The organism is Pseudomonas sp. COR18, from assembly GCF_048568395.1.
Taxonomy (GTDB): Bacteria; Pseudomonadota; Gammaproteobacteria; order Pseudomonadales; family Pseudomonadaceae; genus Aquipseudomonas; species Aquipseudomonas fuscovaginae_B.
Window position 1 is genome coordinate 3831984 of the sequence record NZ_CP183808.1, and the last position, 112463, is coordinate 3944446.

99 protein-coding genes and 1 pseudogene (2 of these 100 cut by a window edge) are annotated in these 112463 nt (G+C 63.2%); 35 read left to right on the top strand and 65 right to left on the bottom strand.

All coding sequences use genetic code 11. The annotated features are described in order from the left end of the window. Positions 1-745 carry the 3' portion of a multicopper oxidase family protein gene (locus ACM62G_RS17685; protein WP_419735252.1) on the top strand. It extends 632 nt beyond the left edge of the window, so 745 of the gene's 1377 nt are visible here — the last part of the coding sequence; the start codon falls outside the window, past its left edge; its stop codon occupies positions 743-745. Next, a complete protein-coding gene (gene tadA, locus ACM62G_RS17690) occupies positions 745-1236 on the top strand; it encodes a tRNA adenosine(34) deaminase TadA (protein WP_054057417.1) in 492 nt (163 codons plus the stop codon). The genes ACM62G_RS17685 and tadA overlap by 1 nt, the downstream gene beginning before the upstream one ends. Before the next feature lie 6 nt (positions 1237-1242). Here the strand turns inward: tadA and cmoB are convergent, their stop codons facing one another. The 5 genes from cmoB to lon form a co-directional block, all read right to left on the bottom strand. Then, a complete protein-coding gene (cmoB, locus tag ACM62G_RS17695) occupies positions 1243-2199 on the bottom strand; it encodes a tRNA 5-methoxyuridine(34)/uridine 5-oxyacetic acid(34) synthase CmoB (RefSeq protein WP_419735253.1) in 957 nt (318 codons plus the stop codon). Further along, positions 2196-2939, bottom strand: a complete 744-nt coding sequence (gene cmoA, locus ACM62G_RS17700) for a carboxy-S-adenosyl-L-methionine synthase CmoA (protein WP_419735254.1) — start codon at positions 2937-2939, stop codon at positions 2196-2198. Before cmoA ends, cmoB begins: the two co-directional genes overlap by 4 nt. A 101-nt stretch (positions 2940-3040) precedes the next feature. After that, on the bottom strand, positions 3041-3697 hold the full coding sequence (locus tag ACM62G_RS17705; protein WP_419735255.1) for a lysoplasmalogenase: 657 nt from the start codon (positions 3695-3697) through the stop codon (positions 3041-3043). Between the two features lies 1 nt (position 3698). After that, positions 3699-4091, bottom strand: coding sequence for a protease inhibitor I42 family protein (locus ACM62G_RS17710; RefSeq protein WP_054057421.1), 393 nt, complete (start codon positions 4089-4091; stop codon positions 3699-3701). 238 nt (positions 4092-4329) lie between these two features. Beyond that, positions 4330-6765 carry an endopeptidase La gene (gene lon / locus ACM62G_RS17715; protein ID WP_273826021.1) on the bottom strand — a complete coding sequence of 812 codons (2436 nt, stop codon included), beginning with the start codon at positions 6763-6765 and terminating at the stop codon, positions 4330-4332. 296 nt (positions 6766-7061) lie between these two features. Between lon and ACM62G_RS17720 the strand changes: the two genes are divergently transcribed. From ACM62G_RS17720 to ACM62G_RS17735, 4 genes and pseudogenes are all read left to right on the top strand, one after another. Beyond that, the gene (locus tag ACM62G_RS17720) at positions 7062-7751 is read left to right on the top strand and encodes a methylamine utilization protein (protein ID WP_419735256.1); all 690 of its coding nucleotides are present in this window, start codon (positions 7062-7064) and stop codon (positions 7749-7751) included. Then, positions 7735-10091: pseudogene (locus ACM62G_RS17725) on the top strand (putative bifunctional diguanylate cyclase/phosphodiesterase). Before ACM62G_RS17720 ends, ACM62G_RS17725 begins: the two are co-directional and overlap by 17 nt. A 5-nt stretch (positions 10092-10096) precedes the next feature. Beyond that, positions 10097-10963, top strand: a complete 867-nt coding sequence (locus tag ACM62G_RS17730; protein ID WP_419735257.1) for a DUF3034 family protein — start codon at positions 10097-10099, stop codon at positions 10961-10963. Beyond that, positions 10963-11385: a group I truncated hemoglobin gene (locus tag ACM62G_RS17735; protein WP_054061688.1), complete on the top strand. Its 423-nt coding sequence runs from the start codon at positions 10963-10965 to the stop codon at positions 11383-11385. The genes ACM62G_RS17730 and ACM62G_RS17735 overlap by 1 nt, the downstream gene beginning before the upstream one ends. 289 nt (positions 11386-11674) lie before the next feature. Here the strand turns inward: ACM62G_RS17735 and ACM62G_RS17740 are convergent, their stop codons facing one another. The 3 genes from ACM62G_RS17740 to ACM62G_RS17750 all read right to left on the bottom strand — a co-directional run bounded on the left by ACM62G_RS17740 (position 11675) and on the right by ACM62G_RS17750 (position 19122). Then, a complete protein-coding gene (locus ACM62G_RS17740) occupies positions 11675-13915 on the bottom strand; it encodes a hypothetical protein (RefSeq protein WP_419735258.1) in 2241 nt (746 codons plus the stop codon). A 374-nt stretch (positions 13916-14289) separates the two neighbouring features. Further along, positions 14290-16752: a glucose/quinate/shikimate family membrane-bound PQQ-dependent dehydrogenase gene (locus ACM62G_RS17745; RefSeq protein WP_419735259.1), complete on the bottom strand. Its 2463-nt coding sequence runs from the start codon at positions 16750-16752 to the stop codon at positions 14290-14292. Between the two features lie 345 nt (positions 16753-17097). After that, positions 17098-19122, bottom strand: coding sequence for a TonB-dependent receptor (locus ACM62G_RS17750; protein ID WP_273820092.1), 2025 nt, complete (start codon positions 19120-19122; stop codon positions 17098-17100). Between the two features lie 266 nt (positions 19123-19388). On the opposite strand from ACM62G_RS17750, the gene ACM62G_RS17755 reads away from it, so the two are divergent. Continuing rightward, positions 19389-19613: a VF530 family DNA-binding protein gene (locus ACM62G_RS17755; RefSeq protein WP_054057429.1), complete on the top strand. Its 225-nt coding sequence runs from the start codon at positions 19389-19391 to the stop codon at positions 19611-19613. A 9-nt stretch (positions 19614-19622) separates the two neighbouring features. Beyond that, positions 19623-20297 (top strand): Pr6Pr family membrane protein, encoded by a 675-nt coding sequence (locus ACM62G_RS17760; RefSeq protein ID WP_054057430.1) that lies wholly within the window; start codon positions 19623-19625, stop codon positions 20295-20297. Positions 20298-20342: 45 nt separating this feature from the next. On the opposite strand, the gene ACM62G_RS17765 is transcribed toward ACM62G_RS17760, so the two are convergent. Further along, entirely contained in the window at positions 20343-21125 is a 783-nt protein-coding gene (locus tag ACM62G_RS17765; RefSeq protein ID WP_054057431.1) for a siderophore-interacting protein, read from the bottom strand. Next, positions 21122-21706: a PadR family transcriptional regulator gene (locus ACM62G_RS17770; RefSeq protein WP_054057432.1), complete on the bottom strand. Its 585-nt coding sequence runs from the start codon at positions 21704-21706 to the stop codon at positions 21122-21124. Before ACM62G_RS17770 ends, ACM62G_RS17765 begins: the two co-directional genes overlap by 4 nt. 261 nt (positions 21707-21967) lie before the next feature. Here ACM62G_RS17770 and ACM62G_RS17775 point away from each other — a divergent pair, with 261 nt between their 5' ends. Then, the gene (locus ACM62G_RS17775) at positions 21968-22474 is read left to right on the top strand and encodes a C40 family peptidase (RefSeq protein ID WP_273820098.1); all 507 of its coding nucleotides are present in this window, start codon (positions 21968-21970) and stop codon (positions 22472-22474) included. A gap of 26 nt (positions 22475-22500) precedes the next feature. On the opposite strand, the gene ACM62G_RS17780 is transcribed toward ACM62G_RS17775, so the two are convergent. Continuing rightward, positions 22501-25599 (bottom strand): transglycosylase domain-containing protein, encoded by a 3099-nt coding sequence (locus ACM62G_RS17780; protein ID WP_419735260.1) that lies wholly within the window; start codon positions 25597-25599, stop codon positions 22501-22503. A 522-nt stretch (positions 25600-26121) separates the two neighbouring features. On the opposite strand from ACM62G_RS17780, the gene ACM62G_RS17785 reads away from it, so the two are divergent. Continuing rightward, complete coding sequence (locus tag ACM62G_RS17785; protein ID WP_273820100.1) at positions 26122-27540, top strand: amino acid permease; 1419 nt, start codon at positions 26122-26124, stop codon at positions 27538-27540. A 233-nt stretch (positions 27541-27773) separates the two neighbouring features. Here ACM62G_RS17785 and ACM62G_RS17790 read toward each other — a convergent pair whose 3' ends face one another. Then, positions 27774-28898 carry an OpgC family protein gene (locus ACM62G_RS17790; protein WP_419735261.1) on the bottom strand — a complete coding sequence of 375 codons (1125 nt, stop codon included), beginning with the start codon at positions 28896-28898 and terminating at the stop codon, positions 27774-27776. 212 nt (positions 28899-29110) lie between these two features. Next, a complete protein-coding gene (locus ACM62G_RS17795) occupies positions 29111-29953 on the bottom strand; it encodes an alpha/beta fold hydrolase (protein WP_419735262.1) in 843 nt (280 codons plus the stop codon). Between the two features lie 165 nt (positions 29954-30118). Here ACM62G_RS17795 and ACM62G_RS17800 point away from each other — a divergent pair, with 165 nt between their 5' ends. The 3 genes from ACM62G_RS17800 to ACM62G_RS17810 are packed head-to-tail and all read left to right on the top strand — an operon-like array spanning position 30119 to position 32984. After that, the gene (locus tag ACM62G_RS17800) at positions 30119-30508 is read left to right on the top strand and encodes a GtrA family protein (protein WP_419735263.1); all 390 of its coding nucleotides are present in this window, start codon (positions 30119-30121) and stop codon (positions 30506-30508) included. Then, on the top strand, positions 30505-31473 hold the full coding sequence (locus ACM62G_RS17805; RefSeq protein WP_419735264.1) for a glycosyltransferase family 2 protein: 969 nt from the start codon (positions 30505-30507) through the stop codon (positions 31471-31473). The genes ACM62G_RS17800 and ACM62G_RS17805 overlap by 4 nt, the downstream gene beginning before the upstream one ends. Continuing rightward, the gene (locus ACM62G_RS17810; RefSeq protein ID WP_419735265.1) at positions 31470-32984 is read left to right on the top strand and encodes a glucosyltransferase domain-containing protein; all 1515 of its coding nucleotides are present in this window, start codon (positions 31470-31472) and stop codon (positions 32982-32984) included. Before ACM62G_RS17805 ends, ACM62G_RS17810 begins: the two co-directional genes overlap by 4 nt. A gap of 36 nt (positions 32985-33020) precedes the next feature. Here ACM62G_RS17810 and ACM62G_RS17815 read toward each other — a convergent pair whose 3' ends face one another. Together ACM62G_RS17815 and ACM62G_RS17820 are read right to left on the bottom strand one after the other, a co-directional pair. Continuing rightward, entirely contained in the window at positions 33021-34631 is a 1611-nt protein-coding gene (locus tag ACM62G_RS17815; protein ID WP_419735266.1) for an FMN-binding glutamate synthase family protein, read from the bottom strand. Between the two features lie 33 nt (positions 34632-34664). Continuing rightward, positions 34665-35465: a helix-turn-helix transcriptional regulator gene (locus ACM62G_RS17820; RefSeq protein WP_273820130.1), complete on the bottom strand. Its 801-nt coding sequence runs from the start codon at positions 35463-35465 to the stop codon at positions 34665-34667. Positions 35466-35607: 142 nt separating this feature from the next. Between ACM62G_RS17820 and ACM62G_RS17825 the strand changes: the two genes are divergently transcribed. After that, on the top strand, positions 35608-36429 hold the full coding sequence (locus ACM62G_RS17825; protein ID WP_273820131.1) for a carbon-nitrogen hydrolase family protein: 822 nt from the start codon (positions 35608-35610) through the stop codon (positions 36427-36429). Between the two features lie 202 nt (positions 36430-36631). Then, positions 36632-37957: an APC family permease gene (locus tag ACM62G_RS17830; RefSeq protein WP_419735267.1), complete on the top strand. Its 1326-nt coding sequence runs from the start codon at positions 36632-36634 to the stop codon at positions 37955-37957. Between the two features lie 22 nt (positions 37958-37979). On the opposite strand, the gene ACM62G_RS17835 is transcribed toward ACM62G_RS17830, so the two are convergent. Genes ACM62G_RS17835 through ACM62G_RS17855 form a run of 5 tightly spaced genes read right to left on the bottom strand, consistent with a single transcriptional unit; the run spans position 37980 to position 46320 of the window. Continuing rightward, positions 37980-39389, bottom strand: a complete 1410-nt coding sequence (locus ACM62G_RS17835; RefSeq protein ID WP_419735268.1) for an ATP-binding protein — start codon at positions 39387-39389, stop codon at positions 37980-37982. Beyond that, a complete protein-coding gene (locus ACM62G_RS17840; RefSeq protein WP_419735269.1) occupies positions 39386-41200 on the bottom strand; it encodes a DAHL domain-containing protein in 1815 nt (604 codons plus the stop codon). Before ACM62G_RS17840 ends, ACM62G_RS17835 begins: the two co-directional genes overlap by 4 nt. After that, positions 41197-42156 carry a cytochrome-c peroxidase gene (locus ACM62G_RS17845; protein ID WP_419735270.1) on the bottom strand — a complete coding sequence of 320 codons (960 nt, stop codon included), beginning with the start codon at positions 42154-42156 and terminating at the stop codon, positions 41197-41199. The genes ACM62G_RS17840 and ACM62G_RS17845 overlap by 4 nt, the downstream gene beginning before the upstream one ends. Positions 42157-42193: 37 nt before the next feature. Further along, positions 42194-44068, bottom strand: a complete 1875-nt coding sequence (locus tag ACM62G_RS17850) for a putative bifunctional diguanylate cyclase/phosphodiesterase (protein ID WP_419735271.1) — start codon at positions 44066-44068, stop codon at positions 42194-42196. Next, positions 44068-46320 (bottom strand): EAL domain-containing protein, encoded by a 2253-nt coding sequence (locus tag ACM62G_RS17855; RefSeq protein WP_419735272.1) that lies wholly within the window; start codon positions 46318-46320, stop codon positions 44068-44070. The genes ACM62G_RS17850 and ACM62G_RS17855 overlap by 1 nt, the downstream gene beginning before the upstream one ends. A gap of 244 nt (positions 46321-46564) precedes the next feature. Here ACM62G_RS17855 and ACM62G_RS17860 point away from each other — a divergent pair, with 244 nt between their 5' ends. The 3 genes from ACM62G_RS17860 (at position 46565) to ACM62G_RS17870 (ending at position 49086) form a co-directional block, all read left to right on the top strand. After that, on the top strand, positions 46565-47905 hold the full coding sequence (locus ACM62G_RS17860) for an HD domain-containing phosphohydrolase (RefSeq protein ID WP_273820142.1): 1341 nt from the start codon (positions 46565-46567) through the stop codon (positions 47903-47905). 90 nt (positions 47906-47995) lie between these two features. Then, positions 47996-48424 carry an NUDIX hydrolase gene (locus ACM62G_RS17865; protein ID WP_054057450.1) on the top strand — a complete coding sequence of 143 codons (429 nt, stop codon included), beginning with the start codon at positions 47996-47998 and terminating at the stop codon, positions 48422-48424. A 23-nt stretch (positions 48425-48447) separates the two neighbouring features. Beyond that, positions 48448-49086 carry a LysE family translocator gene (locus ACM62G_RS17870; RefSeq protein ID WP_054057451.1) on the top strand — a complete coding sequence of 213 codons (639 nt, stop codon included), beginning with the start codon at positions 48448-48450 and terminating at the stop codon, positions 49084-49086. Positions 49087-49146: 60 nt separating this feature from the next. On the opposite strand, the gene metR is transcribed toward ACM62G_RS17870, so the two are convergent. Continuing rightward, on the bottom strand, positions 49147-50064 hold the full coding sequence (metR, locus tag ACM62G_RS17875; protein WP_419737535.1) for a transcriptional regulator MetR: 918 nt from the start codon (positions 50062-50064) through the stop codon (positions 49147-49149). A gap of 226 nt (positions 50065-50290) precedes the next feature. On the opposite strand from metR, the gene ACM62G_RS17880 reads away from it, so the two are divergent. Beyond that, the gene (locus ACM62G_RS17880) at positions 50291-51298 is read left to right on the top strand and encodes an alpha/beta fold hydrolase (RefSeq protein WP_419735273.1); all 1008 of its coding nucleotides are present in this window, start codon (positions 50291-50293) and stop codon (positions 51296-51298) included. 135 nt (positions 51299-51433) lie between these two features. On the opposite strand, the gene ACM62G_RS17885 is transcribed toward ACM62G_RS17880, so the two are convergent. From ACM62G_RS17885 to ACM62G_RS17910, 6 genes are read right to left on the bottom strand one after another with little or no spacing between them, the layout of a single operon-like run. Further along, positions 51434-52834, bottom strand: coding sequence for a sigma-54-dependent transcriptional regulator (locus ACM62G_RS17885; protein WP_054057454.1), 1401 nt, complete (start codon positions 52832-52834; stop codon positions 51434-51436). Beyond that, positions 52824-54617: a sensor histidine kinase gene (locus ACM62G_RS17890; RefSeq protein ID WP_273820144.1), complete on the bottom strand. Its 1794-nt coding sequence runs from the start codon at positions 54615-54617 to the stop codon at positions 52824-52826. The genes ACM62G_RS17885 and ACM62G_RS17890 overlap by 11 nt, the downstream gene beginning before the upstream one ends. Continuing rightward, positions 54617-55741: a GNAT family N-acetyltransferase gene (locus tag ACM62G_RS17895; protein ID WP_419735274.1), complete on the bottom strand. Its 1125-nt coding sequence runs from the start codon at positions 55739-55741 to the stop codon at positions 54617-54619. Before ACM62G_RS17895 ends, ACM62G_RS17890 begins: the two co-directional genes overlap by 1 nt. Before the next feature lie 11 nt (positions 55742-55752). After that, entirely contained in the window at positions 55753-56607 is an 855-nt protein-coding gene (locus ACM62G_RS17900) for an alpha/beta hydrolase (protein ID WP_054061673.1), read from the bottom strand. After that, positions 56604-57998, bottom strand: a complete 1395-nt coding sequence (locus tag ACM62G_RS17905) for an aspartate aminotransferase family protein (RefSeq protein ID WP_054057458.1) — start codon at positions 57996-57998, stop codon at positions 56604-56606. Before ACM62G_RS17905 ends, ACM62G_RS17900 begins: the two co-directional genes overlap by 4 nt. Continuing rightward, on the bottom strand, positions 57991-58710 hold the full coding sequence (locus ACM62G_RS17910; RefSeq protein ID WP_273820147.1) for an MtnX-like HAD-IB family phosphatase: 720 nt from the start codon (positions 58708-58710) through the stop codon (positions 57991-57993). Before ACM62G_RS17910 ends, ACM62G_RS17905 begins: the two co-directional genes overlap by 8 nt. Positions 58711-58937: 227 nt before the next feature. Between ACM62G_RS17910 and ACM62G_RS17915 the strand changes: the two genes are divergently transcribed. Further along, on the top strand, positions 58938-59711 hold the full coding sequence (locus ACM62G_RS17915; protein WP_054061671.1) for a MipA/OmpV family protein: 774 nt from the start codon (positions 58938-58940) through the stop codon (positions 59709-59711). 115 nt (positions 59712-59826) lie between these two features. Beyond that, a complete protein-coding gene (locus tag ACM62G_RS17920) occupies positions 59827-60687 on the top strand; it encodes a fatty acid desaturase family protein (protein ID WP_419735275.1) in 861 nt (286 codons plus the stop codon). Positions 60688-60913: 226 nt separating this feature from the next. Here the strand turns inward: ACM62G_RS17920 and ACM62G_RS17925 are convergent, their stop codons facing one another. From ACM62G_RS17925 to ACM62G_RS17985, 13 genes are all read right to left on the bottom strand, one after another. Continuing rightward, entirely contained in the window at positions 60914-61315 is a 402-nt protein-coding gene (locus tag ACM62G_RS17925; protein ID WP_054057462.1) for a transporter, read from the bottom strand. 19 nt (positions 61316-61334) lie between these two features. Continuing rightward, positions 61335-61709, bottom strand: coding sequence for a transporter (locus ACM62G_RS17930; protein ID WP_054061669.1), 375 nt, complete (start codon positions 61707-61709; stop codon positions 61335-61337). Then, the gene (locus ACM62G_RS17935) at positions 61706-62626 is read right to left on the bottom strand and encodes an arginase (RefSeq protein WP_054057464.1); all 921 of its coding nucleotides are present in this window, start codon (positions 62624-62626) and stop codon (positions 61706-61708) included. Before ACM62G_RS17935 ends, ACM62G_RS17930 begins: the two co-directional genes overlap by 4 nt. A 151-nt stretch (positions 62627-62777) precedes the next feature. Next, positions 62778-64055: a sigma-54-dependent transcriptional regulator gene (locus tag ACM62G_RS17940; protein ID WP_241494274.1), complete on the bottom strand. Its 1278-nt coding sequence runs from the start codon at positions 64053-64055 to the stop codon at positions 62778-62780. 44 nt (positions 64056-64099) lie between these two features. Then, positions 64100-66001, bottom strand: coding sequence for a sensor histidine kinase (locus ACM62G_RS17945; protein WP_419735276.1), 1902 nt, complete (start codon positions 65999-66001; stop codon positions 64100-64102). A gap of 140 nt (positions 66002-66141) precedes the next feature. Beyond that, complete coding sequence (locus ACM62G_RS17950; RefSeq protein WP_054057467.1) at positions 66142-66876, bottom strand: amino acid ABC transporter ATP-binding protein; 735 nt, start codon at positions 66874-66876, stop codon at positions 66142-66144. After that, positions 66873-67544 carry an amino acid ABC transporter permease gene (locus tag ACM62G_RS17955; RefSeq protein WP_054057468.1) on the bottom strand — a complete coding sequence of 224 codons (672 nt, stop codon included), beginning with the start codon at positions 67542-67544 and terminating at the stop codon, positions 66873-66875. Before ACM62G_RS17955 ends, ACM62G_RS17950 begins: the two co-directional genes overlap by 4 nt. After that, complete coding sequence (locus ACM62G_RS17960; protein ID WP_054057469.1) at positions 67544-68290, bottom strand: amino acid ABC transporter permease; 747 nt, start codon at positions 68288-68290, stop codon at positions 67544-67546. The genes ACM62G_RS17955 and ACM62G_RS17960 overlap by 1 nt, the downstream gene beginning before the upstream one ends. Before the next feature lie 202 nt (positions 68291-68492). Beyond that, positions 68493-69407, bottom strand: coding sequence for a glutamate/aspartate ABC transporter substrate-binding protein (locus ACM62G_RS17965; RefSeq protein ID WP_054057470.1), 915 nt, complete (start codon positions 69405-69407; stop codon positions 68493-68495). Between the two features lie 419 nt (positions 69408-69826). Continuing rightward, complete coding sequence (gene glpD, locus ACM62G_RS17970; protein WP_419735277.1) at positions 69827-71365, bottom strand: glycerol-3-phosphate dehydrogenase; 1539 nt, start codon at positions 71363-71365, stop codon at positions 69827-69829. Between the two features lie 290 nt (positions 71366-71655). Continuing rightward, on the bottom strand, positions 71656-72411 hold the full coding sequence (locus tag ACM62G_RS17975; RefSeq protein WP_054057471.1) for a DeoR/GlpR family transcriptional regulator: 756 nt from the start codon (positions 72409-72411) through the stop codon (positions 71656-71658). 298 nt (positions 72412-72709) lie between these two features. Beyond that, the gene (gene glpK / locus ACM62G_RS17980) at positions 72710-74215 is read right to left on the bottom strand and encodes a glycerol kinase GlpK (RefSeq protein WP_054057472.1); all 1506 of its coding nucleotides are present in this window, start codon (positions 74213-74215) and stop codon (positions 72710-72712) included. Positions 74216-74308: 93 nt separating this feature from the next. Next, the gene (locus ACM62G_RS17985; RefSeq protein ID WP_419735278.1) at positions 74309-75157 is read right to left on the bottom strand and encodes an MIP/aquaporin family protein; all 849 of its coding nucleotides are present in this window, start codon (positions 75155-75157) and stop codon (positions 74309-74311) included. 372 nt (positions 75158-75529) lie between these two features. On the opposite strand from ACM62G_RS17985, the gene ybaK reads away from it, so the two are divergent. Both ybaK and ACM62G_RS17995 read left to right on the top strand, forming a co-directional pair. Further along, positions 75530-76000: a Cys-tRNA(Pro) deacylase gene (ybaK, locus tag ACM62G_RS17990; RefSeq protein WP_419735279.1), complete on the top strand. Its 471-nt coding sequence runs from the start codon at positions 75530-75532 to the stop codon at positions 75998-76000. A gap of 96 nt (positions 76001-76096) precedes the next feature. After that, entirely contained in the window at positions 76097-76879 is a 783-nt protein-coding gene (locus ACM62G_RS17995) for a PhzF family phenazine biosynthesis protein (RefSeq protein ID WP_419735280.1), read from the top strand. Positions 76880-76969: 90 nt separating this feature from the next. Here the strand turns inward: ACM62G_RS17995 and ACM62G_RS18000 are convergent, their stop codons facing one another. Next, positions 76970-78013: an ABC transporter ATP-binding protein gene (locus ACM62G_RS18000; RefSeq protein ID WP_273820167.1), complete on the bottom strand. Its 1044-nt coding sequence runs from the start codon at positions 78011-78013 to the stop codon at positions 76970-76972. Further along, on the bottom strand, positions 78010-78930 hold the full coding sequence (gene argF / locus ACM62G_RS18005; protein WP_054057476.1) for an ornithine carbamoyltransferase: 921 nt from the start codon (positions 78928-78930) through the stop codon (positions 78010-78012). Before argF ends, ACM62G_RS18000 begins: the two co-directional genes overlap by 4 nt. Before the next feature lie 429 nt (positions 78931-79359). Between argF and ACM62G_RS18010 the strand changes: the two genes are divergently transcribed. From ACM62G_RS18010 to grxD, 3 genes are all read left to right on the top strand, one after another. Further along, positions 79360-79650, top strand: coding sequence for a hypothetical protein (locus tag ACM62G_RS18010; RefSeq protein ID WP_054057477.1), 291 nt, complete (start codon positions 79360-79362; stop codon positions 79648-79650). Positions 79651-79785: 135 nt separating this feature from the next. Continuing rightward, positions 79786-81891 (top strand): molybdopterin oxidoreductase family protein, encoded by a 2106-nt coding sequence (locus ACM62G_RS18015; protein ID WP_273820171.1) that lies wholly within the window; start codon positions 79786-79788, stop codon positions 81889-81891. A 135-nt stretch (positions 81892-82026) separates the two neighbouring features. Further along, complete coding sequence (gene grxD / locus ACM62G_RS18020; RefSeq protein ID WP_017902756.1) at positions 82027-82365, top strand: Grx4 family monothiol glutaredoxin; 339 nt, start codon at positions 82027-82029, stop codon at positions 82363-82365. Between the two features lie 132 nt (positions 82366-82497). Here grxD and bfr read toward each other — a convergent pair whose 3' ends face one another. Together bfr and ACM62G_RS18030 are read right to left on the bottom strand one after the other, a co-directional pair. Next, positions 82498-82971 carry a bacterioferritin gene (gene bfr, locus ACM62G_RS18025; RefSeq protein WP_273820173.1) on the bottom strand — a complete coding sequence of 158 codons (474 nt, stop codon included), beginning with the start codon at positions 82969-82971 and terminating at the stop codon, positions 82498-82500. 201 nt (positions 82972-83172) lie between these two features. Continuing rightward, a complete protein-coding gene (locus ACM62G_RS18030) occupies positions 83173-83391 on the bottom strand; it encodes a bacterioferritin-associated ferredoxin (RefSeq protein WP_054057480.1) in 219 nt (72 codons plus the stop codon). A gap of 291 nt (positions 83392-83682) precedes the next feature. Here ACM62G_RS18030 and ACM62G_RS18035 point away from each other — a divergent pair, with 291 nt between their 5' ends. Next, positions 83683-84285, top strand: a complete 603-nt coding sequence (locus tag ACM62G_RS18035) for a peroxiredoxin (protein WP_054057481.1) — start codon at positions 83683-83685, stop codon at positions 84283-84285. 72 nt (positions 84286-84357) lie between these two features. On the opposite strand, the gene rnt is transcribed toward ACM62G_RS18035, so the two are convergent. Both rnt and pyrC read right to left on the bottom strand, forming a co-directional pair. Further along, entirely contained in the window at positions 84358-85035 is a 678-nt protein-coding gene (gene rnt / locus ACM62G_RS18040; RefSeq protein ID WP_054057482.1) for a ribonuclease T, read from the bottom strand. Then, positions 85032-86078: a dihydroorotase gene (gene pyrC, locus ACM62G_RS18045; RefSeq protein ID WP_054057483.1), complete on the bottom strand. Its 1047-nt coding sequence runs from the start codon at positions 86076-86078 to the stop codon at positions 85032-85034. The genes rnt and pyrC overlap by 4 nt, the downstream gene beginning before the upstream one ends. Before the next feature lie 156 nt (positions 86079-86234). Between pyrC and ACM62G_RS18050 the strand changes: the two genes are divergently transcribed. Beyond that, positions 86235-87200, top strand: coding sequence for a flagellar protein MotY (locus ACM62G_RS18050; protein WP_419735281.1), 966 nt, complete (start codon positions 86235-86237; stop codon positions 87198-87200). Between the two features lie 130 nt (positions 87201-87330). Next, entirely contained in the window at positions 87331-88548 is a 1218-nt protein-coding gene (locus ACM62G_RS18055) for an argininosuccinate synthase (protein ID WP_054061663.1), read from the top strand. Positions 88549-88713: 165 nt separating this feature from the next. On the opposite strand, the gene ACM62G_RS18060 is transcribed toward ACM62G_RS18055, so the two are convergent. After that, positions 88714-89253, bottom strand: a complete 540-nt coding sequence (locus ACM62G_RS18060; RefSeq protein ID WP_419735282.1) for a hypothetical protein — start codon at positions 89251-89253, stop codon at positions 88714-88716. 921 nt (positions 89254-90174) lie between these two features. Between ACM62G_RS18060 and ACM62G_RS18065 the strand changes: the two genes are divergently transcribed. Then, the gene (locus tag ACM62G_RS18065) at positions 90175-90801 is read left to right on the top strand and encodes a response regulator transcription factor (RefSeq protein ID WP_010445030.1); all 627 of its coding nucleotides are present in this window, start codon (positions 90175-90177) and stop codon (positions 90799-90801) included. 122 nt (positions 90802-90923) lie between these two features. Here ACM62G_RS18065 and ACM62G_RS18070 read toward each other — a convergent pair whose 3' ends face one another. The 8 genes from ACM62G_RS18070 to metG all read right to left on the bottom strand — a co-directional run bounded on the left by ACM62G_RS18070 (position 90924) and on the right by metG (position 97978). After that, positions 90924-91103 carry a PA3496 family putative envelope integrity protein gene (locus ACM62G_RS18070; RefSeq protein WP_054057487.1) on the bottom strand — a complete coding sequence of 60 codons (180 nt, stop codon included), beginning with the start codon at positions 91101-91103 and terminating at the stop codon, positions 90924-90926. A 107-nt stretch (positions 91104-91210) separates the two neighbouring features. Next, a complete protein-coding gene (gene nth, locus ACM62G_RS18075) occupies positions 91211-91849 on the bottom strand; it encodes an endonuclease III (protein WP_054057488.1) in 639 nt (212 codons plus the stop codon). 7 nt (positions 91850-91856) lie between these two features. Then, positions 91857-92462 carry an Rnf-Nqr domain containing protein gene (locus ACM62G_RS18080; protein WP_419735283.1) on the bottom strand — a complete coding sequence of 202 codons (606 nt, stop codon included), beginning with the start codon at positions 92460-92462 and terminating at the stop codon, positions 91857-91859. Then, complete coding sequence (locus tag ACM62G_RS18085; protein WP_419735284.1) at positions 92459-93055, bottom strand: RnfABCDGE type electron transport complex subunit G; 597 nt, start codon at positions 93053-93055, stop codon at positions 92459-92461. Before ACM62G_RS18085 ends, ACM62G_RS18080 begins: the two co-directional genes overlap by 4 nt. Next, complete coding sequence (locus ACM62G_RS18090) at positions 93052-94044, bottom strand: RnfABCDGE type electron transport complex subunit D (protein WP_419735285.1); 993 nt, start codon at positions 94042-94044, stop codon at positions 93052-93054. Before ACM62G_RS18090 ends, ACM62G_RS18085 begins: the two co-directional genes overlap by 4 nt. Beyond that, entirely contained in the window at positions 94031-95236 is a 1206-nt protein-coding gene (rsxB, locus tag ACM62G_RS18095; RefSeq protein ID WP_419735286.1) for an electron transport complex subunit RsxB, read from the bottom strand. Before rsxB ends, ACM62G_RS18090 begins: the two co-directional genes overlap by 14 nt. Continuing rightward, a complete protein-coding gene (locus ACM62G_RS18100; RefSeq protein ID WP_419735287.1) occupies positions 95233-95811 on the bottom strand; it encodes an electron transport complex protein RnfA in 579 nt (192 codons plus the stop codon). The genes rsxB and ACM62G_RS18100 overlap by 4 nt, the downstream gene beginning before the upstream one ends. Before the next feature lie 115 nt (positions 95812-95926). After that, complete coding sequence (metG, locus tag ACM62G_RS18105) at positions 95927-97978, bottom strand: methionine--tRNA ligase (protein WP_054061657.1); 2052 nt, start codon at positions 97976-97978, stop codon at positions 95927-95929. 177 nt (positions 97979-98155) lie between these two features. On the opposite strand from metG, the gene apbC reads away from it, so the two are divergent. Further along, positions 98156-99250, top strand: coding sequence for an iron-sulfur cluster carrier protein ApbC (gene apbC / locus ACM62G_RS18110; protein WP_054056611.1), 1095 nt, complete (start codon positions 98156-98158; stop codon positions 99248-99250). Positions 99251-99381: 131 nt separating this feature from the next. Here the strand turns inward: apbC and ACM62G_RS18115 are convergent, their stop codons facing one another. Beyond that, the gene (locus tag ACM62G_RS18115; protein WP_054056612.1) at positions 99382-99591 is read right to left on the bottom strand and encodes a cold-shock protein; all 210 of its coding nucleotides are present in this window, start codon (positions 99589-99591) and stop codon (positions 99382-99384) included. Between the two features lie 386 nt (positions 99592-99977). Here ACM62G_RS18115 and dcd point away from each other — a divergent pair, with 386 nt between their 5' ends. From dcd to ACM62G_RS18130, 3 genes are all read left to right on the top strand, one after another. Further along, the gene (dcd, locus tag ACM62G_RS18120) at positions 99978-100544 is read left to right on the top strand and encodes a dCTP deaminase (RefSeq protein ID WP_010445012.1); all 567 of its coding nucleotides are present in this window, start codon (positions 99978-99980) and stop codon (positions 100542-100544) included. A 107-nt stretch (positions 100545-100651) separates the two neighbouring features. Beyond that, a complete protein-coding gene (locus tag ACM62G_RS18125; RefSeq protein ID WP_017902779.1) occupies positions 100652-100858 on the top strand; it encodes a hypothetical protein in 207 nt (68 codons plus the stop codon). Positions 100859-100979: 121 nt separating this feature from the next. Continuing rightward, a complete protein-coding gene (locus tag ACM62G_RS18130; protein WP_054056614.1) occupies positions 100980-101816 on the top strand; it encodes a transporter substrate-binding domain-containing protein in 837 nt (278 codons plus the stop codon). 132 nt (positions 101817-101948) lie between these two features. Here ACM62G_RS18130 and ACM62G_RS18135 read toward each other — a convergent pair whose 3' ends face one another. The 6 genes from ACM62G_RS18135 to ACM62G_RS18160 all read right to left on the bottom strand — a co-directional run bounded on the left by ACM62G_RS18135 (position 101949) and on the right by ACM62G_RS18160 (position 108918). Continuing rightward, the gene (locus ACM62G_RS18135; protein WP_054061655.1) at positions 101949-102713 is read right to left on the bottom strand and encodes an ABC transporter ATP-binding protein; all 765 of its coding nucleotides are present in this window, start codon (positions 102711-102713) and stop codon (positions 101949-101951) included. 7 nt (positions 102714-102720) lie between these two features. Further along, complete coding sequence (locus ACM62G_RS18140; RefSeq protein WP_419735288.1) at positions 102721-103839, bottom strand: succinylglutamate desuccinylase/aspartoacylase family protein; 1119 nt, start codon at positions 103837-103839, stop codon at positions 102721-102723. A gap of 9 nt (positions 103840-103848) precedes the next feature. Then, positions 103849-104559, bottom strand: coding sequence for an ABC transporter permease (locus tag ACM62G_RS18145; protein ID WP_054056617.1), 711 nt, complete (start codon positions 104557-104559; stop codon positions 103849-103851). Further along, positions 104556-105284, bottom strand: coding sequence for an ABC transporter permease (locus ACM62G_RS18150; RefSeq protein ID WP_054056618.1), 729 nt, complete (start codon positions 105282-105284; stop codon positions 104556-104558). Before ACM62G_RS18150 ends, ACM62G_RS18145 begins: the two co-directional genes overlap by 4 nt. Before the next feature lie 58 nt (positions 105285-105342). Beyond that, a complete protein-coding gene (locus tag ACM62G_RS18155; protein ID WP_054056619.1) occupies positions 105343-106122 on the bottom strand; it encodes a transporter substrate-binding domain-containing protein in 780 nt (259 codons plus the stop codon). 342 nt (positions 106123-106464) lie between these two features. After that, the gene (locus tag ACM62G_RS18160; protein WP_419735289.1) at positions 106465-108918 is read right to left on the bottom strand and encodes a penicillin acylase family protein; all 2454 of its coding nucleotides are present in this window, start codon (positions 108916-108918) and stop codon (positions 106465-106467) included. 140 nt (positions 108919-109058) lie between these two features. On the opposite strand from ACM62G_RS18160, the gene ACM62G_RS18165 reads away from it, so the two are divergent. After that, complete coding sequence (locus tag ACM62G_RS18165) at positions 109059-109604, top strand: cysteine hydrolase family protein (protein ID WP_054056621.1); 546 nt, start codon at positions 109059-109061, stop codon at positions 109602-109604. Positions 109605-109620: 16 nt separating this feature from the next. Here the strand turns inward: ACM62G_RS18165 and ACM62G_RS18170 are convergent, their stop codons facing one another. The 3 genes from ACM62G_RS18170 to ACM62G_RS18180 all read right to left on the bottom strand — a co-directional run. After that, complete coding sequence (locus ACM62G_RS18170; RefSeq protein ID WP_273820211.1) at positions 109621-110403, bottom strand: ABC transporter ATP-binding protein; 783 nt, start codon at positions 110401-110403, stop codon at positions 109621-109623. Beyond that, positions 110400-111470: a FecCD family ABC transporter permease gene (locus ACM62G_RS18175; protein WP_419735290.1), complete on the bottom strand. Its 1071-nt coding sequence runs from the start codon at positions 111468-111470 to the stop codon at positions 110400-110402. Before ACM62G_RS18175 ends, ACM62G_RS18170 begins: the two co-directional genes overlap by 4 nt. 154 nt (positions 111471-111624) lie before the next feature. Beyond that, on the bottom strand, positions 111625-112463 hold the 3' portion of the coding sequence (locus tag ACM62G_RS18180) for an ABC transporter substrate-binding protein (protein ID WP_054056624.1). Its footprint extends 277 nt past the window's final position; only the last 839 of its 1116 coding nucleotides appear in the window; its start codon lies beyond the right edge, outside the window; it ends in the stop codon at positions 111625-111627.

The window sequence follows — 112463 nt, forward strand, 5'->3', positions numbered from 1 at the left end:
GGTGGTCGAGCTGCCGGCCGGGCAGATCACCCGGGTGCGCCTGCTCAATCTCGACAACACCCTGACCTACCGCATCAACATCCCCGATGCCGAGGCGCAGATCTATGCCCTGGACGGCAACCCCGTCGAGCCACGGCCGCTGGGCAAGGAATACTGGCTTGGCCCGGGCATGCGTATCTGCCTGGCGATCAAGGCGCCAGCGGCCGGTGAGGAGCTGGCCCTGCGCAACGGCCCGATCCGGCTCGGCACCTTCCGTTCGGTGGCCAACAGCGATGCACCGAGCCAATGGCCACCGGCGCTGCCTGCCAACCCGATTGCCGAGCCGGACCTGGCCAATGCCGAGAAGCTCAACTTCAATTTCGAGTGGGTTGGCTCGGTCTCGGTGAACGTCGATAATGGCAAGCCGCCCAGCCTCTGGCAGATCAACGGCAAGGCCTGGGACATCACCGACAAGACCTGCGCCGACCGGCCCATCGCCAAGCTGGAGAAGGGCAAGAGCTACATTTTCGAATTGAAGAACATGACCCAGTACCAGCACCCGATCCACTTGCACGGCATGAGCTTCAAGGTGCTTGCCTCGAACCGCAAGACCATCGTTCCGTACTTCACCGACACCTACCTGCTGGGCAAGAACGAGCGCGCACGGGTGGCGCTGGTGGCGGATAACCCGGGGGTGTGGATGTTCCACTGCCATGTGATCGACCACATGGAAACCGGCCTGATGGCCGCCATCGAGGTGGCGTGATGCGGCAGATTCGCCCGGCGGCGATCATCGATCGCAGCCGCGACCAGGATTTCATGCGTGAAGCGTTGGCGCTGGCGGCCGAGGGCGCGGCCCTGGGCGAGGTGCCGGTGGGGGCGGTGCTGGTCCAGAACGGCGAGATCATCGGGCGGGGCTTCAACTGCCCGATCAGCGGCAGCGATCCGAGTGCCCATGCCGAGATGGTCGCCATCCGCGCGGCGGCCCAGGCGGTGAGCAACTACCGGCTGCCGGGCAGCACCCTCTACGTGACCCTGGAACCGTGCAGCATGTGCGCCGGGCTGATCGTCCATTCGCGGATCGCGCGGGTGGTCTACGGTGCCCTGGAGCCCAAGGCCGGTGTGGTGCAGAGCCAGGGGCAGTTCTTCACCCAGGGCTTTCTCAACCACCGGGTGCTGTTCGAAGGCGGGGTGCTCGCCGAGGAATGCGGCACGATCCTCAGCGAGTTCTTCAAGGCCCGCCGCAGCAAGGCCTGATGGCGGTTACTTGCGCGCGACGATCACCGCGCGCATCGGCGCCGGCAAGCCTTCGATGGTTTTGCCGTGGTCGCTCGGGTCGAGGAAGTCGCTCAGGGACTGGTACTTCATCCATTCGGTTGCGCGCTGTTCCTCGACGCTGGTGGTGCTGACATCCACGCAGCGCACGTCGCTGAAGCCGGCCCGCCGCAACCAGCGTTCCAGCGCTGGCACCGACGGCAGGAACCAGACGTTGCGCATCTGGGCGTAGCGGTCCTCGGGCACCAGTACCTGGTTCACGTCACCTTCGACCACCAGCGTCTCCAGCACCAGTTCACCACCCTTGACCAGGCAGTCCTTCAGCGCCAGCAGATGCTCGATGGGTGAACGCCGGTGGTAGAACACGCCCATGGAAAATACCGTGTCGAAGCCTTCCAGGTTCGCCGGCAGGTCCTCGAACGGGAACGGCAGGTGCCAGGCCGCGTCCTGCGCCAGGTAACGTTGCACGGCCTGGAACTGGCAGAAGAACAGCCAGTTCGGGTCGACGCCGATCACCGTGTCGGCGCCGGCACCGAGCATGCGCCACATGTAGTAGCCGTTGCCGCAGCCGACATCGAGGATGCGTTTGCCCTTGAGGTCCAGGTGCGGGGCGACTCGCGACCATTTCCAGTCCGAACGCCACTCGGTGTCGACATGCACGCCGAACAGCTCGAATGGTCCCTTGCGCCACGGACTCAGGCCCATCAGTGCGCTGCGTACCCGGGCCCGGGTCGCGTCGTCGCAGTCGCTGTCCAGGGTCAGGCCGCCGAGCAGGTCGATCGTCGTCGGTTCCAGTGCTGGCAAGGCGTCGAGCGCCCCCTGCCAGCGCTCAAGGTCGCCATGACCTTTCTCCAGCCGGGTATCGAGCTGGGCCTGCAGGCTGTTGGCCCATTCGGCCAGGGGAGTACGCGCCAGGCGGCGGGCGAGGGGTGACAGATCGATCATGGCAGGGCAATCAACGAGGCAAAGTTAAGGCATTGGAACCAGGGCACGACTTTCGAGAAACCCGCCGCCAGCAGGCGTTCGCGGTGTTCCTCGAGGCTGTCGGGTTTCATCACGTTTTCGATGGCGCTGCGTTTCTGGGCGATTTCCAGTTCGCTGTAGCCATTGGCGCGCTTGAAGGCGATATGCAGGTCGGTGAGCAGTGCATGCTCCTCGGGGTCGTTGAAACGCAATTTCTCCGACAGGATCAGCGCTCCGCCGGGCAACAGGGCCTGGCGAATGCGTCCGAGCAGGGCAAGGCGCTGATCCGGGGCGATGAATTGCAGGGTGAAGTTCAGCGCCACCACCGAGGCCGGGCGGAAGTCCAGGGCGAGGATATCGCCTTCGATCACCTCCACCGGCAGCAACTCCTGGAACATCGCGTCCTGGGCGTTGAGGTATTCGCGGCAACGTTCGACCATCGCCGTGGAGTTGTCCACCGCGATCACCCGGCAGCCGTCGCTGCGCACGTGCCGGCGCAACGCCTGGGTCACCGCGCCGAGGGAACTGCCCAGGTCGTAGAGCACGCTGCCCGGCTGGGCGAACTGGGCGGCGAGCACGCCGAGGTTCTCGACGATGGTCGGGTAACCGGGAACCGAGCGCTTGATCATGTCCGGGAACACCCGTACCACATCTTCGTTGAAGGCGAAGTCCGGCACCTGGGCCAGGGGCTGGGCGAAAAGGCGATCGGGTTCTTTGCTCACGGCGGTTCCGGCGACAATCGAAAAAGGGTCGGCATTTTAGCCAAGTTGGCGCCGGGATGCGCGGTTTGTCGGATAAAGCGCCTGAGGCGTTGGCGCGGGCTTCAGGCGAAGCCCGGCTCCTGCCTGTTGGCCTTTTGCGAGAACGCCGAGGCGGCAATACCCCATTGGCCGATCCAGTAGGCAATGATGATCAGGTAAGGCGCGGCGGCGAACTTGACCACGAAGCGGTCGATGCCGATCAGGCTGTCGGAGAAGGCGAACACCAGCGCGCCACCGGCAGCCAGTCGCGCCGAGCGTTGCGGCACGTCGCTACCCAGCCGTGCGAGGGCTCGCCAGAGCATGCAACTGATGGCCAGGGCATACACACTCACCGGCACCAGCAGGTTGCCCAGCCCCTTGGACATCAGCACGCCCAACAGCGCGGCGCCGATGAGCAGGGCCACGATCAACTGGACCGGCGCCAGGCGCCGGCAGTCGCCGAGGTAGGCCTTGAGATAGCACAGGTGGGCGACCAGGAAGGCGCCCAGGCCGAACACGAACAGATCGCCCGGCCAGGCCAGCAGGATGTCGCCGAGCAGCGAGAACACCAGGCCCAGGGCCAGCCAGCGGCGATATTCGCCCCCCGGTGCATCATGCAGCCAGCCGAGCAGGGCCAGCACCGGCAGGGGTTTGGTCAGCAGGCAGATCAATGGCGAGTCGATACTCAGCCCATACAGGAACGCGACGGCGCCCATCAGGGCGAGAATCAGCCAGGGCATGTCAGTTCACCACGATCGGGCAGTCGAAGCTCTGTACCGGCGGGACTTCCGGTTCCCAGGGCTGCTGGTAGGTCAGGCGCAGGCGGCCGGTGCCGGTGGCGAAGGCCTGGAAGCGCCAGGTCGACTGGCCGGCGGCACCGATCACATCGCTGTTTTCCGGGTTGTGGTAGACCTCCGGGCCAAGGCTTTTCAGCACGCCGCCGGCGGAATCCTGGATGGCCCAGCGATAGCCCGTGGTGGGGTTGCTCGGCAGGCTGAGGATCATGTTCTGCCCGTTCTTGAGCTGCATCGGACAGTCACGCTGGTTTTCCACGGTCACGTTCTGGCGCGGTTGCTGCGCACAGGCAGCGAGTAGCACAAGGCTTAACGGAAGCAACAGACGAGTCGGGGTCATAGTGTCTCCAATCATTACAGCGATGCTGGAGCATAACTCAAGATGCGGCCGATGCGCTGGGCGGGATCGAAGCTGTCCTGGCGGGTCGGGGCGCATGGGGGGACGAGGAGCGTCAAGGGAGGCATTCATTCCCACGCGGAGTGTGGGAACGATCAGGGAGCGCTGAGGTATTGGCATTTTTGAGTGCTCCCACGCTCCAGCGTGGGGGCGCTCAGCGACCGCTCCCGTGACGCAATGGTCAGAAAAGCACTTTCGCCACATCGGCAAAACGCTTGGCGAAGTGCACGGTCATGCCTTCCTTGAGGTAGTCCGGCAGTTCCTCGAAGTGGCCGCGGTTGGCGTCCGGCAGGATCAGTTCATGGATCTTCTGCCGGCGTGCCGCGATCACCTTCTCGCGGACCCCACCAATGGGCAGCACATGCCCGGTCAGGGTCAGCTCACCGGTCATGGCCACGCCCTTCTTCGGCGGCTGGTTGCGGGCCAGTGACAGCAGGGCGCTGGCCATGGTCACCCCGGCACTCGGACCGTCCTTGGGGGTGGCGCCTTCCGGTACGTGCAGGTGGACGAAGGCTTCGTCGAAGAAGCGCGGGTCGCCGCCGAACTGCTTGAGGTGCGAACCGACATAGCTGTAGGCGATCTCCGCCGACTCCTTCATGACGTCACCCAACTGCCCGGTCAGCTTGAAGCCGCGGTTGAGGGTGTGGATGCGTGTGGCCTCGATCGGCAGGGTGGCGCCGCCCATGCTGGTCCAGGCCAGCCCGGTGATCACGCCGACGCCGCTGAGCACCTGCTCGTTGCGGAATACCGGCATGCCCAGCGAGGCTTCGAGGTCCTTGGGGCCGATCTTGATGACGCTGTCCGGTGCATCCAGCAGCTTGACCACCGCCTTGCGCACCAGCTTGCCCAACTGCTTCTCCAGCTGGCGCACGCCGGACTCGCGGGCATACCCGTCGATCACGGTGCGCAGGGCGCTGTCGCTGATCGACAGGCTGGTTTTCGCCACACCGGCCTTTTCCAACTGCTTGGGCCACAGGTGACGCTTGGCGATCGCCAGTTTTTCCTCGGTGATGTAGCCCGACAGGCGAATCACTTCCATGCGGTCCAGCAGCGGTCCGGGGATCGAATCCAGGGTGTTGGCGGTGCAGACGAACAGCACTTTCGACAGGTCCAGGCGCAGGTCCAGGTAATGGTCGAGGAAGTCGACGTTCTGCTCGGGGTCGAGGGTCTCCAGCAGCGCCGAAGCCGGGTCGCCCTGGTAGCTCTGGCCCATCTTGTCGATCTCGTCGAGCATGATCACCGGGTTCATCACCTCGACGTCCTTCAGCGCCTGCACCAGCTTGCCCGGCTGGGCGCCGATGTAGGTGCGCCGATGCCCCTTGATTTCGGCCTCGTCGCGCATGCCGCCGACGCTGAAGCGGTAGAACGGCCGGCCGAGGGATTCGGCGATGGACTTGCCGATGCTGGTCTTGCCCACGCCTGGCGGGCCTACCAGCAGTACGATCGAGCCGCTGATCTCGCCTTTGTAGGCGCCGACGGCGAGGAATTCGAGAATCCGCGCCTTGATGTCATCCAGGCCGGCGTGGTGCTGGTCCAGCACCTTGCGCGCGTGCTTGAGGTCGAGCTTGTCCTCGCCGTACACGCCCCAGGGTACCGCGGTGGCCCATTCCAGGTAGTTGCGGGTGACGGCGTATTCCGGCGAACCGGTCTCGAGGATCGCCAGCTTGCCCATTTCCTCGGTGATGCGCTTTTGCGCATGGGCCGGCAGGACCTTGCCTTCCAGGCGCTGTTCGAACTGCTCGATATCGGCGCTGCGGTCGTCCTTGGTCAGGCCCAGCTCCTGCTGGATGACCTTGAGCTGTTCCTTGAGGAAGAACTCGCGCTGGTGTTCGCCGATCTTGCGGTTCACCTCGGCGGAGATCTCTTTCTGCAGGCGGGCGACCTCGACTTCCTTGCGCAGCATCGGCAGCACTTTTTCCATGCGCTTGAGCATCGGCACGCAATCGAGCACTTCCTGCAGCTCATTACCGGTGGCCGAGGTCAGGGCGGCGGCGAAGTCGGTCAGCGGCGATGGATCGTTGGGGCTGAAGCGGTTGAGGTAGTTCTTCAGCTCTTCGCTGTACAGCGGGTTGAGCGGCAGCAGTTCCTTGATCGCATTGATCAGGGCCATGCCGTAGGCCTTCACTTCGTCGGTTGGCTCGCTCGGCTGGTGCGGGTATTCGAGTTCCACCAGGTAGGGTGGACGGTGGTGCTTGAGCCAGGTGCGGATGCGCACGCGGGTCAGGCCCTGGGCCACGAACTGCAGCTTGCCGCTCTCGCGACTGGCGTGGTGGACCTTCACCAGAGTGCCGTACTCCGGCAGGCTCTTGGTGTCGAAGTGGCGGGTGTCTTCGGTCGGGGTATCGACGAAGAACAGGGCCAGGGAGTGGTGATCGGACTTGCTCACCAGTTCCAGGGTCTCGGCCCAGGGTTCTTCATTGACGATGACCGGCAGGACCTGCGCCGGGAAGAACGGGCGATTGTGGATCGGGATGATGTAGACCGTGTCCGGCAGGTTCTGCCCGGGCAGCGCCAGGCTGGTGCCGGATGACTCGCGATTGTCCTGGCCGGCGTCGTGACGATCTTCGGCGTTGGCCTGTTGGGTCGGGTGATCGGGGAATTCTTGCTGGTTGCTCATTGGGGCACCTGCACAGTTGAGTATGCAGGTTAGATGGGGCGAGCCGGTGGCGGTTTCAATGGTCCGCTGCTATAGCTTTGGTCAAACCGGCCGATAGCCCGAGCATGAACCTGTACATCTTTCATCTTCGTGTAGAGGTTTTAAGGGGCATGAGTCGTTCGTCGGCTTGCTCAAGATAGTGGCAAAACGCCTCATCTCTTGCGTGATCTTCTGCCCGAGCCTCGGTAATCTGCACTTGCTGATCCCTTTGCGCCAGGGCAGGCCATCTTTTTAATGAACCAGTGAGTAGTTGCTGTATGGCCCGCCCCATTTCATTGCCTGGATTGTTTCTGTGTGTTGCTGGATTGCTCGCCAGTGGCCCGAGCCATGCCGCCGGCCTGCAGGCCGATCTGGTCGACCAACAGGGCAAGCCGCTGGTGGGGGCGGTGCTGACCCTGCAGGGTGGCGCCGCACCTGCCGCCATCAGCCTGAAGGCCGACATGGACCAGCGTAACAAAGAGTACGTACCCCACGTGCTGGCGGTGCATACCGGGACCCAGGTCAAGTTTCCCAACAGCGACAATATCCGCCATCAGGTCTATTCCTTTTCGCAACCCAAGCGCTTTGAACTGCGCCTCTACGAGGGCACACCGTCGGATCCGGTATTGTTCGACAAGCCGGGCGTGGTCGTGCTGGGCTGCAATATCCACGACTGGATGCTCGGCTACATCTACGTCACCGACGATCCCTGGTTCGCGACCAGCAACGACAATGGCCGGATCGCTTTCGACAAGCTGCCCGCCGGCCATTATCGCGTGACGCTCTGGCACCCGCAGGTCGCGGACATGCAGCCGCAGACGGGCGGCGAAATCGATGTGCCGGCCACGGGGTTGAAGCAACGCTTCAGTCTGACGATTCAACCGCTGTCGTCGGATGCTCCGTCGGCGCCAGCATCGAGTGCCTTTGGTGATGCCTTCAATAAAGCTCTCAGTGAACCTGCGCAGTAGTTTTCAGGCGCGGATCGCCGTTGTACTGACCCTGCTGTTGCTGGTGGTGATCGGTGCCTTGTACTTCAGCGTCAAGGTGGCGACCAACGAAGCGGTACAGCGTCAGGCGCGTGCGCAGTTGGATGTCGGTACGCGGGTTTTCGAGCGTCTGCTGGACGTGCAGAGCCGGCGCCTGGGTGATGGCGTGCAACTGCTGGCGGCGGATTTCGGTTTTCGCGATGCGGTCTCCAGCGGCGACTCGGCGACCATCCGCTCGGTGCTGATCAACCACGGCAAGCGTATCAATGCCAACGACATGATCCTCTTGAGCATGGATGGCACGGTAATGGCTAGTACCCTGGCCGATATGCCCGACGGTGCACCATTCCGTTTCGACCAGGCACTGCGCGAGGCCCGGCGCAACCGGCAATCGGCCCTGATCGTGCCGCTGCAGGGCAAGCCGCACCTGCTGGTCGAGGCGCAGGTGCTGGCGCCGCTGCCGATCGCCCGGGTGGTGATGGGCTTTTCCATGGACAACGCCTTTGCCTCGCAACTGCGTTCGCTGACCAACCTCGAGGTGTCGTTCCTCAGCGTCGATCGGCAGCAGGTCGGCGAACTGGTCAGCACCCAGCCGGCAGCACTGGCACCGAGCATCACCCGGTTGATGCTCGAAGCGTCCGGTGGGCATGACACGCAGATGACCGAGCACCTCAGCCAGAACTTCCTCAGCCATTCGCTGAGACTGGCCAGCACCAGCGACAACAATGACAGCCAGGTCATCGCCCTATTGCAAAGCCCCTGGATGTGGCGATGCAGGCCTTCGCGCCGCTGGACGAGAAGATCCTGCTGATCGCGCTGGTCGCGCTGCTGGCTTCGCTGGTCGGGGCCCTGCTGCTGGCGCGTAGCGTCTCGCAGCCGGTGCGTTCTCTGGCCCAGGCCGCCGAGCGCATCGGCAAGGGCGACTACGAGACGCCGGTCAGGTTGCGGCGCAGTGATGAACTGGGTCTGCTCGCCAGGATGTTCAATACCATGCAGGGTGCCATCGCCGAGCGCGAACAGCAGTTGGCACACAATGCCCTGCACGACCTGCTCACCGGCCTGCCCAACCGCGCACTGGCGATGGAGCGGCTGAGCAGCACGATAGACGCCGCCCGCCCGGTGGCGCTGGTCTACCTGGGTATCGACAACCTGCGTACCGTCAACGAGACCGGAGGACCCGGCGCGGTCGACCAGGTGTTGCAGAGCGTTGGCAAGCGCCTGAAGTCGGCCCTGCGCGCGGGCGACACGGTTGCCCACCTGATTGCCGGGGAATTTCTCCTGCTGCTGCAGGGCACCGGCAGCGAGGGCGCTGTGGCGGTTGCCGACCAGATCCAGCAATTGCTGCTCAAGCCCCAGCGGATCAACGATCACGACGTGGCGCTGGATTGCCGGATGGGGATTGCGGCGTTCCCGAACGATGGCCAGGAGGCGGAGGAACTGCTCGAGCGTGCCGCCATCGCCATGCAGGACGCCGCGCAGATGCCCGGCCGCCTGCAGATCTACGAAGAGGGCCGCGACCTGGCCCATCGCCGGCAGATCGCCCTGATCCGCGACCTGCGCCATGCCGCCGCCAACGGTGAACTGCTGCTGCACTACCAGCCCAAGCTGGATATCCGCCAGGGCCAGGTGCGCCAGGCCGAAGCCCTGCTGCGCTGGCAGCATCCGCAGTTCGGCATGGTGTCGCCGGGAGAATTCATCACCCTCGCCGAACGTACTGGCAGCATCCAGATCCTCACCCGCTGGGTGATCGAGGAGGGCATGCGCCAGCTCTCCGAGTGGAACCAGCGGGGCCTGCACCTGCAACTGTCCCTGAACATCTCCGCCGATGACTTGCTGATCGGTGACCTGCCCGACCGGGTTTCGGCGCTGCTCGAGGTGCATCGCCTGCCCGCCGAACAACTGATCTTCGAGATCACCGAAAGTGCGGTGATGCGTGAGCCGGAACAGGCACTGCAGGTCCTGCAACGCCTGCGTGCCTGTGGCATCAGCCTGTCGGTGGACGATTTCGGTACCGGCTACTCTTCGCTGGCACACCTCAAGCGCCTGCCGGTGCAGGAGTTGAAGATCGACCAGTCCTTCGTCCGCAACCTGGACGAAACCAGCGAGGACGCGGTGATCGTGCGTTCGACCATCGAAATGAGCCACAACCTGGGCTTGAAGGTGGTGGCCGAAGGGGTGGAGTACGAACACAGCCTGCGCCTGCTGGAGCGTTGGCATTGCGACACCGCCCAGGGTTACCTGATCAGTCGTCCGCTGAGTGCGGCGGCGTTCGAGGCCTGGGTCGCCAAACCCTTGAATTCACCCTCTGCCATGGTCCACTGACTGCTATGAAACGTCGTTATTCCCTGTTGTGCCTGCTGGGCCTGCTGGGCCTGGGAATCAATGCCGCCGAGGCCGATAACGGCCGCCTGATCGCCACAGGCGGTGCCAGCAGCCTGGAGGGCGCGGCGGGCGGAGGCATCACGCCGTGGGCGGTGCTGACCGGCTATGGCGAAAAGAACGAATGGGGCGCCACCGCGTTCGCCACCACCGTCAACGTCCCGGACTATCGGTTGGACGTGGTCGGGCTGGCAGCCTCCTATGGCAACCGCGTGGAGCTGTCCCTGGCCCGTCAGCGCTTCGACCTGGGCTCGCTGGTGCACAAGCTCAACCTGCCGGAAGATCATCTCGGCCAGGATATCGTCGGGCTCAAGGTCCGGCTGTTCGGCGACCTGATCTACGACACCCTGCCGCAGGTGTCCCTGGGACTGGAGTACAAGCACCAGACCAACTTCGACATTCCCGAACTGGTCGGCGCCAAGCGTGACCAGGACGTCGAGGGCTACCTGGCCGCCAGCCGGCTGTTCATCGGCGCGGCCTTCGGCTACAACCTGCTGATCAACGGCGGTGTACGCTACAGCCGGGCCAATGAGCTGGGGCTGATGGGCTTCGGCGGCGATCGTCGCGATACCCGTAGTGTGCTCAAGGAAGGCTCTGTGGCGGTACTGTTCAACCCGCGCTGGGCCGTGGGCGTGGAGTACCGGGAAAAGCCGGACAACCTGTCCTTCGCTGGTGAAAGCGACTGGGCCGACGTATTCATCGGCTATTTCCCCAACAAACACCTGTCCTTCGTCCTGGCCTACGCCCGGCTGGGAGAAATCGCCACACTGGATAACCAGAACGGCACTTATCTGTCCGTACAGGGGAGTTTCTGATGCGGGGTTTGAAACTGCTGCTGGTTGCTGTCCTGCTGGCCGGTTGTGCCCAGCAGCCGCCCAGGGATGACAGCCTCTACCGCGACCTCGGCGAGCGTGCCGGGATCACCCGGATCGTCGAGGGAATGCTGCTGAAGATCGCCCACGACCCGCGGATTGCCGAGCGCTTCCGCAAGATCGACATCGTGCGCCTGCGCAACAAGCTGGTCGAACAGTTCTGCGTCGAGGCGGGCGGGCCCTGTGTCTACACCGGCGATACCATGGCCGAGAGCCACAAGGGCCAGAATGTCAGCCGCAGCGATTTCAATGCGCTGGTCGAGGACCTGATCGCGGCGATGGATGAGCAGGGGATACCGGTGCGGGTACAGAACCGCCTGATCGCCCGGCTGGCGCCGATGCGCGGCGAAGTCATCGAGCACTAGGCTGATTGAAGATAGCTGTGTAGAGGCTGTCGGCCCTTTCGCAGGCAAGCCCTGCTCCTACAAAAGTGGCGCGTACACAAGGTCCGTGGGCACCGCAAAACTTTAGGCGCAGGGCTTGCCCGCGAAGAGGCTGACCCGGACGCCACAAATCCTACGGGTGTCCTGTCTTTCATGGGGCTTGTTCAACGAACACCCCAGTCGCTACTGTCTGAAATGACAGCAGCGGCTCATGGTATGCCGTGAAGGATGCGTTGAAGAGACCGGAGCGGCTCAAGTATTTCGAGAACAGCTAGCTGGCCAGGACGTATATCTCATATTGGTTGTCCGTCATGTCGTAGTCGTTGATTCTCATGAGTAAATTACCGCTGTGGGTTTCAGCGCCAAGCTCTTTGCTATTCCACACCGGCAGCACGGTGCCATTTTCTCCCCACTTGTAAAGAAGCTGTCCATAGCGTGCGCCAGGTCCGCTGTAGGGAAAACGGCTATCGCCTTCGATATTCATGATGCTGCTATCAACGCCAGCGGGTCCGCATTGGGTCACGAATTCACCGTTTGCACCGGCTAGATAGATATTCCAGCTCGCTGTCTGTTCAGCGACAGCGGGTGCCTCGAGTGCCAATAGGGCTGTGGGCGGTGGGGTCGATGTGCTGCTGGGAATGTATTCGTCCCAACCCGACTTTCGCGTGATCAACTCATTGGCCCAGGCGTCATTTGCATTGACCATCACGTACAGGGGTTTATGGGAGGGAAGATACATGCCGATGTAAATCTTCATTTCGCCGCTGTTGTTTCTCAATTCGTTGTCAGGTGTATTGATTCTCAAGAACAGACTGCCAGTGTCATTGAGGGTATTGGCGTAGCCTTCATTATAAATCGGCCTGCTTTCTCCCGAGGCACCAAATTTATAAAGAAGCTGTCCTATCCGTGCGCCAGGGCCGGTATAGGGAAAGTTACCGGGCGGGATTCTCCCCGGGTCGCCTCCCGCATCGCAATGGTCGGTTTTACTGAAGGCCCATCTATCCTTGGGGCGTGGAATAGGCACTGGAAGCGCCGAGTTGGCCGGAACGAATGACTCAATCCAGCCGCCCACCACTTGTTGGCGGGCTCGTTGAGGCACGCTGGTGTTGGCAGGCACTTCAATGATCTTTCCAGGGCCCGTTTGCAGGGTAGTGTCGGGTTGCCTGTTCCAGACAAATCCGTACTCTTTGATATCGGTATATATTTTCAACCCTACACCGGTCATTTCCCCCGCTAAACCGATGACTTTGGATCCTGGAATTGTGAAACTTTGAGCCAGGCTCTGAAATTTGCTGATGGTCCCTATCACATTGTCGACATCCAATTTGACACGTTGCACCACACTATTTACGTAGTCTCCAACGTTCTCCAGCACTTTGCTGAAGTACCTCCTCTCGTAAACCGTGAAGGGTATGTTGGGTGCGTAGTCGGACGTTATGCCATACAGCGTCTGGTTCGCGCTGATGGAGTCCGTGCCTGGACCAAGTTCCAGGTTTGGGAGGATCCAGTGACCGTCTTCCCCCACTGTGGCGCTGCCAAATATGTAGCCGCCTCCTGTCCGATAGACCGTCACCGTTGCACCGGGGGTGGCACTTCCGTAAATACTGAAGGGGGAGTAGGCCTTTCCTTGCGGGTTATCGATAACGGGGGCTGAGGTAATGGGGAAATTGGGAGGATTGACGTCAACCCTAAAAGATTGGATGGGCGCGAAGCTTGATTGGCGTCCGTCCAGTGTTTGGGTGGCGGTGATGGAGTCGGGGCCTGCGTATTGCGTCACGTTGGCAATTTCCCAATATCCGGAGGCGTTCACCAGGGCCGTGCCGGACCCGTAGGTACCTCCTGTCCCATAGACGGTCACAGTGGCTCCGGGGGTGGCTGTACCGGAGATGAGAAAGGGTGTGTTGACATATCCTTTCGGATTATCGATTTGGGGGACAGGGACGGCGGACTGTGCCGCCAGAACCTCAAATGGCTGGTTGGGTGTATAGCCAGACGTTTGGCCGTTCAACGTTTGGTTCGCGCTGATGGAGTCGGGGCCAGGATCCTGAGTGATGTTATTGAGGGACCACTCCCCATTGGCGTTCACTTGGACTGTACCAAAGATGTAGCCGCCTCCTGTTCGGTAGACCGTTACGGTAGCGCCCGGTGTGGCTGTGCCGGCGATTGAAAAAGGTGAGGTGACGGCGCCTGTCGGGTGGTTGATCTGGGGAGCCTGGGTGACCGGGAACATTGGGCTGGTGACAGAAAATGAAAAGTTCCGCCATTCAGAGGTCACGCCGCCGAGGAGCTGGCGTATGGAGAAGGTGTAGGGGCCCAGCGGCAGATCCGCAGTGAGTGCCACGCTCCATCGACTGTTCTCATCGACCTGTGCCTGCTCGAGGAGACTGCCATTCTGTTGCCAGATCTCGACCGCCGCGCCAGGGAAGCCTGTCCCTGAAAGGGAAGCGTTCTGGCTGGGTAGGGTGGTGCCGGGAGTCGGGTTGTCGATGAGAGCAATGTCTGAAGTATTCATTCTGCGTTCTCCTGCAGTTCTTGCCGGGAGGGAATGGATCATCCATACACCGGCAATTGAGACACTTCCTGGAACGGGTAGGGCTTTGAGGCGACAGCAGATTTTTTCTCCTGTCCGTTGGGGAGGAATGCTAAGAGTCGGTTTTTTCAGATACTACTGTCAGAAATGACAGTGGCGACCAACGGCGGCCCAGCCGAAGCGCCAGGTGAGAACGCAGGGGGAGACAAAACCCCGAAATGGGTTTTGATACGGCAAACCGGGTTTGCACGAGAATGATGCCGGGGCTCGGCAACCCCAGCCGCTAGTGTCAGAAATCACCATGGCGGCTGGGGGAGGGTGTTTTGCAGGCACCGTTTTTACAGCTAGCCGAAGTACTACTCGGACAGTTTGTACGCCAGCACGTAATCACCCTGCCGGGTACCCAGCGAGCCATGCCCGCCGGCCATCACCAGCACGTACTGCTTGCCGTCCTTGCCGGTGTAGGTCATCGGCGTGGTCTGGGCGCCCGCTGGCAGGCGGCCTTCCCACAGTTGCTTGCCGTTCTTCACGTCGTAGGCGCGCAGGTACTGGTCCAGGGTACCGCTGAGGAAGGCCACGCCTCCGGCGGTGGTGAAGGTCCCGCCCAGGCTCGGCACGCCCATGCTCAGGGGGATCGGTACCGGCGAGCTGTCACGCACGGTACCGTTCTTGTGCATCCAGAGCGTCTTGTGGGTGGTCAGGTCGACCGCCGCCACATAACCCCAGGCCGGTGCCTGGCAGGGCAGGCCCATTGGCGACAGCAGGGCTTCGAGGATCACCCCGTATGGCGCGCCCTTGTTCGGCTGCACGCCTTCGGTTTCGCTCTTGCGGGGGCCCTGGGAGGCGATCTCCGCCGCCGGAATCAGCTTGGAGCGGAAGGCCATGTAGCTCGGGTTGACGAAGGCGATCTGGCGCACCGGGTCGACCGAAATGCCGCCCCAGTCGAACACGCCGAAGTTGCCCGGGTAGACGATCGAGCCCTGCAGCGATGGCGGGGTGAACGGGCCCTCGTAGCGCAGCGACTTGAAGTCGATCCGGCAGAGCATCTGGTCGAATGGCGTCACGCCCCACATGTCGCGCTCTTTGAGGGGCGGCGGCATGAAGTTGAGGTCGGACTTGGGTTGGGTCGGCGAGGTGTGGTCGCCGGCGACTGCGCCTTGTGGTACCGGGATCTCGTTGATCGGCACGATCGGCTGGCCGTTGCTGCGGTCGAGCACGTAGATGCTGCCCTGCTTGGTCGAAGCCAGCACGGCCTGCTTGACGCCGTCGGCGGTCTTGAGGTCCATCAGGGTCGGCTGGCCGCCGACGTCCATGTCCCACAGGTCGTGGTGGGTGAACTGGTAGGTCCAGCGCACATGTCCGGTGTCGATATCCAGCGCGGTCAGGCCGGCGGCGTATTTCTCCGAATCGGGGGTGCGGGCGCCACCGAACTGATCCGGTGTCTGGTTGCCCATCGGCAGGTAGAGCATGCCGAGTTTTTCATCGACGGCGAACATCGACCACATGTTCGGCGAGTTGCGGGTGTAGGTCTTGCCCGGGGCGATCGGGGTGGTGTCGTCCGGGTTGCCGCTGTCCCAGTTCCACACCAGCTTGCCGGTGCGCACGTCGAAGGCGCGGATCACGCCGCTGGGTTCGTCGGTGGAGACGTTGTCGGTGACGTGGCCGCCGATCACCACCAGGTTGCGGGTGACCGCCGGCGGCGAGGTGGAGTAGTAGCCACCGGGGGCGAAGGTGCCGATGTTGGCGCCGAGGTCGATCTGGCCCTTGTCGCCGAAGTCTTCGCACATCTTGCCGGTGTCGGCGTTCAGGGCGATCAGGCGGGTATCGGCGGTGGGCAGGAAGATCCTCCGTGGGCACTGGTTTTCCTGGCCGGTGGCGACCAGGCGGCCGCTTGGCGTGTTGTCGGCCGCCAGCGACGCGGTGGCGGACGCGTCGGTTGTGGACGGCGCGGTATTGGCGATGTAGGCGTTTTCATCGTGATAGGCCACGCCACGGCAGGTCATGTGGGCCCAGCCCTTGAAGTTCGCTGCCTTCTGCGTGGAGAGTTTCGGATCGAAGCGCCAGATTTCCTTGCCGGTATCCGGGTCGAGGGCGATCACCTGGCTGTGGGGCGTGCACACGTAGAGCATGCCGTTGACCTTCAGCGGGGTGTTTTCCGCCGTGGTTTCGCCGGGATCGTTCGGCCCGGGAATGTCGCCGGTGCGGAAGGTCCAGGCCGGTACCAGCTTGTGCGCGTTCTGCGGGGTGATCTGCGCCAGCGGCGAGTAGCGATCGCCATGGGCGCTGCGGCCATAGGAATCCCAGTCGCTATCGGCCGTGGCCGGTGCGGTGTTGCTCATGCCAGGGACGCTGTCGCGATCGAGCTGGCCCTTGATTTCACCCGGGTTGGTGAATTGGCTGGCGACGGCGGTGGCGCCGGCCAGCACCACGGCCACGCCCAGCGCGCCGGTACCCATCGGTGCGGCACCGCTGTGCAGCAATGGCCGGCGGAACCACGGCAGCAGCATGACAATACCCAGGGCGAACAGCAGGGCCAGGCGCGGCACCAGTTGCCACCAGTCCAGGCCGACTTCCCACAGGGCCCACAGGGTACTGGCGAACAGCACCAGGGCGTAGAGGCCCAGGGCTGCCCGGCGGGCGGCCAGCAACAGGCCGCCGGTCAACAACAGGCCGATGCCGGCCAGCAGGTAGTACAGCGAGCCGCCCAGCAGGCTCAGCCTGATCCCGCCGGCCAGCAGGGCGAGGCCCATCAACAGCAGCACGATACCGAGCAGGCTCGGTAGCAGGCGGCCTCGATTCGAAGCACGGTCAGTGCTCATGGTTTGGTTTCTCCGTGACGTTGAAGGTATCCCGCGCTGTAATCACTGTAGATGACGATTCGGCGGGGACTTCGTTCAGATAAATTGCCCGAGGGACTTCCACGCGGGAGCCGCAACAGGCAGGCGCTGCTTGCGGGACGGGAAGTCGAGGGGGGAACCGGAGCGCTTTCAGCAGCGAACTTTGCTGATTAAACGATTCAGTTGTTAGCGCACAAAGGATAAACCCATGTCTATCGCGGAAACAGGGGGTTCCCTGACATGGATCATTTCAGATTCGGTAACAGTCTTCGGGTGGGTGGTGGTGAGCAGGCCGGCCTGCTCACCACGGTCTTGCCTGGGTGAATGTCAGAAGGTGGTACGCAGGCCGACCTCGAGGCTGCGGCCCGGCGCCGGCGCGATATCACGCAGGATCGAGCTCGCATAACGCACGGTCTGGTTGGTCAGGTTGTCGCCCTTGACGAACGCCAGCCACTGGCTGCTGCCGATATCGAAGTGGTAGCCGGCACTGGCACCGAAGGTGGTGTAGGCCGAACTGCCGGACTCGTTGGACGGCACCCGTCCCTGGCCCGCCGCATGCTCCACATCGATCCGCGCCTGCCAGCGATCCAGCTCCCACAGCAGGCCGCTGTTCAGGCGTAGCGGCGCGATCCGCGGCAGGGCCTCGCCGGTATCGAGGTTGGTGGCGCGGGTGTAGTCGCCGGACAGTTCGAGGGCGAACTTGCCGTAGGCGCCTTCACCCAGTTTCCAGTGATCCTGGGCCTCGAACCCGGCGAAGCGGGCCCGTACGCCGGAATAGCGGTATTCGGGGATGCCAGCGGCGTCTTCCTCGCCGTCGTCGTTGAGGGTACGACCACTGCCGAGCAGGCCAATGTAGTTGGAGAAGTGGCTGTAGAACACACCGAAGCTGCCCTTGTGGGTGCCGTTGTCGAAACGCAGGGCCAGGTCGCTGGATACGGCCTTTTCCTTCGACAGGTCGGGGTTGCCGACTTCATAGGTGCCGGTGGCGACGTGGGCACCGTTGGCATACAGCTCGTAGAAGGTTGGCGCGCGCTCGGTGTAGCCCAGGGTCGCGGCCAGCGCCCAGACCGGCGTCAACTGGTAGACCGCGCCGGAGGACAGGCTGCCGGCGGTGAAGCTGTTGCTCCGCTCGGCATTGGCAAAACGCTCGTTGCCCTTGGCATCCGGGTCGATACGCGTGTGTTCCAGGCGGCCGCCGAGGCTGAAGGTCAGACGCTCGCTGGCCTTGAGCTCTTCCAGCAGGAACAGCGCGCCGGCGTCGGTGTCGGTTTGCGGAACGAAGGCTTCCTCGCCCAGTGCGGAAAATTCGTTGCGACTGACCTGGGCCCCGACCACTCCGTTGAACGGGCCGACCGGCAGGTGGCGGGCCTCGACCCGGGCCTCGTAGCCCTTGTTCCTGAAAATCGTGCCGGTTTCGCCCCCCTCGATTTCCCGATGCTCGTAGTCGGTGTAGCCGGCATCGAGTTTCACCGAACTGAACGGCCCCTCGAGGTTGCGGATTTCCGAGGCGAAGGCGTAGTGATCCTGCTTCATGCGGATGCGCACATCCTGCTCGGCCGGTGAGCCGTAGTTGCTGTCGTAATTGCTGTAGGACAGCCCGGCGTAACCATTATCCCAGTGGTAGGAGCCGCCCACGGCACCGCCATCCTGGCGACCGTCGCTATTGCCCAGGCGGCCCTTGCGTCCGTCGCCGTCCTCGCTGGCCGGTGCATTGCGGCTACGGGCGTAGCCGGGAATCCGCAGGTCGTTGAACTCGCGGGCGTTGGCGTCCAGGTGCAGGGCGAAGGTGCCGTCGCCGGCTTCCAGCTTGCCGGCGCTGCTGCGGGTGGTGTCGGCGCCGCCGTAGCGCAGTTCGCCGGCACCGTGGATGCCGTCGATGGGGCTGGTGGGAATGCGGTTGTCGAAGGTGTTGACCACCCCGCCGATGGCACTGCCGCCATAGAGCAGCGCCGCCGGGCCACGGACGATCTCGATCCGTTCGACGTTGACCGGATCCAGCGGTACCGCGTGGTCATAGGACAGCGCCGAGGCATCCAGCGCGCCGACGCCGTTGCGCAGCAGGCGGATGCGATCGCCGTCCTGGCCACGAATGATCGGTCGGCTGGCGCCCGGGCCGAAGTAGGACGACGACACCCCGGGTTGCCTGTTCAGGGTTTCACCGAGGCTGCCCTGTTGCTGCAGGGTCAGGTCGTCGCCTTCGAGCACGGTGCTGGGGGCGGCGGGCTGTTCGCTGCCCAGGGGGTTGGCGGTGATGACCTGGGGTTGCAGCTCCAGGGCGTGGGCCGGGCCCGCGATCAGCAAGGCGGCGGCCAGCGGAGTCAGGCGGGTACGCAGGGGGGAGGAGAGGGACATCGATGTTTCCTTGGCAAGCGCGATGCGAAGCGCATCGGTGAGTCGAAAGAGCAGGCGGATGACGGAGGGGGTGTCCGATGAATGGTTATGATTTGTTATAACGTAACACGGTTTTTCGATTTTAAAACACTGCCCCTGCAACGTATCTCGACGCGGCTAGACTCAAGTAAGGGCCATTGCGCCATCTGCTATCGGTGGCTCTTCCCCCTGGCGAAGGGCTCGGCTAAGGTGCGCGCCTTGTTCCATTTCCTCATCGAAGGTTCGGCATGACCGAAACATCCAACAATCCGCTGCATGGGGTGACCCTGGAGCAGATCCTCAATGCCCTGGTGGCCCATTACGAGTGGCAGGGCCTGGCCGAGCGCATCGATATCCGTTGCTTCAAGAGCGACCCGAGCATCAAGTCGAGCCTGACTTTTCTGCGCAGGACGCCGTGGGCGCGGGAGAAGGTCGAGCGGCTGTACGTGAAGTTGATGCGCACCCGACGCTGAGGTCCTGCCGTGGAGTCGAAGCGCGTGTCCGGCCAGCCGCCGCTGCGCCGCATCCGCTCGCGCGCCGTGCTGCTGGCCGCGGCGGTGCTGGGCTGGAGCGGCCTGGGCATCCAGATGTACCTGATCCTGATCTCACGCTGGCAGGCCGGGGCGAGCCTGCTCGGCGGGTTGATCACCTTCTTCAGTTTCTTCACCGTGCTGACCAACACCCTGGTGGCGGTGGTGCTGACCTGTGAAGTGACGTCCCGCGATTCGTGGGGCCGGCGCTTTTTCCTCAAACCGTCGGTGCGCACGGCGATCGTCGCCAATATCGTCGTGGTGGGGCTGGCCTACAGCCTGTTGCTGCGCTCGTTGTGGCATCCCCAGGGCTTTCAGTGGCTGGCGGATGAACTGTTGCACGACGTGATGCCGGCGCTGTTCGTGGTCTATTGGTGGGTGTGTGTGCCCAAGGGCCGCTTGCGCTTCCCGCAGGTGTTGTCGTGGCTGGCCTATCCGCTGGTGTATTTCGCTTATGTGCTGCTGCGCGGGCACCTGATCGGCGCGTATCCGTATCCTTTCGTCGATGTCGACCGGCTGGGTTATCCCCAGGTGTTCGTCAACGCCGGGCAGATACTGTTGGGCTTCGTGCTGGTCTCGCTGCTGCTGATCGGCATGGATCGTTGGGGTGGCAGGCGGCGGACTTGAGGCTTGCAGTGAGTGGGACGGCCCACCCACTGCCGAGGCCGGAGGTTACTCTTCGGCGCTACCGTCCAGGCGCCAGTAGCCTGCGGCCTTGACGAACGCCTCATCCAGGCCGTGGATGTCGAGCAATACCCGGCGCACCTTGCGCGACAGCCCGGCCTCGGTGGCGACCCAGGCGTAAAGGCTGCCGCTTGGCGGGGTCAGTTGCTCGACGGTTTGCAGCAGACCCTGCCCTGGCGCGTCGCGTCGCACCCAGATCACTTCGACCTGTGCCTGGCTGTGCAGGGGCTGCTGTTCAGCCGCGTTCTCCACCTCGACCACCACCAGCGCGCGGCGGTTGGCCGCCAGGCCCTCCAGGCGCCGGGCGATGGCCGGCAGGGCGGTTTCGTCGCCGATCAACAGGTAGCTGTCGAAGATATCCGGGACCACCAGCGAACCCCGTGGCCCGCCGATATGCAGGAACTGGCCGGGTGTGGCCTGTTCCGCCCAGGTCGAGGCGGGGCCGTCGCCATGCAGGACGAAGTCGATATCCAGTTCACCCCGCTCCAGGTCATAGCGACGCGGCGTGTAGTCACGCATGGCCGGCAGCGGGCCGTTGTCCTTGGCGCCAATCACCAGGGTTTCCAGCGCAGCCTGTTCGGCGGCGGTCTGCGGGAAGAACAGTTTGACGTGGTCGTCCGTGCCCAGGCTGATGAAACCCGCCAGTTCCGGGCCGCCGAGGGTGATGCGGCGCATGCGCGGCGTCAGGTCCCGCACCCGCAGCACTTGCAGGCGGCGGCGCCTGATCTCGTGCATGACCCGATGAATGCCTTGGCGATTGACTTCGTTCATTGCGCTTGCTCCGAATGGGACTGGGCGGACACGGGACCATCGACGATGGCCTTGGCGGTGTTGTTCAGCAGGTCGCGGACCCGCAGGATTTCCTCCGGGCTCCAGCGTCCGTGATGCAGTTGCAGGGCGTGGCGCAGGTTGTGCACCGCCTCGTGGATTTCCGGCGGCCGGTCGTGACCGCGCAGGGAGCGCTTGCTGACATCGATGCGGGTGCGCACGCCGTCCAGGGCCACAGCCTGTTCGCGCAGGAACTGGCGACCGTTGTCGGTCACGCTGTAGCGCTTTTTCCCAGCCTCGGCGTCGCCGCTGATCAGATCGCTTTCCTCGAGGAAGGTCAGGGTCGGGTAGATGACCCCCGGGCTCGGGCTGTAGGCACCGTCGAACATGCCTTCGATCTGGCGGATCAGGTCGTAGCCATGGCAGGGCTGTTCGGCGACCAGGGCCAGCAACAGCAGTTTCAGGTCGCCCGGGGCGAACACCCGCGGGCCGCGGCCGCCGCGTTCACGGCCGGGGCGGCGTTCGAAGCCGTCGTGGCCATCGCCGAATTCGCGGTGGTGGGGAGGGTGGTGATGCTCTCTCATTTTCTCTTTCTCCTCTGTTCTTAAGATATACCGTAAGATATATCTTATTTCTAAGGCAAGAAAAACCGACGAACGTGCTGATGGGCGAGAGGGGCGTTGGGAACGGAGAGACAGGCACTGGAGGTTTCGCGGCGCGGAGGGATGTGGTGTTTTCGCTGGTTTGCCTGGGATGCTTCCTACGTGAAACTGCGAAAAGCACTCTGAGCAAGCCCGGGACCGCTCCGTACCATGCCGCCAGGTTTCGAAAAGGCGGTGTTTATCATGTCCAGGTTAGTGTCAGGGGTGCTGTCGCTGGGGGTCCTGCTGGGCTCCTGGTCAGCCCATGCGAACCTCAAGTCGACACAGAACGCCCCGGCCAGGGTTGCCGAGGTGAAGGCGCAATCTTCCATCGACAATGTCATCGATCGTGCCCATCAGTTGATCGGCACGCCCTACCGTTGGGGCGGCATGTCTGTGAAGGGCTTCGATTGCAGCGGGCTGCTGGTCTATCTGTTCCAGAACGAGGCCGACATCAAGCTGCCGCGGACCACGGTGGGCATGCGCCGCTCCAGCGCCAGGACTATCCAGCGTGGCAGTCTGAAGCCGGGGGATGCGGTGTTCTTCAACCGCAATGGCCAGGGCAATGTGAGCCATGTCGGGCTGTATGTGGGCGAGGGCAAGTTCATTCACTCCCCGCGCAGCGGCAAGAGCGTGCGCATCGACTCGCTGAACAATGCCTACTGGAAGAAGAGTTATACCCTGGCCAAGCGCTTTCACAGCAGCCACTGATGGGGGGCTGACGTAAATTCCCCACCCTACAGGTGCGCCACAGCCTGCGGCTTGCACAGGGTGCTGCTGTCCGGCTGCAGGTAGTCGGTCAGAATCGGCGCCATGCCCTTGAGCACCTGCACCGGCAACGCCGAGGTGAACTTGAAGTTCTCCGCCGAGCGTCCGGGCACGAAGGCGGTCAAGGTGCCGAAGTGGTGGGCACCGATGTAGAAGACGAACGTCGCGGTGCGGTTGATCGACTTCGAACTCAGCACCCGCCCACCCGCGCCGATGCTTTCTATCCGGTTGTCCCCGGTGCCGGTCTTGCCTCCCATGGCCAGCGGCGTGCCGTCGGGCAGTTTGAAGCTGCCCGACACCCGCCGCGCTGTCCCTGCGTCCACCACCTGCGACAAGGCTTCGCGCAACGCCGTGGCGACCTCGGAGGGCATGACTCGCTTGCCCTTGCCCGGGTCGTTGGTCACTCGGGTTTCATACGGCGTATGGGCGGCGAAGTGCAGGCTGTCGATGCGCAAGGTTGGCAGGCGTACGCCGTCGTTGAGGATGATGCCGATCAGTTCGGCCAGCGCCGCCGGCCGGTCGCCGGAACTGCCGATGGCCGTGGCCAGTGACGGCACCAGGTGGTCGAACGGATAACCCACCTGCTGCCAGCGCCGATGGATATCGAGGAACGCCTCGATCTCGACCATGACCCGGATACGACTGTCGCGGGCACTCTTGTGCCTGCTCTTGAACAGCCAGCCATAGACTTCCTGGCGTTCGAACTCACTGGCGGCCACCGCCTGGCTGAACCTGGCCTGCGGGTTCTTCAGCAGGTAACCGAGCAGCCACAGATCGAGCGGGTGGACCTTGGCGATATAGCCCTGGTCCGGCAGGTCGTAGGCGCCGGGGCCGTAGCTCTTGTAGAGCTTGGCGAGGCGTTCGTCGCTGACCTTCTCGGTCTTCAGGTGGGCCCGCACGAAGGTATCGAAGGTTTTCTGCGGCGCCTCCGGCAGCAGGTAGCGATGCACCGCCGCCAGGCGGATCGGCGTCGGGTGCATGCTGTCGAGAAAGGTTTCCAGGCGTTCCTGGGAGTCCTTGTTCCGATACTTTTTCCAGAATCGCAGCATGAACGCCGTGCCTTCGCGGTCGGCGAAGCGGGCCAGGTATTCCTGGCGGCGCGGGTTGTCATCGTCCTTGAGCAGTTCGGCGCTGTTGTTCGGGCCCTGATAGGTGCTGTAGCGCACCAGGTCGCGCATGAGGCGGATGAACGGCAGGTTGATCGACTCGCGCAGGGCTTCGAGCAGGGTCGGGTTGCGGCCGTTGTCCTCGTTGCGGAAGTTGTGGAAGCGATGCAGGCCGCCGCCGGTGAAGAAGCTTTCGCCGGGGCTTGCCGAGTACTGTCGGTTCAGCGCCGCATCGAGCATGGCGGGCAGGTTGCGGTCGCTGTTCTGGGCCAGGTAGTCCAGGGCCCAGCGGGTGATCCGGTCCTGGTCGTCGACTTCGACCTTTTTCAGTTGCGCCGGCGATTGATCGCCATAGCGATCATGCAGCTCGGCAATGATCTGCAGGTAGGTGGTCAGCACCCGCAGCTTGGCGGTGGAGCCCAGTTCCAGCTTGCTGCCTTCGTTGATGTCGAAGGGCTGGTCGGTGCTGTCGGTCTGCACCCGCACCCGATAGCTGTCCGGCGTCAGTTCGAACAGGGTGAAGCTGTAGCGCACCTGCTGGGTACTGGTGGCGGTGAGCAGCCGATCGCCGAGCAGGCCGATGGACTGGGCGAACTGCGGATTCGCCAGCTTGCGGAGGTAATCGCTGACCTGGCCCTGCAACTGCGCCTGCAGGGTGCTGGTGGCCGACAGGTCGAGGCGGTCAAGGTCGTAGAGCGGGCGGTCGAGCATCGCCGCCAGGCGGCTGCGGGCGACGCTGATACCCTTGTTCGATTCGATCGGCTGGACCGTCGGTTCCTGAACCCAGTCGCGGTAGCTGACCTTGCTCGCCAGGGCCGCGGCGGCCAGCGGTGCGTCGATGACGCCGTTCTGGGCCAGCAGGCGCAGGTGGCTGTCGGTCAGCTCGGCCAACTCATCGCGGCCCCGGGCCAGGTAGTGCGAGGGGCGACGCTGGGCGATCATCAGCGAGAGCACTTCGCGCAGCGCCAGACCGCGTCTGGCCAGGCTCTGCGGGTCGCTGGCGGTACTGCTCAACCGGGTGTTGACGTCGTTGAAGTCGGCGCCGTACCAGACCCGCAGGCCCTCGGCCAGGCCATGCACCTCGCCGTGCCCCGGCACGGCCGACAAGGGCACGCTGTTGAGGTAGTCGCGGACCACGTTCTGCCGCACTTCCAGGGTCTGCGGGCCGCCCTGGTAGGCGCGCACGCTGGCGGAAATCATCTGGCGGATCTTCTCGCCGCCGGACAGGGTCAGGCCATCGGGCGAGTGTCGATACTTCTCCAGTTGCGTCGCCAGGGTACTGCCGCCGGCGCTTTGCCCGCCGAGATGCAGAACCTTGCCGATCTGCGACAGCACCGCCTTGCCGAAACGCGGCCAGTCGACGGCGGGGTTGGCCTGGGGCTGGCCGGGGTCGAGCAGGTCGCGGTTCTCGATGAACAGCAGGCTGTTGACCACCAGTGGCGGAATCGCCGCGAAACTCCCGTACAACTGCTGCGGGTAGTTGTACTGGTAGAGCCCGGCGCCGCGGCAGTCGGTGATCGACAGGCCGGCCTGGATCTTTTCCGCATAGGGTACGAAGAAGCCGGCCTTGCCGTAGTCGAGCAGGGCGGGGGAGAAGCGCGCCTGTGCCTCGATCAGGTAGCCGCGTTTGGCCAGCCGGCCGAGAAACGTGCCCAGGTCGCTGTAGCCCAGGCGTTTGTCGAAGGGGCCCTCGCCGGGATAGAGCATCGAGTCGCTGGGGCCGTTGGCCATGGCGTAGTCGAGATTGCCGGCAAAGCGGCTGATTTCCCGGGCCTGGATCCTGGAGGTGCGCATTTCCCTGGAGGCGGCGACGCCGAGCAGGATCATCGCGAGCAGCACCACCAGCCAGAACAGTCGCCACCAGAGGCGCCGCTTGTGGGGTTTTTTCGGTACGGGCGCTTCATCCGGACTGTCGGTTGCTGGCACAGTCCTGGTCGAATCGGAATCCCACAGAGCGCCCATAGTCGATTCATCCATACGCAGATTGATCGCACTTGCCTGAAGCTTAGACGCTGGTAAAGGGCTGCGAAAATTTTGTTAATGCAGTCAGTTATTTCCTGCATACGCTGACTTTTCGTGACAATCATGCCGGGAAGACGACGCCTGCCATGGTTTTTGTCGAGGCCCTGCAAGCCTTGGAATAGAGCTGTCCATTGGCGCAAGGTCGAAAAGGGCCGGGACATGACGCGATCTGCCCGGCGTGCCATACTCCCACGGGTTTTTCGTCCGGCCGGGCCGGCTTCTGCCAGCGAATGCACCTCTGTTTTCAGCGCTTCTGCCGAGATTTCCAGCTGAATTTTCTGATTTATAGAGTGAAAAGCCCTGCCATTGGATTCCTATACTGCATCGCCCGCTGATCCCGTCGGTTTTCCCTGCGGGACGGGCCCGCTCACGAAGCGGGTCCGCTGTCGGGAGCCCGGGCCCACTCGCCTGCCGCTCCCTTGTTCGGTGGTTCATACCCAATAACAAGATGAGGTTGTACCCATGCCAGTTGGCACCCACCTGCCCCACGGCGAGACCGCTCAAGGCGGCCCGCTCAAACGCGAACTCGGTGAACGGCACATACGGCTGATGGCGCTCGGCGCCTGTATCGGCGTCGGCCTGTTCCTCGGTTCGGCCAAGGCCATCGAAATGGCCGGTCCGGCGATCATGCTCTCCTACATCATCGGCGGCCTGGCGATCCTGGTGATCATGCGCGCCCTCGGTGAAATGGCCGTGCACAACCCGGTGGCCGGCTCCTTCAGTCGTTATGCCCAGGACTATCTCGGCCCGCTGGCGGGCTTTCTCACCGGCTGGAACTACTGGTTCCTGTGGCTGGTGACCTGCGTCGCGGAGATCACCGCGGTGGCGGTGTACATGGGGGTCTGGTTCCCCGACATGCCACGCTGGATCTGGGCCCTGGCGGCGCTGTTGAGCATGGGCACCATCAACCTGATCGCGGTGAAGGCCTTTGGCGAGTTCGAATTCTGGTTCGCCCTGATCAAGATCGTCACCATCATCGCCATGGTGATCGGCGGTGTCGGCGTGATCGCCTTCGGCTTCGGCAACGATGGCGTGGCCCTGGGCATTTCCAACCTGTGGAGCAACGGTGGCTTCATGCCCAATGGTGTCAGCGGCGTGCTGATGTCGCTGCAGATGGTGATGTTCGCCTACCTGGGCGTGGAAATGATCGGCCTGACCGCCGGTGAGGCACGCAACCCGCAGAAAACCATTCCCGACGCCATCGGCTCGGTGTTCTGGCGCATCCTGCTGTTCTACGTCGGCGCGTTGTTCGTGATCCTCTCGATCTACCCGTGGAACGCCATCGGCACCCAGGGCAGCCCATTCGTGATGACCTTCGAACGCCTGGGCATCAAGACCGCCGCCGGCATCATCAACTTCGTGGTGATCACCGCCGCGCTGTCGTCCTGCAACGGCGGCATCTTCAGCACCGGGCGCATGCTCTACAGCCTGGCGCAGAACGGCCAGGCACCGGCGACCTTCGCCAGGACCTCGAGCAATGGCGTGCCGCGTCGTGCGCTGCTGCTGTCGATCGCGGCCTTGCTGCTGGGCGTGCTGCTCAACTACCTGGTGCCGGAAAAGGTCTTCGTTTGGGTGACGTCCATTGCCACCTTCGGCGCGATCTGGACCTGGGCGATGATCCTGTTGGCGCAACTGAAATTCCGCAAGGGCTTGAGCCGTGCGCAGGTCGCAGGCCTGCAGTACCGCATGTGGCTGTACCCGGTCAGTTCGTACCTGGCGCTGGCGTTCCTGGTGCTGGTGGTCGGGCTGATGGCGTACTTCCCCGACACGCGCGTCGCGCTGTATGTCGGCCCGGCGTTTCTGGTGCTGCTGACGCTGTTGTTCCACGTGTTCAAGCTGCAGCCGGGCAATGCCTCGCCGGCTGCGAACCCGGCGGCGTAGACCTCCGTTGAAAAGACAAGGCCCCGGTCGCATGACCGGGGCTTTTTTGTGCGCTACGAAATGTTGGGGAACCTGATGTTTCTGCGTTGTGGTTACGGACGTCTTCGCGGGCAAGCCCTGCTCCTACAAGGTAGCGTCGTATACAAGGTCTGCGAACGCCGTAAAACTGTAGGAGCAGGGCTTGCCCGCGAAGACGTCATCCGCCACACCGCCAAACCCGGCGCGCAGCCGGCTCAGGCGGGAACGGCGCGCATCGGCTGGCCCAGGCGCTTGTTGAAGTCCAGCCAGGCACCGAGCAGGGCCAGCAGGCCGGCACCGACCAGCGCGGTGAAAACCTGCATGGCGACGGCATCGTCGGCCAGGGCGTTGACCATGTCCGCCAGCGGCGCCAGCAGTACGCCCAGGCAGAACACTTCCAGCGAGTAGCGACCCATGCGGCACGTCTGTTGCGCCAGCCAGTGGCGGGTCCAGTTGCCCGTGGGCAGCAGCTTGGCAGTGACATAGGCCAGTGCCAGGAAATGCAGCAGACGCACCGGCGACAGGTCGGTCTTGCTGATCGGGTACAGCCAGTTGCTCAGTGCGGCCGGCATGATGGCGTCATGAATCTGCGGCCAACGCCAGGAGAGGGTGATCACCCCGGCAATCAGTGAATAACCCGCCGCCGCGACGAACAGTGGCCGGCGCAGCAATGGGCGCCGGTCCGGCAGGCGTGGCCGCTGGCCGTGGATGGCCGTCGCACCGCCGAGGATGAACAGCAACTGCCAGGTGACGGGGTTGAAGTACCAGACGCCATCGCCGATTGCCGCCAGGTTCCAGCCCAGTACGGGCGCCAGCAGGTACACCGTCAGCGACACCGCGACCACCGCCAGGGGCTGGCGCAACAGTAACGGCAGCACCAGCGGCAGGCCGAGCAACAGCACGATGTACAGGGGCAGCGGGTCCATCAGGTTCGGTTTGAAGCGCAGCAGCAACTCATCCGTCAGCGCCTGTTCGGGATGGCTGACGAAATGCTGCAGGCCCATTTCCTGGATCAGGTCGCGGGTTTCCACATGGCTGTTGGCGAAGAACACGATGCCCATCAGCATCGCCAGCAGGAAGATGTGCACCACGTAGAGCACCCAGGCGCGACGCAGGATCCTCACGCAGGCGATCAGGTAGCCGTCGCGTTGCAGGATCTTGCCGTAGGCGAGGACCGCCGCGTAACCGGCGAGGAACACGAAGACCTCCGCCGCATCGCTGAAACCGATATTACGCAGGGTGATCTGGCCGAATGGGTTGTGGGGCACGTGATCCCAGAAAATGAAGATCAGCGCCAGTCCCCGAAAGAAGTCGATGCGTGGGTCGCGTCCGTTCAGCATGGCAGCGGGCTCTGTGGGCGAATGTTGAATATGACTGCCGCGGCTGTCGGAAATTGCACTGCTTGGGCGGCGGCGCGCAGGGTGGCGCGAATCGCCGCGAATTGCAAAGGTGGGGTATTACTGAATGTCACAATTATTTGCCAGGGCGGCCGGCTTGGCCGACGGCGGATGGACGGCCCGGCCCGGGGGCGCCAGGCCGGCCGATCCAGGGGTTACTGGTCGTCGAGGAAATTCAGCAGGGCGGCGTTGAAGAAGGCCGGGTCCTGCAGGAACGCGAAGTGGCTGGCATTGGGCAGGATCAGCAGCCCGGCGCCGGGAATGGTCGCCGCCATGTACTCGGTGTTCTCACGCTTGATCGCCTCGTCGCGGTCGCCATCGACGATCAGCACCGGGGTCTTGATCTTCGCCAGGTCGGCATCGCTCCAGTTCGGCTGGCTGGCCCACATATGGCTGATCTGCTCGACGAAGGCGTCGTACTCCTTCGGTGTTGGCGACAGCTTCACGTATTCCTTGCCGGCCCGTTCGATGTAGGCGGCGAAGGTCGGGTTCTTCTCGACGTTCTCCTTCACCCCGGCGGTGGTGCTGTTGGCGGCGAAGGCGAAGATCCTGCCGACGCGGCTCGGGTGACGGATCGCCAGGTCCAGGCCGAGGATCGCGCCGTCGCTCCAGCCGACGATGTCGGCCTTGGCGATTTTCAGGTGGTCGAGCACGGCGACCACGTCGTCGGCCATCAGGTCGTAGCCGTAGGGGCGGCTGTCGCGCGAGCTGCGGCCATGGCCGCGACTGTCGAGGGCGATCACCGTGTGTTTCGCCGCCAGGGCCTTGACCTGGTTGCCCCAGTAGTCGGAGTTGGCGAGGCCGCCGTGCAGCACCACCACGGGTGAGCCGTGACCGGTGCGGGTGTAGTAGAGCTTGATGCCGTTGACGTTGGCATAGCCGCTTTGCACGCCGGCGACCGGGGCCGGGGTGGGCGGCAGGGTTTCCCAGCGTTCGGCGGCGTGGGCCAGGCTGAACGACAGCATCAGGCAGGCGGCGGCGATGAATCGATTTCCCATCTTGATCTCCTGTTGGTGAAAGCCAGAACTCATCTGTACCTGTCATTTCTGACAGTAGACAGACCCACCGGGCAATCCTAGTCTTGAGGAATCGCCACGCTGGTATCGCGTAGTACGTGGACGCCCATCCCGGTCGTTATCGGACGGGGCCTGTTCGGCTGCGGAATGGATGACATAGCCTTGCGTGCGCTGCCCAAGAATTTTTCGACCTATGTTTATATCGGGGTGCTCAATACCCTGATCCACTGGTGCGTCTTCCTCGCGCTGCACGGCGGCATGGCGTTCAGCCAGGCCACCAGCAACCTCTGCGCGTTCGCGGTGGCCGCTACGTTTTCCTTCCATGCCAACGCGCGCTACACCTTCAGGCAGGCGGCCTCATTGCCCCGTTACCTGGCCTTCGTCGGTTTCATGGCCGTGCTCAGTTTTACCACCGGTTGGCTGGGTGACTGGCTGACCATGCCGGGGCTGGTGACGCTGGTGGTGTTTTCGGTGGTGAGCCTGGTGCTCGGTTACTGCTATTCAAGCCAGGTGGTCTTTCGGGACAAGGCCAAATGAAGATTTCCCTGGTGGTGCCCGTGTACAACGAGGAACAGGCCATCCCGGTGTTCTACGAGGCGGTGCGGCGGGAACTGCTCGCCGAGCCGTATGAGGTCGAAATCGTTTTCGTCAACGATGGCAGTACCGATAACACCGAAAGTGTGGCCCAGTACCTGGCGTTGCGGGACAACGACACCCTGCTGATCAATTTTTCCCGCAACTTCGGCAAGGAGCCCGCCCTGTTTGCCGGCATCGAGTTTGCCAGCGGTGATGCGGTGATCCCCATCGATGTCGACCTGCAGGACCCGATCGAAGTGATTCCACGCATGATTGCCCAGTGGCAGAACGGCGCGGATGTGGTCCTGGCCAAGCGCCGCAGTCGTTCGACGGACAGTTACCTGAAACGGCAGTCGTCCACCCTTTTCTACCGGGTGATGAACAGGATTGCCTATTCGCACATAGAGGAAAACGTCGGTGATTTTCGCCTGATGGACCGCAAGGTCATCGACGTGATCAAGAAGTTGCCCGAGTACCAGTTGTTCATGAAGGGCGTACTGTCCTGGGCTGGATTCACTACCCGCGTCATCGAATACGACCGGGCACCGCGCACCCATGGCAAGAGCAAGTTCAATGGCTGGAAGCTGTGGAACCTGGCGCTGGATGGCATCACATCCTTCAGCACGCTGCCGTTGAGGTTATGGACCTATATCGGTGGTCTCATCTCGTTGGGTTCGTTGCTGTACGCGCTCTACATGGTTTCTGACAAGCTGCTTTTCGGCAATACGGTGCCGGGTTATCCCTCCCTGATGACGGCCATTCTGTTCCTGAGCGGGGTACAGCTCATCGGCCTGGGGATCCTGGGTGAATACATCGGCAGGATCTATATCGAGGCCAAACATAGGCCGCGATACGTCATCAGGGCAACAGTGGGGAAAAGGTTTTCCGGACGCACCGTCAAGCATGAAATCGAGGGTAATCCATGAGCATGGAGCGGGTTCTGACACGCAGGGAGATTTTCGTTTTTTTTATCGTGGCTTCCCTGGTTTATGTCTATCCGATCGTGCGTGCGGATTATGCGTACATCGATGACAGTTGGCGCTCATTGCTGATGTTTGAAGAGGGTTGGAGACAGCAGGGGCGAATACTGATCGAAATCATGCACCGGGTTCTGACCTTCACCAACAGCATGCCCAATACTTTTCCCATGCCGCTGCTATTGACGCTCATTGTGCTCGCGCAGGCGATGACCAGCTTGACCCTGAGGTATTTTCCCCTGCCCAGGTTCTGGGCTTGCCTGGTGGTTCTGCCGATCCTGTGCAGTCCGTTCTTTCTGGGAAACCTGACCTACCAGTACGACGGTCCGGGGATGCTGTTGGGGGTGTCGGCGGTTCTCTATGCAATCACCCTCAGGGTGGAGGGGATGTTGCTGCAGGTGCTGTTGTCAGGTGTGCTCGTCGCCGTGTCGTTGGCCTTCTATCAGTTGAACCTGTCGTTGTTCATCGGACTCTGTTGTGTCGAGCTGATGTGGAGCGTACGCAGGGATATCGAGTTTTCGCGGATACTCGCCACCCTCGTCAGCCGGGTGTTCCAGTTGTTGCTCGGCGGCGCCTTGTATTTTTTTACGGCCTATCAGTTGATCGACACCGATCGCGGACGGCCTCAAGCCTTGGATTGGGCATGGTGGGGTATTGCCTGGGGCAAACTTGTGCTTTTCATGGAGCAGGTCAAGGTCCTCGTGACGCCAGGGAACCGCGTGGTCGTTTTCCTGTTGCTGGCAATCGCTCTTCTGGGTTTCATCAGGCTACTGGGGAAAATCCTGACGAAGGATGAGGCGGTCCTTAAGAAAACAGCAGTCACCCTGTTGTACCTGCTGTGCGTACCGGTGCTGATGGTCTCCTTGCCGGGAGCCATGCTGTTCATCGACGACTACAGCCTGGATGCCCGTGATCTGGTCAGCTTCTCCGCCATATTGGTTTTTCTGATGCTGCTGGCCTATCACGGGTTGGGTTGTGTGTGGGTAAGAGCACGGTGGTTGTTGGCGGTACCCGTTCTCCTCATGTTTTCGCTGTCTTATGCCTATGGGCAGATCCTGATTGCCAAGAAGGAACTGGAGTTCGCCATGGCTCAATACATCAGTTACGACCTGGCATCACGGGTTGAACTGAGGGCGCTGAAAAGGATTTACCGGGTTGGCCCGGAGACGGGGGGCAACTGGTTGCCGAGGGGCTATGGGGCGATGACGCTGACGCCGGTGCTTCGGTTCATCTTGAGTGATTCCAGTGTTGTGCTGCACACCGAGTTCTTCCCTCGCCTTGGCATGAACAATGTCGTGGAGGGTGACCGTGAGCGCTTTTTTGGCGAAGCGGCGTTGCCTCCCGAACTGATCGTGGATAACAAGTTCTATGCGATCTACCGGGTGCAGGATAACGGCGTCATCCTCATGAAGGAAATCACCGACTCCGAGGATTATCGTGAGCAACGGCGCTTGCCGTAGGGGGCTGCGGGGCCCCCTACGATCAACGGCCCCATTTCACACCGCATTCGGTTCGAAACTGTCGGCCCGGGCCATCTCCCACATGCGTGAGTAGAACTTGCCGTTGACCTCGCCGGTCAGCAGCTCGCCGGGTTTGAGGAACACGTGCAACTGCGAGAACAGCTTGATCTCGGTGGCCGACATGCGTCGTACCAGATGCTTGGCTTCCAGTTGCGAAGGATGCTGCAGCCCTGCGGCGGCGAGCATTTCGGCCAGGGCCCTGAGGGTGTTGCGGTGGAAGCTGAACACCCGCTGGGCCTTGTCCGGTACCACCAGGGCACGCTGGCGCAGCTTGTCCTGGGTGGCGACGCCGGTCGGGCACTTGTTGGTGTGGCAGCTCTGCGACTGGATGCAGCCGATGGCGAACATGAAGCCGCGCGCCGAGTTGGCCCAGTCGGCGCCGATGGCCAGCACGCTGGCGATATCGAAGGCGCTGACGATCTTGCCACTGGCACCGAGCTTGATCTTGTCCCGCAGGTTCAGGCCGACCAGCGTGTTGTGCACGAACAGCAGGCCCTCGCGCATTGGCGAACCCATGTGATCGGTGAATTCCACCGGCGCGGCGCCAGTGCCGCCTTCCTTGCCGTCGACGACGATGAAGTCCGGGAGAATGCCGGTTTCCAGCATCGCCTTGGCGATGCCCATGAATTCCCACGGGTGACCCAGGCAGAACTTGAAGCCCACCGGCTTGCCGCCGGACAGCTCACGCAGTTGCGCGATGAAGTGCATCATCTCGATCGGCGTCGAGAAGGCGCTGTGGCTCGACGGCGATACGCAATCCTCACCCATCGGTACGCCACGGGTCTCGGCGATCTCCCGGGTGACCTTGTGCTTGGGCAGGATGCCGCCGTGGCCGGGTTTGGCGCCCTGGCTCATCTTGATTTCGATCATGCGCACCTGCGGGCTCTGCGCCTGGGCGGCGAACTTCTCCGGGTCGAAGCGTCCGTCGCTGGTGCGACAACCGAAATAGCCGCTGCCAAGTTCCCAGGTCAGGTCGCCGCCATGTTCGCGGTGATAGGGGCTGATGCTGCCTTCACCGGTGTCGTGGGCGAAATTGCCGAGCTTGGCGCCCTTGTTCAGCGCGCGGATGGCGTTGGCGCTGAGGGAGCCGAAGCTCATCGCCGAGATGTTGAACACCGAGGCCGAGTACGGCTGCTTGCACTGCGGCCCGCCGACGGTCACGCGAAAACTGCCGGGATCGCTCAACGGCGCCGGGCGCATCGAGTGGCCGATGAATTCGAAGCCTGACTCATAGACATCGATCAGCGTGCCGAAGGGTTTGTCGCCGCCTTCGTTCTTGGCCCGTGCATACACCAGCGAACGCTGGGAGCGGGAGAAGGGCAGGGCATCGCTGTCGGATTCGAGCAGGTACTGACGGATTTCCGGGCGAATGCCTTCGACCAGGTAGCGGATATTGCCGAGGATCGGATAGTTGCGGCGTACCGCGTGAGGGCTCTGCAACAGGTCGAACACCCCCAGCAGGCTCAACAGGCCGGTGACCAGGGTGAATGGCCAGAGCCAGTCATGTTCCAGGAACGGCAGGCTGGCGAGGGTGAAGATCACGCAGCCGGCAAAGAAGGCGTAGCGGCTCAGCAGGGACAGGCTCATACGGTTTCCTTGGGTTCGGACTCATCAGGTCGGTCAGGCATTCTGCGCTTGCAGAAATATCGAGAACAGCTCGGACTGGGACTTGATGCCCAGCTTGCTGTACATGTGTTTCTTGTGGACTTTCACGGTTTCGATGGAGATTTCCAGCTTGCGGGCGATTTCCTTGCTCGAGCAGCCGCTGAGCATCAGGCGTCCGACGTCCAGTTCGCGGGCGGTCAGTTGCGCGCCCTTGAGCTGCTGCACCGAGGCTTCCAGCTGGATGCGCCAGTCGCCCGGCGGCGCAGTGGGCGGCGTGACGTTTTCCGGCAGTTGTTCGTGGGGCAGGCGTTGGCGCAACAGGCCCAGCACCCAGGGCTGGATCAGCGACAGCAGGGCGATCTGCTCGTCGCTGAAGCGGCGGGTGGAGCCCAGCGACAGGCAGAGGGTGCGGTCGCCGTCGAGCTGGCAGTTGAACTGGATCTCGTCGGCCACCACGTTCAGGCGGAAGTAGCGCTGGTAGTACTCGGTCAGTTCGAAGTGTTCCGGGGCGACCTCGGCCAGGCGGTACAGGCCGGTGCGCGACTGCTCGCGGCTGGCGATGTAGAACGGATCCAGCAGGTACAGGCCCTTGAGGTAGTCCTGGAACAACGGGTCGGGACTGCCGTCCTCGCCCGGGCATTCGGCGAAGACTTCCGGGCGGCCCTGGGCGCTGAACAGCAGGGCGACCCAACTGTCGAACGGCACGTACCGGTTGAGCAGGCGCACCAGTTGCGTCCAGAAGTTGGGCCGGTCCAGGGCCTCGATCATTTGCCCCACCGAACGGTGCCAGGCGATGTCATCCAGCGACAGTGTCATTCATCTACCCCTATCGAGTTACCCCGGCGGCGTGATTCCCATGGCCCGGCGCGGGTGCGCATACTGCGGCCACAGGTCATGACCGCGGACTCATTCTGCCAGTTCGGCGGGTCGCGGCGGTTGAACAGAACAAGGAATACCCATGAAAATCGAACTTGCCCAGCTCGCCGGCCGGGACAACGATACAGCTTACAACCTCGAGCGCGCCCTTGCCGCTATCGCCGCCTGCGCCGCCGATACCCGGATGATCGTGTTTCCGGAAACCCACCTGATGGGCTTCCCGTCCGCCGAGACCGTGGCCCGGGTCGCCGAGCCGCTGGACGGGCCGACCGTCCAGGCGGTGCAGCAGGCCGCCCGCGAGCGCGACCTGACGGTGGTGATCGGCATGGCCGAGAACGACAACGGCCGGTTCTACAACACCACCCTGATGATCACCCCCGAGGGCATTGCCCTGCGTTATCGCAAGACCCACCTGTGGGCCTCGGACCGTGGCGTGTTCAACCCCGGCGACGGTTATGCGACCTGTGAGTGGAACGGGGTGCGGGTCGGCCTGCTGATCTGCTACGACATCGAGTTCCCGGAAACCGCCCGGGCCCTGGCGCAACTGGGCGCCGAGCTGCTGATCGTCACCAACGGCAACATGGACCCGTACGGGCCGACCCACCGCACCGCGATCATGGCCCGCGCCCAGGAAAACCAGGCCTTTGCGCTGATGGTCAACCGCGTCGGCGAGGGCGATGGCGGCCTGCTGTTCGCTGGCGGCAGTGCCCTGGTGGACCCGTTCGGGACGCTGCTCAAGGAAGCCGGGCGCGAGGAGAGCCGTTTCAGCGTCGAGCTGGACCTGAGCCAGCTGGCGGCTGCCCGGCGTGACTACAGCTACCTGAACGACCAGCGCCTGCGGTTGCCGGGCGAGGTGGTCGAGCGGGCCGACGGGGTACGGGAGTTGCTGATTCCCCAGGCCTGATCCCTGCGTTATTGCGGCCGGCCCTTTCGCGGGTCGGCCCGGCTCCTGCAGCCTCCCGCGTCACCTGTAGGAGCAGGGCTTGCCCGCGAACGGAGCTACTGCGTGATCCGGCCCACGCACTCATAAGAATTTTGTGACACCGCTGCACTTTCGCCGAACTCGGCTCTGCCATAAATCCAATAACATTCGGAGTAGTCGCCTCATGGCTCGTTTGCAACGCACCCTTTCGCTGGGGTCGGTGGTGCTGTTCGGCATCGCCTACATGACACCGATCATCGTGCTCGGCACCTTCGGTATCCTCGCCCAATCCACCGCTGGCATGGTCCCGGCCGCCTACCTTGCGGCACTGGTGGCGATGTTCTTCACCGCCATGAGCTACGGACGCATGGCCGCCGCCTTCCCGGTGGCCGGTTCGGCCTACAGCTATGTGCGCAAGGCCATCAGCCCGAAGCTCGGCTTCATCGCCGGCTGGGCGGTGTTGCTCGACTATCTGTTCCTGCCCATGGCGATCTGGCTGATCGGCGCGGCGTACTTGGGTTCGGCCTTTCCCGCCGTCCCTCAACCGATCTGGGTGCTGGCCTTCATCGTCATCACCAGCCTGATCAACATCGTCGGCCTGCGCCTGGCCAACGGCGTCAACTCGTTGCTGATGCTGGTGCAGTTCCTGGTGCTGGTGGCCTTCGTCGCCCTGGCGATCCACTATATCGGCGGCGACGCGAGCAAGCCCTTGTGGACCCTGGCTCCGTTCTTCAACGGTGACATGCAGATGCCGCTGGTGATGAGCGGTGCGGCCATCGCCTGCTACTCGTTCCTCGGTTTCGACGCGGTCAGCACCCTGACCGAGGAAACCCGCGATCCGCGGCGTACCATCCCGCGGGCGATCATGCTGATCACCCTGATCGGCGGGCTGATCTTCGTTGCGGTGTCGTACTTCGTGCAACTGGCCCACCCGGCATTCGTCTTCGACAACGTCGACTCGGCGGCGTACGAGATCGCCCGCAACATCGGCGGCGACCTGTTCGTCAGCCTCTTCCTGATCGGCCTGATCGTCGGCCAGTTCGCCTCGGGCTTGTCGGCCCAGGCCAGCGGTTCGCGCCTGCTCTATGCCATGGGCCGCGACGGGGTGCTGCCGAAATCGTTCTTCGGCAGCCTGAGCGAACGCTTCGGCACGCCGATCAACAGCATCCTGCTCTGCGCCGTGGTGGCCTTGCTGGCGTTGAAGCTGGACGTCACCACCTCCACCTCGTTCATCAACTTCGGCGCCTTCCTGGCCTTCAGCCTGGTGAACCTGTCGGTGATCTTCCATTACTGGATCGGCGCGCAGCAGCGCGGTCTGCGCGAGCTGCTGCTGTTCCTGGTCTGCCCATCGATCGGCCTGCTGGCAGACCTGTGGCTGATGATCAGCCTCGATCACCTGGCGATCTACCTGGGCGTGAGCTGGCTGGCGATCGGCGTGGTGTACCTGGCTTTCCTCACGGGCGGCTTCCGCCAGCAGCCACCGGAGATGGATTTCCAGGAGGCCAACTGACGCGTATGGCGAACCGCCTCGATCAGGAGGCGGTTTTGTTCTGGCGGATCGGCAGCTCGATCCTGAAGGTCGTCCCCACGCCCAGCTCGCTGCTGACCGTGATCTGCCCGGCATGCTTCTGCACGATGCCGTAGGACAGCGACAGCCCCAGCCCCGTGCCCTTGCCGATCGGCTTGGTGGTGAAGAACGGATCGAAGATCTTCTGCAGGGTCTGCGGGGCCATGCCCGAGCCGTTGTCGGCCACTTCCAGCCAGACCTTCTCCCCCGCGCTGCCGCCGCGCAGGCTGATGGTGCCGCGCTCCGGGCCCATGGCCTGGGCGGCATTGACCACCAGATTCATGATCACCTGGTTGATCTGCGAGGGCAGGCATTCGATTTCCGGCAGGTCGGCGTAGTCCCTGACCACATCGGCCTTGTACTTGAGTTCGTTGGCGACGATGTTCAGGGTCGAGTCGATCCCCTGCTGGAGGTTGCTCCACTGCCATTCCTGGCTCGAGTCGACCCGGGAGAAGTTTTTCAGGTCCTTGACGATCTGCCCGACCCGGGCGATGCCGTCCTTGGATTCCCTGATCAGCAGCGGAATGTCCTCCTTGAGGAAGTCCAGTTCGATCTTCTCGCGCAAGGCCCGCAGGCGGCCGAGCAGCTCGGGTGAGGCGATGCCTTCCTCGGCGCTGTGGTAGGCGTCGAGCATTTCCCACAACTGGCTGAAATAGCTGTCGAGGGTGCCCAGGTTGGAGCCGATGAACCCGATGGGGTTGTTGATCTCATGGGCCACCCCGGCCGCCAGCTGGCCCAGGGAGGCGAGCTTTTCCGACTGCACCAGTTGACCCTCGAGTTGCTTGCGCTCGTCGATCTCGTGCTGCAAGGCCAAGCTCGCCTGGGTGAGTGCCTGGGTGCGCTGTTCGACCAGTTCCTCGAGGTGATGCATCTGCAGGCTGGCCTGGCGGGTCATGTCCCATTTGTTGGTCAGGGTATTGGCCAGTTGCTGGACCTCGATATTGTCGAAGGGCTTCTTCAGGATCAGCAACCGGTCATGGCCGTGCAGGCGATTCAGCAGATCTTCCCAGGAATAGTCGGTATAGGCGGTGCAGACCACGATCTGCAGTTGCGGATCGGCCTGCCACAGGTGCTCGATGCTTTCGACACCGTCCCAGCCCTGGGGCATGCGCATGTCGACGAAGGCCAGGGCATAGGGGCGTTCTTCGGCCAGGGAGCGTTCGACCAGCGCCAGGCCTTCCTGCCCACCATAGGCGGAGTCGAGTTCGAACGGCTGGCTGCCGACGGCCTTGGCCTCATGGCCGAACAGTTGGGCCTCGATCAGGTCCAGGTCCGGGCTCTCGTCCTGCTCCGGCATCAGGATCTTGCGAAAGTCATCATGGATCGATGGCGTGTCGTCCACCAGCAGGATGCGGCGGTTCGGCTGTGTTGTCATGGGACCCCCACGGCGGTTTTCAAGGGCAGTTCGAGAGTGAAGACGGCACCCTTGCCGGGGCCGTCGCTATGGGCGCTCAGGTGTCCGTTCATTTCCATCGCCGCCAGGGCGCAACTGTGCAGGCCGAAGCCGTGGCCATCCTTGCGGGTGGTGAAGCCATGGGCGAAGATCCGCGTCATGTTTTCCGGCAGGATGCCTTCGCCGTCGTCCTTGACACTGATGCGCAGGGTCGTGTCGTCGACCACCCGCACCTGCAGGGTGATCTGCCGGGCACGGTCGGACAGGTTGGCCATCGCCTGCTTGGCGTTGCTGATGAGGTTGATCAGGATCAGCAGCATGCGGTGCTTGTCGCCCATGATCCGCGGGACATCGCCGTAGTCGCGGATCACGACGACGTTGTGCCGGGTCAGGGCGCCGGAATTCATGCGCAGGGCGTCCTCGAGCAGGTCGCCGACGTGCAGCGCCTCCTCCAGGCTGGAAACCCCGGCATAGGATTGCTGGGTCGAGACGATTTCCTTGATGTGGTCGACGCTCTTGCTCAGTTGGCCCAGCTCCTCGGTCATGCCCTGCTGCTCGACGGCGATGGCCTCGACGAGCTGGTTCAGGTAGCCCGGCAACAGCTTGCCCTTGGCATCATGGGTGAGGAATTCACCGAGGTCATCGGGGTGCTCGTTCATCAGCCCGACCGCCTTGGCCAGGCCCTGTGCCTTGCTGTTGCGCAATTTGCGGGCGACCAGGTCGGCGGAGATGTTCACGCTGTTGAGCACGTTGCCGACGTTGTGCAGCACGTTGGTGGCGATCTCGGCCATGCCGGCGTGGCGGGCGGTCTCCATCAGCTCGCTCTGGGCGTCGCGCAGTTCGCGGGTGCGCTCCTCGACCCGCTGCTCCAGATGCTCGTTGGCGGTCTGCAGGGCCCGGTTGATCTGGTTGATCTGCGCATAGCTGCGGGCCAGGCGACTGGCCAGGTACAACAGCAGTACGGCCATCAGCGCCGAGAAAATCAGCAGGTACAGGTGATACTGCTGGTCGATCCGTTCGGCGCTCTGCTGGTCCTGGTTCAACTGGTCGGTGATGGCGTCGAGGCTTTCTGAAACCGGTACGGCGGCAATCTCGTCCAGCAGGTTATTGACGTTGGGTTGTTCGCGCAGGATCAGTTGTACGTGGTTGAGCAGGATATCGATCGGCGCCTTGAAGGCCGGCGGCAGGCGTTGCTGATCGACCGTCAACTGGTTGATGCCCAGCAGGATTTCGTTAGCCCTGTCGTCGGTGGTGATCTGGGAGAATTCGAGGGTACTGAGCAACAGGTCGTAGATATCGTTGGAGGTCGATTGCAGCATCAGTTTGTCGACATCCTCCAGCGTGCTCAACTGGCGCTGGATGTCGTCTTCGGCGGTGGGCAGGAAGGCCAGCGAGTTGCGCAGCACCGCGTTGCGTGACTTGAACTGTTCGACCAGCCGTTCTTTCTCCTTGAGTGCCTGGTTCAGCGTCGCGCGACGGTCCTTCCAGGCCCCGGAGGTATCGGTCGGCTGGCTCACCTGCAGCGCCTGGAAGGCCTGCCAGTAGGTGTGCATGTCGACCTGGGGTCTGATCAGCGGATCGTAGTTGCGGGCCACGGCGATCCTGGCCTTGAGGATCTCCGTATCCCACTGGGCGTCCAGTTGCTTGATCTGGCCGATCAGGTCGCGGCCTTCGGCGTACTCCTGGGTCAGGTCGCTGCGCGACATGACGTAGAGAAACACCAGCACCGCCGCCAGCACCGAGGTCAACAGTGGCAGGAGGATCCGGTTCAGCAGGCGCCTGGTCGGGTTCATTGCGGCTTGCCTCCCTGTTCACCGGTCAGTGTCTTGAGAAACAGCACGATCAGGCGTTTGTCCTCGGCCGAGGGGATGCGCCCCAACTGATAGGTGAACATCACGTCGACCGCCTCCTCAAGGGTCTTGGCCGAGCTGTCATGGAAGTAGGGGGCGGTGAGGGCCACGTTGCGCAGGCTGGGCACCTTGAAGACATGCCGGTCGTCCTCGTCCCCGGTGACCAGGAAGCGCCCGTCGTCGGCTGCGGTCGGGTTGCCGCGGGCCTTGAAGTAGTCGCCCATCACGCCGAACTTCTGGAACATGTTGCCGCCGATGTTCACGCCCTGGTGGCAGGCGATGCAGCCATAGTCCTTGAAGCGCTGGTAGCCGTATTTCTCGTCGAGGCTGAGGATGTCGGTGTTGCCCTTGAGGTACTGGTCGAAGCGCGAGTTGGGGGTCAGCAGGGTGCGTTCGTAGGTGGCCAGGGCGTTGCGCACGTTGGCCTCGGTCACGCCATCGCGGTAGGCGGCGGCGAAGGCGGCCTTGTAGGCCGGGTCCTTGACCAGGGTATCGATGATGTTCGGCCAGTTGTTGCCCATCTCGATGGGGCTTTGCAGCACCTGGCCGACCTGGTCCTCCAGGCTGTCGGCCCGGCCATTCCAGAACTGCTTGAAGTTCAGTGCCGCGTTGAACACGGTGGGGGTATTGACCGCGACGGTCTCGCCATGGAAACCGATGGACAGCGGTTTGTCGTCGACTCCGCCCTTGTCCAGTTGGTGGCAGGTGGCGCAGGACAGGCTGTCGTTGATCGACAGGCGTTTTTCGTTGAACAGCTGGCGGCCCAGTTCGACCTGGCGCGGGTCCTGCTGGGGGATATCCGGCAGGGGCTTGAGCGGTTCGTCCAGTGGCAACGCCAGGACGGGTTGCCCCCAGGCGCCGGCGAGCAGTAGCAGCACGAGCAATCGGCGAAATGACATTGCAGGTTTCCCTGGCTGTAGACGGTCGTGGGGGCGTTCAGTCCTGTCCTGGCGCTTTTTCCCGCCAGTCCAGTAGCAGGCTAGCGAACGCGTTGGCTTCGACGGCTTTGCTGAAGTAGTAGCCCTGCACCTCTTCACAGGCGTGGGCCTTGAGAAAGTCCAGTTGCTCGCGGGTCTCGACGCCTTCGGCAATGGTGTTCAGGTTCAGGCTCTTGCCCAGGCTGATAATCGCGCTGACCAGCGCCGCATCATTCCGGTCGCCGGCGAGATTGCGCACGAACGACTGGTCGATTTTCAGCACATCGACGGGAAAGCGCCGCAGGTAGCTGAGGCTGGAATAACCGGTGCCGAAATCGTCGATCGCCAGGCGGATGCCCAGGGCCTTGAGTGCGTGCAGCACCTCGAGCGTGGCGTCGATGTTCTGCATCAGTATGCTTTCGGTGATTTCCAGTTCCAGGCAGCGCGGGTCCAACCCGGTTTCCTCCAGCACCTGGCGGATTCTGTCGAGGTAGTCCCGTTGGCGGAAGTCGATGGCCGAGACATTCACCGACATGACCAGACGGCCCAGACCCTGCTCCTGCCAGGCCTTGGCCTGGCGGCAGGCCTGCCCGACCACCCAGCGGCTCAGTGGAACGATCAGTCCGCTGTCCTCGGCCACGGGAATGAAATCGCCGGGGAAGATCCAGCCGCGCTCCGGGTGCAGCCAGCGAATCAGTGCTTCCGCACCGACCACCTGGCCGCGCCTGAGGTCCAGTTTGGGCTGGTAGTGCAGGACGAACTCATCGCGCTCCAGGGCCAGGCGAATGCCCGACTCGATGGACTGCTGCCGACGCGCACGCAGGTTCATGTCCTCAATGAAGAAGCCGAAGTTGCCCGGCCCTTCTTCCTTGGTGTTGCGCATGGCCGTTTCGGCCTTCTTGACCAGGCCCAGCGCCTCTTCGCCATCGCCCGGATACAGGCTGATGCCCATGCTCGCGGTGACCCGCAGGGCATGCCCGGCCACTTCCAGTGGGGTGTTCACGGCATTGAGGATCTTTTGCGCGATGCCGTTGGTCTGGTGCGGGTGGGCGATATCGGGCAGTACCAGGACGAACTCGTCGGAGCCATAGCGAAACACCGAGTCCGACTGACGCAAGGCACCGATCAGGCAGCGAGCCACATGCTTGAGCATTTCGTCGCCGACGGGGTGGCCCAGGGCATTGTTGATGCGCTTGAAGCGATCCAGGCCGATGAACATGACCGCGGTCTGTTCGTCGTGCCGCTTGGCCAGGGCAATCGCCTGGCTGAGCCGGTCGACCAGCAGGGTGCTGTTGGGCAGTTCGGTGAGCACGTCGAACTGCAGCAGGCGCGAGACATGCAGCAGTTCCTGGACGCGCTCCTCGACGGTCCGCTCCAGTTCGCTCATGCGCGTGGCCATGTCCCGGGCCAGTTGCCATTTCCAGGTCAGGGCGCTGGCCATCTGGCGGATTTCCAGGCTGTCGAAGGGTTTCTTCAGGATCAGCAACTGGTCGCCGAAGGCCAGGCGGTCGGCCATCGATTCCCAGGAGTAGTCCGAGTAGGCGGTGCACAGGGCGACCTGCAGGTGGGGGTCGACTTTCCACAGCTGTTCGATGGTTTCCAGACCGTCCCAGCCCGGCGGCATGCGCATATCGATGAAGGCCATGGCGTAGGGCCGGTTGGCGGCCTGGGCCAGCCGGACCAGTTCCAGGGCCTCCTGGCCCTGGTAGGCCGAGTCCAGCTCGAAGACCTGACGTTGCGGTTGGTCGACGCCGAACAGCAGGGTTTCGGTCGACTCCAGGCTCAAGTCTTCCTCTTCTTCCGGGCCGAGGATCTTGCGGTAGTCCTGATGAATCGAAGCGGTGTCGTCGATGATCAGAATGCGCCGGTTGGCGGCGCCGGTCAGCGCGGTCATCACGAACTCTCCAGGTCGGGCAGTGCCTGCGGAGCGATGCTGCCCCGCTGCAGCAGCCGGGCGGCCTCCTGAGTGTCGACAGGCTTGCTGAAGTAGTAGCCCTGGGCGGCCATCGGCGAGCCGGTGGAGATCAGCGAGCTGCGCTGTTCCAGGGTCTCCACGCCTTCGGCAATGATGCCCACGCCGATTTCACGGGCGAAATTGATGATGGCCTTGAGGGTGGTGGCGCTGTCGGCATCCTGGGTGGCATGGTTGATGAACGACTGTGCCAGCTTCAGGTGATTGACCCGGTAGGTCTTGAGGTAGTCGAAGGAGGAGTAGTCGGTACCGAAATCGTCGATGGCGATCTTCACCCCGAGTTCGCGCAGGCGCGGCAATACGTCGTTCTGCGTCCACTTGGTCTGGGCCAGGGTCGCCTCGGTGACATCGAACTCCAGGTCCGATGGCGACAGCCCCCAGCGGGCGGTGGTCTCGACAACATCGTTCAACAGTTCGCCACCGCTCTTGAGCTGGGCCAGCGACAGGTTGATCGCGATCACCGGCGGTGCCACGCCCTCGTCGCGCCACTGGCGCATCTGCTGGCAGGCGTGGTCCAGCACCCAGTGGCCGAGGGCGACGATGGTGCCGGTCTTTTCCGCAGCCGGTATGAACACGTCGGCCCCGAGCAGGCCGCGCTGGGGATGGTTCCAGCGCACCAGCGCCTCCATGCCGAGGATTTTGCCGGTGGTGAGGTCGACTTCCGGCAGGTAGTGCAGTTCCAGCTGATCCTGATTGATGGCTTCCCTCAGGTCGTTGGCGATGGAGACCCGTTCGCTGACCTCCTGGTTGATCTCCTCGGAGTGGAAGTGGTACTGGTTGCGGCCCTTTTCCTTGGAACGGTACAGCGCCATGTCGGCCTGCACCAGCAGGGTGTCGGCGCTTTCGCTGTCGGCGGCGTAGGTGCTGATGCCGATGCTCACGGAAATCCGCACCTCGTTGCCATCGAGGCTGTAGGGTTCGACCAGGGCATTGCGGATTCTCGCCGCCAGGGCGCCGGAAATGGACGGATCGTTCATTTCCGTCTGCAGGATCGCGAACTCGTCGCCCCCCAGTCGGGCGACCACATCGCCTTCGCGGGTGCAACGCCTGATACGCTGGGACACTTCCTGCAGCAGCAGGTCACCGACCGGATGGCCCAGGGTGTCGTTGATCCGCTTGAAGTGGTCGAGGTCGAGGTAGAACACCGCGAACGGCGAAGCGCCGCGCTGGGCGGCGGCAAAGCTCTGGTGCAGGCGTTCGATCATGGTCGAGCGGTTGGCCAGCCCGGTGAGCCCGTCGGTACGGGCGAGCTGGGCGATCTTTTCCTCGGCGGCCTTGCGCTCGGTGATGTCGATGATGATGCCTTCGACCTCCAGCAACCGGCCTTCGGCATCGCGTACCGGTACGTAGCGGTTCTCCACCCAGCGCCACTGGTCGTCGCCGGTATGCAGGCGAAACTCGATGGAGGCGCCCTGGGCATCCCTGTCCAGCACCCGGGCCATGGCGGCGTCGACCTTGGGCTGGTCCTCCTCGTGGATCAGTTCCCGGGTCCAGTCGCTGGAGGCCACCAGGTCCTTGGCCACGTGGCCGAACTTGGTGATGTTGTGGGAGATGTACATCAGCGGGAACGAAGGTTCGCCGCGCAGGCGATAGAGGATGGTCGGGCTGTTCTGCACGATGATGTTGGCGTCGGACAGCTCGCGGGTGCGTTCCTCGACGGCCTGTTCGAGCTGGTCCATCTTCAGCTCGGCGTCCTCGGTCATCTGCCATTTGACGGTCAGGGCACTGGCCATCTGGCGGATCTCGATCGCATCGAAGGGTTTTTTCAGGATCAGCAGGCGATCACCCATCTCGACGCGGGCGTTCATGTCCTCCAGCGAGTAGTCGGAGAAGGCGGTGCACAGCGCGACTTGCAGCTTGGGATCGACCTGCCAGAGCCGTTCGATGGTCTCCAGGCCATCCCAGCCCGGCGGCATGCGCATGTCGATGAAGGCCATGGCGTACGGCCGGCCCTGCTCCAGCGCCTGCTCGACCTTGGCCAGGCCTTCGCGGCCCTGGAAGGCCGAGTCCAGCTCGAAGACGTGCTCAAGGCGGCTGACGCTATCGCCGAACAGCGCCTGCTCGGCCGCTTGCAGGTCGTCTACACCCCCTCCAGGGCAGAGGATCTTGCGGAAGTCCTCGTGAATGGACACGGTGTCGTCGATGATCAGGATACGACGGTTGATCGTGCTCATCGCGACGTCCCTGCCAGCCGGTTGAAATGCACTGAACGCATACAAAGAGGTCCTTTTCTCAGGCTACACAGCGAATGCGCGCTCGACTGCTTGCAGCATAGATGCAGTTTTGTCGCGGTGCTGGCGAAGTTGGGTCGATCCCCGATCACATGTCGCAAAAGCATCTACCCTTAGGGCGAGGACAGGGATCGCCAGCCATTCGGGGGTCCCGCAATCTGCAGCCCACGACGACATGAGGTGCGCCATGGATGAATCCGCCGTCAGACCCCGTATCCTGCTGGTCGATGACGAGGAGTCGATTCTCAACAGCCTGCGGCGCCTGCTGCGCAGTCAACCCTATGAACTGGTCCTGGCCGACAGCGGGGCGCGGGCGCTGGAGATCCTGGCCGAGCAGCCCGTCGACCTGGTCATCAGCGATGCGCGCATGCCGAACATGGATGGTGCGACCCTGCTGGCACGCATCCATGATTTGTATCCGTCGACCCTGCGGATCCTGCTGACCGGCTATGCCGACCTGGACATGATCACCAAGGCGATCAACGAAGGGCGGATCTACCGCTACCTCAGCAAACCCTGGAATGACGAGGAACTGACGCTGACGGTGCGTCAGGCCCTGGCCTTCCAGCACTCCGAGCGCGAGCGCCAGCGCCTGCAGGCGCTGGCCCGGGAGCAGAACAAGCAGTTGCAACAGCTCAACGCCACCCTGGAAAAACGCGTGCTGGCGCGTACCAGCGAAGTCCAGCAGACCGCCGACATGCTCGACCTGGCCTATGAAGAGCTCAAGCGCAGCTACGCGGTGACCGCCGAGGTGTTTTCGCGGATGGTCGAGTGGCGCCTGCCCAAGGACAAGCAGACCAACCGGGCGGTGATCGACCTGGTGCGGGCCTGGTGCAAGGCCACCGGCCAGGACGAGACCGACAGCCGCAACCTGGCCATGGCCGCGGCCCTGCACAATATCGGCAAGATGGGCTGGACGGACGGCATGATGGGCGCACCGGCCGACCAGTTGCACCATACCGAGCGTGAGCGTTACCGCGGTTATCCCAAGCAGAGCGAGTCGCTGCTGATGACGCTGGAGCCGATGCAGGACGCGGCTCGGCTGATCCTGCACCATCAGGAGCGCTGGGATGGCACCGGTTTTCCCGATCATCTCAAGGGCGAGGCGATTCCCCTGGGTTCCCGGGTGCTTAAGCTGGCGGTCGACTTCGTCGAGCTGCAGCACGGGCTGATTCTCGAGCGGCGGCTGAACAGCGACGAGGCCCTGCTGTTCATCCGCAAGTACTCCGGGCGTCTCTACGATCCCGGGCTGGTGGAGGAATTCGTCCGGGTCTGCGCCGAGCACCTGAGCGATGTCACCACCGGCGATCCGACGGTCAAGGTGCTGGGGACCCGCGAGTTGGAGGCGGGCATGGTCCTGGCCCGCAACCTCAATGCCGACAACGGCATGCTGTTGCTCAATGCCGGCAAGGTCCTGAGTGCGCCACTGGTGGAGAAACTGATCGGTTTCGAGGCCATGGAGGGCGCCAAGTACAGCGTGTTCGTCAAGGTGCCCGAGGAGGTCTCGCCATTGGAGCAGGCCACCTGAACCCGGCCTGGCAAGCCTGCTTTCGGCGGGCTTGCCAGTTTCCCGCACGGGTGTGATCCTGCCGGCTTTTGCCAGGATCGCGTTGACGCCATGACTGTTTCTGCTGCCTCCAAGACTATCCGTATCGCCGCGGCCCTGTTGATCGGCCCCGATGGCCGTACCCTGCTGGTGCGCAAGCGTGGCACCCAGGCCTTTATGCAGCCGGGTGGCAAGATCGAACCTCATGAGCAGCCGGCGCACGCCCTGGCCCGCGAACTCGAGGAGGAACTGGGGTTGCGGGTCGATCCCGCTGACGCCCGCTACCTCGGCCGGTTTTCCGCTCCCGCGGCCAACGAGCCGGGCTTCGAGGTGCAGGCCGAGCTGTTCCAGTTGCACGTCGCCGAAACCGTGGAACCTGCGGCCGAGATCGAGGAAGTGGTGTGGATCGATCCGGCGGGCGACGGCAACCTGTGCCTGGCGCCATTGACACGGGACCTGATCCTGCCGTTCTATCGGGCTTCGCTGGAACCCACCGCCTGATCGACACCGCACAGGGACTGCCCATGATTGCGCTTCAAGACCTGCTGATCTTCGCTGCCGCTTCGCTGTTGATGGTCCTGACCCCGGGACCGAACATGATCTACCTGATCTCCCGCTCGATCTGCCAGGGGCCCAAGGCCGGGGTGGTGTCGCTGTTGGGCGTGGTGGGCGGCTTCTTCGTTCACCTCTTTGCCGCGGCACTGGGTTTGACCGCAGTGTTCATGGCCGTGCCGCTGGCCTATGAGGTGCTCAAGTGGGCCGGTGCGCTGTACCTGCTGTGGCTGGCCTGGCAGGCGCTCAGGCCCGGCGCGCGCTCGCCGTTCGAGCCGCGCCAGTTGCCGCCGGACTCCCCGTTGCGGTTGATGACCATGGGGTTTCTCACCAGTGCCCTGAACCCGAAGATCGCGGTGTTCTACCTCTCGGTGTTTCCGCAGTTCATCAGCCCGGAGCACGGCTCGGTGTTCGCCCAGAGCCTGATTCTCGGCACCACCCAGATCAGCGTGAGCTTCACGGTCAACCTGCTGATCGCGCTGTTTGCCGGCGGCCTGGCCAGTTGGTTCAAGCACAACCCGCGCTGGCTGGCGCTGCAACGTTATGTCATGGGCTTCGTGCTGGGCGGCCTGGCCGTGCGGCTGATGTTCGAGCAGCGCCGTTCGGCCTGAGCCGGGAAAGCCCGTGGTGGAAAACGACGGGGTGAGCGCAAGGCTCGCCCCGTTGTCGTTTCAGCGTACCGCGCTGACGCCGTCGAGGGTCGAGAACGAGGTGTCCTTGGCTGTCAGCAGGAAGTCGCGCATGTAGGGCACCTCCAGCATGTCCGTGCGAATCGCCGCGTAGAGTGTGGCGAACAGGCCCTTTTCGCCCAGGCGCTTGGCCCTCACGTAGCCGCGCGAGCTGTACTCGTGCAGCGCCCAGTGGGGCATGCCGCAGACGCCGCGGCCACTGGCCACCAACTGCATCATCATCACCGACAGTTCCGAGGTGCGCACCTGCGCCGGCTCGACGTCGGCCGGTTCCAGGAAGCGGGTGAAGATGTCCAGCCGATCGCGTTCCACCGGGTAGGTGATCAGGGTTTCCCGGGCCAGGTCTTCGGGGACGATATAGGGCCTGCTCGCCAGGGGATGCTGGTTGGCGACCGCGAGCATCGCCTCGTAGGTGAACAGCGGCACGTAGGTCAGGCCTGGCAGGTCCAGCGGGTCTGAGGTGACCACCAGGTCCAGGTCGCCGCGGGCCAGGGCGGGCAGCGGGGCGAAGGCGAAGCCGGAGGCCAGGTCCAGCTCGACTTCCGGCCAGGCGTCGCGGAACTGGTCGATGGTCGGCATCAGCCACTGGAAGCAACTGTGGCACTCGATCGCCATGTGCAGGCGTCCTGCGATGCCGCCGGCCAGCCGGGAAATGTCCCGCTCCGCCGCGCGCAGCAGCGGCAGGGTGGCATCCGCCAGTTGCAGCAGGCGCAGGCCGGCGCTGGTGAAGCGTACCGGCTTGGTCTTGCGCACGAACAACGCCATGCCCAGGCGTTCCTCCAGTTCCTTGAACTGATGGGACAGGGCCGACTGCGTCAGGTGCAGGCGTTCGGCGGCCTCCACCAGGCTGTCGGCCTCACGCAGGGCATGCAGGGTTTTCAAGTGACGGATTTCCAGCACCTGGGGCTCCATGAGAAAACTTTGGTAAAAAGTGCGATGTGAGTGAGTTTGTCTCATGTTGACGCGGCTGTCGACCGGCGCGCCGAGCAGAAATACCTTCATCTGCCTGATGGGACGAAGCCGCTGGAGCAATCTTCATCAAACTGTCACCGAACTGTGGCAGCGCGCTTGCACAAATATCATCAGACTCGCGCTCCACTGGGGTTCTGCGTTTCGGTATTTTTTCATGCGTGTACGTTTTCTTTCAGCGGCAGTCCTGCTGGCCGCCTTGCTGTTCGGCTTGCCGGCGTTTGCCGCGGGTCGCTGCGATGTCAATGTTCCCACCGAGCATGTCGACCTGGATCAGGTCAGCCTGGCCTACCAGAGCATCGGTCGTGCCTCGGATCCGGCGCTGCTGCTGATCATGGGCCTGGGTGGCCAGTTGATCCACTGGCCGGACGAGGTGGTGGTTGCCCTGTGCCAGCAGGGCTTCCGGGTGATCCGTTATGACAACCGCGACGTCGGCCTGTCGACCTGGCGCCAGGCGCCGGCGAGCGCCAACCTGACGTTCGAGGTGTTGCGCTACAAGCTCGGCCTGCCGGTGGCGGCGCCCTACAGCCTGAGCGACATGGCCGGCGATGCGCTGGGATTGATGGATGCGCTGCAGGTCGAGCGGTTCCACGTGCTGGGCGCCAGCATGGGCGGGATGATCGCCCAACGGCTGGCGGCCATGGCGCCGCAGCGGGTCGAGAGCCTGACGCTGGTGATGACCAGCTCCGGTGCCGAGGGTTTGCCGGCGCCGAGTGCGGCGCTGGTGCAGTTGCTGTCGCGGCGCAGTGCGCCGAACCGCCAGGTGGCGATCGAGCAGCAGGCCGACCTGCTGGCGGCGCTGGGCAGCCCCGAGGTGAAGGATGATCGGCACAAGCTGCTGCAACAGGCAGCGATGGCCTATGACCGGGCGTTCAATCCGGAAGGGGTGAAGCGCCAGATCATGGCGATCCTGGCCGAACCGAGCCGGGTGCCGCTGCTCAATCAGCTGCGGGTGCCGACCCTGGTGGTGCATGGCACCGCCGATCCGCTGTTGCCGGTGATGCACGGGGTGCACCTGGCGGCGCATATCCAGGGTAGCCAGCTGGTGCTGATCCCGGGCCTGGCCCACCGTTTCCAGGAGGCGTTCAAGGCGCCGTTGCTGGCGGCGGTGCTGCCCTACCTGCGGGCGCAGCAGCAGGATGTCGGCCATGTGGCGCAGCTCTGAGGCGAGCAGGACCGCCCCCCGCTGTAGGAGCGTGGCTTGCCCGCGAAGTTTCTATGGCCCTTGAGGTCGCTAAAAGCTTCGCGGGCAAGCCACGCTCCTACAGTTGATGGGGCGCTTCTGAAAACTCCCTGGTGCTCAGCGAATGATCTTTTCCACCTGGATCGCCAATTTCTTCAGGCGGTACCAGAAGCTGCGCTCGGAAATCCCGATCATCTGCGCGGCGGCGGCCTGGACGCCGTTGGCCTCGTGCAGTGCCGCCAGGATGTAGCCCTTTTCTACTTCCGCCAGGGCCGCGTCGAGGTCCTTGGGGATCGCCGGGCCGGCGTGCAGCGCCACGGTCGGGTTGCCCGGCTCCGATGGCTGCGGGGTGAACAGGTAGGCCGGCAGGTCGCTTTCCTCGATCACCGGGCTGGTGGCGACGATGGTCGCCCGTTCCACGCAGTTCTGCAGTTCGCGGATGTTGCCCGGCCAGCTGTAGTTGGCCATCGCCTGCAGGGCCTGCGGGCTGAAGCCGGTGATGCGCTTGCCGGCACTGGCCCCCAGGGCGTGGGCGAAATGCCGGGCCAGCGGGGCGATATCCTCGACCCGCTCGCGCAGGGCGGGCAGGGGAATCGGGAAGACGTTCAGGCGGTAGTACAGGTCTTCGCGAAACTCCTTGTTCGCCACCGCTTCGAGCAGGTTCTTGTTGGTCGCGGCAATCACCCGCACATCAACCTTGCGTTCGCGTGGATCGCCCACCGGCTCGATCACCCGTTCCTGCAGCGCGCGCAGGATCTTCGCCTGCAATGCCAGCGGCATGTCACCGACCTCGTCGAGGAACAGCGTGCCCTTGTCCGCCTGCATGAAGCGACCGACCCGGTCCGAGACGGCACCGGTGAAGGCACCCTTGCGGTGGCCGAACATTTCGCTTTCCAGCAGGCCCTCGGGAATCGCCGCGCAGTTGACCGCGACGAAGGGTTTGTCGGCGCGGCTGCCGTGCTGGTGGATCGCCCGCGCGACCATCTCCTTGCCGGTGCCGCTTTCGCCGGTCAGCAGGATGGTGGCGCTGCTCTCGCGCACCGAATCGATGGCTTGCAGTACCCGGCGAAAGGTCGGGCTGTCGCCCACCAGGCTGTCGATCTGCCGGTGTTCGTCGAGTTCGGCGCGCATCCGCGCGTTGTCGCGCAGGATGTCGCGGAACTGCAGGGCCTTGCTGACGGTGATGTCCAGCTCGTCGATGTCGAACGGCTTGGCGATGTAGTCGAAGGCACCGTTGCGCATGGACTGCACGGCGTTCTTCACCGTGCTGTAGGCGGTCATCACGATCACCGGCAACTGCGGAAAGCGCGACTTGATCTCGGCCAGCAGTTGCGGGCCGTCCATTCCGGGCATGCGCCAGTCGCTGATGACCAGGTCGATCTCTTCCTGGTCGAGCACCACCAGGGCCTGCAGGCCGTTGCCGGCGGTGAACACCTGGATATCGTTCTGGCTCAGGGCCGAGCTGAGCAGGTCGCACAGCTTGGGTTCGTCATCGACCACCAGGACCTTATGCGTCATCGTCGTGTTCCTCGTCATCTCCGGCGTCCAGGTCTTCGCCATGGGCCGGAATGTACAGCTTGAAGCACGCGCCTGCATCTTTCTCGCTGGTGCATTCGATCCGCCCGTCGTGGTTTTCCATGATCGAGAAGACCTTGGCCAGGCCCAGGCCCGTACCCGAGGCCTTGGTGGTGACGAACGGGGTGAAGATCCGCTCGATCATGTCCGGTTCGATGCCCTGGCCGGTGTCGGTGACGCTGATGATGGTGTAGTCCTGGTCCTTGCCGATGCCCAGGGTCAGGCGCCCGCCGTTGGGCATGGCGTCGATGGCATTGAGGATCAGGTTCAGGCAGGCCTGCTTCAACTGGCCTGCATCGGCGTACAGGGTGACGCCGGGGGCCTGGTCGTCGATTCGCGCGTCGATGTTGTGGGTCGCCAGTTCCGGGGCGCAGAAACCGAGAATCTCCTCGGCCAGGGCCCGGGCCGGCTGAATGGCGCGGATCGGTGCGCTGGGCTTGGCGAAGTCGAGGAACTCGGTGATCAGGTCATTGATCCGCGACACTTCGCTGATCACGTATTCCAGGTGCCGCTTGTCGTTGTCCGGCAGGCTGGCCCGGCGGTGCAACAGTTGGGTGGCGGTCTTGATGATGCCCAGCGGGTTGCGGATTTCGTGGGCCAGGCCCATGGCGACTTCGCCCAGGGCGTGCAGGCGGTCACGGCGGCGCAACTGGGCTTCCAGGTGATGCAGTTCGCCCAGGCGCTCGGTCATGTGGTTGAAGGTGTGGCTGAGCTCGGCCAGCTCGTCGCTGCCGATCACCGGAATGCGCTTGTTGTAGTTGCCGGAAATGACCGCCCCGACGCCCTCGGCCAGGCCACGCAGTGGCAGGGTCAGGCGTTGCGAGACCAGCCAGCCGACACTCAGGGACAGCGCCGAGCCGACCAGGAAGATCAGGATGAACAGGTTGCTCTGGTTGACCAGCCCGACCAGGCTGGTGTGGCGCAGCAGGCCACTGAAGATCACCCCCTGCAGGTCGCCGGTATCGTTGAAGATCGGCCAGTACAGGCCGCTGTAGCGGTTGGTGAACAGCTCGCTGGGCAGGCGGGTCTCGCGCAGGTTCTTCTCGATTTTCGCCGGTACTTGCAGCGGGTGGTCCTCGAAGCGCTGGGTCGAGAAGATTTCGGCGAAACCCTTGGCGTTCGCCAGGTACAGACGCAGGTCGAGGGAGTGCACGTCGGCCACGCTGTTGAGGAAGCTGCTGTCCAGGTAGGTGGCGATCAGCAACTGATAATCGACGCCTTCCTGGGTGCTCTGGAACGTCGAGACCACCACCCCGGTCGGTACCTCGGCGACCTTGATGGTCTGCAGCACGGCATTGGGCGCGGTGTTGATCTGTTCGACGATGTCTTGCGAAGCGGTGCTGAACACCACCTTGTGATCCTGGGTGCGGATCAGTGCGACGACGTCGATGCCCATCGCGTCGGCGATATCGGCGGTCAGCTTGTCATGCTTGGCCGCCTGGCGTGAGGTCGGCGGGCGGGTGTAGAGCAGGAACAACTGCGCGACCCGCGCGTTGTCGCGCTGGATCTCGCTGATCTCGTCCTTGACGATCTTGGTCGATTCCTGCAGCCAGATGCGCACGTTGCTGTCGAAGATCTGCGACAGGGTAGTCGCCGCCAGCTCGGCGGCGATCATGGTCGGCACGACGCTGACCAGCCAGAACGCCAGCAACAGTTTGCGCTGCACGCTCCAGCGCGAGATCGAGAAGGGGCGGCGTTTACGGCGGCGTTCTGGATTGGAGTTCATCAGGTTTCGTTTATCGCTGCAGCCATGGCGGGGTCGAATCGATCCGGTCGGACAATCCATTTGACCAGTTTCAGGACATTGTTGACCAGCCGGTTTCGATGGTGAAAGAACAGGTTGTTGCCCTGGAAGGTGCAGCCCAGGCGAATCTTGCTCGCATAGCCGGCCTGACCGCATTCGTACAGGGCGATACCCTGCTCGATACAGTGCTCGACATTGGCCAGCCAACTGCGGAAATAGAGGTTGTGTTGACGGGTTTCGTTCAGGTCGTGGCCGAAAAATTTATCGATCAGCCGTTCCTTGTCCAGCAGGATCAGGTTGAACGCCACCAGCCGCTCGTCGATCCAGTACAGGACGCAGGCGGCGCGTTCTTCCAGCTGTTCGAGCACACCGGTGAAGTAGTCCGCCGGCAGGCGTTCGAACTGGGTTTCGCTGCGAGACAGGGTCGACTCGTACAGGCGCATGACCTGTGGCAGCACATCGTCGATGTTGCGTCGCCACTCGATCCGCGGACCGGGAGCGCGCAGCTTGCGCCGCAGGTCCTTGCGGGTGGACTTGCCCAGGGCGCCCAGGTAGGCGTCGATCGAGCCGAAGGCCACCGGCAGTGTCGAGCCGGGCAGGCTCGGCAACTGCTGGAAACCGGCCATTTTGCAAGCGCTGTTCCAGTCGTTGTCGGCACTGGGCGCGTCCTTGACCGCCGTGAGGCTGATGTTCAGGCGGGCGGCGTCTTCCCGAGCGAGCAACAGCAGGCGCTCCAGCAGGGCCTGGCGGCGTTGCGCCGGCACCTGGCTGGCGATGCCGGCATGGCACTGTTCCGCCACCGGCGAGCCAATGGCGTAGAGCCCCAGTTCCAGAAGCCCCGGTAGCGCCCGGTTGACCCAGCCAGTGATGCGCTTGGCCACGCCTTGCACCGTGGTGTCGAGCTTGTAGCGGGTAGTGAAGGCGGGGGCGACGGCCAGCAGGCAGCCGTCTTCGAACAGCGCCAGGTAGCGCCATTCGAAGTCGTCGATGCCGGCCTTTTCCACCGCCAGGTAATACTCCCAATTCTCCAGCGCACCCGGGAAACAGTCGTTCCAGGCTGCGCGTTCAATGGCCTCGATGCTGGAGAAGGCTTGGGCGTCAATCACGTGGTCTGTCCTTAGGCCCGTTGCCGATAGTCTTCGCGTACGCTCAGGCGCTCGATGAAACCGGCACTCAACTCGATCACCTCGCGGTACTGCAGGTCGACGGTGATCATGTGGTAGCAGTTGTCGAGCATGACCTTGGTCACCGGGCCACCCAGGTGCTTCTCGACATAGTTGGCGTTCCACGGGCTGGTGATATCGTCCTCGACGGAGTGGATCACCAGCGCCGGGGTCCGGATCGACGGCATGCGGCGCATCACCACGGCGTTCATCCGGTGCAGTTCGCGCACCGTGATGCCCTCCATGGTCAGCAGCCCGGCATCGCTGCTCTGGCCGGCCTTCATCTGGCGCTCGACGATCGCCCGCAGGCGCTCGTTCTTGATACCGTACGGCGGCTTCTCCTCGAACCGACAGATATGCACGCCGAACGGGATCTTCATCAGCAGCGGAGTGAGGAACGCCAGCTTGTTGATGCTCCAGCCGTCGTAGCGCAGGGTGGTCGAATACATCAACAGCCCTGTGACCTGGCCGGGGAACTCGGAGGCCAGGTACATGGACATGACCGCGCCCATGGACAGGCCGCCGACGAACACCTGTTCGTGGCGCTGCCTGATGCCGACGAAGGTCTTGCGCACGCCCTCGTACCAGTCCTGCCAGCCGGTGGCCTGCAGGTCGGCATTGCCGCCGCAATGACCGGGCAGGGTCGGTACGTACACCGTGCACGTACCGTCCTTGACCAGGCCCTGGGCCACCTTGCGCAGTTCCGTCGGGGTGCCGGTCAGGCCGTGGATCAGCAGGACCCCGACCGGACCGTCGCCGAGGACGAAGCCGGCATCGCCTTCGCCCAGATCGATCGCTGCGCTGTTCACCGCTTCATGGCCCGGTTCAGCAACTGCTCGAGCAGTTTCAGGCCCAGATCGATTTCTTCGTAGGTGATTTCCAGCGAAGGCGCCAGGGTGATCACGTTCTTGTAGTAACCGCCCACGTCCAGCACCAGGCCCAGCTTGCGGCCGTCGACGATCATGTCGCCCTTCATGCCTTCCTCGACCATGAAGTCCAGGGTCGCCTTGTCCGGGGTGAAACCGTCCGGGCCGCAGATTTCGCAGCGCAGGGCCAGGCCCAGGCCATCGACGTCGCCGATGATCGGGAAGCGTTTCTGCAGGTCCTGCAGGCCTTCGAGGAAGTACTTGCCCTTGGCCATGACCATCGCACCGTAGTCGATTTCGCTGGTCATCTTGAACATTTCCAGGCCTACCGCCGTACCCAGCGGGTTGGAGGCGAAAGTGGAGTGGGTCGATCCTGGCGGGAACACGGTCGGGTTGATCAGTTCCTCACGGGCCCAGATGCCGCCCAGCGGGTTCAGGCCGTTGGTCAGTGCCTTGCCGAAGACGATCACGTCCGGCTGCACGTCGAAGTGCTCGATCGACCACAGCTTGCCGGTCCGGTAGAAGCCCATCTGGATTTCGTCGACCACCAGCAGAATGCCGTGCTGGTCGAGGACCTGCTTGAGTTCGCGATAGAAGTTCATCGGCGGGATCACGTAGCCACCGGTGCCCTGGATCGGCTCGGCGTAGAACGCGGCGTATTCGCTGGCGCCGACCTTGGGGTCCCACACGCCGTTGTATTCGGTTTCGAACAGGCGGGCGAACTGTTTCACGCACTCGCTGCCGTATTCTTCCTTGGTCATGCCTTTCGGGCCGCGGAAGTGATACGGGAACGGGATGAACTGCGCGCGCTCGCCGAAGTGGCCGTAGCGGCGACGGTAGCGGTAGCTCGAAGTGATCGACGAAGCGCCCAGGGTACGGCCGTGGTAGCCGCCCTCGAAGGCGAACATCAGGCTCTTGCCGTTGCTGGCGTTACGCACGACCTTCAGGGAGTCTTCGACCGACTGTGAACCGCCGACGTTGAAGTGTACGCGACCGTCGAGGCCGAATTTCTTCTTGGCGTCGACCGCGATCATTTCCGACAGCTCGATCTTGCCCTTGTGCAGGTACTGGCTGGCGATCTGCGGCAGGGTATCGATCTGCTGCTTCAGGGCGTTATTCAGGCGTGGGTTGGCATAGCCGAAGTTCACGGCCGAGTACCACATCTGCAGGTCGAGGTAGGCCTGGTCTTCGGTGTCCCAGACGTAGGAGCCTTCACAACGGCTGAAAATGCGTGGTGGCTCGATGTAGTGGACGGTATCGCCGTAGGAGCAGTACTTGGCTTCTTTATCCAGAAGCACGCGGTCTTCGGCGCTAGCGATGCGAATCTCAGACATGGTGGAAGAGTTCCTGAGTTTGGGAAGGGTTTTCGGCGCCGTCGAGCGCGAAAGTGGTGGCGTTGGCGGCTTCGCTGCTGGGCAGCAGGGCCAGTAATGCCGGAAGTTCGCCGAACGATTCGAAACGGGCATGCGCGATGCCGTTGCGTTCGCAGTGATCGGCCAGGCGGCCCTTGGCGAACACGAAGTCGGCGGTGCCGGCCACGCACATGTCCGATTGACCGTCACCGATCACCAGCACACGCTTGCCCTTGGGCGTGGATTTGCACTTGCAGTTGCCGGAAGCCGCACGGCAGGCGTCGCTCGCATAAGGGAAGTCGATGCGCCAGCTGTTCTGGTCGACCTGGCGCAGGCGGTTGGCCAGGATCGGCAGCAGGGTCACGTAGTTGCGCGACAGAATCCGCGCGATGCCTTGCTCTATGCCGTCGCTGACCACTTCGATGGTCGCGCCCAGGCTCATCACGTGGTCGACGAAGTCGGGGAAGTCCGGGTCGATATCGATGGTGTCGAAGTAGGCCAGCAATTCGGCCGGCGTTGCCTTGACCAGGGCCAGTTGGCGGCTGAGGCATTCACGCGAACCGATGTGACCGTCCAGCCATTCCTGCTCGATCGCTTCCCAGCTCGGGTCGGCGAAACGTTCCAGGATGTTGTCGATCGCGTCGGTGCGGGAAATGGTCCCGTCGAAATCACACACGATATGCCAGTGCATCATCTGCAGTTACCTGTTGAATAAGAGCGCACTTTGCGCATGTCAGGGCTAGAGCACGGAGCGTGCCAAAGCGCTGAAGGCCCTGTATTCACGGGGTTTGCCGGATGTTTGTATGAAATTGGCTACAAGGAGCTACAATTTTTGTAGCTTGCTACAAACAAGATCAGTGCTTGCCTAAGGCAGGCGCTCTGGTGATTGATGCGCGCATGTTCAGAACAAGGAAACGTCTCATGGCCAGGTTTACCCCCACATTGCTGCTTGCCGGTCTGCTGGCCCTGGGCGGCTGGAGTGCTGCTGCGCTGGCCGAGGAAGGGCTCGGCGGGCAGATCGGTCTCGGTATCGGCTATCAGCCCCATGACCCTTCGGGCAGCAGTTACGACACTGTGCCGTTGCCCTATCTGGACCTGGATTGGGGGGACGTCAGCCTCAGTGGCGACGATGGCCTGACCTGGGATGCCTTCAAGGGCAGCGGCTTCACGGCCGGGCCGTTCATCAACTACCTGCCGGGGCGCAACGCCGACGGCGACCTGCGCGGCTTGCGCAATGTCCCGGACATGGCCCAGGTCGGCGGTTACGTGCAGTACGCGCCGGCCGACTTCTGGCGGGTATTCGTGCAGGTCGGCAGTGCGGTCGGTGGCGGCAACGCCCAGGGTGGCCTGCTCGGCAAGGTCGGCGGCGAACTCGGCTATCCGCTGGGCCTGGGCATCATCGGCAGCAGCAACCTGAGCGCCCATTTCGCCGATGCGCGGCAGACCCGGACCTTTTTCGGCGTGACCGCCGAAGAGGCCCAGGCCTCGGGGATCGAGCAGTACAAGCCGGGTGGCGGGCTGCAGAACTTCACCCTGACCCAGAACTTCGCGGTTCCGCTGGGTGGCAGCTGGTCGCTGATGACCAGCGCGAGCTGGATTCGCCTGGTAGGCAACGCGGCTGACAGCAGCATCGTCAGGGAACGTGGCAACAGCAACCAGGGCCAGGTGCAGACCGCGATCAGCTACAAGTTCTGACAGGAAGGGGGCGATCGGCTGGCTGAGGGGCCCCGGCGGGTTTTGCCCGGGCGGGCAAAACTGGTCTGCCGTTTGCAATGGACCTCCCGGTAATCACTGTCCGGGAAACTTTCAGATGGCTCGTCCTGCTTATCGCCTGTTGGCCTATTCGCTCTGGGACCTGGTGCCCATTGTCATGGCGCTGGCCCATTTCGCCTTCGTACTCTGGCTGGTGCTGGGTTTTCACGACCACTCCTGGTGGCTGATCATCCCGACGGCACTGCTCTATGCGGTCAGCCTGTCGTGGAGCATCAACAGCATCTCCCACAACCAGATCCACAACCCCTATTTCACCCCGCACTGGATGAACCGCGGCTTCGACCTGCTGCTGTCGCTGACCATCGGTTTTTCCCAGACGATGTATCGCGATATCCACAACCGCCACCATCGCGGCAACTCCGACCTGCCGCGGGAGGACGGGACCACCATCGACCCGCTGTCGATCTACCTGCATGGCAAGGACGGCCAGCCGGACAACGTCTGGGCCTACACCTTCCTGAGTTTCTTCCGCGATGATCCGAAGGCCTACTACGAGGAAATGCAGCGCAAGCATCCGGCGGATGCGCGCTGGGTCAAGGTCGAGATCTGTGCGACGGTGGCGTTCTACCTGGCACTGGCGGCCTATGACTGGCACGCGGTGCTGGTGCTGCTGCCGTTCTGGTACCTGGGGCAGTCGCTGTCCTCGCTCAACGGCTACTACGAGCATCTGGGTGGCAACCCGGACCTGCCGATCGCCTGGGGCGTGAGTTCCTACAGCCGGCTCTACAACCTGATCTGGATGAACAACGGTTATCACGCCGAGCACCACTACCGGCCGAAGATGCACTGGACCAAGGTCAAGGCGTTTCATGCGCAGATCAGGCAGCAGCAGCGCGAGGCGGGGGTGAAGGTGATTCCACTGGCCCATGGGTTGGGCTTTCTGCTGAAACACCGCTGAGTGATCGGAGTTCGGTAAACACCCTGTAGGAGCGAGGCTTGCCCGCGAAAGGGCCCGAGGGATCGCTGAAAGCTTCGCGGGCAAGCCTCGCTCCTACAAGTCCTGTGCTGTGGCGGCATGTGTGTACGACACGGCTCCCGTAGGAGCAAGGCTTGCCTGCGAAGGGGCCAGTGTGGCCACTAAAAGCTTCTTGATCGTTCCCAACAACGGCAGGCTTGAAGTGGCCTCAGTTCTCCTCGCCCTCGGCAAGCAGGGCGATCCCGCCGATGATCACCAGCACGCCGATCCAGTGCAGCGGGCTGATCTGTTCGCCCAGCCCCAGCCACGAGCCGAGCAGCACGGCGATGAACACCAGCGAGCTCAAGGGGAAGGCCAGGGACAGGCTGCTGCGCCGCAGGATCAGCATCCACACGAAGAACGCGCCGATGTAGCAGGCGATCGCTACCCAGACGCCGGGGTTGACCAGCACCGCAGTGAGCCACTGCAGGTTGAAATCCACCTGGCCCAACTGGTCGCCGCCGACCTTGGTGGCGATCTGGCCAGCGCTTTCGAAGAGGATCAGCAGGGCCCAGAGGACGATGGTGCCCAGGCGGCCATGAAGCCAGTCGATGTGTTTGACATTACTCATAATCAGGTTCCTTCAACTCTCAACTGCCAGCGATGGCAACCAGCATGACGCCCAGGGTAATCACCAGGGTGCCCATCCAGCGACGGCGGCTGACGGTTTCCCCCAGCACCACCTTGCCGGCCAGCACCACCCCGCAGTAGCCCAGCGCGGCGGCCGGGAACAGCAGGCTCAATGGCGCCCGGGACAGGGCCTCGAGCCAGACCAGGAATTCCACGGCATAGGCGCCGATCCCGCACCACAGCAGCGGTGCGTTGAATACCTGGCCCCAGAAGGCGTTCAGGCGAAAGCCGCCTTCCAGCTCCGGCAGGCGGTCCAGGCCGATCTTGAAGCAGAGTTGGCCGACCACGTCGAGGACAATGGAGAAGGCCACCAGTAGAACAACGGTCAGGGTCACGGAAACAGCTCCTCGAACAGCGAGATCAATGCCTGGTTGGTGGTCGCGTTGCGTTGCAGGTCGGCCGCGCTCCAGCGTTCGGCCGGCGGCTGGTCGGACCTGGCTTCCCAGCGCTTGAAGGCGTTGCTGAAGGCCGGCTGGGCGAACTCGCCGCAGATATCGATGCCCAGCACGCGTTTGCGCGCCGCCAGGGCGCGGAGGGCGTCGAGCAGGTGGGTCAGGCGCATGCCGCCCTGGTCCCAGTTGGTGGCGGCATCCTCGCTGGCCAGCACGTCCTTGTCGATGGTGATCCAGATCGCTTCGGTGGGCAGGCTCTGGATCAGTTGTTCGAGGAAGTCCGGCCAGTGCTCGTCGGCCAGGTTGCGCCAGTGCAGCTGGTTCTCCTGCTGCTGGTGGCCGGCACCGTCGCCGATCCGCCCCCAGACCTTGGACGGTGCGTGCTGCCAGGGGAACAGCTGCAGGACGCCGCGGCGCAGGGCGCCGAGGTTGCCACCGCGCAGTTGCGGGGTATCGAGGTCCTCGCTGCAGGGGCCGAGGGTGACGATGCGCTGGATGTTCGGCAGCTTGAGTGCGCGGTTGACCCACGAGCCGCAGTGCCGGCGCGGGGCCAGGTGGACCCAGTCGGGGTGGTTGTCGAAGTGGATCAGGCTGACCGGTTCCGGCAGGTTGTCGAGGAAGGCCGGGGTCAGGTGATGGTAGTCGCCGGAGCCGACGAAGATGATCTGTGGCTTGCCTGCCGCTGGCGCGACGAGCTGGCGCAGGCGTTCGGTGAAGCGCCGGTACTGGCGTTCGGTGGTCCACAGACGCAGTTTCGGGCCGAGGTCGAGCAGGTCCAGGCGCCGCGCGCGACCGCTGTCGAGCAGGTTGCGGATCGGCGCCTGGACCGTGAGGCTGTGGTCGAGATCTAAGATGTTCAAAACGTCGTTTTTCCCGTGGCAGCGCCCGTGCATCGGATGCCCTGCCCAGGCTGGAGGGCAGGTGTTTCGGGCTTTGGCGGGGAAATGCAAAGGACGGGCCAGGTAGCTGTGCCGCCGTTATGGGAGCGCCGCCTTGATCAGCAGGCGGCTGTCAGTGACTCAAACCGTACTTCTTCACCTTGTCGAACAGGGTGGTCTTGGCCATGCCCAGTTCCTGGCTGGCCTGGGTCAGGTTGCCGCCACTGCGTTGCAGGGCTTCGTTGAGCAGGTTGCGCTCGAAGGCTTCCACCGCTTCGGCGAAACCCAGGCCGCCAGCGCTCTGTGCGCCGGGCTTCTTGAAGGCCGGCAGGCCGAGGGCGAAGCGTTCGGCGACGTTGCGCAGCTCGCGTACGTTGCCCGGCCAGTCGTGGCTCATCAGGCTCGACAGGGTCTGGTTGTCCAGCTCCGGCGCGGCACGATCGAAACGCAGCGACGACTGCTGCAGGAAGTGTTCGAACAGTTGCAGGATGTCCTCGCGCCGCTCGCGCAGTGGCGGCAGTTCCAGGGTCACCACGTTCAGGCGGTAGTAGAGGTCGCTGCGGAACTCGCCGGCCTTGCCCAGTTCGTCGAGGTCGGATTTGGTCGCGGCGATCACCCGGCAGTCCACCGCGACGCTCTGGTTCGAGCCCAGGCGCTCCAGGGTGCGTTCCTGCAGGACCCGCAGCAGCTTGATCTGCAGCGGGATCGGCATGCTTTCCACTTCATCGAGAAACAGCGTGCCGCCGTGGGCGTGCTCGATCTTGCCGATCCGCCGCTTGCCGGCGCCGGTGAAGGCGTTGGCCTCGTGACCGAAGATCTCGCTCTCGAAGAGGTTTTCCGGCAGGCCACCGCAGTTGAGGGCGACGAACTGTTGCGACTGGCGCCGGCTGAAGTCATGCAGGCAGCGGGCGACCAGTTCCTTGCCGGTACCGGTTTCACCTTCGATCAGCACGTTGGCCGACGTGTCGGCGACGTTGGCGATCAGCTCCCGCAGGTTCTGCATCGCCGGCGAGCGGCCGATGATCCGCCCTTCCAGGCTGTCGCGCTCGGCCAGTTGCCGGCGCAGCGACCAGACTTCCCGCGACAGGCCACGTTGTTCCAGGGCGCGGCGGGCGACCTCGACCAGGCGTTCGGGCGAGAAGGGTTTTTCCATGAAGTCGTAGGCACCGTTGCGCATCGCCCCGACCGCCATGGAGATATCGCCGTGGCCGGTGATCAGCACCACCGGCAGGCTGCGGTCGCGGGCCTTGAGGCGGGTCAGCAGTTCCAGGCCGTCGATGCCCGGCAAGCGGATATCGCTGATGACGATACCGGGAAAGTTGTCGCCGACCCGTTCCAGGGCCGCTTCGGCGCTGGAGACACCTTCGCAGGGAATGTCTTCGAGGGACAGCGCCTGCTGGCAGCCGAGCAGTACATGGGGATCGTCCTCGACGATCAGGACGGTCAGGTCGTTGTTCATATCGGCTCGGCCTTGGCAGGGATGACCCGCGGTAGATGGAGGACGAAGGCGGTGCCGCCGCTGGCCGGGTGCTCCACGCCCAGGTTGCCGCCGGCCGCCGCCGCCAGGCTCGCCGAGAGCGTCAGGCCCAGGCCGAGGCCTTGTGCGCCGGGCTTGGTGGTGAAAAAGGGTTCGAACAGGTGCTTGCGCGCTTCCAGGCCAATGCCGTGGCCGTTGTCGCGCACTTGCAGGCGGTACTTGCCTTCGGCAAAGTCGCCCTCCAGCCACAGTTCCGGCAACGGCTGGGCCTGCATGGCGTCGAGGGCGTTGCCGAACAGGTTGACCAGGATCTGCTCCAGGCGGGTCGGATCGATCGCCAGCTGGACGTCGTCATGGTCGCGGTGGATTTCCAGGTGCATGGCCTCGATGCGGCCGCTCAACAACTGCAGGGCGGCATCGATGGATTTGCCCAGGTTGGCCTCGCCCTTGTCATCGCCCCGGCGGGCAAAGGCGCGCAGGCTGGCGGTGATGCGGCCCATGCGGTCGATCAGGTCGTTGATGGTGCGCAGGTTGGTGCTGGCCACCTCCAGCTCGCCGCGTTCGAGAAACCGAATGGTGTTGCCGGACAGGGTACGCAAGGCCGCCAGGGGCTGGTTCAGCTCGTGGGCGATGCTGGTGGACATCTGGCCGATGGCGGCCAGCTTGCCGGCCTGCACCAGTTCATCCTGGGCCCGGCGCAGGGTTTCCTCGGCCTGGCGCCGCTCGCGGATCTGGTCCTTGAGCCGGTCGTTGCTGGCGCGCAGGTCGGCGGTGCGTTCGGTGATGCGTCGTTCCAGCTGGTTGTTGGCCTCCTGCAGGGCTTCCCGTGCGGCCAGCCGGGTGGCGAGCACCTTGCGCCGCTCGTTCCAAGCGATCAGCAGGAACGCCACCAGGGCAAAGGCCACCGCGACCAGGATGCCCTGGTTGGCCGCTTCCCGCCGCAGGTCCTGCAAGGGCGTGAGCAGGGTGAAGTTCCAGGGGGTGTCGGCCAACTGGCGGGTCTGGGCCAGGTAACTGACATTGTCGCCGTCCTTGACCAGGTCGGGGTTGGCGGGGAAGGTCAGGGTCTCGACGCCATCGCCGAGGCGTTCGCGGGCCAGCGGCTGCAGCTCGTTGAGCGGCCACCAGTAGTATTGCAGGCTGCGCGCCAGGCGATCCTTGGTCTCCGAGCTGAGCGGGCGGACCGACTTGAGGCGTCGGCTCGGGTCGCTGGAGAGAATGATGATGCCGTTCTCGTCGCTGACGAAGGCTTCCAGCCGGGCACGCTGCCAGCGTTCCTCAAGGGCTTCGAGGCGCACCTTGATCACGGCCACGCCGATGATCTTGCCTTGTTCCTCAAGGCCGTGGGCCAGGTAGTAGCCGGGTTCGCCGAGGGTGCTGCCGATGCCGTAGAAGCGTCCCGGCTGGCCGCGTATGGCGTCCTGGAAATAGGCGCGGAACGACAGGTCTTCGCCGAGGTAACTGTCGCTGTCGCGCCAGTTGCTGGTGGCCAGCACCCGGCCGGAGGTGTCCAGCACATAGATCGCCCGGCTGCGGCTGCGGCGGTTGAGGCCTTCGAGATATTCGTTGACGGTCTGGCGATGGTCGGCGTCGGGCTCGCGCAGCAGGTTCGAGACGCTGGACTCAAGTTCCAGCAGGCTGGGCAGGTAGGTGTACTTGCTCAGTTCGCTTTCGACGGTGCGCGCATGCAGTTCCAGTGCGCGCTGGCCATTTTCGCTGAGGGTGCGGATGCCGTAGTGCTCGCTGATGCGATAGCCGGCATAGCCGAGGCCGATCATCAGCAGGATGATCAGCGGCGGCAGGAACAGGTGACGGATCAGGCGGGGCTTCACGGCGAGTGATGGCGGCGTCGCACGATAGAGATTGGGGTCGCATTTCATCACAGATGCCTTGGGTCAACCAGATCGTCTTGGCGGGAGCGGCGCTGCTGCCCGTGAGGGCAGCGAGTGCGCTGAAGGCTTCGCGGGCAAGCCCGCTCCCACAAGACTGCGCAGTCCGCGGATACTGCGGTCCGGCCCTGTCAGTGCTGCAGGATTTTCTCGAGGAAGTGCTGCGCACGGTCGGAGCGGGCGCTGATGTCGCCGAAGAACTCTTCCTTGTTGCAGTCTTCGATGATCTTGCCCTGGTCCATGAAGATCACACGGCTGGCGACCTTGCGGGCGAAGCCCATCTCGTGGGTCACGCACATCATGGTCATGCCTTCCTGGGCCAGCTGGACCATCACGTCGAGCACTTCGTTGACCATTTCCGGGTCGAGAGCCGAGGTCGGTTCGTCGAACAGCATGACGATCGGGTCCATCGCCAGCGCCCGGGCGATCGCCACGCGCTGCTGCTGGCCGCCGGAGAGCTGGCCGGGATGCTTGTGCGCATGGGCCGACAGGCCGACGCGATCGAGCAGTTGCAGGCCTTTTTTGGTGGCTTCTTCCTTGCTGCGGCCCAGCACCTTGATCTGCGCGATGGTCAGGTTCTCGGTGATGGTCAAGTGCGGGAACAGCTCGAAGTGCTGGAACACCATGCCCACTCGCGAGCGCAGTTTCGGCAGATCGGTCTTCGGGTCGGCGATGGAGGTGCCGTCGACCACGATGTCGCCTTTCTGGAACGGTTCCAGGGCGTTGACGCACTTGATCAGGGTCGACTTGCCCGAGCCCGACGGGCCGCAGACCACCACCACTTCACCCTTCTTGACTTCGGTGCTGCAATCGGTCAGCACCTGGAAGTCGCCATACCACTTGTTGACGTTCTTGATAGAGATCATACGGCAAACCTTTTTTGCAGACGCTTGACCAGCAGCGAGGCGGCGAAGCTGATTGTGAAGTAGACCAGGCCGGCGAAAATCAGGAACTCGTTGGAACGGCCGACGATATCGCCGCTCGAGCGTGCCGAGTTGAGGAAGTCCACCAGGCCCACGGTGTAGACCAGCGAGGTGTCCTGGAACAGGATGATACTTTGCTGCAGCAGCAGCGGGGTCATCTTGCGGAAGGCCTGGGGCAGGATGATCAGGCGCATGGTCTGGCCATAGCCCATGCCCAGTGCCTGGGCGGCGCCCATCTGGCCCTTGGGAATCGACTGTACGCCGGCCCGGACGATTTCACAGAAGTACGCCGCCTCGAACATCATGAAGGCGACGATACAGGAGGTGAACGCGCCGATCGGCGTGTCTTCGCCGGTGATCCAGCGCAGCACGAACGGTACCGCCAGGTAGAACCAGGTGATCACCAGCAGCAGCGGGATCGAGCGGAAATAGTTGACGTAGGCACCGGCGATCGCCGACAGCAGCTTGTTGTGGGACAGGCGCATGAGCGCCAGCAGGGTACCGATGATAATCCCGCCGACGACGCCCAGGGCCATCAGTTGCAGGGTCATCAGCATGCCGTTCCACAGGCCGGGGATGGCCGGGACGATGTCGCTGAAATCGAATTCCATTATTTACCCCCCACGGAGATCAGGCCGGGCACCGAGACTTTCTTCTCGACCAGGCGCATGAGCAGCATCAGGCTCATGTTCAGGGTGAAGTAGATCAGCGTCGCCAGGGTGAAGGCTTCGAACAGGTTGGCGGAGAACTCGGCGGTCTGCTTGGTCTGCGCGAGCAGTTCCATCAGGCCGATCAGCGAGGCGACGGACGAGTTCTTGAAGATGTTGAGGAATTCCGAGGTCAGCGGCGGAATGATGATCCGGTAGGCCTGGGGCAGCAGCACGTGCCAGTAGATCTGCGGCAGCTTGAAGCCCATGGCGCGGGCGGCCGACTCCTGGCCGCGGGGCAGTGCCTGGATACCGGTGCGCACCTGTTCGCAGACCCGTGCGGCGGTGAACAGGCCGAGGCAGATCACCACGCTGATGTAGGCCGAGGTGGTCGGGTTCAGGTCCTGCTTGAACCATTCCTGCAGGTTCGGCGGCAACAGATCGGGTACCAGGAAGTACCAGATGAACAGTTGCACCAGCAGTGGCACGTTGCGGAACAATTCCACGTAGCAGGTCGCGATACCGGCTACCAGACGGTTGGGTACGGTGCGCATCACGCCGAGTATGGAACCCAGGACCAATGCAATGATCCAGCCCACGATGGCGATCGCGATGGTCCAGCCCAGCCCGGAGATGAACCAGTCGAGATAGGTCTCGCTGCCCACGCCGGTGGTCTTGAAGAACACGCCCCAATCCCAGTTGTAATTCATTCGGGTCTCCCCTCAGGTCGATCGATGTACGAGCACGTGCTTCCCGGGACTCCGCCCCGCCCGCCAGTGTCTGTCGGGCACACCGGTACCGCTCGCGGTCCGAGTGTTGTTCCAGTTCGATTCAGAAGAAGCCAGTACAGCAGGTGTTCAACAGACTTCCCGGGCCGTGCTGGCGGCCCCGGGAAGTCAGGTTAGCCGTGACTCAGATCTTTGCATCCGGCGCTGGCTTGTCGTTCGGATTCTCGATCAGGGCCTTGAGCTCCTTGCTCATCGGGAACTGCAGGTTCAGGCCTTTTGGCGGAATCGGCTGGGTGAACCACTTGTCGTAGATCTTGTTGATCTCGCCGGACTTGTAGAGGCCCACGATGGCGTCATCCACGGCTTTCTTGAACGCCGGGTCGTCCTTGCGGACCATGCAGCCATAGATTTCGTAGGACTGTGGAGTACCGGTCACTTCCCAGTCGGTCGGCTTCTTGGCCTTGGCCATTTCGCCGGCCAGCAGTGCGTCGTCCATCATGAACGCCACGGCACGGCCGCCTTCGAGCATCTGGAAGGACTCGCCGTGGTCCTTGGCGGAGATGACGTTCATGCCCATCTGCTTGTCGGCGTTCATCGCCTTGAGGATGCGCTCGGAAGTGGTACCGGCGGTGGTCACCACGTTCTTGCCCTTGAGGTCGGCGAAGTCCTTGTAGGTGGAGTCCTTCTTCGACAGCAGGCGGGTACCGATCTCGAAGATACCGACCGAGAAATCGACCTGCTGGGCGCGTTCGGCGTTGTTGGTGGTGGAGCCGCACTCGACGTCGACAGTGCCGTTCTGCACCAGCGGGATACGGGTCTGGGAGGTGACCAGGTTGTACTTGACCTTCAGGTCAGGCAGGTTCAGGTCTTTCTTGATACCTTCGACGATGGCCAGCTGGATATCGTGGGAGTAGCCGACCGGCTTGCCGGAAGCATCAGCGATGTAGGAAAACGGAATGGAACTGTCGCGATGGCCTAGGGTGATGGTCCCGGACTCTTTGATCTTCTTCAGGGTGCCGGTCAGTTCGGCAGCGGAAACTGGAGTGCTGATCAGAGCGGCAGCGATTGCGGCGCCCAGGATGTGGGGAACGATGCGCATCGGTTACTTTCCTCGAGATTGTTTTTCTTATGGAGCCTTTCAGTCGGCTCGGGTACTGCGAACGGCCCGCAGGGCCCAAGGGGCTGAGTGAGCATTCGGTAATGGAAGTATAGAGCACGACTCGTGCCACACCCGGCGATGTGGGATTCTCTATTGATTTATAAGGGTTTTTTATGGTTTTCGAGCGAAGGGGGAAGGGACTGGCGTCCGGTTCGCCGAATGCTGGCCGAACGGGCGTTCGGAAAACCGAATGGTAGAGGGGGAGGCGGGGCGCTATTCGCGGCGGGGCGGCGATCCTGCAGATCCCGACCCCGGTTTCTGGAGCCCCATGAACCGCAGGAGCGGCCGGCCGACGCTCGGTTGCCCGCGAATAGGCCGGCCGCCCTGCCCGGAATCCTGAAGCGGCCCAGACAGGAAAGTCAGGCCGCCTCGATCTTGCTGCGCGCCTGCTCGACCTTGTCCAGGTAGTCCTGCAGTTTCTGCTGCTGCTCAGGGCTGGTGAACAGCCCCAGCTTGCTGCGCCGCCAGAGAATGTCCTGGGCGGCGGTCGCCCATTCTTCACTGCACAGGTAATCGACTTCACGGCTGTAGAGGCCAGCGCCAAGGTGTTCGCCGAGGTCGCCGAGCGTCTGTACGCCTTCCAGCAGGCGCCAGACACGGCTGCCGTAGGTGCTGGCCCAGCGCCGGGCGATTTCGCTCGGCACCCAGTCGAAGCATTTGCGGATCGCCTCGGCCAGGGCCTGTGGCGTGGTCATGTCTTCGCCACCGGGCAGGGTCGAGGCGGCGGTCCAACTCGGCCGCATCTGGGTGAAGAACGGGGCCAACTGGCTCATCGCCGACTCGGCCAGCTTGCGGTAGGTGGTCAGCTTGCCACCGAACACCGACAGCAGTGGGGCTTCCTCGGTATTACCCGACAGCGCCAGGGTGTAGTCGCGGGTCACTGCCGACGGGTTGTCGGATTCGTCGTTGCACAGCGGGCGCACGCCGGAATAGCTGTGCAGGATATCGCCACGGGCCAGTTGTTTCTTGAAGTGCGCATTGACCACCTTCAACAGGTAGTCGGTTTCCGCCTCGGTGATCGCCACCTTGGCCGGGTCGCCCTGGTATTCGCGGTCGGTGGTGCCGATCAACGTGAAACGGTCCAGGTAGGGGATGGTGAACACGATGCGCTGGTCCTCGTTCTGCAGGATATGCGCGTGTTCGCCTTCATACAGCCGAGGCACGATCAGGTGGCTGCCCTGGATCAGGCGGATGCCGTAGGGCGAGTCGAGCTTCAGGTCATCCTTGATGAACTTGGCGACCCAGGGGCCGGCCGCGTTCACCAGGGCCTTGGCCTGGATCGAGAAGCGTGCGCCATCGGCGCGCTCCATCTCCAGGTGCCACAGGCCCTTGGCACGGCGGGCGCTGGTGCAACGGGTGCGGGTGTGGATATGCGCACCCTTCTCCCGGGCAGCCATGGCGTTGAGCACCACCAGGCGAGCGTCGTCGACCCAGCAGTCGGAGTATTCGAAGCCCCTGCCGATTTCCGCCTTGAGCGGGCTGTCGGCGCCGAACTTGAGGCTGCGCGAACCGGCAAGCTTTTCGCGTTTGCCCAGGTGGTCATAGAGGAACAGGCCGGCGCGAATCATCCAGGCCGGACGCAGGTGCGGGCGATGCGGCAGGACGAAACGCATCGGCTTGACGATGTGCGGGGCCTTGGCCAGCAGGACTTCCCGTTCCGCCAGGGCTTCGCGCACCAGGCGGAACTCATAGTGTTCCAGGTAGCGCAGGCCGCCATGGATCAGCTTGCTGCTGGCCGACGAGGTGTGGCTGGCCAGGTCGTCCTTTTCGCAAAGGAACACCGAAAGACCGCGACCGGCTGCGTCCGCGGCAATCCCGACACCATTGATGCCACCGCCAATCACGGCGATGTCATAGATCTCGGCAAGGGGTGGTGCAGGCAAGGTGGTGGAAGTCATCGGCGAGCCTCGCATGGCGGTTGCTATATTTGAATTCGAACATTTATGTTCATTTTCGAAAATATTAGCTGATATGTACGCACGCAGCTACCCGCTTCCGATTGAAAAAATTCATCAGAAAGGTCTGAAAGGAAAATTATCGAACATCGAGGCGGCGTGGGGGAGGGTAGTGCGGGAGCGGGCTTGCGCGCGCAGCTCTGAGGGGCTGCGCTGGCCCTTCGCGGGCAAGCCAGCTCCCGCAGCGGTTGTCAGTGTCCCGGGCTCTGCCGGGGCAGGGGTGTGGCAGCCGATCAGACCACGTCGAGGCGGATCTTGTGCTGGTTGAGCAGTTGCGCCAGGGCCGGAACCGGGGCCTGGTCGGTGACCAGGCAGTCGATCAGGGTGATCGGGCCCAGGCGCACCATGGCATTGCGGCCGAACTTGCTGGAGTCGGCGGCCAGGATGACCTGGCGGGCGTTGGCGATGATCGCCTGGGACACCCGCACTTCCTGATAGTCGAAATCCAGCAGGCTGCCGTCCTCGTCGATACCGCTGATGCCCACAAGGGCGAAGTCGACCTTGAACTGGTTGATGAAGTCGACACTGGCCTGACCCACCACGCCACCGTCGCGACGGACGTTGCCGCCGGCCAGTTGCACTTCGAAGTCGTCCTTGGCGCTGAGGATCGACGCCACGTGCAGGTTGTTGGTGATGATCTTCAGGTGATTGTGATTGAGCAGGGCGCGGGCAATCGACTCGGTGGTGGTACCGATATTGATGAACAGCGAGGCATGATCGGGAATCTGCCGGGCGATGGACTCGGCGATCCGCTGCTTTTCGTCGCGCATCTGGTCGGCGCGCATGGCGTAGGCGGTGTTTTCCACGCTGGAGTCATAGGCGGCTCCGCCGTGGTAGCGGCGCAACAGGTTGGAGTCCGCCAACTGATTGATATCGCGGCGGATGGTTTGCGGGGTCACGACGAACAGCTGGGCCATTTCCTCGATGCTGACATAGCCGCGTTCGCGGACCAGTTCGAGGATTTGCTGCTGGCGGGGAGGCAGATTCATGGGGCGTCCTTTGGGCTGCCATACAAATTCCACCATGATGCCGCAGGAAGAACCGGTCTGCCACTTGCAGGGCCGCTGAAACGATTCTCAGGTCGCAAACCGGGCGAGTGCCGGTCGCTCGGCGTGGGCAGTCGGATACGACTGGGTTGTTGCGGGGGGGATTGCGTGATTGTGGTCAAGTCTGGAGCCGTATTCGCGGGCAAGCCACGCTCCTATAGAAAACGGTGTCGTACACGACACGAGTCCTGCAGGAGCGGGGCTTGCCCGCGAATGGGCCCTTAAACCCGGCTCATCCGACTCAGTGGCTCTCTTCGTGCGGTTCCCAGTCGCGGGTACGGCTCACGGCCTTTTTCCAGCCACCGTAGAGTTTTTCCTTCTCGGCTTCGGCCAGTTGCGGTTCGAACTCGCGCTCGATGACCGCCTTGCCGCGCAACTCTTCCAGGCTGCCCCAGAAGCCGCAGGCCAGGCCGGCCAGGTAGGCGGCACCGAGGGCAGTGGTTTCACGCATTTGCGGGCGTTCGACCTGGGTGCCGAGGATGTCGGCCTGGAACTGCATCAGGAAGTTGTTGGCAACCGCGCCGCCGTCCACGCGCAGGGCCTTGAGGCGTTCGCCGGCATCCTGCTGCATGGCGTCGAGCACGTCGCGGGTCTGATAGGCGATCGACTCCAGGGCCGCACGGATGATGTGGTCGACCTTCACGCCACGGGTCAGGCCGAACAGCGCGCCACGGGCATAGGGGTCCCAGTACGGTGCTCCCAGGCCGGTGAAGGCCGGGACCAGGTAGACGCCGTTGCTGTCCTTGACCTTGTTGGCGAAGTATTCGGTGTCGTAGGCGTCGTTGACGATCTTCAGCTCGTCACGCAGCCACTGCACGGTGGAACCGCCGTTGAACACCGCGCCTTCCAGGGCATAGGCCACTTCGCCGCGGGGGCCGCAGGCGATGGTGGTGAGCATGCCGTGGTTGGATTTCACCGCCTTGGTGCCGGTGTTCATCAGCAGGAAGCAACCGGTGCCGTAGGTGTTCTTGGCCTGGCCCGGCTCCACGCACATCTGGCCGAACAGCGCGGCCTGCTGGTCGCCGGCGATACCGCCGATGGCGATGCCGCTCTTGGTGCGACCGTAGATTTCCGAGGACGACTTCACTTGCGGCAGCATTTCCCGCGGAATGTCGAGGATTTCCAGCATCTTCGAATCCCACTCCAGGGTGTGGATATTGAAGAGCAGGGTGCGCGAGGCGTTGGTGTAGTCGGTGACGTGGGTCTTGCCGCCGGTGAATTTCCAGATCAGCCAGCTGTCGACGGTGCCGAACAGCAGCTCGCCATTGCGCGCACGCTCGCGGCTGCCTTCGACGTTGTCGAGGATCCACTTGAGCTTGGTGCCGGAGAAGTAGGGGTCGGTGACCAGGCCGGTGGTTTCGCGGATGTAGTCTTCATGCCCGTCGCGCTTGAGCTGCTGGCAGATCTCGGTGCTGCGGCGGCATTGCCAGACGATGGCGTTGTAGATCGGCCGGCCGGTGGTCTTGTCCCAGACCACGGTGGTTTCGCGCTGGTTGGTGATACCGATGGCGGCGACCTGGTCATGGTGCAGGCCGGCTTGTGCCAGGGCCTCGACCATCACTGCGCTCTGGGTGGCGAAGATTTCCATCGGGTCGTGCTCGACCCAGCCGGCTTGCGGGTAGTGTTGCTGGAATTCGCGTTGGGCGGTGCAGACCACGTTGGCGTCGCGGTCGAAGATGATCGCCCGGGAGCTGGTCGTACCCTGATCGAGGGCAATGATGTAGTTCTTATTCTGAATGTCGGTCATTTTCGATTGCCTTGGACTGGTATAGGGAAAAATGTTCAGGCGGGTCCCATCAAGGGAGGACGATACCCGCCGGGTCTGGCGTGACGCGGTGGATCAGGAAGCGCGAACCTTCTTGGCTACGGTCGCAGGCTCTTCCTCTACGGCGGTGGTGCTGGGCAGGTGGCGGGCGATCATCCCGCGATACAGGGCGGCCCCGAGGCTGGCACCGAGAATCGGCGCGAAGATCGGAACCAGGAAGTACGGAATGTCGCGCCCGCCAGTGAAGGCTATTTCACCCCAGCCGGCAACGAAGGTCATCAGCTTGGGCCCGAAATCCCGTGCCGGGTTCATCGCGAAGCCGGTCAGTGGGCCCATGGCGCTACCGATCACCGCGATCAGCAGGCCGATCAGCAGGGGCGCCAGCGGGCCGTTGGGCAGGCCGTTGTTGTCGTCGGTCAGGGACATGATCACGCCCATCAGGATGGCGGTGATCACCACTTCGACCAGGAAGGCCTGGGCCGTGGTCAGGGCGGCATTCGGGTAGGTGGAGAACACCGAGGCCAGCTCCAGGCTGGCTTGCGAACCGCGAACCATGTGGTGAGCCTGTTCGAAATCGAAGAACAGGTTGCTGTAAAGCGTGTAAACCAACGCAGCCGCGCAGAAGGCGCCGGCGATCTGGGCGATGATGTAGAACGGCAGTTTGCGTTTTTCGAAGTCGGCGAACAGGCACAGCGCAATGCTGACGGCCGGGTTGAGATGCGCGCCGGAAACGCCGGCGGTCAGGTAGATCGCCATGCTCACGCCGACCCCCCAGATGATGCTGATTTCCCACAGGCCAAAACTGGCGCCCGCGACCTTGAGCGCGGCGACGCAGCCGGTGCCGAAGAAAATCAGCAGGGCAGTCCCGAGGAATTCGGCAATGCATTGTCCCGATAGCGATGGTTGTTTCAGAGCGGTAGTCATTGGATACCTCGATTTTTGTTGTTGTGTGACGCCAGACCTGGTGGTTGGCGTGGTCTTCACATCGACTGTCGGGGATCCCCATCCCTGAAGTCGACTTACCGCTGGGTATTGCTGGATTAGGACTATGATCTTCAGATTCGAAAAAATATAGACAAGAAACACTGCTGTCAAAGGTCGAAAGTGAACGGTTATCCACATTGTGACTATTGATTGAGTGAATGAGGTTGTTTGGCCTGTAGGAATATGGCGAGCTTGCAGGTGCCTCCCGAGATTTCTGACCCTTGAATTAGACGGTTTCGTGCCGCCAATAGAGCCTTTTGCGCAGGGATGACCTAAAATCCGCGCTTACCTACCCGTCTGCCAGGATTGATCATGACGCCTGCCTTGGATCTGCTGAAAAAAGTTCGTGCCGAACATCGTGTGCACAGTTACGAACATGATCCGAAAGCCGCCTCCTATGGCCTGGAGGCCGCGGAAAAGCTCGCGCTCGCGCCGGCCCAGGTGTTCAAGACGTTGCTGGCGAGCAGCGAAAAAGCCGAATTGCTGGTGGCGGTGGTACCGGTCGTCGGAAGTCTGGATCTGAAGGCTCTGGCCCACGCCGCCGGGGTGAAGAAAGTCGAGATGGCCGACCCGGCTGCCGCCCAGCGGGCGACGGGCTATCTACTGGGCGGCATCAGCCCGTTGGGGCAGAAGAAGCGCTTGCGCACGTTTATCGACCAGAGCGCCCAGGGTTTCGCGACCATCTTCGTCAGTGCCGGACGCCGTGGTCTGGAGGTCGAGCTGGCTCCGGCGCTGCTGGCCGAGCATACCCAGGCGACGTTCGCGGACATCGGCCGCGCCTGAGCGGTCTGTATGGCGTAAATTCAGCGGTTCTGTCACTGGGCGACGATGGGGGGAACGAGCACACTGACGCTCTTGGACAAGGAGAGAGAGGACGTCATGCAGCTTGAATTTCACCAGGTCGATGCTTTCAGCGAACGGCCCTTCAGCGGCAATCCGGCGATGGTCTATCGGCTCGACACCTGGCTGGCCGATGAGTTGATGCAGAAAATCGCCGCCGAGCACAATCTGGCGGAAACCGCCTTTCTGGTCCGCGAGGGCGCTGCCTGGCGTATCCGCTGGTTCACCCCGACCACCGAAGTGCCGCTCTGCGGCCATGCCACCCTGGCCAGCGCATTCGTATTGTTCGAGGTCTACGGCGAACGGCAGGAGACCCTCGAGTTCGTCTGCAAGGCCGGTGCACTGAGTGTCAGCCGTGAGGCTGATCGGTTGTGGCTGGATTTCCCGGTGAGGGTGCCAGGTGGAGTCGGTGTCACCGTCGAGGTCGAACGGGCACTCGGTACGCCGGTGGTCGATGTGCTGGGGGCCAATGAGTTGTTCGTGGTGCTGCCCTCCGAACAGGCCGTGCGCGACTGCACGCCCGACTGGGCGGCGGTGGCCAGGCTGCCCTGGCCGGGCGTGATCGTCACCGCGCCGGGCGAGCGGCATGATTTCGTCTCGCGCTATTTCGCCCCGGCCATCGGTATCAACGAGGATCCCGTTACCGGCTCGACCCATTGCGCGCTGATTCCCTACTGGGCGCAGCGCCTGGACAAGACTGCGCTGACGGCCTATCAGTGTTCGCCGCGGGGCGGGGAGCTGTTCTGCCGGCTGGAAGGCGATCGGGTGAAGATCGGCGGCCAGGCCACCCTGGTGGCCAGTGGGCGGCTGACACTGGTCTGAGTCGGCAGAGCGGCGTTGTGGCCGCTTGCTCGCGAAAAACGCGCAAGTCCCTGTGGGAGCGGGCTTGCCCGCGAAGAACGATGACGCGACCTAGGCCTGAAACAGCACCAGGTGCTCGGCGGCCACGCGGATCCCGACTTCCTCGCCCGGCTGGTGATCGGCATGGCTGGGGAAGATCGACTCCAGTTGGCTGCCGCTGGGCAATTGCAGGCGATAGAGGGTCGCGGCACCGAGGAACGTCCTGCTGGTGACCCGCGCCTTCAGCGGACTTTTCGGCGCCGGGACGATGTCGTCCGGGCGCAGCAGTACATCCACCGCCGTGCCCGCCGGCCAGGCATAGGCGCGGTTGCCACGCAGCACACCCAGTTCGGTCTGCACCGATTCGTGCGTCTGCAACTGCCCGCGGATGAAGTAGCCCTGGCCGATAAAGCTGGCGACGAATGGCGACGCCGGCTCGTGATAGAGGTTGTAGGGCGTATCCCACTGCTCCAGCCGACCTTCCTTGAAGACCCCGACATGATCGCTGACGGCGAAGGCCTCTTCCTGATCATGGGTGACCAGGATCGCACTGGTGCCGCGCAGCTTGAGAATGTCGCGGACTTCGTGACTGAGCTTGCGGCGCAATTCGCCATCGAGGTTGGAGAAGGGTTCGTCGAGCAGCAGCAACTGCGGCTCCGGTGCCAGCGCCCGGGCCAGGGCCACGCGTTGCTGCTGGCCACCGGAAAGCTCATGGGGATAACGCTGGCCCAGGCCCTTGAGGTTCACCAGCTCCAGCAACTCGGCGGTGATCCGCTCCAGGTCCGGGTGCCTGCGAATGCCGAAGGCGATGTTCTGCGCGACGCTCAGGTGCGGAAACAGAGCGTAGTCCTGGAATACCATGCCGATTCGGCGTTTCTCCGGGGCCAGGGTGAAACCGGCCCTGGAGATGACCTCGCCGGCCAGCTGGATCTCGCCCTGGTGGACCGGCTCGAAACCGGCAATGGCGCGCAGCGTGGTGGTCTTGCCGCAACCCGAAGGGCCCAGCAGGCAACCGATGTCGCCGGCATTGAGATGCAGGTTGAGGTTCTGCACGACTCGCTGGTCCTGGTAACCGCAAGCCAGGTCGTGCAGATTCAGCAGTAGCGAATGGCTCATGCAGGGCGGTACGCCGGCTTGACCAGGAACTCGAGCAGGGCCTTTTGCGCATGCAGGCGGTTCTCGGCCTGGTCCCAGGCGACCGAACGCTTGTCGTCGAGCAGGTCGACGCTGATTTCCTCGCCGCGGTGGGCGGGCAGGCAATGCATGAACACGACGTCCGGGGCTGCCAGGTCGAGCAGTTCCCGGGTGACCTGCAGGGGCGCGAACAGCTCCAGGCGCTTGGCGGTTTCCTCTTCCTGGCCCATGGAGGTCCAGACGTCGGTACTGACCAGATGTGCACCGCGCACCGCTTCCCGTGGGTCGCGGACCAGGCGTACCCGCTCGCCGGCCTGGGCCAGCAACGCCGGGCTCGGGTCGTAGCCTTCGGGGCAACTGATACGCAGTTGGAAGTCGAACTGGATCGCCGCTTCGATGTAGCTGTTGCACATGTTGTTGCCGTCGCCGATCCAGGTCACGGTCTTGCCCTGGATCGAGCCGCGATGTTCGAGGAAGGTCTGCATGTCGGCGAGCAACTGGCACGGGTGCAGTTCGTCGGACAGGCCGTTGATCACCGGTACGCGGGAGTTGGCGGCGAACTCGGTCAGGGTGCTGTGCTTGAACGTGCGCAGCATGACCACGTCGAGCATGCTCGACAGCACGATGGCGCTGTCGCCGATGGGCTCGCCACGGCCCAGTTGGGTGTCGCGCGGCGACAGGAAGATCGCCTGGCCGCCCAGCTGGATCATGCCGGCTTCGAACGAGACCCGGGTACGTGTCGAGGATTTCTCGAAGATCATCCCGAGAATACGGCCCTTGAGCGGCTCGAACAGGACACTTCGATCACGCAGGTCCTTCAGCTCGATGCCTCGACGAATCAGCCCGGCCAGTTCAGCGGGCGTGCAATCCATCAGGGAGAGAAAGTTCCTAGCGCTCATCATTGACTACCTTTTTGCAACAGACCGCAGATGCTCAAAACCGGGTTTTTCGGGAAAACGGGTGAGACCTGCGGCGTAAGCCGCACGGGGCGACGAAATAGGGGGAGACGCGATCGTATAAGAAAATGTCGCGTGATACCAATAGGAGGCTTCGTTTTGGAATGATGAAGCGAGGGCGCGAGGGTTATTTCCGCGCTTTTTGCTACAGTTTTCCAAGCCTGTACCGATAATCGCAATGTGCCATTTGTACACGGCTGCCACCGCCTTTGGCAATTGACGCGGCGGCGGCAGGCGGCTGCGGGTCGTTTTCTGAACCGGTGGTCGAATCTTTTGCGGTCATGCTCGCGTGGCCAGGCAAAAGCGGAAACATTTCCTAAACTATGTGGCTAGGTTATAAATGTGTCATTGCAGACACACAGAGGCTTTGGAATGGAATCGAAAGAGCAACAGCTCATGGAATTGCTAAGGCTGACTGCACAGGCGCTGACGCATATGACCGCCTCTGTGACCGCAATGTCTTTCGAATTGTTGCGCAGTGACGACGAAGTCACGCGTGCGTCCGGACGACGAATGATCGATCGCATGGCCACCATCAGCTCCGGCCTCGACGAACATTGGCGGTTGATCGGCGAACTGACCGGCGTGCAGGTGGCCCACGAGCAGGTCCAGACCGTCCAGGAAATCCAGATGCAGTCCACCCCCAGGTTGCCCCTGTCCTGATCCCCGCAGGCGCCATCGGCTCGCCTGATACTCCCCGATTCACAAGACGAACGTCGCTGGCAGGCCTGTCCGCCACGGGCCATAGTTCTGTTTCCGCAGCCTGTCGGGCTGCCCAGAACAAGACAGAGACTGGCCATGACCAAGACTCTTCACCACCGTGCCTGCCATCTGTGCGAAGCCATTTGCGGCCTGACCATCGAAACCACCACCACTGCCGATCAGGTTCAAATCACCTCGATCAAGGGGGATGCTCTGGACACGTTCAGTCGTGGCCATATCTGCCCCAAGGCGGTGGCGTTGCAGGATATCCAGAACGACCCTGATCGCCTTCGCCAGCCGATGCTGCGGGAGGGTGAGCAATGGCAGCCGATCGGCTGGGAGCAGGCCTTCGATCTGGTGGCCGAGCGCCTGGCCGCGATCCAGCAACAGCATGGGCCGAATGCCGTGGCGACCTACCAGGGCAACCCGAGTGTGCATAACTACGGGCTGATGACCCACAGCAACTACTTCCTCGGGCTGCTCAAGACCCGCAACCGCTTCTCCGCGACTTCGGTCGACCAGTTGCCGCAGCACCTGAGCAGTTACCTGATGTACGGCCACGGACTGCTGCTGCCGATTCCCGACATCGATCACACCGACTTCATGTTGATTCTCGGTGGCAATCCATTGGCCTCCAACGGCAGCATCATGACCGTGCCCGATGTGGAGAAGCGCCTGAAGGCGATCCAGGCGCGTGGCGGCAGGCTGGTGGTGGTCGATCCGCGGCGCAGTGAAACCGCAGCCATCGCCGACCAGCACCTGTTCGTGCGTCCGGGAGGCGATGCGGCCTTGCTTTTCGGTCTGCTCAACACGTTGTTCGAGGAAGGTCTGACCCGTGGCAGCCATCTGCCGGTGGACGGCCTGGATGAGGTGCGGGCCGCAGTGGCGCCGTTCACGGCGCAGGCGATGAGCCCGCTGTGCGCCATCCCCGCCGAGCAGATCCGGCAGTTGGCGCGGGATTTCGCCGCGGCGGACAAGGCGGTCTGCTATGGGCGGATGGGCGTTTCCACCCAGGCCTTCGGCACTCTCTGTCATTGGCTGGTGCAACTGCTCAACCTGGTGACCGGCAATCTTGACCGGGTGGGTGGTGCCTTGTGCACCGAGCCGGCGCTGGATCTGGTGGCCTCCACCGGCGGCGGGCATTTCAATCGTTGGCAGAGCCGGGTTTCCGGCTTGCCGGAGTATGGCGGTGAGTTGCCGGTATCGGCGCTGGCCGAGGAAATGCTCACGCCCGGCGAAGGGCAGGTGCGGGCACTGGTGACGGTGGCCGGCAACCCGGTGCTGTCGACGCCCAATGGCCGACAGTTGGAACAGGCGCTCGCCGGTCTGGAGTTCATGGTCAGCATCGACCTGTACATCAACGAGACCACCCGGTACGCCGATCTGATCCTGCCGTCGACCTCGGCGTTGGAGAACGATCACTACGACACCACGTTCAACCTGTTCGCCGTACGTAACGTCACGCGCTTCAATCGGGCGATCCTGGCCAAGCCCGAAGGGGCCCTGCATGACTGGGAGATCTTCGTTGGCCTGGCCAGGGCGTTTGCCGCCCGTACCGGCAAGGAACTGAAGCCGACGCTGCCACCGGCGCAGATGATCGATATGGGCCTGCGCCTGGGGCGCTATGGCGACGGCTCCGAGTACAAACTGTCGGTACAGCGGCTCGCCGAGCACCCCCACGGGCTCGATCTTGGCGCGCTCAGGCCCAACCTCGGCAAGCGCTTGAAGACACCCGAACAGCGTGTTCGGGCCGCGCCACCGGAAATTCTCGCCGACCTGGAGCGTTTTGCCGCGCAACAACTGCCGCAGGCGGGGGAGTTGTTGATGATCGGGCGCCGCCATGTGCGCAGCAACAACTCCTGGATGCACAACTACCATCGCCTGGTGAAGGGCAAGCCGCGGCACCAGTTGCTGATGCACCCGGATGACCTGGCCAGCCGCAGGCTCGAAGACGGGCAGCGGGTGCGGGTCAGTTCACGGGTCGGGACGATCGAGGTCGAGGTGGTAGCCAGCGTCGAGATGATGCCGGGGGTGGTGAGCCTGCCCCATGGCTGGGGGCATGCGCGCCCGGGCGTGCAGATGGCGATCGCCAGCGGCCAGCCGGGCTCCAGTGCCAATGACCTGACCGATGAGCGGCAGGTGGACCGGGTATCGGGCAATGCGGCGTTGAATGGCGTACCGGTACGGGTGGTCGCGGCTTGAGGGCCGTGCTGTCGGGCCGCAGGGGGCCAGGTTCATGCGATTATCATCGGGGAGACCGAGCAGCGCGCTCGGCTTTCCGATACAATGCCTCACCGTGCCGACAACCGAGTCGGAAAGTTTTTGCCGAGGTGTTCCATGGATATCATCGAAACGATTAAAGAGCAGATTGCCAACAACACCATTCTGCTTTACATGAAAGGCTCGCCGAATGCCCCTCAGTGTGGCTTCTCCGCGAAAGCCGCGCAGGCGGTCATGGGTTGTGGCGAGAAGTTCGCCTACGTGGACATCCTGCAGAACCCGGAAATCCGCGCCAACCTGCCCAAGTACGCCAACTGGCCGACCTTCCCGCAACTGTGGGTAGCCGGTGAGCTGGTCGGCGGCAGCGACATCATGGCCGAGATGTTCGCCAACGGCGAACTGCAGACCCTGATCAAGGACGCTGCCCAGAAAGCCGCGGCCAAGACCGAGGCCTGATCGGCGGTGGCGACGTCGGGCTTGCCGAGGCCAACCCCTTGGCGAGCAAGCCCTGGCGACACCGTTTCTGACGCTCAATAAAAAGCCCCGCCTCTCGACAAGAGGGCGGGGCTTTTTATTGGGGGGACGTTTTTACTCGTCGCCCATCTGCGATTGCAGGTAGTTTTCAATCCCGATCTTGTCGATCAGGCCCAGCTGGGTTTCCAGCCAGTCGATATGCTCTTCTTCGGATTCGAGGATATCTTCCAGCAGTTCGCGGCTGCCGAAGTCATTGTGTTTCTCGCAGCAGGCAATCGCCTCTTTCAAGTCCACGTGGCCCTTTCGTTCGAGCTTCAGGTCGCACTCAAGCATTTCACGGGTGTTCTCGCCGATGAGCAGCTTGCCCAGATCCTGTACGTTGGGGATGCCTTCCAGGAACAGGATGCGCTTGATCAGCTTGTCCGCGTGTTTCATCTCGTCGATGGACTCGTGGTACTCGTGCTTGCCCAGCTTGTTCAGGCCCCAGTCCTCATACATCCGCGCGTGCAGGAAGTACTGGTTGATCGCGATCAGCTCATTGGCAAGGATCTTGTTGAGCTGCTGGATGACTACTTTATCGCCTTGCATGATGGGGTCCTGCCCTGTAATCGCTGTCTATAGGGCGGAGTTTGATCCCGGCAACTTCGAGTGTCAAACCTAAGTTATTGAATAATATATGAAAATTAATCGGAATAAGAATGTTTTTATTCTGCGTTATGCCGCTAAGCAATTGAATTGCGGACATAAAAAAACCGGACACCAAGTCCGGTTCCTTAAAATTCGCTGTTTTTATGCGGCAGAAAATTCTACGGCATAGGGCAGGGCGGCCTGGCTGCTTTGCAGTTCGGTCAGCGTTTCACGGACCACCTGCTTGGCCAGGCAGGCACACTTGCCGCATTGGCTGGCAACGCCGGTCGCCTGGCGTACTTCACGGTAGCTGCAGCAGCCTTCGAAGATCGCATCGCGGATTTGTCCGTCGGTAACGCCATTGCAGAGGCAAACGTACATAGGGTGGGAACCGTCGCTGGTTGGAACTCGATTGCCGTTGATCTTAATGTTAACGAGAATGATTGTCAAAGTGGTTTGGGCGGGCATTTCGGCGATTCGAATACCGTCTGACGAATGGCGTGCGGGCCATAGGGGGACGGCTTTGCAAAAACCGTTTAGGAGCGTCAAAAAACGCGGTGTATGATGGTGGGTTCCAAGGACACGAGGTCGTCGCGTCATAGGCTTGTCGCTTAAAGGGGGCATCCTTGCACCGACCTCGTTCTGAACGTGACTATCACCAGGAGATATCCAATGAGCGTACTCGTAGGCAAACCAGCCCCCGACTTCACCGTGCCGGCCGTACTGGGCAATGGCGAAATCGTCGACAGCTTCACCCTGTCCTCGGCCATCAAGGGCAAATACGGCCTGGTGTTCTTCTACCCGCTGGACTTCACCTTCGTCTGCCCATCCGAGCTGATCGCCCTGGACCACCGCATGGCGGACTTCCAGGCGCGTAACGTCGAAGTGGTTGCCGTGTCCATCGACTCGCACTTCACCCACAACGCCTGGCGCAACACCGCCATCAACGACGGCGGCATCGGCAAGGTCAAGTACACCATGGCTGCCGACCTGAAGCACGAAATCGCCCAGGCCTACGACGTCGAGTCCGAAGGCGGCGTGGCTTTCCGTGGCGCCTTCCTGATCGACGACAAGGGCATCGTCCGCTCGCAGATCGTCAACGACCTGCCACTGGGCCGTAACATGGAAGAGCTGATCCGTCTGGTCGACGCCCTGCAGTTCCACGAAGAGCACGGCGAAGTCTGCCCAGCCAACTGGAAAAAAGGCGACAAGGGCATGAACGCCTCGCCAGAAGGCGTTGCCGCCTACCTGACCGAGAACGCCGGCAAGCTGTAAGCCGCCGCTTCACGGACAAAAAAACCGGCCTCAGGGCCGGTTTTTTCATGGGCGCGTTTCGTTCGGGCGGGATCAGTCGTTGAAGTCTTCCCAGCCGCCCATTTCCTTCCAGCGGTTGACGATGCCGCAGAACAGCTCGGCGGTCTTCTCGGTGTCGTAGCGGGCCGAGTGGGCCTCGCGACCATCGAAATCGATACCGGCGGCCTGGCAGGCCTTGGCCAGTACGGTCTGGCCGTAGGCGAGGCCGGCCAGGCTGGCGGTGTCGAAGCTGGAGAACGGGTGAAACGGGTTGCGCTTCATGTCCAGGCGCGCCACCGCGGCGTTGAGGAAGCCGAGGTCGAAGCTGCTGTTGTGGCCGACCAGGATCGCCCGCTTGCAACCGTTGGCCTTGAGTGCCTTGCGTACGCCGCGGAAGATGTCGGTCAGCGCGGTTTCCTCGCTGACCGCCATGCGCAGCGGGTGATCGAGCTTGATCCCGGTGAACTCCAGGGCCGCCGCCTCGATGTTGGCACCTTCGAACGGCTCGACCCGGAAGAAGTAGGTGTGCTCGGGGAACACGAAGCCATCTTCGTCCATGCCGATGGTGGTCGCGGCGATTTCCAGCAGGGCGTCGGTGGCGGCGTTGAAGCCACCGGTCTCTACGTCGACGACCACTGGCAGGTAGCCGCGAAAGCGTGCGGCCATCGGGTGGCGGGGGCCACCTGAAGCACCGTTGCCCTCCAGTTCGTCGTCGAAATGATCATCACTCACAGGGTTTCCTCCAGCAGGCGCCAGCGCAGTTTTTCACCGGCGCGCAGCGGGATCACGGACAGCTCGCCAAACGGCAGGCTGGCGGGGGCGGTCCACTCTTCGCGAACCAGGGTGATGCGCTCGCTGTTCGGCGCCAGGCCGTAGAAGCGCGGGCCGTGCAGGCTGGCAAACCCTTCGAGCTTGTCCAGGGCATTACGCTGCTCGAACGCCTCGGCATACAGCTCGATGGCCGCATAGGCGGTGTAGCAACCGGCGCAGCCGCAGGCGGCTTCCTTGGCGTGCTGGGCGTGGGGCGCCGAGTCGGTGCCGAGGAAGAACTTCTCGCTGCCGCTGGTGGCGGCGTCGAGCAGGGCCGACTGGTGCGTATTGCGCTTGAGGATCGGCAGGCAGTAGTAATGCGGCCGAATGCCACCCACCAGCATGTGGTTGCGGTTGTACAGCAGGTGGTGGGCGGTGATGGTCGCGCCGACGTTGCCCGACGCCGCGTTGACGAACTGGACCGCGTCGGCCGTGGTGATGTGCTCGAACACCACCTTCAACGTCGGGAAGCGCTCGACCACACGACTCATGTGCTCGTCGATGAATTGTTTCTCGCGGTCGAACACGTCGACCTCGCTACGGGTCACTTCACCGTGCACCAGCAGCGGCATGCCGACTTCGGCCATGGCCTCCAGGACGGGGAAGATCTTGTCCACGCTGGTCACGCCGGAGTCCGAGTTGGTGGTCGCGCCAGCCGGGTACAGCTTGGCCGCGTAGACGAAACCACTGGCCTTGGCGGCGCGGATCTGCTCGGGTTGGGTGCGGTCGGTGAGGTAGAGCACCATCAGCGGCTCGAAACGGCTGCCGGCTGGCCGCGCCGCGAGAATGCGCTGGCGATAGGCGTCGGCTTCGTCGGCATCGCGCACCGGTGGCACCAGGTTTGGCATGATGATGGCGCGACCAAAGGTGCGCGCAACATCCGCAACAGTGTGGGGTAACGCAGCACCATCGCGAAGATGGATATGCCAGTCGTCGGGACGCAGCAGGGTCAGGCGGTCGGACATTGGGGATTCCAGGCGGGTCGAACTCAGGGGAATGCTACCGGAAAAGACTCTCTCAGGCACTCGCTATCAAGTTTTGCCGGATGCAACCGATATCCCGAAGGTATGGCGTAGAACCGGTACGTCAGTCTCACAGCCGTAGAACCATTGGAGCCTCCCGTGCGCCAGCGTTATTTAGCCCTGCTCAGTATGTTTGCCAGCCTGCCGGCCATGGCGTTGACTTTCCAGACCCGTCTGGAAAGCATCGAATGGAAGGTGGAAGGGGACAAATTCGAGTGTCGGCTGACTCAGCCGATCACCGACTTCGGTGCCGGCGAGTTCGTGCGACGCGCGGGCGAGCAGGCGATTTTCCGGCTCAAGTCCAATAACCACCTGTTCGGCGGCGGTTCGGCGACCCTGCTGGCCGCGGCGGCGCCCTGGCAGCCCGGGCGCGGCGACATCAACCTGGGCTCGGTGAAAATCGGCAATGGCGATGTGCTGTTCAACAGTTCCCAGGGCCAGGCCGGCGGCCTGTTCCATGGGCTGCTCGAAGGCCGTAGCCCGTTGGTCCGTCACTATTCCCGTGAGGGCGGGGTTTCCGAGGTGCGCCTGTTGCCGGTGAAGTTCAACCAGGCCTACAGCGACTTCCAGAGCTGTACCGCCAAGCTGCTGCCGAAGAATTTCGAGCAGATCAAGCAGGCCGAGGTCGGTTTTCCGGATGGCGGCATCGAGCTCAACGCCCAGGCCAAGGCCCAATTGCAGGTGATGCTGGACTTCATGAAGGCCGATCCGACCGTCAATCACATCGAGCTCGACGGCCATTCGGACAACAGCGGCAACCGCCTGACCAACCGCGACCTGTCACGTCGACGTGCGCTGGCGGTGATGGATTTCTTCAAGGCGGCCGGTATTCCGGAGTCGCAGATCGTCATGCGTTTCCATGGCGAGCGTTACCCGCTGGTGCCCAACACCAATCCCGCCAACCGGGCGAAGAACCGTCGGGTCAACATCCACCTTGAACGTGCCCCGGAGGCTCCCGCCGCACCCGCTCCCGCCGCGGCAGCGCCCGCTGCGCCGACGCCCGAGAAGCCAGCCGAAAAGCCGGCACCGACCGCAGCGGCTGGCAGTGCGGCGAAAACTTCCTGAAACGGCTGTTCTCGTCGCGCTCCCGACAGTATCTGTCGCATTGACATCCTTGGCTGTCGCGCCTCTGTAAAACCACGAACCGGGTCGGTAGAATCGGGCCTTTCCGTACAACCCCCCGTGGAGTGATGGCATGGCCGACGTAAAAAAGGTCGTTCTCGCGTATTCCGGCGGCCTGGACACTTCGGTGATCCTCAAGTGGCTGCAAGATACTTATAACTGTGAAGTGGTGACCTTCACCGCTGACCTGGGTCAGGGCGAAGAGGTCGAGCCGGCTCGTGCCAAGGCGCAGGCCATGGGCGTCAAAGAGATCTATATCGACGACCTGCGCGAAGAGTTCGTACGCGATTTCGTCTTCCCGATGTTCCGTGCCAACACCGTCTACGAAGGCGAGTACCTGCTGGGTACTTCCATCGCGCGTCCGCTGATCGCCAAGCGCCTGATCGAAATCGCCAACGAAACCGGCGCCGACGCCATTTCCCACGGAGCCACCGGCAAGGGTAACGACCAGGTGCGTTTCGAGCTGGGCGCCTACGCGCTCAAGCCGGGTGTGAAAGTGATCGCTCCGTGGCGCGAATGGGACCTGCTGTCCCGTGAGAAACTGATGGATTACGCTGAAAAGCACGCCATCCCGATCGAACGTCATGGCAAGAAGAAATCGCCGTACTCGATGGATGCCAACCTGCTGCACATCTCCTATGAAGGCGGCGTGCTGGAAGACACCTGGACCGAGCACGAAGAAGACATGTGGCGTTGGACCGTCTCCCCGGAGAACGCTCCCGACAAGCCGCAGTATCTGGAACTGACCTACCGCAACGGCGACATCGTTGCGCTGGATGGCGTCGAAATGACCCCGGCCACCGTGCTGGCGACCCTGAACCGTATCGGTGGCGCACACGGTATCGGTCGTCTCGACATCGTCGAGAACCGCTACGTGGGCATGAAGTCCCGCGGCTGCTACGAAACCCCTGGCGGTACCATCATGCTGCGCGCGCACCGGGCGATCGAGTCGATCACCCTGGACCGCGAAGTCGCTCACCTCAAGGATGAGCTGATGGCCAAGTACGCCAGCCTGATCTACACCGGCTACTGGTGGAGCCCTGAGCGTCTGATGCTGCAACAGATGATCGACGCTTCGCAGGTTCACGTGAACGGCGTGGTTCGCCTGAAGCTGTACAAGGGCAACGTGATCGTGACCGGCCGCAAGTCCGACGAGTCGTTGTTCGATGCCAACATCGCAACCTTCGAGGAAGATGGCGGCGCCTACAACCAGGCCGATGCTGCCGGCTTCATCAAGCTCAACGCGTTGCGCATGCGCATTGCCGCGAACAAGGGCCGCAAGCTGTTCTGATCCAGTGCCTGCCTGAAAAGAACCCGGCCATGCAGGCCGGGTTTTTTTTGCGTCGTGAACAGTAGGCGGAGTGCGCCTCGGGGGCATCTTCTCGTTCGGCCTGCTGGTTGAGGTATGCGGCGGGAGAGATAAGGCTGATCTGGCGCGAACAGGCGGTGCCAGGGGTCAATCCGGGTGCTCCTCCCGTTGATGGTGGAGCCCGAAGCGGTAGTTCTTCGCCAGTTCCCACACCTGGCGCACACTCAACTCCAGCGTCTGGGCAATCTCCTGGGCGGTGTATCCCAATGCCGCGTAGTGCATGGCATGGCCGGCGATCACGTCATCATCCTGCAGGTCGCCAACGTCCGGCTGGGGATGGCGGTACCTCCTGGCAGCCGCCAACGGGCGTCGCTGGGCGATTTTCAGCCCCTGATCCCGGGCCATTCTTTTTATTTCTTCCTTGTTCATCTTCAACGAATATTGCAAGGCATAAATGCCTGCGCCCTTCGTTATCAGGTCTTTCAGAAGTTCAACTTTCTTTGTGTAGTCCTCCTCTGTTTCAGTGGTTTTTTCCGAACAGCCTGCTGCTGTTCGATTGTTGGTGGGTGACTCTTTTTTTGCGCTGGTATCTATCGTTCCACCGCTTTTGATGAACTCGCTGATGGCCAGTTCCAGTTCGTGAGGTTTACAGGGAGTGTTCTCTTTGTTTATTTTTGCGTTTTTCATAATATATAGCCTGCTCGTGGAAGTGGATAGGCTGTAATGGATTTTCCTGCGAGGGGACCGGGTCGAGGCGGTTCCTGTTTTCAAAAAAGCTAGCGGGAGAAATTTTTGCCTGCAAGGGAAAAGCATGTTGCTCAGTTGCCGGTAACTTTTTCGGTTGGCAAGTTTTAATGTTTTGGTAAGCGTTCTTTTGGTGATGTAGTCCGTTTCTTTAAGTTGAGGTTGGTGTGGACGTAAATTGTCTTGGTGCTGTTTTGTTATGATTTTTTTTGAATGTTTTTAATTATCCTTTTGCAAAGATTTATCTGGTACCGGAGCACAGTCTTTTCTGTCGGGCCTCGCCGAGGCTCGTCCAGCCGGGTTCCTGATTGACAGATAAACGCTTTTTGGCCGAGCTTGTGTCATCAAATGATAAACATGTTTATTGCGTGGCCCAGGCCCTGGCGCGACATCGATTCAGGTGTGACGGTCGACTGTGGTGCCCGAGGCAAGGCCGGTTGGCACTGGAAACGGTCTTGTGAGAGGGCGCGTGGGGGGTTGCCGCAGGTGAGTGGGTTATTTCTTGTTGCAGAAAACCAATAGACATTCAATGCCTGGTATCTCTAAGGTTGATGTGTAATAAGCAAGGTGTCGTGAGTCGTATGTTTGTTCATTTTGTTTATTGGTTTCTTTTTCCGCTTCATGAGGCGATATCCATGCAGCGAGCCAGGGGCTTGTAGCGCAGAATCTCCGAATGGGGGCGTCATCACCTCGTTCCTGAAAACGGTACTTTTCTTGTGGTGCTTTTTTTGTAGGGCAATTCCTTGTTGTTTGTAGGGAAGGTCTTTGGCTGATACTGCCTGGGGTAGGTGCTATGCCCAGGAGGTTGTGACTAGGCTATTGTGCTGATTCTGAAAATTCGAACAGCGAAATTTGGACTTGCCCATGAATAAAGTGCTGATCGTGGATGATCATCCCGTCATTCGTCTTGCCGTACGTATGCTGATGGAACGGCATGGATACGAAGTCATCGCGGAGACGGATAACGGCGTGGACGCCTTGCAACTGGCGCGAGAGCATACGCCGGACATAGTTATACTCGATATAGGAATTCCCAAGCTGGATGGGCTTGAAGTGATTGCCCGTCTAACTTCCATGGGGCTCTCTTTCAAGGTGCTGGTGCTGACTTCGCAGGCTCCCGGTCATTTCTCCATGCGTTGCATGCAGGCGGGAGCTGCCGGTTACGTGTGCAAGCAGCAGGACCTGACCGAGATGCTCAGCGCCATCAAGGCCGTTCTTTCCGGCTACAGTTATTTCCCCAACCAGGCATTGCATACCGTGCGTTCCAGCATGGGCAATGCCAGTGAGGCGGATATGGTCAACCGGTTGTCCGGCCGCGAGATGATGGTGCTGCAACAACTGGCCAGGGGGAAGAGCAACAAGGAAATCGCTGATGGCATGTTCCTGAGCAACAAGACCGTGAGTACCTACAAGACACGTCTGCTGTTGAAGCTGAATGCCCGTTCCCTGGTCGACCTGATCGAACTCGCCCAGCGTAATGGTCTGGTTTGATCGCCGTTCCGGCAGTGTGGGGGAGGCGTTGGCAAGGTCAGAGTGATGAGGGCGGGACGACATGCCTGTCGTCATAGCCAAAAGCCTCCGAACAGGAGGCTTTTGATGAGAGGGGCACGTTACTACAGGTCGAAATCGTAATCAGCCAGCTGCTTTTGCAGGCGGCGTTCTTCCAGCAGGTTGTCGATGGTACGACGCTTGCTCAGATTGGTCTTCGCCACCTCTACTTGAGGCTCCGTTTCGTCCGGATCGACCTGCATCAGGTCGTCCTCTATATCCAGCGCTTCTTTATCGGTACTCATAAAGTCAACTCCGGGCTAAGACTGCCGTTGGCGCTCCTTATATCGATAATTAACGATCGGGTAAAAAAGATTTTTTCAATCGACTTATCAATAATAGTAATGGAGGCTCAATCGTCGGATGTCTTGTGCTTGTATTCGCACAGATCCTCGATTCGGCAACTGCCACAGCGCGGCTTTCGGGCCTGGCAAACGTAGCGGCCGAGCAGGATCAGCCAATGATGGGAGTCGAGCAGGTACTGTTTAGGCACGAATTTCATCAATTGTTTTTCCACTTCCAGCACGTTCTTCCCGGGTGCCAGCCCCGTGCGGTTGCTGACCCGGAAAATATGCGTGTCGACCGCCATGGTCGGCTGCCGGAAGGCGGTATTGAGCACCACGTTGGCGGTCTTGCGGCCAACCCCGGGTAATGCCTCCAGGGCTTCACGGGTTTGCGGCACCTCGCTGCCATGCAGCTCGATCAGCCGTCGGCAGGTTTCGATGACGTTTTTTGCCTTGCTGTTATACAGGCCGATGGTCTTGATGTACTCGGACAGCCCTTCGACCCCCAGCGCGTAGATCGCTTCGGGGGTATTGGCGACCGGGTACAGCCGAGCCGTCGCCTTGTTCACGCCGACGTCGGTGGCCTGGGCGGAAAGAATCACGGCAATCAGCAACTCGAACGGTGACGAGTACGCCAGTTCGGTCTTGGGTTCCGGATTGTCTTCGTGGAGCCGACGGAAAATTTCCAGGCGTTTGGCGGCATTCATGGGGCAGTCATTTCCTTGGAAGCACTCGGTGTGAGGTTGAACGCAGGGTCCAGGCTTGTTTCAGGGCCAGCAGCAGACCGAGCAGGAGAAACGCCCCTGGCATCAGCCCGGCCAGGCGCAAGCCGCTCGCTGCGGCGAATACCCTGACAGGCTCTGGGGGCGCCGAGCCGATCCACCATTGCAGGTGGGCGAACAGCGTGCCGTCCGCCAGCAGTTCGCGCAGCAGCCCCAGGCAGATCGACAGGGCGCCGAAGCCGGCGAACAGATGAATATTCTCTCTCAACCCGCCTGCGCGGAAAAAGCCCAGATGTTCCAGCGCCAGGCATTGCACGCCAAGCAGGGCCAGGTAGAAGCCAAGGGCCTGCTGCAATTCCCAGGACCAGACCTGCAGTCCCAGCGAGACCAGGCTGGCGCTGGCAGCGGCGAGCAGGGTCTGCGCCGGCCACGCCAGGCCTGGATTGAGCCAGGGTTTCAGGGCGCGGCTCGATGCGCCATAGAGTACGGCCACCAGCAGGCTTGCCAGCCACAGGGACGCGGCCTTGATCAGCGAGTCGCTGGCTCCGAGCAGGGGGGCAAGCATCAATGAGCCGGGCAGCAGCGTGCTTCTATTCATTGGTCCGGCTCTCCCAGCAGTTGCCCGCGGTGCTCGTCGAAGTAGCGCAGGGCGTCATGGGTCGCATCGACCGCCGCCCGCGAGGTGATCGTGGCACCGGCCATCTGGTCGAACTGGCCACCGTCCCTTTTCAGCTTCCACGCCGTGTCGGGAGTATCCGTGCGTGACTTGCCGAGAAAGGTGCCCAGCCAGGCGCCGCCGTCCTCGGCGATCCTGGCACCCAGCCCGGGCGTTTCCCGCTGCGACAGGGTTTTCACGCCCAGCAGTCTGCCGTTCGTGTCGATACCGACCAGCAATTCGAGCGGCCCACCGTAACCCCGGGTTCTGCTCTGGAACACGATGGCCACCGGCTTTCCGTGCAGCCGCATCCGATAGCCTTGAGTCAGGCTGCTATGGGCCAGCTCACTGGCGTCCAATGCCAGCGACTGGCGCTCGTATTCACCGGGCGGGAGCACCTGGGACAGCGCTCGCGTCTGGACTGCCAGTTGCTGCGCCTGGATGCGCGGTGTCACCTGTCGCTGCAGCTCCCAGACCAGGCCCGCAAGCAGCGCTGCCAGGGCGATCACCATCACCAGCGAGCCGGTTCTGTTCATGGCGTGCTGCGCTCGTCACGAGGGACCGACCAGCGCTCCAGCGCCGGCACCGCCAGGTTCATCAACAGCACGGCGAAGGCCACGCCATCGGGGTATGCACCCCAGGTGCGGATAAGGTAGGTGAGCAGCCCGACCCCGGCACCAAACAGCAGGCGGGCCCTGGCACCAGAAGGGCCTGAGACCGGTTCGGTGACGATGAAGAAGGCTGCGAGCATGGTCGCGCCGCTCAACAGGTGAAACAGCGGCGAGCCGTTGGAATCCGAACCGCTGCCGTTCCAGCCGATCAGGCTGGCGAGGAACAGACCCGCCAGCATCCCGACCGGGGCATGCCAACTGAAAACCTTCTGTTTCAACAGCAACAGGCCGCCGGCGAGAAAGGCCAGGTTGACCCACTCGGTGCCCTTGCCGCCCCAACGGCCGAAAGCGGCATGGCTGGCGAACAGTTCTTCCATGGTCAGGCTTTTATTGAGCCGCAGGCTGTCGAGGGCGGTCGCCTGGGCCCAGGCGTCGGGCTGGCCGGGCAGATGCAGGCCGAATACCTGCTGCAGGCCGCCGAGCAGGTCCAGCCCATGGGGCGCCGGCCAGTGTGTCATCGGCTGCGGGAAACTCACCAGCGCCAGTGCATAACCGAGCATCGCCGGGTTGAAGGGATTCCTGCCGATGCCGCCGTACAGGTGCTTGCCCGCCAGCAGGGCGCCAGCGCTGGCGAACACCGCCAGCCACCACGGCGCGTAGGGTGGCAGCGCCAGGCCGAGAAGGGTGGCGCTGACCAGCGCGCTGCCGTCCTGCAACGCGGGCCGCAGCGGACGTGCGCGCAGCCGCAGCACAGCGGCTTCGGTCAGCAGTGCGGTGCTCGCGCACAGCAGCAGATTGATCGGCACGCCCCAGCCATACAGCCCGAACAGCACCAGCGCGCCGGGCAACGTGGCGAGCAGCACCCACTGCATGGCCTGTCGGATGCGCCTGTCCGGCTGGTCAGGGCGCAACATGGGCATTGACCTGGCGCTGGGCCTCCTCGAGCCTGCGTTGGGCGTCGCTCAGCTCCTGTGCCGAGGTATCAGGGCGGCGCTGCAGTTTGCCAAGTTCGGCACGGGCATAGGCCAGTTCAGTTTTAAGGGCCCTGAGCTGCTGATCGATCGGCCTTTTTTCGATACGAACCAGATCGGGGGCCGGCTTCCCGGAGGCATCCTCGGCGGCATGCAGGTCGCGCTCGGCCTGTGCGAGCGCGGCGCTGAGGAGGGCGACCTGCTCGGCTGGCGCCGCATTCGCCTCGGCCTTCTTCAACTCGGCGCGGCGCATGGCCAGCTGGATCTTGGCGCGCTTGAGTTCGGCATCCTGGGGCATCGCGGGCGCCGGGTTGGCGGCAGCGGCGCTTTCCAGGCGGGCAAGGGCCAGCTCCGCGGCTTCGAACTGTTGCTGCAGCACCACCAGTTGTGCGGCCTGCTCGGCAGTCGGTGGATGGCCGAAGGCCTTCAGGGATTTGTTCAATTGCGCACGGCTCATGGCCACGTCGATCCTGGCCTTTTTCAGCGCGGCATCGGAGTCCAGGGCCTTTTGCGCCTTGACCCGTTCCAGGGCGGCCTTGACCGGATCGTTCGCCGTGTGGTCGGTTTGCGCCGGGCGCGCCGCCCTGGCCTGGCGCTCGGCATTGCGTCGTTGTTCCTCGCCCTGCAGCCGGGCGTTGTGCCGGTCGAAGCGGCGCCGGGCGCGGGCGCGTTTTTCGCTGCGAGCCTGCTGTTGCCCGGCGTCATGGGCCAACCCGCCGATAATGGGGACGACATTGGCCGGCAGCGGGCGCATTTCGATGCAGTCCACCGGACAGGGCGCCACGCACAGATCGCAACCGGTGCATTCGTCGAGGATGACCGTGTGCATCAGCTTGGCGGCACCGACGATGGCGTCCACCGGGCAGGCCTGGATGCACTTGGTGCAGCCGATGCACTCGGCTTCGCGGATGAACGCGACCTGGGCCGGTGCGGTGCCGCGTTCCGTATCCAGTTCCAGGACCGGTACGCGCAACAGGCTGGCCAGGGCGGCGATGGTTTCACTGCCGCCCGGCGGGCATTTGTTGATCGCTTCACCGTTGGCGATGCCTTCGGCGTAGGGTTTGCAGCCCTGATGGCCGCATTTGCCGCATTGGGTCTGCGGCAGCAGCGCGTCGATGTGTTGAATCAGACTCATGACTTGAACAGTCCGTTGAAACCGAGAAAGGCCAGGGCCATGAGGCCGGCGCTGATCAGTTCGATCGGCAGCCCGCGAAACGGCAGGGGCACTTCTTCATGATAGGTACGCCGGCGCAGGTCGTGGAACAAGACCAGGACCAGCCAGAAACCCAGGCCGCCACCCAGGCTCGACAGCGCCGCCTGCCCTGGGCCGTGGTCGTCCTGCGTGGCGATCAGGGCCACGCCGAGAATGCCGGCGTTGGTCAGCAGCAGCGGCCACAGCCGTTCGAACGGCAGGTCGGGCAGCCAGCGCGCCAGCAGCTTCAGGCTCGGGCCGATCAGGGCGAAGCTGATGGGCAGGAACACCAATACTTGCAAGGCGCCCAACTGCAGCGGCAGCAATACCAGGTGATAGAGGCCATGGTTCAGCAGGGTGGCGACCAGCATCACCCAGGTGGTGGCGATGCCCAGGGCATGCAGCCGGCGGCGCTCGCCCCGGGTGTCCTGCAGCAACGGATCGACGCCCAGCGGCCAGTGCAACACGACGTTGTTGATCAGGGCGGCGCTGACGAGGGTGAGAAGGAGGTCGGTCATTGATCGTGCCGGGCAAGCGTATGGCGTGAATTATCCGGCAAGCGAACGGGCCGTACTAGCTATGAAACGTCGCGGGCCACGAAGATCGTGGCCCGCGAGGTCAGGCAGGACAGCGTTACTTGATCCGCTGGCCAGGCTTGGCACCGCTGTCCGGGCTCAGCAGGTAGATTTCCTCGCCGCCGGGGCCTGCGGCCATGACCATGCCCTCGGAGATGCCGAAACGCATTTTGCGCGGCTTGAGGTTGGCGATCATCATGGTCAGGCGACCTTCCAGCTCGGCCGGGTTCGGATAGGCGCTCTTGATTCCGGAGAACACGTTGCGCTGTTCGTCACCGATGTCCAGGGTCAGGCGCAGCAGCTTGTCCGCACCCTCGACCGCCTCGGCCTTGACGATCAGCGCGACGCGCAGATCGACTGCGGCGAACGTGTCGAATTCGATCTCCGGCGACAGCGGGTCCTTGGCCAGTTCGCCGTTGCCCTTCGGCGCGGCGCTGCCGGTGTCGGTCTGGCTGGCGGCGAGATCTTCCTTCGAAGCGTCGGTCATCGCCTGCACTTTTGCCGGGTCGATACGGGTCATCAGCGGCTTGAACGCGTTCAGTTGATGGTTGGCCAGCAGGTTGGCGTGATCGTTCCAGGTCAGCGGCGGGACGTTGAGGAACGCCTCGGCATCGGCGGCCAGCAGCGGCAGCACCGGCTTGAGGAAGATGATCAACTGGCGGAACAGGTTGATACCCGCGGCGCAGACGGCCTGGACTTCATCCTGCTTGCCTTCCTGCTTGGCCAGGGCCCATGGCGCCTTGTCGGCGATCCAGGCGTTGGCGCGGTCGGCCAGGGCCATGATCTCGCGCATGGCGCGGGCGAAGTCGCGGCTCTCGTAGGCATCGGCGATGCTCGGGGCCGCGGCGCGGAAGGCCTCGGTCAGCTCGGGAGCGGCATCGCCCGCGACCAGCACACCGGCGTTGCCCTTGTGGATGAAACCGGCGCAACGGCTGGCGATGTTCACCACCTTGCCGACCAGGTCCGAGTTGACCTTCTGCACGAAGTCGTCGAGGTTCAGGTCGAGGTCGTCGACGCCCTTGCCCAGCTTGGACGCGTAGTAGTAGCGCAGGTACTCGGGCGACAGGTGGTCGAGGTAGGTCCGGGCCTTGATGAAGGTGCCGCGGGACTTGGACATCTTCTGGCCGTTGACGGTCAGGTAGCCGTGCACGTTGATCCCGGTAGGCTTGCGGTAGCCCGCGCCTTCGAGCATCGCCGGCCAGAACAGGGCGTGGAAGTTGACGATGTCCTTGCCGATGAAGTGGTACAGCTCGGCCTTGGAGTCCTTGCCCCAGAACGCGTCGAAGTCCAGCTCCGGACGGCGGGCGCAGAGATTCTTGAAGCTGGCCATGTAGCCGATCGGTGCGTCCAGCCACACGTAGAAGTACTTGCCCGGCTCATCCGGGATCTCGAAGCCGAAGTATGGCGCGTCACGGGAGATGTCCCACTCCTGCAGGCCGCTGTCCAGCCATTCGGCGATCTTGTTCGCCACGGCATCCTGCAGCGTGCCGCTGCGGGTCCAGCCTTGCAGCATGGCCTGGAAGTCCGGCAGCTTGAAGAAGAAGTGCTGGGATTCCTTCAGTACCGGCGTGGCGCCAGAAATCGCCGACTTCGGATCCTTCAGGTCGGTCGGGGCGTAGGTGGCACCGCATTTTTCGCAGTTGTCGCCGTACTGGTCCTCGGTGCCGCATTTCGGGCAGGTGCCCTTGATGAAGCGATCGGCCAGGAACATCTGCTTTTCCGGGTCGAAATACTGGGTGATCGCCCGGTTGGCGATGTGCCCCGCGTCGCGCAGGCGCAGGTAGATCTGCGTCGACAGCTCGCGGTTCTCCTCGGCGTGGGTCGAGTGGAAGTTGTCGAAGTCGACCAGGAAATCGGCGAAGTCGCTGCTGTGTTCGAGCTGGACGTTGGCGATCAGTTGTTCCGGCGTGATCCCTTCCTTCTCGGCGCGCAGCATGATGGCCGAGCCATGGGCGTCGTCAGCGCAGACATAGATGCATTGGTTGCCGCGGTGCTTCTGGAAACGCACCCACATGTCGGTCTGGACATACTCGACCATGTGGCCGAGGTGGATGGAACCATTGGCATAGGGCAGGGCGCTGGTGACGAGAATCTGGCGTGGCTCGGACATGGGGCTCGGCTACTTGAAGTGAAACGGAGACCGGACACTATAAAGCGCCGGGAAATATATTTCACCTGTGGCGGTTTCCCCCTCGTAGCCGCGACAAATCAATGTCTGGCATGTCGCATCGGCCCAGAACGGTTACGATAGCCGTCTGTTTCACTCAGCCTTTTTCGGGAGTTGCCCATGAGCGCAGTCAATCGCGCAGCGGTGGAGGCCGTCCTTCGCCAGTACACCGATCCTTATCTGAACCAGGACCCGCTCAGCGCCGGGTGCGTGAAGGCCATCGACATCCAGGCAGACCGCGTCAGCGTCCGCCTCGAACTGGGTTATGCCGCCGGGCTGTTCAAGAACGGCTGGGCGCAGATGCTGCAACTGGCTATCGAAGGCCTGGACGGCGTGGCCTCGGCCAGGGTCGAGATCGACTGCGTGATTGCCGCCCACAAGGCCCAGGCGCAGATCCCGGGGCTGGCCAACGTGAAGAACGTGGTGGCGGTGGCGTCCGGCAAGGGCGGGGTGGGCAAGTCGACCACCGCCGCCAACCTGGCCCTGGCGCTGGCCCGCGAAGGGGCCCGGGTGGGGATTCTCGATGCGGATATCTACGGCCCGAGCCAGGGCGTGATGTTCGGGATCGCCGAGGGCACACGGCCGAAAATCAAGGAGCAGAAGTGGTTCGTGCCGATCGAATCGCTGGGCGTGGAAGTCATGTCCATGGCCTTCCTGACCGATGACAACACGCCGATGGTCTGGCGTGGGCCGATGGTCTCCGGCGCCCTGCTGCAACTGGTGACCCAGACCGACTGGGGCAACCTGGACTACCTGGTGATCGACATGCCGCCGGGCACCGGCGATATCCAGCTGACCCTGGCGCAGAAGGTCCCGGTGGCCGGCTCGGTTATCGTCACCACCCCGCAGGACCTGGCCCTGCTCGATGCGAAGAAGGGCGTGGAGATGTTCCGCAAGGTGAACATTCCGGTGCTGGGTGTGGTGGAAAACATGGCGGTGCACATCTGCTCGAACTGTGGCCATGCCGAGCACCTGTTCGGCGAGGGCGGTGGCGAGAAGCTGGCCTCGCAGTACGGCGTCGAGTTGCTGGCCTCGCTGCCGTTGTCGATGGTCATCCGCGAGCAGGCCGACGGCGGCAAGCCGACCGTGGCGGCCGAGCCGGATGGGCAGATCGCCATGGTCTATCAGGAACTGGCGCGCCATGTGGGCGCGCGGATCGTGCTGCAGGAAGCGGCAAGCCAGGCGTTGCCGAACATCACCATCAGCGACGACTGACCGGTAGGGTTGCTTGTGCTGGGCTGTCCGCCCAGCACAAGCAACCTTCGGCGCGGCCCGGGAAAACATCCGGGCACAAAAAAGCCCCGCATCTCGTCAGAGAGCGGGGCTTTCTACTGAATCAACAGAAGTTAGATAACTTCTACTTCTTCAGCTTGCATGCCTTTCTGGCCGCGGGTAGCGACGAAAGAAACCTGCTGGCCTTCTTTCAGGGTCTTGAAACCGTCAGCCTTGATAGCTTTGAAGTGTACGAACAGGTCGTCACCGGATTGTGGGGTGATGAAGCCGAAGCCTTTTTCATCGTTGAACCACTTGACGGTACCGGTTTGGCGGTTAGACATTTGATGTCTCCTTGGACAAAGTTAACTGCGGCTCAGGAAACGCCCTGGCCGAGACTGAGTGCAAAGAGCAGGAAAAATTCTTGGAGATGGTTGGATCGAAATTCAACATCGTGGAGAGATTCTCAGTGACACAAGCAGCACAGTGATGCCACCTTAACCCTTTTTCCAGAACGTGCCAATGGTCTTTGCCAAGGTTTCGCCTATTTCGTGACTGACGGTGTCCCGGCCGGCCAGCAGGCGCCCGCCACAAAGGTTTTTGCGGGGTTTGGCGGGGGGATCCGGGGCAGCTATTTTGTGGCAAATCGAGCCCGGACTTTGAACCGGGCGATGCGCCCCGGTAAGATGCCGGGCAGAATTTCTCCACCTCGCTATTCAGGACACCCGCCATGAGCATCAAATCGGACAAGTGGATTCGCCGCATGGCGCAAGAGCACGGCATGATCGAACCCTTCGTCGAGCGCCAGATGCGTGGCGAAGGCGCCGATCGGCTGATTTCCTTCGGCGTGTCGAGCTATGGCTACGACGTGCGTTGCGCCGACGAGTTCAAGGTGTTCACCAACATCAACTCGGCGACCGTCGATCCGAAGAACTTCGACGCCGGCAGCTTCGTCGATATCAAGAGCGATGTCTGCATCATCCCGCCGAACTCCTTCGCCCTGGCCCGTACCGTCGAGTACTTCCGCATTCCACGCAACGTGCTGACCATCTGCCTGGGCAAGAGCACCTACGCGCGCTGCGGGATCATCGTCAACGTGACCCCGCTGGAACCGGAGTGGGAAGGCCACGTGACCCTCGAGTTCTCCAACACCACCACCTTGCCGGCGAAGATCTACGCCAATGAAGGCGTGGCGCAGATGCTGTTCCTGGAGTCCGACGAGGAGTGCGAAGTCTCCTACAAGGACCGCGGCGGCAAGTATCAGGGCCAGCGTGGCGTGACCCTGCCGCGCACCTGACGAAGGGCGGCAAGTCCGAGGGAATTCCTGGGCGCCGGTGCACTCTACAGAGTGTACCGTCCTGGTTGGCGCAAGGCTGGCCGGGCCATTTCGCCCAGGAGTCACCCATGAAGATCGATCCAAGCATCAGTGCCGAACTGGCAAGACTGGAACCCAATCAAGTGGGCCTGCTGGCCTGGTCGTTGCTCGCCCACCCACAGACCCTGATGGGCGGCATTCCCGGCCAGCCCGAACCCGATACCCCCAACGAACAGCCCACCGAGCCGGGCGAACCGGTCTTGCCCGACGAACCGCCACCGGCTCCGGTCGCCTGATCCGTGCCCCACTGGACGGCCGCGTGCTGTCCAGGGGTCGCCTGTTCCAGTCCTTGCAGGTAGTCTGCGCCAGTGCCATCAACGCGCACTCACGGATATCAGACAATAAGAAGGGCTGCCCATGACGTTTTCCATTCCCCTGGGATTTTCCCGGCTCCTGCTGGCGGCGCTGCTGGTCGCCGCCCCGTTGGCCGAGGCTGCCGAGCTGGCGCAGGCTGCTGCGCCGGTGCAGGTGGTCGGTCGGCTCGACCGGATCATCCAGCAGGGTGTACTGCGAGTTGGCACCACGGGTGACTATAAGCCCTTCAGCTACAAGAGTGGCGAGCATTTCATCGGCCTGGACATCGAGCTGGCACAGGAGCTGGCGCAATCGATGGGGGCGAAGCTGCAGTTGGTGCCGACGACCTGGCCGACGCTGATGAACGATTTGCAGGCGGACCACTTCGACCTGGCGATCAGTGGCATCTCGGTGAACATGGAGCGCCAGAGAAAGGCATTTTTTTCACAGCCCTACCAGCGTGACGGCAAGACCCCGATCACCCTGTGCTCCCGCCAGCAGGCCTTCCAGACCCTGGAGCAGATCGACCGGCCGCAGGTGACGGCCATCGTCAATCCGGGAGGTACCAACGAGAAATTCGCCCGGGCCAATCTGAAACAGGCGCGGATCGTCGTGCATGACGACAACGTCACCATCTTCCAGCAGATCGTCGACGGCAAGGCCGACCTGATGATGACCGACGCGGTGGAGACACGCCTGCAGGAGAAGCTGCACCCGCAGTTATGCGCGGTGCATCCGGACCAGCCGTTCGATTTTTCCGAGAAGGCGGTGCTGTTGCCACGGGACATCGTGCTTAAACAGTACGTTGACCAGTGGTTGCACCAGGACATGGAAAGCGGGCGGTTCGCCAAGCGCATGCAGAAGTGGCTGGCCTACCCATGGCAGGCCGCCCATAACTGAGGCAGAGCGTGATGGCCTCTTCGCGGGCAAGCCACGCTCCTACAGTATTGCGCCGTACACGTATTCCGGGCATGGCAGCAACCCCTGTAGGAGCGTGGCTTGCCCGCGAACAGGCCCTCAGGCCCTGCGCAATTACTTGAGGTTACCGCTGAGGAACTGCCGCAGCCGCTCGCTCTGCGGGTTGCCCAGCACGTCCTCGGGGGCTCCCTGCTCCTCCACCAGCCCCTGGTGCAGGAACAGCACCTGGCTCGATACCTTGCGGGCAAAGCTCATTTCGTGGGTGACCATGATCATCGTCCGGCCTTCCTCGGCCAGCCCCTGGATCACCTTCAGCACTTCGCCCACCAGTTCCGGGTCGAGCGCCGAGGTCGGTTCGTCGAACAGCATCACTTCCGGTTCCATCGCCAGCGCCCGGGCGATTGCCACCCGCTGTTGCTGGCCTCCGGAGAGAAACGCCGGGTACTGCTCGGCGACCCGCGCCGGCAGGCCGACCTTGTCCAGGTAGCGGCGGGCCCGGTCCTCGGCCTCCTTGCGATCGACGCCCAGCACCCGGCGCGGCGCCATGGTGATGTTTTCCAGCACGCTCATGTGGCTCCACAGGTTGAAGTGCTGGAACACCATCGCCAGGCGGGTACGGATGCGTTGCAACTCGGCTTCGTCGGCGACGCGCATGCCGTTTCGGTCGCTGACCATGCGGATCGCCTGGCCGTCCAGGGTCATGGCACCGTCGTTGGGCGTTTCCAGGAAGTTGATGCAGCGCAGGAAGGTGCTCTTGCCCGAACCGCTGGCGCCGATCAGGCTGATCACATCGCCCGTCCTGGCCTTGAGCGAGACGCCCTTGAGCACCTCGTGGTTGCCATAGCTCTTGTGCAGGCCTTCAATGGTCAGTTTGTACATGGGTACCTCAAGGAGAAAGTAGATAGCCGCTGCGATAGGCTTCGTGGCCGGCGACATGGGCGATGACCATGCCGGCGGTCGCCATGCGGCGCAGCGAACGGGCATAGAGCAGGCCCGCGGTGGCGCTGTGAACAGGGGTGACCCGGTCGCTGATCGGGTCGATGACTTCGGCGATCAGTTGCCCGGCTGCCAGGTGCTGGCCCGGCAGGGCATGGAATACCAGCAGGCCGCCGAATGGCGTGGCTACCGGTTCGACCCCGGCCAGCGGCGTCGCCGGATAACGCAGTGCCGGCAGTGGCGCGATCTCGCCTTCGATCACCCCGAAGTGGCCCAGGTAGTCGAGGATCGCCTTGCAGTCCTGGCTCGCCAGCGGGTGGGTGACATCACCCTGGCCGCGCAATTCGACGGTCACCGAAAAGCTGCCCATGGGCATCGCGAAGCGCTCGCCGAAGCGTTGCTGCAGGTCCCACCAGAGCAGGGTGAAACACTCGTCGAAGGACTGGCCGCCGGAGTCGGTCGCCAGCAGGCTGGCCTCGGAACCGATATAGCGGGCCAGCGGCTCGACCTGCGGCCAGGCCTCGGGCGTGGTGTAGAGGTGGGTGACGGCCTCGAAGTCGCAATGCAGGTCGAGCACCATGTCGGCATCGCAGGCGATCCGTTGCAGTGCCAGTCGCTGGGATTGCAGTTGGGTGGCCGGGACTTCCGCCGCCAGCGCCGTTTTCAGTTCGCGCCGGATCAGCCACAGGTTGTGTCGCGGATCATCGTTGAGCAGGGGCTCGACGCGGTTGCCGATTTCCTCGCTGAGGTCGACGAACCAGCGGTTGAAGTTCTGCCCGCTTTCCAGCTCGTAGCGTCCCAGGGGCACGTCCATCAGCACCTGTTCCAGGCCGATCGGGTTGGCCACCGGTACCAGCACGATCTCGCCCCGCAGGCGGCCGGCCTGCTCCAGCTCTGCCAGGCGCTGCTTGAGGTGCCAGGCGACCAGCATGCCGGGCAGTTCGTCGGCGTGCAGCGAAGACTGGATATAGACCTTGCGTTCGGCCTGTTCCGGGCCGAAGTGGAAACTGTGGATCTGACGTGCGGTGCCCGGTACGGGCGCCAGCAGGTCATGAGTGACATGACGCATGGGCAAGTCCTAATGGGCCGGGCCGAGGAAGGCCAGCCAGCGGCGTTCGGCCAGCCGGAACAGGCCGACCAGGGTAAAGGTGATCGCCAGGTAGATCACCGCGGCGATGCCGAACGACTGGAAGGTCATGTAGGTCGCCGAGTTGGCGTCCCGGGCGATCTTCAGGATATCGGGAATGGTCGCGGTGAAGGCCACCGTGGTCGAGTGCAGCATCAGGATCACTTCGTTGCTGTAGTACGGCAGCGAGCGGCGCAGGGCCGACGGCATGATCACGTAGGCGTAGAGCTTCCAGCCGGTGAGGCCATAGGCCTTGGCCGCCTCGACCTCGCCATGGTTCATGCTGCGGATCGCCCCGGCGAAGATCTCCGTGGTGTAGGCGCAGGTGTTCAGGGCGAAGGCGAGGATGGTGCAGTTCATCGCATCGCGGAAGAACGAGTTGAGCAACGGCTGGTTGCGTACGGCCTCCAGGCTGTAGATCCCGGTGTAGCAGATCAGCAACTGGATATACAGCGGCGTACCGCGGAACAGGTAGGTGTAGAACTCCACCGGCCAGCGGATGCGGCGCTTGGGCGAGACCCGGGCGATCGACAGCGGGATCGACAGCAGGAAACCGATGAAGATCGAGGCGCTGAGCAACCACAGGGTCATGGCCAGGCCGGTGATGTGCTGGCCGTCGCTGTAGAGGAACGGGCGCCAGTATTGTTCGAGCAGTTCGATCATCGCACGGCCTCCCGGGCACCGGCGGCATAACGCCGTTCAAGCCAGCGCAGGACATAGTTCGAGGCACTGGTGATCAGCAGGTAGATCAGGGCGGCGAGCACCAGGAAGTAGAACAGTTGATAGGTGCTCTTGCCCGCATCCTGGGCGGCCTTGACCAGGTCGGCCAGGCCGATGATCGAAACCAGCGCGGTGGCCTTGAGGATCACCATCCAGTTGTTGCCGATTCCCGGCAGGGCGAAGCGCATCATCTGCGGGAAGGTCACGAAGCGAAAGCGCTGGGCCCGGGTGAGACCGTAGGCGGTGGCGGCTTCGAGCTGTCCGCGCGGCACGGCGAGAATCGCGCCACGGAAGGTTTCGGTGAAATAGGCGCCGTAGATGAAACCCAGGGTAATGACCCCGGCGGCGAACGGGTCGATCTCGATGTATTCCCAGTCCATCGCATCGGTCAGGCTGGAGAGCCAGGTTTGCAGGCTGTAGAAGATCAGCAGCATCAGTACCAGGTCGGGTACCCCGCGGATCAGCGTGGTGTAGATCTGCGCCGGCAGGCGCAGCAGGCCGATGCTGGAAAGCTTGGCACTGGCGCCGAGCAGGCCGAGCAGCACGCTCACCAGCAGCGACAGTATCGATAATTTGATGGTCATCCAGGTGCCTTGCAGCAGGATCGGGCCAAAGCCCTTCAAGCTGAAGGCGGAGAGCCCCAGGGTGTGCAGGAGGTTGTCGAACATGAACGTGTGCCTTTGGCCGTCAAGAAAGCGCCCCCTTTTGCAGGGGGCGCCCAGGGGATCACTTCCCGCTATACAGATTCAGGTCGCCAAAGTGCTTCTTCTGGATTTCGGCGTATTTGCCGTCCTTGTGTAACGCTTCGATACCTTTGTCCAGCAAAGCCTTGAGGTCCTTGTTACCTTTTTTGATACCGATCGCGGTTTTCGATGGCAGCAGCGGATCGTCGATCGCCTTGCTGACTTCGTAGCCGGCGCCGGCTGGCGACTTCAGGAAGCCCAGTTCGGCCTGGAGCATGTCCTGTACCGAGGCGTCGAGACGGCCGGAAGTCAGGTCGGCGTAGACCTGGTCCTGGTTGGCGTAGGCCTTGGTGGTTACCCCGGCCTTGTCCAGCACGGCCTTGGCGTAGGCTTCCTGGATGGTGCCTTGCTCGTAGCCCACGGTCTTGCCCTTGAGGGATTCGGGGGTGGAGTAGTTCGCCCCTTTCTTGAACACCAGGGAGGTCGGGCCGGAGAACAGCTCGCTGGAGAAGTCGATGGCTTTCTGGCGGGTTTCGGTCACGGTCATCGACGAGATCACACCGTCGAACTTGTTGGCATTGAGGCCTGGAATCATGCCGTCGAAGTCGCTTTCGACCCATTTGCATTTGACTTTCAGCTCGGCGCAGATGGCGTTGCCCAGGTCGATGTCGAAGCCGACCAGGCTGCCGTCAGCGGCCTTGGATTCGAAGGGCGCGTAGGACGGGTCCACGCCGAAGCGCAGTTCCTTGTATTCCTTGGCCATGGCGACGCCTGCGCCCATGCAGAGAGCCAGTGCGGAAAGGGTCAGCAATGCTTTTTTCATTATTTAATCCCTGAAGACCAGAATGAGCGCTTGTGGCGCACTAAGTACTGTTACTGGAACGCGTATGACCGGATAAAAGTAGCAATTTCCGAACCATAGTCCCGAACAAGCGTTTCAAAAGGTAGGAATATGGCTATAAGCCAGCTCATCATGCCCGAAATCGGGCAGCAAAAAACTGGTGCACTCTATTGGTGCGAAAAATCCTGCAAGTGAGAACGTTCCCGGTCCTGGGGTGAGTGGCTTTGGGAGCCGGGTAGCCCGAGGTGGCCCTGCGGGCGTACTCGTGGATGAGCCGGGGCGCCGACGGTCCGGCACCCCGATATCATCCGCGAAGGGCTGACGCTACTTGCCCGGTGTCAGGGTCAGGCGACTGCTGCCGTAGGCCTTGTCGAGGTTCTGCGGCTGCATCGGGAAACTGACGTACTGGGCCTTCAGCCAGGCATCGAGGCCATTGGCGTAGTAAGGGCTGGCCGGGTTGCCGGACTGGCCCGGGCTCTGCTGGCCGGTCATCGGTTCGAGCTGGCCGAAGTCGACGATCATCCGCACGGCCGGCGCCAGGATGGTCTCGAAGTCGCTACCGCCCCACAGGTAGGCCGTGGTGTTCAGGGTGGTGTGATCGCCACCGACCTGAACCGGGCCACGCAGGCTCTGGCCGCTGGCGTTCTTCCATTCGAGACGGTGCAGCTTGCCCCATTGCCAGGCCTTGCGGTCGCCGCCCAACTGGCTGTCGCCGGCGCTGATCGCCGCCGCCAGGCTACGGGCGAGGATCGCCGGCTTGTCTTCCTTCTGCGGGGTGCGGCTGTCATCCCAGAACGGGCTGTCCTCGCGCCCCAGCAGGTGATCGGCCTGGGCCGAGTAGGACAGCCGGCCGTTGGCGATGAAGGCCTGCCATGCCGGGCTGTTCTCCGGGCCGAGCTTGTCGAGGAAGATCTGCTTCATGCTTTCCTGCAGGAACAGCTCGTACAGCGCGGCGTCGGCCGAAACCGGGCTGAGCCTGCCATCGAACGCCATCAGCCGGCTGAGGGCTTCCCGCGCCTTGGCGCGTTCGGCCTCGGGCAGGGCATCGATGGCCTGCTTGAGGGGCTGGGCCATGCCCGGAGCCTCGAACATCCGCTTCAGCTTGTCGGCGAAGGTGGTGCTCTGGTCGTACTGCATGGCGGTGGTGCTGCGGCTGTCCTGCTTGCCGGCGCTGGCCAGTTGCGCCAGGCGTTCGCCACGCTCCGGGTAGTACCAGGAGTTGGACAACTGCATGCCGTAGCCCTTGGCCGCCGTGCGCTGGTTGGCGGTGCCGAGCCAGCCTTGCGGCGGGGTCTGGTCGTAGGGGTGGAGCATCGCGTCGGCATAACCGTCCCAGTCGAAGCGGCTGTCCCAGCCCGGCGACGGCAACAGGCCTTCGCCTTCGCGACGGTTCGGGTAGCGGCCGGTGACCTGCCAGCCGATGTTGCTGGCGTCGGCGAAGATCATGTTCAGGGCGATGGCGCGGATTTCCCGGCTGGCGTCGGAGGCTTTCTCGGCGTTCTGGGCGCGGGACAGGTCGAAGAACGCGTCGAGGCTCCTGTCGTCCTTGAGCGGCGCGGTCTGCAGGGCCAGGCCATAACCGCCGGCCAGCGGTGCATCGCCCAGGGCGCTGTTGAGCAGCGGGCCGTGGCGGGTTTCGTAGACGGTCTCGCGGATCGAGCGCTGGCCCTTGATGAAGTAGGTTTCGTTGCGCACGAGCGCCGGCAGCCATTTGCCGTCGGCTTCGTAGTACAGGGCGTTGCCCTGGCGCTTGAGCTTCTCGAGGAACAGGTCCTGGCTGTCGCCCGGTACCGCCGCCAGGCTCCAGGCGACCTTGCCGTTGAAACCGCTGAGGATGGCCGGCAGGCCGGCGACCGAGAGGCCGGCGGCCTGGTACTTGGGCGCGCGGATCTGCACGTAGTTCCAGGCGGCGCTGGCGTTGGTCGGTTGCTGCAGATCGGCGGCCAGCAGGCTCTTGCCGCTGCGGCTGCGCTGCGGGGCGATGGCCCAGTTGGTCGAGGTGCCGGCGCCGAAACCGTTCAGCGCGCTGACTTGCGCCGAAGCCTTGTCGACCGCGGCCAGCCCGGCGATCTGGCTCAGGGCCACGCCCTTGAGCTTGTCCGCCTCGGCCTGTGGCAGCGGTTCGTCGGGAGCGGTCGGGGTCAGCCAGGCGAGTTTGTCGATTCCGACTTTCTGGGCGATGACCAGCGAGGAGATCTCTTCCGGCAGGTTGGCCGACAGCTGGAAGTTCAGCAGGCAGAAAATCAGTGCGGAATCTTCCGGCTTCCAGTATTCGGGCAGGTAGCCGGTGCTGGCCAGATCCGGCGGCAGCTTGTCGCGGTAGCGGAACAGGTAGGCGTTGACGCCCCGCGCGTAGACCTCGAAGAAACGCTTGAGGCGTGGCGAGGCGGCGTTGTACAGCTCGCCGGCGCTTTTCTTCAGGTTGACCGCGCGCATGAACCGGTCGGTATCCAGGGCCTGGGCGCCGTTCATCTCGGCCAGGCGGCCCTGGGCCAGCAGGCGCAGGGTGACCATCTGGGTGATACGGTCGCTGGCGTGGACATAACCCAGGGTGAACAGTGCGTCATGGAAGCTGCTGCTTTCGATCAGCGGCATGCCCAGGCTGTTGCGGCGCACCGAAACGTTCTGTGCCAGGCCCTTGATCGGCTGCACGCCGGAGGTCGGCGGCAGGCTGTCCCGGGCGTTCCAGGATTGGCAGCCGGCCAGGCCGAGCAGGCCCGCCACGGCGGCGGCGACGCCACATTTTTTGAAGAAGAGAGGGTAGGCTGGCGAGGCCATGGCAAGGCTCCTGCGGGGGTAGCGTCAGTAAAGGCGCTACGTTAGTGAGCGGGACCAGGCCGCGCAAGACGGGGGCTGCGGTTATTTTGCGGTTTTGTGCGATCCTGGCGGTTCCTGGCGCAAGGGGAGTGAGCAAGACGATGGACAGGGCGGCATTGATCGTGATCGACCAGCAGCAGGGTATCCTTGAGCCGCGGCTCGGGCCACGCAACAATCCCGCAGCCGAGGAGCGGATCGCCGAACTGCTGCAGCACTGGCGCGAGCGGGGCTGGCCGGTGGTGCATGTGCAGCATCTTTCCCGTTCGTCGGAATCGGTGTTCTGGCCCGGTCAGTCGGGCGTCGAGTTCCAGGAGCGGTTTCGGCCGTGGCCGGGGGAGTGGTTGATCCAGAAGGATGTACCGGATGCCTTCTGCGCCACCGGGCTGCAAGCCCGTTTGCAGGCGGCGGGAATCCGTGAGCTTGTGATCGTCGGCGTGGCGACCCACAACTCGGTGGAAGCGACGGCACGTACGGCGGGCAATCTTGGCTTCGCCACCCGGGTGGTCGAGGATGCGTGCTACACCTTCGACAAGGCGGATTTTTTCGGCCAGATGCGCACTGCCCAGGAGGTGCATGCCATGTCCCTGGGCAACCTGCATGGCGAGTACGCGACGGTGGTGTCGGCGGCCGAGGTGATGGAGCGCTAGGCCCCGGCAGGAGGGATCAGCCCATTGCCTCATCCACCAGTATCTGCAGGGTCTGTCGCGAACAGCGCTCGATCCGTGCCTCGACGCCATAGACCTCGGCGAACAGGCGCGTATCGAGGATCGCCTGCGGCTCGCCGCTGGCGAACAGTTGCCCCTGGCGCAGGACCGCGAGGTTGTCGGCATACCGCGCGGCGAGGTTGATGTCGTGCAGCACCACCACGGCGATCAAGCGGTGTTCACGCACCAGCGACTGCACGCAGGCCATCACCTTCAACTGGTAGTTGAGGTCCAGGGCACTGGTGGGTTCGTCCAGCAGCATCACCTGCGGCCGGCGGGCGATCAGTTGCGCCAGGCTGACCAGTTGCCGCTGGCCCCCGGACAGGCTGCTCAGCCACTGGTCGGCCAGATGGGTGATACCGATGCGCCGCAAGGCGTCGAAGGCTTCATCCAGGCATTGCTGGTGCGACAGCCGGCCGACGCGCAAGGCCGCGACCACGCTTTCCATCACGCTCAGGCTCAGGCCCGGTGGCAGGTTCTGCGGCATGTAGGTGACCCGCCGGGCGCGTTCCGCCACCGACAGGCGTGCCAGGTTCTCGCCGTTCAGGCGCACCGCGCCGCTCATGCTTTCCAGGCCGGCGATGCCGCGCAGCAGGGTCGACTTGCCGGCCCCGTTGGGGCCGATCAGTGCGGTCAGCGTGCCCGGCTGCAAAGCCGGCAGGCTAAGGCCGCGGACCACCTGGCGGCGGCCGTAGCCGATCACCGCATGTTCGACCGTCAGGCCTTGTGGTTGCTCGCTCATGGTTGCCTCCCACGCTTGAATACCAGCACGACGAAGATCGGCACGCCGACCAGGGCGGTGACGATCCCCACCGGCACCACCACACCGGGCATGATCAGCTTGCTGGCGATCGACGACAGCGACAGCAGCAGGGCGCCGACCAGGGCGCTGGCCGGCAGCAGGAAACGCTGGTCCTCGCCGACCAGGATACGGGCGATGTGCGGGCCGACCAGGCCGATGAAGCCGATGGTGCCGACAAAGGCCACCGCCGTCGCCGACAGCAGGCTGATGCGCAGCAGCGAGGCGAAGCGCAGGCGTTTCACATCGACACCGAAGCTTATCGCACGGTCCTCGCCCATGCGCAGCAGGGTCAGGCGCGGGGCGGCTGCGAAGGAGAAGGGCATGACCAGGGCGATCGCCAGCGCCAGGATACCCAGCTTGTCCCAGTTGGCCCGGGTCACGCTGCCCAGGGTCCAGAAGATCAGCTGTTGCAACACGTCCTCGGTGGCGACCAGTTGCAGCAGCGCCACCACCGCGTTGCAACTGAAGACCAGGGCGATGCCGAACAGCACCAGGCTCTCCACCCCGGCGCCGCGCAGCCGCGACATGGCCTGCAGCAGGAACACCGAGGCGGCGGCGAAGACGAAGGCCGAGAGGGAGATCGCCGTGTTGTTCGACAGCCAGGCGGTGGTCACTGGAAACACGATCACCAGCGAGGCGCCCAGGGCTGCCGCCGACGACACGCCGAGGGTGAACGGACTGGCCAGCGGATTGTTGAGGATCGCTTGCATTTCCGCCCCGGCCAGCGACAGTGCGCAGCCGACCAGCACGGCCATCAGGGTGTAGGGCAGGCGCACGTTCCAGACGATCACCTGGTCGGTCAGGCTCAGGTGGTCGGGGTGCAGCAGGCCGTCGAGCAGCGCGGCCAGGCCCAGGCCGGAAGGACCGCTGGCCAGGTCGACGAGCATCGCGCACAGCAGGGCGCCGCCCAGCAGCACCAATAACCACAGGCGGCGCAACAGCAGGCGGCGATAACCCTGGCTGGCCGTGGCCAGGTCCAGGGGCGAAGCGTTCAGGGATGTGGTCATCACGATCAGTTGGGCCCAGGCATCGTCTCACCGCCTTGTAGGAGCGGGCTTGCTCGCGAAGCGGCCAGTGAGGCCTTCAAAAGCTTCGCGGGCAAACCCGCTCCTCCAGGGCGGTGTGGGGCCGGGAGGCCCTTTTCCTCAGGGGTCAAGGCGGTTACTTGGCTTGCGCGTCGATCCAGTACGCACCCTTGAGCGGGGTGTCGAGGAACTGTTTGTTCATCGCATCCAGGGTGTCCTGCGGGTTCAACCGGGCGAACAGCTCCGGGTGAATCCACTTGGCCAGAGCTTCGATCGCCAGCAGGTTGTACGGCGAGTTGTAGAAGTCATGCCACAGGCCGTGGGCGTTGCCAGTGCGGATCGCCCGCAGGTTCTTGAACTCGGGCCGCGCCAGCACCGTGTCGAAGGCCGCGCGGGCTTCGTCCTGGCCGACCTCGGCACCGAGGACCAGGCCCGGCTTGTGGTTGCCAGTGGCGACATACAGGTCCGGATCGGCCTTGAGCGCGTACTCGACGCTGATGTCGCCGAGCGCACCCGGCACCACGCCTTCGGCGATGTTCACGCCGCCGACGGTACGGATTACTTCACCCATGCCGCTTTTGCCGGTGGTATGCCCCGGCGCCTGCCAGGCACCGGCCAGCAGTTCGAGGAAAACTTTAGGCCGCTGGCTGTCCGGCAGGTTGCCGACCTGGTCGGTGATGGCTTTCAGGTGCTGGTCGTAGAAGTCCAGGTAGGCCTTGGCTTGCGCCTGACGACCGAGGGCCTGGCCGAGGGCGTCGAGGCTGGCGTGGGTGCCCTTGATCGGGTTGATCCGGAAGTCGACGAACAGCACCGCGACACCGGCCTTGGCCAGCACATCGGCGACCGGGCTGTGTTCGGTCGGGCCGTGGCCAGAGATGCTGAACACTGCCAGGTCGGGCTTGAGGCTGAGGATTTCCTCGGCGCTGACGCTCTGCTCCGAGGCCTGGCCGATCAACGGGATGTCCTTGACCTTCG

What these genes read in the sequence shown, in the direction of transcription:
- tadA (WP_054057417.1), top strand. Translation starts at nt 745, where the DNA reads ATGCGGCAGATTCGCCCGGCGGCGATCATCGATCGCAGCCGCGACCAG.
- cmoB (WP_419735253.1), bottom strand. Translation starts at nt 2,199, where the DNA reads ATGATCGATCTGTCACCCCTCGCCCGCCGCCTGGCGCGTACTCCCCTG.
- ACM62G_RS17705 (WP_419735255.1), bottom strand. Translation starts at nt 3,697, where the DNA reads ATGCCCTGGCTGATTCTCGCCCTGATGGGCGCCGTCGCGTTCCTGTAT.
- ACM62G_RS17710 (WP_054057421.1), bottom strand. Translation starts at nt 4,091, where the DNA reads ATGACCCCGACTCGTCTGTTGCTTCCGTTAAGCCTTGTGCTACTCGCT.
- lon (WP_273826021.1), bottom strand. Translation starts at nt 6,765, where the DNA reads ATGAGCAACCAGCAAGAATTCCCCGATCACCCGACCCAACAGGCCAAC.
- ACM62G_RS17720 (WP_419735256.1), top strand. Translation starts at nt 7,062, where the DNA reads ATGGCCCGCCCCATTTCATTGCCTGGATTGTTTCTGTGTGTTGCTGGA.
- ACM62G_RS17730 (WP_419735257.1), top strand. Translation starts at nt 10,097, where the DNA reads ATGAAACGTCGTTATTCCCTGTTGTGCCTGCTGGGCCTGCTGGGCCTG.
- ACM62G_RS17735 (WP_054061688.1), top strand. Translation starts at nt 10,963, where the DNA reads ATGCGGGGTTTGAAACTGCTGCTGGTTGCTGTCCTGCTGGCCGGTTGT.
- ACM62G_RS17740 (WP_419735258.1), bottom strand. Translation starts at nt 13,915, where the DNA reads ATGAATACTTCAGACATTGCTCTCATCGACAACCCGACTCCCGGCACC.
- ACM62G_RS17745 (WP_419735259.1), bottom strand. Translation starts at nt 16,752, where the DNA reads ATGAGCACTGACCGTGCTTCGAATCGAGGCCGCCTGCTACCGAGCCTG.
- ACM62G_RS17750 (WP_273820092.1), bottom strand. Translation starts at nt 19,122, where the DNA reads ATGTCCCTCTCCTCCCCCCTGCGTACCCGCCTGACTCCGCTGGCCGCC.
- ACM62G_RS17755 (WP_054057429.1), top strand. Translation starts at nt 19,389, where the DNA reads ATGACCGAAACATCCAACAATCCGCTGCATGGGGTGACCCTGGAGCAG.
- ACM62G_RS17765 (WP_054057431.1), bottom strand. Translation starts at nt 21,125, where the DNA reads ATGAACGAAGTCAATCGCCAAGGCATTCATCGGGTCATGCACGAGATC.
- ACM62G_RS17770 (WP_054057432.1), bottom strand. Translation starts at nt 21,706, where the DNA reads ATGAGAGAGCATCACCACCCTCCCCACCACCGCGAATTCGGCGATGGC.
- ACM62G_RS17775 (WP_273820098.1), top strand. Translation starts at nt 21,968, where the DNA reads ATGTCCAGGTTAGTGTCAGGGGTGCTGTCGCTGGGGGTCCTGCTGGGC.
- ACM62G_RS17780 (WP_419735260.1), bottom strand. Translation starts at nt 25,599, where the DNA reads ATGGGCGCTCTGTGGGATTCCGATTCGACCAGGACTGTGCCAGCAACC.
- ACM62G_RS17785 (WP_273820100.1), top strand. Translation starts at nt 26,122, where the DNA reads ATGCCAGTTGGCACCCACCTGCCCCACGGCGAGACCGCTCAAGGCGGC.
- ACM62G_RS17790 (WP_419735261.1), bottom strand. Translation starts at nt 28,898, where the DNA reads ATGCTGAACGGACGCGACCCACGCATCGACTTCTTTCGGGGACTGGCG.
- ACM62G_RS17795 (WP_419735262.1), bottom strand. Translation starts at nt 29,953, where the DNA reads ATGGGAAATCGATTCATCGCCGCCGCCTGCCTGATGCTGTCGTTCAGC.
- ACM62G_RS17800 (WP_419735263.1), top strand. Translation starts at nt 30,119, where the DNA reads ATGGATGACATAGCCTTGCGTGCGCTGCCCAAGAATTTTTCGACCTAT.
- ACM62G_RS17805 (WP_419735264.1), top strand. Translation starts at nt 30,505, where the DNA reads ATGAAGATTTCCCTGGTGGTGCCCGTGTACAACGAGGAACAGGCCATC.
- ACM62G_RS17810 (WP_419735265.1), top strand. Translation starts at nt 31,470, where the DNA reads ATGAGCATGGAGCGGGTTCTGACACGCAGGGAGATTTTCGTTTTTTTT.
- ACM62G_RS17815 (WP_419735266.1), bottom strand. Translation starts at nt 34,631, where the DNA reads ATGAGCCTGTCCCTGCTGAGCCGCTACGCCTTCTTTGCCGGCTGCGTG.
- ACM62G_RS17820 (WP_273820130.1), bottom strand. Translation starts at nt 35,465, where the DNA reads ATGACACTGTCGCTGGATGACATCGCCTGGCACCGTTCGGTGGGGCAA.
- ACM62G_RS17825 (WP_273820131.1), top strand. Translation starts at nt 35,608, where the DNA reads ATGAAAATCGAACTTGCCCAGCTCGCCGGCCGGGACAACGATACAGCT.
- ACM62G_RS17830 (WP_419735267.1), top strand. Translation starts at nt 36,632, where the DNA reads ATGGCTCGTTTGCAACGCACCCTTTCGCTGGGGTCGGTGGTGCTGTTC.
- ACM62G_RS17835 (WP_419735268.1), bottom strand. Translation starts at nt 39,389, where the DNA reads ATGACAACACAGCCGAACCGCCGCATCCTGCTGGTGGACGACACGCCA.
- ACM62G_RS17840 (WP_419735269.1), bottom strand. Translation starts at nt 41,200, where the DNA reads ATGAACCCGACCAGGCGCCTGCTGAACCGGATCCTCCTGCCACTGTTG.
- ACM62G_RS17845 (WP_419735270.1), bottom strand. Translation starts at nt 42,156, where the DNA reads ATGTCATTTCGCCGATTGCTCGTGCTGCTACTGCTCGCCGGCGCCTGG.
- ACM62G_RS17850 (WP_419735271.1), bottom strand. Translation starts at nt 44,068, where the DNA reads ATGACCGCGCTGACCGGCGCCGCCAACCGGCGCATTCTGATCATCGAC.
- ACM62G_RS17855 (WP_419735272.1), bottom strand. Translation starts at nt 46,320, where the DNA reads ATGAGCACGATCAACCGTCGTATCCTGATCATCGACGACACCGTGTCC.
- ACM62G_RS17860 (WP_273820142.1), top strand. Translation starts at nt 46,565, where the DNA reads ATGGATGAATCCGCCGTCAGACCCCGTATCCTGCTGGTCGATGACGAG.
- ACM62G_RS17865 (WP_054057450.1), top strand. Translation starts at nt 47,996, where the DNA reads ATGACTGTTTCTGCTGCCTCCAAGACTATCCGTATCGCCGCGGCCCTG.
- ACM62G_RS17870 (WP_054057451.1), top strand. Translation starts at nt 48,448, where the DNA reads ATGATTGCGCTTCAAGACCTGCTGATCTTCGCTGCCGCTTCGCTGTTG.
- ACM62G_RS17880 (WP_419735273.1), top strand. Translation starts at nt 50,291, where the DNA reads ATGCGTGTACGTTTTCTTTCAGCGGCAGTCCTGCTGGCCGCCTTGCTG.
- ACM62G_RS17885 (WP_054057454.1), bottom strand. Translation starts at nt 52,834, where the DNA reads ATGACGCATAAGGTCCTGGTGGTCGATGACGAACCCAAGCTGTGCGAC.
- ACM62G_RS17890 (WP_273820144.1), bottom strand. Translation starts at nt 54,617, where the DNA reads ATGAACTCCAATCCAGAACGCCGCCGTAAACGCCGCCCCTTCTCGATC.
- ACM62G_RS17905 (WP_054057458.1), bottom strand. Translation starts at nt 57,998, where the DNA reads ATGTCTGAGATTCGCATCGCTAGCGCCGAAGACCGCGTGCTTCTGGAT.
- ACM62G_RS17910 (WP_273820147.1), bottom strand. Translation starts at nt 58,710, where the DNA reads ATGATGCACTGGCATATCGTGTGTGATTTCGACGGGACCATTTCCCGC.
- ACM62G_RS17915 (WP_054061671.1), top strand. Translation starts at nt 58,938, where the DNA reads ATGGCCAGGTTTACCCCCACATTGCTGCTTGCCGGTCTGCTGGCCCTG.
- ACM62G_RS17920 (WP_419735275.1), top strand. Translation starts at nt 59,827, where the DNA reads ATGGCTCGTCCTGCTTATCGCCTGTTGGCCTATTCGCTCTGGGACCTG.
- ACM62G_RS17925 (WP_054057462.1), bottom strand. Translation starts at nt 61,315, where the DNA reads ATGAGTAATGTCAAACACATCGACTGGCTTCATGGCCGCCTGGGCACC.
- ACM62G_RS17945 (WP_419735276.1), bottom strand. Translation starts at nt 66,001, where the DNA reads ATGAAATGCGACCCCAATCTCTATCGTGCGACGCCGCCATCACTCGCC.
- ACM62G_RS17950 (WP_054057467.1), bottom strand. Translation starts at nt 66,876, where the DNA reads ATGATCTCTATCAAGAACGTCAACAAGTGGTATGGCGACTTCCAGGTG.
- ACM62G_RS17955 (WP_054057468.1), bottom strand. Translation starts at nt 67,544, where the DNA reads ATGGAATTCGATTTCAGCGACATCGTCCCGGCCATCCCCGGCCTGTGG.
- ACM62G_RS17960 (WP_054057469.1), bottom strand. Translation starts at nt 68,290, where the DNA reads ATGAATTACAACTGGGATTGGGGCGTGTTCTTCAAGACCACCGGCGTG.
- ACM62G_RS17965 (WP_054057470.1), bottom strand. Translation starts at nt 69,407, where the DNA reads ATGCGCATCGTTCCCCACATCCTGGGCGCCGCAATCGCTGCCGCTCTG.
- glpD (WP_419735277.1), bottom strand. Translation starts at nt 71,365, where the DNA reads ATGACTTCCACCACCTTGCCTGCACCACCCCTTGCCGAGATCTATGAC.
- ACM62G_RS17975 (WP_054057471.1), bottom strand. Translation starts at nt 72,411, where the DNA reads ATGAATCTGCCTCCCCGCCAGCAGCAAATCCTCGAACTGGTCCGCGAA.
- glpK (WP_054057472.1), bottom strand. Translation starts at nt 74,215, where the DNA reads ATGACCGACATTCAGAATAAGAACTACATCATTGCCCTCGATCAGGGT.
- ACM62G_RS17985 (WP_419735278.1), bottom strand. Translation starts at nt 75,157, where the DNA reads ATGACTACCGCTCTGAAACAACCATCGCTATCGGGACAATGCATTGCC.
- ybaK (WP_419735279.1), top strand. Translation starts at nt 75,530, where the DNA reads ATGACGCCTGCCTTGGATCTGCTGAAAAAAGTTCGTGCCGAACATCGT.
- ACM62G_RS17995 (WP_419735280.1), top strand. Translation starts at nt 76,097, where the DNA reads ATGCAGCTTGAATTTCACCAGGTCGATGCTTTCAGCGAACGGCCCTTC.
- ACM62G_RS18000 (WP_273820167.1), bottom strand. Translation starts at nt 78,013, where the DNA reads ATGAGCCATTCGCTACTGCTGAATCTGCACGACCTGGCTTGCGGTTAC.
- argF (WP_054057476.1), bottom strand. Translation starts at nt 78,930, where the DNA reads ATGAGCGCTAGGAACTTTCTCTCCCTGATGGATTGCACGCCCGCTGAA.
- ACM62G_RS18010 (WP_054057477.1), top strand. Translation starts at nt 79,360, where the DNA reads ATGGAATCGAAAGAGCAACAGCTCATGGAATTGCTAAGGCTGACTGCA.
- ACM62G_RS18015 (WP_273820171.1), top strand. Translation starts at nt 79,786, where the DNA reads ATGACCAAGACTCTTCACCACCGTGCCTGCCATCTGTGCGAAGCCATT.
- grxD (WP_017902756.1), top strand. Translation starts at nt 82,027, where the DNA reads ATGGATATCATCGAAACGATTAAAGAGCAGATTGCCAACAACACCATT.
- bfr (WP_273820173.1), bottom strand. Translation starts at nt 82,971, where the DNA reads ATGCAAGGCGATAAAGTAGTCATCCAGCAGCTCAACAAGATCCTTGCC.
- ACM62G_RS18030 (WP_054057480.1), bottom strand. Translation starts at nt 83,391, where the DNA reads ATGTACGTTTGCCTCTGCAATGGCGTTACCGACGGACAAATCCGCGAT.
- ACM62G_RS18035 (WP_054057481.1), top strand. Translation starts at nt 83,683, where the DNA reads ATGAGCGTACTCGTAGGCAAACCAGCCCCCGACTTCACCGTGCCGGCC.
- pyrC (WP_054057483.1), bottom strand. Translation starts at nt 86,078, where the DNA reads ATGTCCGACCGCCTGACCCTGCTGCGTCCCGACGACTGGCATATCCAT.
- ACM62G_RS18055 (WP_054061663.1), top strand. Translation starts at nt 87,331, where the DNA reads ATGGCCGACGTAAAAAAGGTCGTTCTCGCGTATTCCGGCGGCCTGGAC.
- ACM62G_RS18060 (WP_419735282.1), bottom strand. Translation starts at nt 89,253, where the DNA reads ATGAAAAACGCAAAAATAAACAAAGAGAACACTCCCTGTAAACCTCAC.
- ACM62G_RS18065 (WP_010445030.1), top strand. Translation starts at nt 90,175, where the DNA reads ATGAATAAAGTGCTGATCGTGGATGATCATCCCGTCATTCGTCTTGCC.
- ACM62G_RS18070 (WP_054057487.1), bottom strand. Translation starts at nt 91,103, where the DNA reads ATGAGTACCGATAAAGAAGCGCTGGATATAGAGGACGACCTGATGCAG.
- nth (WP_054057488.1), bottom strand. Translation starts at nt 91,849, where the DNA reads ATGAATGCCGCCAAACGCCTGGAAATTTTCCGTCGGCTCCACGAAGAC.
- ACM62G_RS18080 (WP_419735283.1), bottom strand. Translation starts at nt 92,462, where the DNA reads ATGAATAGAAGCACGCTGCTGCCCGGCTCATTGATGCTTGCCCCCCTG.
- ACM62G_RS18085 (WP_419735284.1), bottom strand. Translation starts at nt 93,055, where the DNA reads ATGAACAGAACCGGCTCGCTGGTGATGGTGATCGCCCTGGCAGCGCTG.
- ACM62G_RS18090 (WP_419735285.1), bottom strand. Translation starts at nt 94,044, where the DNA reads ATGTTGCGCCCTGACCAGCCGGACAGGCGCATCCGACAGGCCATGCAG.
- rsxB (WP_419735286.1), bottom strand. Translation starts at nt 95,236, where the DNA reads ATGAGTCTGATTCAACACATCGACGCGCTGCTGCCGCAGACCCAATGC.
- ACM62G_RS18100 (WP_419735287.1), bottom strand. Translation starts at nt 95,811, where the DNA reads ATGACCGACCTCCTTCTCACCCTCGTCAGCGCCGCCCTGATCAACAAC.
- metG (WP_054061657.1), bottom strand. Translation starts at nt 97,978, where the DNA reads ATGTCCGAGCCACGCCAGATTCTCGTCACCAGCGCCCTGCCCTATGCC.
- apbC (WP_054056611.1), top strand. Translation starts at nt 98,156, where the DNA reads ATGAGCGCAGTCAATCGCGCAGCGGTGGAGGCCGTCCTTCGCCAGTAC.
- ACM62G_RS18115 (WP_054056612.1), bottom strand. Translation starts at nt 99,591, where the DNA reads ATGTCTAACCGCCAAACCGGTACCGTCAAGTGGTTCAACGATGAAAAA.
- dcd (WP_010445012.1), top strand. Translation starts at nt 99,978, where the DNA reads ATGAGCATCAAATCGGACAAGTGGATTCGCCGCATGGCGCAAGAGCAC.
- ACM62G_RS18125 (WP_017902779.1), top strand. Translation starts at nt 100,652, where the DNA reads ATGAAGATCGATCCAAGCATCAGTGCCGAACTGGCAAGACTGGAACCC.
- ACM62G_RS18130 (WP_054056614.1), top strand. Translation starts at nt 100,980, where the DNA reads ATGACGTTTTCCATTCCCCTGGGATTTTCCCGGCTCCTGCTGGCGGCG.
- ACM62G_RS18135 (WP_054061655.1), bottom strand. Translation starts at nt 102,713, where the DNA reads ATGTACAAACTGACCATTGAAGGCCTGCACAAGAGCTATGGCAACCAC.
- ACM62G_RS18140 (WP_419735288.1), bottom strand. Translation starts at nt 103,839, where the DNA reads ATGCGTCATGTCACTCATGACCTGCTGGCGCCCGTACCGGGCACCGCA.
- ACM62G_RS18145 (WP_054056617.1), bottom strand. Translation starts at nt 104,559, where the DNA reads ATGATCGAACTGCTCGAACAATACTGGCGCCCGTTCCTCTACAGCGAC.
- ACM62G_RS18150 (WP_054056618.1), bottom strand. Translation starts at nt 105,284, where the DNA reads ATGTTCGACAACCTCCTGCACACCCTGGGGCTCTCCGCCTTCAGCTTG.
- ACM62G_RS18155 (WP_054056619.1), bottom strand. Translation starts at nt 106,122, where the DNA reads ATGAAAAAAGCATTGCTGACCCTTTCCGCACTGGCTCTCTGCATGGGC.
- ACM62G_RS18160 (WP_419735289.1), bottom strand. Translation starts at nt 108,918, where the DNA reads ATGGCCTCGCCAGCCTACCCTCTCTTCTTCAAAAAATGTGGCGTCGCC.
- ACM62G_RS18165 (WP_054056621.1), top strand. Translation starts at nt 109,059, where the DNA reads ATGGACAGGGCGGCATTGATCGTGATCGACCAGCAGCAGGGTATCCTT.
- ACM62G_RS18170 (WP_273820211.1), bottom strand. Translation starts at nt 110,403, where the DNA reads ATGAGCGAGCAACCACAAGGCCTGACGGTCGAACATGCGGTGATCGGC.
- ACM62G_RS18175 (WP_419735290.1), bottom strand. Translation starts at nt 111,470, where the DNA reads ATGACCACATCCCTGAACGCTTCGCCCCTGGACCTGGCCACGGCCAGC.